This is a genomic window from Stutzerimonas sp. CXK-1, assembly GCF_057738225.1.
In genome coordinates, this window is the sequence record NZ_CM173217.1 from 726,003 (window position 1) to 836,884 (window position 110,882).

The following is a 110,882-nucleotide window of genomic DNA, read 5'->3' on the forward strand; positions in this document are numbered from 1 at the left end:
CTCACGGCGGCGTTGGTCATGACCCGAACGCCGAGCTTGAGCAAGGTCTGATGAACCGGCTGGCTGATTCGCTCGGGCAGCGCTGGGAGCACGCGCGGGCCGGCCTCGATGAGCGTGATGTTGACGTTGTCCGGGCTGATCCGATCCAGTCCGTACGCGGCCAGTTCGCGAGCTGCGTGCAGCAGTTCGGCCGCCAGTTCGACCCCTGTGGCGCCGGCTCCGACGATCGCCATGTCGATGCTTGCAGGTGAGCTGTCATCGGCCTGGGCGCGCATGTAATGAGCAAGCAACTGGCGATGGAAGCGTTCGGCCTGCTTGCGCGTGTCGAGAAAGATGCAGTGTTCGGCGGCGCCGGGCGTGCCGAAATCGTTGGTCGTGCTGCCGACCGCGATCACCAGGGTGTCGTAGGACAGCATGCGCGAAGTGGGAGCGGCCGCCGTGGTCTCGTCGGCGATGGTCTCGAGCTGAATGCATTTGCGGCTGCGGTCCAGCGCGCACATCCGGCCCATCTGGAACTCGAAGTGGTTCCATTTGGCCTGGGCGACGTAGTTCAGCTCGTCTGCCGACGAGTTGAGCGAGCCCGCGGCGACTTCATGCAGCAGCGGCTTCCAGATGTGCGTGAGGTTGGCGTCAACCAGGGTGATGCGTGCCTGGCCGCGCTTGCCCAGGGTGCGTCCCAGGCGGGTAGCCAGCTCGAGGCCGCCGGCACCGCCGCCGACGATTACGATGCGATGTGTCATGGATGGGGCTCATAGGCTTGTGCAAGGATTCTGTGGCCGTCTGATGCGGCTTGATTAGTGCGCGAGGCTGGCGAGCAGGCGACTGAGAAGGCCAAGGCCGACAACCACGGCCACGACCAGGACGAGCAGCAGCAATGGTCGGAACGGCTTGCGCTCGACCTGATGCTGGGGGGCGCGGAGGTATTGCTCGACGCGCTCTTGGTCCTCGGGATTCAGTCGGCTGGGCATGGGCACCTCGAACGAATGTCCAGGCATTCTAGCGGCGTGGGTGCGGCCGGCATAGCCGCACTGGCCTGCAGGGCAGGTGCCGCCCGGGGTCAGGCGTCCTTGAGCCGTCGTAGGTTGCCAATCACCGATTCGAGCGCGCGGTCGAACAGCAGGGTGTCGTTGAGCAGGTGGATCGCACCGCGGCGAAACTCGAGGGCAAGGCCGGTGCGGGTCTTCTCCAGAACCTTCATTCCGGTGCGGTTGACGAAGATGAACTTGCCGGTCGGCTTGATAATCGCGGCCAGCTTGCAGCGCAGCTTGTGTTCTTCGTCCTCCTGAAACTCCACCCAGCTTCCGACCCTGAGGTTGTCGACCTTGGTCAGCGCATCATCGTCCTCGGGCAGGCTGATTTGCGGCTCTGGCTCGCGGCTCTCGCCGGGTGCAAGCAGTACGATTTCCTCGACGACCTCGACCATTGCCGGAGGTTGATTTTCGGCTGGCTGCTCTGCTGCCGACTCGGCCGATACGTCGCGTGGCGCTTCGGCCGGCTGCTCGGTTTGTTCCAGCGTGCGCAGGTGCAGCGCCTCGAGTTCGGTGAAGAAGTGCCCGGTAGAGAACGGATCGAAGGCGGCGCTGGTGAGCCCCTCGCGCAGTGCCTTGAGCAGGTCAGGCACGACTTGCAGCATGCGCGCACGTGATTCGGCGTCCTCGTGAGGCGTGACGCTCCAGATGAGTTCGTCCATGGTGTCCAGCGCGGCCTGCCACTGTTCGGACTGCGTCCCATGCTTCAGGCAGGTCAGCAGCAGAACCTTGCTCCACGCCTCTTGCAGGAGCCTGACGACGACCTCGGGCAGGGTCTTGCCGAGCAGGCGTTCATTGAGTGCAAATTCGACTTCCTGGCGCGCAAGCTCCGCTTTGGCTCGGCCTTCCTCGGCGTCGCGCGTGCGTTGCTCCAGCAGCTCGCTCCGGCGCCGCTCGTCGCCAACAAAGGCGAGGAAGTCGGCCAATAGTTCCGCAAAAATGATCGGATCGTCGGTGAAGTCGTTCTGCAGGCGGCTCACCACCTGTTCTATCTTCTGGTAGAGGCTGTCACGCTGGGCTTCGTCCTGATCGCCCCAGCCCATCGCTGCCGAAGCGATCTCGTTGAGCAGGCGTCGGGCGGGATGGCTGCCGCGGCTGAAAAAGGTCTTGTCGATGACCGCAACCTTTAGCAGCGGAATCTGCAGGCGGCCGATCAGTGCCTTGAGCGAGTCGGGCAGGTTGCGGTCGTCGAGGATGAACTCGAACAGCATCGAGACCAGGTTGATGACGTCTTCATCGACCTGGCCTACGACCCTGGATTTTCCGCTCTTGGCGCTGACTCGCTCGAGTAGCTGGCCAAGCTGCTGTTGCATGTCGTAATCATCGACCGTTGCCGGCGCGCGCGTCTGCATGTGCGACAGTAGGCGCAGCAGATCGCCGGTGCTGATCGGGACCGCATCCTGGGGCGCGCTGCGTGAGGGCAGCGCTGTGCTGTTGCGCAGCTCGGCGAGCAGGTCCTGAATCGCGGAGAAGGCGGCTTCCTGCAGGCCATCGTCAAGCATGGGTGAGGTGCTGCTGGCGCTGCCTGCCGCTGGCGAGGATGCGCCAGGCGCCGGGCGCTGCAGAGGCGCCCGGCGAGGCGGCTGAGACTGCAGTTCGGGCAGGATGCCGGCTGCGGTCAGGGTGAGATTGGCTTCGGCGTACAGGTTGTCGAGTTCGCTGAGCAAATGCTTTTCAAACAGCTTGTAGATGATGAGCTTGACCTTGATCTCCACGCCCAGATCGCTGCAGGCAGCCACGAAGCATTCGCATACCGAATGGGGGCTGAGCGGGTTGCTCTTGTCGTCAAGCTTGCGGCTGACCAGGGTGTTCATGCGCGTGGTCAGGTGGCTGAGCGGCGTGGCGGCGCGCCCCATGACCTTCGCGACCATGGTGTCGATGGCGACCGATTCCTCCAGCTCGTCGTTCTGGACGAGCGTGAGGTTGTCGACGGAGAGGCTCTCCAGTTGCGGAGGCTGGCCGATCTGATACTGGTTGAGCGTGGTGAACGACTCGAACAGATGTTGCAGGAAGCTGCGCTCGATGCTGCGCCGTTTCATGCGCAGATCGCGCATGGCTTCGAAGAAGGCGTTTTGCTCGGCATTGCTGGTGGCGCGGTCGGCGATTTCGAAAAGCGAGTCGTCAGCGCTGTCGAACAGAGCCTGCAAGGCCTGGCGCAATTGTTGTGCAGCCTTGTCGCGCACGCTGATGATCGCCACTGGCAAGCGAGTGGCGGGCGAAGATGGCCTGTGCTCCGGGGCGGCTTTGTTCAGGTGCACCACTTTCGCATCAGTTCGCATCGATACTCTCCTGCGGCGCCGGTGTCTTGGCGCAATGCACTTTCGGTGTCTGCGGGAATCGGGTCGGTCGTCAGAATGGACTGCTGGCATTGCGCCACTATCTTGGCGCAATGCCGGATTTCCAGCGCAGCATACTCCGGCGGCAAGTATTTACAACGAGGCAAATCACAACTCCGTCGTTTAACTGGCGCCAGCTTCTGAACGTTCGTCGCATTATAAGCGCGGCCTTCACAGCTCAAGGCCCGCGCATGTGTCGGACATGATTGACCTCACAATCAGCCGGGTGTTTTCCGCCAGGCGGTAAAAATTTGCCGAGAGAGACGGCGCTGCATGGGGCGCGATCAGTCCTTATACTTCGCGCCATGTCCAGTGGAGCCCCGTCATGCCTAACCTTACCCTTGCTCAACTGAGCGCCGAGATCGATGCCAACGTACGCCGAGCCCTGGCGGAAGATATCGGCAGTGGCGATATCACGGCTCAGTTGATTCCCGCCGAGCGGCTGGCGCGTGCTTCGGTTATCACGCGTGAGGCGGCGGTCATCGCCGGCACCGCCTGGGTCGATGCGGTATTTCGTCAGCTCGACCCTCGTGTCGCCGTGCATTGGCAGGTAGGCGATGGCAATCGCGTAATGGCGGATCAGGTGCTGTTCACGCTGGAAGGGCCGGCGCGCTCATTGCTGACCGGCGAGCGCTCGGCGCTGAATTTCCTGCAGTTGCTGTCGGGCGTGGCAACGCGGTGCCAACACTACGCCGACCTGGTGGAGGGCACGGGCGTTCGCCTCCTTGATACGCGCAAGACCTTGCCCGGGTTGCGTCTGGCGCAAAAGTACGCGGTGACCTGCGGCGGCTGCCATAACCACCGCATCGGTCTGTACGACGCCTTTCTGATCAAGGAAAACCACATCGCTGCATGTGGTGGTATCACATCGGCGGTCGAGGCGGCACGACGGATCGCTCCCGGCAAGCCAGTGGAAGTCGAGGTGGAAAACCTGGACGAGCTGGAACAGGCGCTTACCGCCGGTGCCGACATCGTCATGCTCGACGAGCTGACGCTCGAAGACATGCGCACTGCCGTCGCCATCAACCGAGGTAGGGCGAAGCTGGAAGCTTCCGGTGGCATCAGCGAAGGTGGTTTGCGGCGTGTGGCTGAAACCGGTGTCGACTACATCTCGATCGGCGGCTTGACCAAGCATGTGCAGGCGATCGACCTGTCGATGCGCTTGCAGCAATAAAAGAAGGGAGGGACGGGGCAGGCACCCCGTCCGGCGGGATCAATGACGGCTCTTGAGGCCGAAGTTCTCGTTCAGCGTCCCGGGGGTGTCATCGCTCTTGGGCGCGTAATCCTTCGGCGGTTCGGTGAACGCGGGGGAGGTCAGGCGCTCACGGCTGCCATGGTGTTCTTCGCTGTGCAACGCCGCGAGCAGGCGCTGGCGGGTCTGCTCGTCGAGCGCCAGGCGATTGGCGCCTTCGGAAAGATGGTCCTGAATGTCCTGGTAGCTGCTGGTCAGTTTGCGCAGCAGACTGGCCGTCGTGTTGAAGTGCGTGACCACTTCGCTCTGATAGGTATCGAAGCGCTCCTGCAGGTCGTCGACCTGACGCTGGGTGCGGTTTGGCGCGGCGTTGCGAGCCACCAGAAAACCAATGGCGATACCGACGATCAAGCCGGCGATCGGGAGCAACCAGGTCGCGAGGGTCTGTTCCACGAGTCCTTCCTTCTATAAAAACGGCTGTGCTTACGTTAACGTCTCGTACCTGCTCTGTATACCGCGAGGCGGTGGTCGGGGCAGCTGCTAAGCAAGACGAGTCGACTCGTCGCAAGGTCACGGAGTTCACCTTTGTTGAAACGCGAAACCCCCATTTCCATCGACGGCCCCTGCGGCGTGCTCGAAGGCCTGTACCAGGACGAAGCCGACGCCAGTGGGCTCGCACTGATCTGTCATCCCAACCCGGTCAAGGGCGGCACCATGCTGAACAAGGTGGTTTCGACTCTGCAGCGCACCGCGCGGGACGCCGGTTACAGCACGCTGCGCTTCAACTACCGCGGCGTGGGCCGCAGCGCCGGCAGCCACGACATGCAGCAGGGCGAGGTCGATGACGCCGAGGCCGCGGTGAACTGGTTGCTGGCGCAGCGGCCCGGGTTGCCACTGGTGCTGCTCGGCTTTTCCTTCGGCGGCTTCGTCGCGGCGAGCCTGTTCGCCCGGCTGCAGGCGCGCGGTGTCGAGGTGCGCAAGGTGTTTCTCGTGGCGCCAGCGGTGTCGCGTCTGGACAGTGCCAACCTGCCAGCGGCCGGCGCGGTCTCGATCATCCAACCGGAAGACGACGAGGTGATCGACCCGCAAACCGTCTACGCCTATTCGGCCGCGCTCAGTCGCCCCCACGAGCTGTTGAAAGTGGCAGAATGCGGCCACTTTTTTCACGGCAAGCTGGTCGAGCTTAAGGAGCTGGTCGCTCCGCGACTGCAGGCGTAACTTCCGACCTCGCCCAGGGGCGTGCTCGCGCGGCCCCAGGCTTTCCCGATCGAGATCGAAAAGCGATGAACACCCGAATCCTCACCGGCATCACCACCACCGGCACGCCGCACCTGGGCAACTACGCCGGCGCCATCCGCCCGGCCATCGTCGCCAGTCGCGATGCGGCGGCGGACTCGTTCTATTTCCTGGCCGATTACCACGCGCTGATCAAGTGTGACGACCCGCTGCGGATCCAGCGCTCGCGCCTGGAAATTGCCGCGACCTGGCTGGCCTGCGGGCTCGACGCCGAGCGGGTGACCTTCTATCGGCAATCCGACATTCCGGAGATTCCAGAGCTTACCTGGTTGCTGACCTGCGTCACCGCCAAGGGCCTGCTCAACCGCGCGCATGCCTACAAGGCGTCGGTGGACAAGAACGTCGAGAGCGGCGAAGACCCGGATGCTGGCGTGACCATGGGCCTGTACAGCTACCCCGTGCTGATGGCGGCGGACATCCTGATGTTCAATGCGCACAAGGTGCCGGTGGGGCGCGACCAGATCCAGCACGTGGAAATGGCCCGTGACATCGCCCAGCGCTTCAACCACCTGTTCGGCCAGGGGCGCGAGCTGTTCACCTTGCCTGAGGCGGTGATCGAGGAAAGCGTCGCCACCTTGCCAGGGCTCGACGGACGCAAGATGTCCAAGAGTTACGACAACACCATCCCGCTGTTCGGCTCGGCCAAGCAGCTCAAGGACGCGGTGGCGCGTATCGTCACCGACTCGAAGCTGCCAGGCGAGGCCAAGGACCCGGACAGTTCTCACCTCTACACGCTCTATCAGGCCTTCGCCAGCGGAGAGCAGCTGGCTGCGTTCCGCGCCGAGCTGCTCGACGGCCTGGCCTGGGGTGAGGCCAAGCAGCGGCTGTTCCAACTGCTCGACGCCGAGCTGGGCGAGGCCCGCGAGCGCTATGCGCAACTGATCGCCAAGCCGGCCGAGCTCGAAGACATTCTCCAGGCCGGCGCGGCCAAGGCGCGCCGCATCGCCACGCCGTTTCTCGGCGAGCTGCGAGAGTCGGTCGGGCTGCGTAGCTTCCGCAGCCAGGCTCAGGTGGCCGCCCCGTCGAAGAAAAAGGCCAGCAAGACGGCCCGCTTCGCCAGTTTCCGCGAAGCCGACGGCAGCTTCCGTTTCCGCTTCTTCGGCGCCGACGGCGAGGAGCTGTTGCTCTCGCGCCCGCTGAGCAACCCGCAGGCGATCGGTGCCTTGACTCAGCGACTGATCGCCGGTGGCCCCGATGCGCTGGAACTGCGCGAAGACGAGGGTACGCAGTTCACCCTCTGGCTGGACGAGGAATGCGTCGCCGACAGTCCGAGCTACGCCGACCCCGATGCGCTTGACGCCGCGATGCTGCGAGTGCGCGAAGCCATCGCCACCCTCGCGCAGAGCTGAGCCTGGCGCAGGCGCCTGGCTCCTGACCGGGACCGGCTGCCTGCGTCGCGTGTCGGCGCACCGCCGGCATTCCCTGAGGTCGAACGCCTCGTCCAGATCCCCGGGAGGTCCAAGGTTTGAACGATCTGAGTAAATTGCCATCCGCCGAGGGCGCGGCTAAAGTGTCGGCCCCGTTTTCCAACCCCGGCTCCGCCATGACTCCTCTTGAGCGCTATCAGGCTGACCTGAAACGTCCCGATTTCTTCCACGATGCCGCGCAGGAAAATGCCGTGCGTCATCTGCAGCGGCTCTACGACGACCTGCTCGCCAGCGAACGCAACAATGGCGGGCTGTTCGGCAAGCTGTTCGGCAAGAAATCCCAGGAGCCGGTCAAGGGCCTGTACTTCTGGGGTGGCGTCGGGCGCGGCAAGACCTATCTGGTCGACACCTTCTACGACGCGCTGCCGTTCAAGCAGAAGATGCGCACGCACTTCCACCGCTTCATGAAGCGCGTGCATGAGGAAATGAAGACCCTCAAGGGCGAGAAGAATCCGCTGACGATCATCGGTAAGCGTTTCGCCGACGAGGCGCGGGTGATCTGTTTCGATGAGTTCTTCGTCTCTGACATCACTGACGCGATGATCCTCGCTACCCTGCTCGAGGAGCTGTTCAAGAACGGCGTCAGCCTGGTCGCGACCTCCAACATCGTGCCCGACGGCCTCTACAAGGACGGCCTGCAGCGGGCGCGCTTCCTGCCGGCAATCGAGCTGCTGAAAAAACACACCGAGGTGGTCAACGTCGACAGCGGCATCGACTACCGCCTGCGTGCCCTGGAGCAGGCCGAGCTCTACCACTTCCCGCTCGACGCCGAGGCCGAGCTGAGCCTGGAAAAGAGCTTCAAGAGCCTGCTCACCGAGAACTGCAAGGTGCTCGAGGACGAGGCGCTGATGATCGAGAATCGCGAGATCCGCGCGCGCAAGGTCGCCAACGATGTCGCCTGGTTCGAGTTCCGCGCGCTGTGCGACGGGCCGCGCAGCCAGAACGACTACATCGAGCTGGGCAAGATCTTCGAGGCGGTGCTGGTCTCCAACATCGAGCAGATGAACGTCGCCAAGGACGATATGGCGCGGCGCTTCATCAACCTGGTCGACGAGTTCTACGACCGCAACGTCAAGCTGATCCTCTCGGCCGAAGTCGAGCTCAAGGACCTCTACGCCGGTGGCCGTCTGGAGTTCGAGTTCCAGCGCACCCTGAGCCGCCTGCTGGAAATGCAGTCGCACGAATACCTGTCGCGCCCGCACAAGCCCTGAGCCGGCGGCGATCGTAGCCCGCAGCGCCAGGCCGACATGCGCGACCTGGGCAGTGACCGCCTGCCGCAACCGGCCTGCTTGGCGGGCGCTGCGCTTTAGGCCTCGGGCCGGTATTTCTGGCGGTAGTGGTTGGGCGACAGTTCGGTGTGCTGGCGGAACAGCCGCGCGAAGAAACTCGCATCGTCGTAGCCGACCTCGTAACTGATCGTCTTGATGCTCTTGCGCGTGGTCGAGAGCAGATTCTTCGCCGTTTCGATGCGCAGCCGCTGCAGATAATGCAGTGGCTTGTCGCCGGTAGCCGCCTGGAAACGCCGCATGAAGTTGCGGATGCTCATGCCGTGCTCCCGGGCGACGTCCTCGAAGCGGAACTTCTCTGCGAAATGTTCTTCCAGCCATTCCTGGATCTGCAGCACGCGAGTGTCAAGGTGCAACTTCTGCCCACCGAAGCCGAGGCGCCCGGGACTGTAGTTGCGCTGGACCTCGAACAGCACGTCGCGCGCCATGCCCTGGGCGACGTTCGCACCACAGAAGCGTTCGATCAGGTACATATACAGATCGCAGGACGAGGTGGTGCCGCCGGCACAGAACAGGTTGTCGCTGTCGGTCAGGTGCTTGCCGGAGGCGAACTGCACGCGCGGAAAGCGCTCGACGAACTCGCGGGCGAAACGCCAGTGGGTCGTCGCCTCGCGGTTGTCCAGCAGGCCCGCATGCGCCATCCAGAAGGCACCGGTGGCCTCGCCGCAGATCGCACTGCCGGCGGCATGCTGCTGGCGGAGCCAGGGAGCGACCTGCGGGTAGTGGGCCGAGAGCGCGTCGAAGTCGGCCCAGAATGCCGGCAGGATGACCGCATCGGTGTCTTCCAGTGCGCCGTCGACCGCGATCTCGGTGCCGCTGAAGCTCGTGACCGGAGCGCCGTCGGGGCTCACCAGCCGCGTTTCGAACGCTGGGGCGAGAGGGCCGCCCAGTTGCCGGGCCAGACGCAGACTGGCCATATGAAAGAAATCCTTGGCCTGCATGAGAGTCGAAGCGAATACGCCTTCGGTTGCCAGGATGCTGACGCGACGCAGGGAATGGGCGTTGGACATGGTCTTTTCTGATTGTTGTTTAGGCCATGGCAGGGTGAAACTGCCGTCTTGCGGCGGGAGCGTCCTATTTTTCCGCCGCGCTGTCCAGCTGCGACCGAAAGCGCACCCCTTCAGCAAGCTGCCCGACATCAGGAGATTCATCGCATGACCGCCACACGCTCGCCGTATCCTGCCAATCCGTTCGGTGACTGGGATGGCACACCAGGCGCCGCGCGCGAGCTCCAGAAGCGGCTCGCCGAGCAGGTGCGGCTGGAGGACGAATTGCCTGCACAGCTGCGCCTGATAGCTGGCGTCGATGTCGGCTTCGAGGAGGGGGGCGCGCTGACCCGCGCCGCCGTGGTCCTGCTCGATGCCGACAGTCTCGAGGTGGTGGCCCAGAGTCTGGCGCGCATCCCGACCACGATGCCCTACGTGCCGGGCCTGCTGTCGTTTCGCGAACTGCCCGCGGTGCTGCAGGCGCTCGCGGCGCTGCCGGCCATCCCCGATCTGATCTTCGCCGACGGTCACGGCATCGCCCACCCCCGCCGTCTGGGCATTGCCGCCCACCTCGGCGTGGTCACCGGCCTGCCGACCATCGGCGTGGCGAAGAAGATTCTCTGCGGCGACCATGAGCCGCTCGGTGAGCTGCGCGGTGAGCAGGTGCCGCTGCGCGACCGAGCCGGCGAGACCATCGGTACGCTGTTGCGCAGCAAGGACCGGGTGCGCCCGTTGATCGTCTCGCCGGGCAACCGCGTCAGTCTGACCAGCGCGCCACAGCTGGTGATGCGCTACGTGACGCGCTATCGCTTGCCCGAGCCGACGCGCCTGGCCGATCGCCTGGCGTCGCGTCGCGAAGAAAAGGCCGCCGCGCGCCGCGGGGGCTAAGCCTGCGCCGGGCTTGCAGGCGCAGCGGTGCTGCGGCTAGCCTGCGTGCTTGAGCAACCGAGGACCGCTCCATGCAGCTGGACCGCGCCACAGGCTGGTGCCAGGGCGTTCGCCATTGCCCGTCGCCGAACTTCAATCGGCGGCCGGACGGCGAAATCTCTCTGCTGGTGATTCACAACATCAGCCTGCCGCCGGGCTGCTTCGGTACCGGCAAGGTGCAGGAGTTCTTTGCCAATCGCCTGGATTGCCGCGAGCATCCGTTCTTCGAGGAAATCGCCGGGCTGCAGGTTTCCGCGCATTTTCTCATCGAGCGCGACGGCGCCATCACCCAGTTCGTCTCCTGTCTGGACCGGGCCTGGCACGCCGGGGTGTCGTGCTTCGGCGACCGCGAGGGCTGCAACGACTTCTCCTTGGGCATCGAGCTTGAAGGCACTGACGAGTGCCCCTACAGCGACGCGCAGTACGGCGCGCTGATCGACCTGTGTCGCCTGCTGCAGCAGGCCTATCCGGCCATCACGCCCGAGCGCGTCTGCGGGCACAGCGATATCGCCCCAGGGCGCAAGACCGACCCGGGGCCGGCCTTTGACTGGCGGCGCCTGCGCGCTGCGGCGATCGTTTGTTGAGCCCAACCGAACAAGGACCTGGCCATGAGTTTTCTGGTGATGTTGCTGGCACTGCTGGTGGAGAAATTCTCCGACTGGCGCGGGCGTATCCAGCACGATGCTCCCTGGCTGGCGCAGTTGCGTCGCCTGGAGAACAACCCCCGCCTGGCCGCTGCGCCCTGGCTGCTACTGGCGATCCTGGTGCTGCTGCCGGTACTGCTGCTCGGCCTGCTGCTGATGGCGCTGCAGCCGCTGGCCTATGGCTGGCTGTTGCTGCCGCTGCACCTGCTGGTGTTGCTCTATTCGCTCGGTCGCGGGCATGCCAAGCGCGAGCTGGGGCCGTTCCGCGACGCCTGGCGCCGCGGTGATCTGGAAGCCGCCGAACTCGTGGCCGAACGGGATCTCGAACTGAGCGCTGACAGCCCCGACGAGCTGTCGCGGGCGGTCGAGCATCGGCAGCTCTGGCGCGGTTATCAGGACTTCTTCGCAGTGGTGTTCTGGTACCTGCTGCTGGGGCCGATGCTGGCGCTGGCCTACCGGCTGCTGGCGCTGGCCGAGCGGCATGCGCGGGTCGAGGCGGTGCGCGAACAGGCCGCCCAGCTGCGCCACGGCCTGGACTGGCTGCCAGTGCGCGTGCTGGTGGCGAGCTTCGCGCTGGTCGGCAACTTCAGCGCAGCCAGCCGTGTGCTGCTGCAGGAACTGCTCAACTGGGACATCCCGGCGTGCCGTCTGCTGGCCGAGGCCGGCCCGCTGGCCGCCGACCTGCCAGCAAGCTCATCGCACGACGCCGTTGCCCGGCTGGATATCCTCGCGGCGCTGCTGGTGCGCTCGCGGGTGCTCTGGTACGCGGCCGTCGCGCTCTGGGTGATTCTCCTCTGAGGCACGAATGCCTCGCCATCGTTGCCGTCGATGAAGGCTCTGGCACGGGCCTTCCGACGCGGTCCTCTGCCTGGCGACGTTGCACTGTCATTTGGCCATTACCTTAAGTTACACAGCGCCCAACCGATATCCCGTATAAGTCGGCTCGATCCTCCTGACGAACCCTGCTGTGGCCCCATGCCGCAAGCACATACCAATAAGACCTGGGAGACGTCGTGTGAAAAGCCTGTTGTATCCAGCAGTCGCATTCATGAATCGCCTGAGCTTCGGCATGAAGTTCAGCTTGGTCAGTCTTCTGTTCTTCGTTCCCATGGCGCTGACCAACTTCTATCTGGTCCGCGACTCCTATCGCGAATTCGTCGGGACCCGCAGCGAGCTGCAGAGCCTCGAGCTGCTCGGCGCCGCGCTTCGCCTGCGGCGCGACCTGGAGGACTGGCACGACCTGGTGCAGGTCGAGGCGATCATTGGCCAGACCGGCAACGTGCAGACCCTCAACGCTCGCCTGCAGGATGTCGAGGGGCGGCTGGCCAGCGGCCTGCAGGCGTTGCAGCCGGTGAGCAGCGATCCGCAGCAGGTCACCGAATTCAATACCCGCCGCGATCAGATGCAACGCGCACTCGGCGAGGCCCAGGCCGAGCAATCGCTGCAATCCAAGGCGGCGATGGCCGGCAGTCTGCTGGGTAGTTCGCAGGTCATCATCAAGCTGATCGCCAGCCAGTCGGGGCTCAGCCAGGATGCCGAGCGCGAAGTGCGCCTGCTCGCCGAACTGCTGACCAGCGTCACGCCGACCATCACCTCGGTGCTGGGTGAAGGGCGTGCCGTGGGGGCCTACACCTTTGGTCAGGGTTATCTCAACTCCGAGGCCAGCAACATCCTCGATGGTCTGGTGCAGGAGCTGGAAAAACTGCAGACGCAGTACCAGGCGCAGCTGCAGGACGCCGTCGACAGCTCGTCGGCCGCGCGCGCGCGCCTGGCCGAGCTGGCGGCGCTGAGCGGTGCCTCGCTGGGCGCGAGCAGCGAAATCATCCAGGATGAAGTGATCCTCGCCGATGCACTGGACCGCCCCTGGGATGCGTTCTATGAGCGCATCAACAACGAGATGGCCAAGACCTACGAACTCAACGACGCGGTGCTCGATTTCCTCGATCAGCGCCTGCAGCAGCGCCTGGCCGACAAGCGGCTGCTGATGGGACTGCTGCTCGCGGCATTGGTGGTGGTGTTCCTGCTGGTTGCCTATCTGTATGGCGCCTTCTACGTCTCGACCCGGGCTTCGCTCAATGCGCTCGGCCGGATCATGGACAAGGTCGCCGATGGCGACATGACGGTGCGTTACCAGGTGGTCAGCCGCGACGAGCTGGGCGAACTCGGGCAAGTGTTCAATGCGACCGTGGCGCGCATCCGCGAGCTGATCGAGCGTGTCGGCCATACCGTCGGCGAAGTCGAGCGCCAGGCGGGGCAGGTCGAGCAGGTTTCCGGGCAGAGCAACCAGACGGTCGGCGAACAGCGCGCGCAGATCGAGCAGGTCGCGACCGCGATGAACGAAATGGCCGCCACCGCGCAGGCCGTGGCGACCAGCGCCGAGGCCGCCGTCGGCAGTGCGCAAAGCGTCAACGAAGAAACCGCCAGTGGCCGTGCGCTGGTGGTCGCCCAGGTGGGCGGTATCGAGCGGCTGGCAGCGGAAATCCAGCAATCGGTGGAGGTCATCAACCGGCTGGCCGACGATAGCGCCGCGATCAGCAAGGTGCTCGACGTGATCAAGGGTATTGCCGAGCAGACCAACCTGCTGGCACTCAACGCCGCGATCGAGGCGGCCCGTGCCGGCGAGCAGGGCCGCGGATTCGCGGTCGTCGCCGACGAGGTGCGCAGCCTGGCACGAAGGACCCAGCAGTCCACCGAGGAAATCGAGGAGATGATCGCCCGGCTGCAGTCGGGAGTCGGTGCGGCAGTCAGGACCATGCACGCCAGCCATGCACTGGCGGACGATACGGTCAGCCAGTCGGCGCAGGTCGAGCAGGCGCTGGAAAACATTCTTGGCGCGGTCGGCCTGATCGTCGATCAGAATCAGCAGATCGCCGCCGCTGCCGAGCAACAGACCGCGGTGACGCATGACATCGACCGCAATATCGTCTCGATCAACGAGGCCGGTCAGCGCACCGCCGAAGGCGCCGGCCAGACCGAGCAGGCCAGCCGCGAGATGAGCCAACTGGTCGGCCAGCTGCGCGAACTGATTGCGGCGTTTCGGGTGTAGAGGGGCTGCTCGGTCAGGCCCAGCCGAACAGCTCGCAACTGTTGCGATAGCTGGCCTCGGCCAGTTCGTCGGGGCTGAGGCCGCGCAGTTCGGCCAGGCGCTCGCAGATTGCCGGCAGGTGCTCCGGGCTGTTGCGTTCGCCGGGGTGGGTGCAGGGCGCTATATCGGGGGCGTCGGTTTCCAGCACGATGCTGTCGAGCGGCAATTGCCGCAGCACCCGGTGCATGCGGTGCGCCTGCGGCCAGGTGCCGGCACCGCCGAGGCCGAGCTTGAAGCCGAGCTTGATGTACTCGCGGGCCTCCTCCCAGCTGCCGCTGAAGGCATGCACCACACCGGCCCGGCGTAGTTCGTAGCGTTTGAGTGTGGCGATCATCGGTGCATGGGCGCGGCGCACGTGCAGCAGCACCGGCAGCTCGAATTCGTTGGCCAGCTCCAGCTGCGCCTCGAGCAGGGCCTGCTGGCGGGTGTGGTCCGGGTCTTCGATGTAGAAATCCAGGCCGATCTCGCCGATGGCGCAGAGCTTCGCCTCGCCGTGCAAGCGCTGCAGCCAGTCGGCGAGGGCTGTCAGGTGCTCGTCGCGGTGTTGCTGCAGGAACACCGGATGCAGCCCCAGCGCGGCATAGACGGCGTCCTCGGTGCAGGCCAGGCGCCAGACGCGCTGCCAGTTGTCGGCATGCACGCCGAGCACGATGAGGCGTTCTACACCGGCGGCGCGGCTGCGTGCCAGCACCTGGCTGCGGTCGGCATCGAAGTCTTCGAAGTCCAGGTGTGTGTGGGTGTCGATCAGGCGCACGAGGGTCCCCGCTGACTGGCTGTTGGGGCGATGCTAGGCGCTGTAGGGCAGCGTTGCGAGCCCGCTGAAACGCTAGCTGCGCTCCAGTTCGATCTGAATGTCGCTGACGCCCAGCTCCTGCATGCGCTCCTGTTCGCTGGGCAGCTCGGGTATTTCCCAGGGGGTGTCGGTCGCCGCGCGGGGTTCGCGCACGTGATGTAGGAGAATCTCCAGTTCCACCTGTTCCAGGCTTGGCTCCTGAAAGGCGCTCATCTGCAGGGAGGTCGGCTGGCCGTTGATGCGGTAATGGATGCGGTAGCGCTTGAGTTCGGTCACGGGGGCTCCTGGCGTGGGGCTGTTGTAGATCGGACCACGCCGAAGCCCTCAGTCTCCCTCGGTTGTGCTCGAAGACTCGCTGGCGAGCAGGGCGGCCTTGCGCGCCAGGCCCCAGCGGTAGCCAGTCAGCGCCTGGCCGGCGCCGACCACCCGGTGGCAGGGCACCAGCAGCCCGACCGGGTTGCTGGCGCAGGCGCGTGCCACCGCGCGGGCATGGCTGCCGAGCGCGTCGGCCAGCTCGGCGTAGCGTCGCGTCTGCCCCGGCGGGATCGTCTGCAGCGCCTGCCAGACGCGGCGCTGAAAGGCGGTGCCGCGCAGGTCCAGCGGCAAATGGGCGGCGCGGGCGGGCTCCTCGAGTTGAGCGACCACGGCCTGCAGCCAGTCGCCCAAGCCTGGCTGGTCGCGCCGCAGTTCTGCCGCGGCGAAGCGCAGGCGCAGCTCCTGCTCGAGCGCCTCCTCGCTGTCGCCGAACAACAGGGCGCAGATGCCCCTTTCACTCGCCGCGATGAGCAACAACCCCAGTGGGCAGGCTGCGATGGCATAGCGCAGCTGTTCACCACTGGCGCCGCGCCGCCGCTGCGCCGGGCTCAGCCCCTGTCCATCGGCATAAACGGCGCCGACACCTCCGTAGCCGGCGCTCAGCGCGGCATCCAGCACGCTGCTTGCCGTCGGCAGGGCGGCCTGCAGCCGCTCGCGGCGTCGCGCCTGCGCCCAGGCGCTTGGGGTCAGGCCGGTGCGTGCCTTGAACGCACGTGCCAGGTGCGACGGCGACAGGCCGATGCGCGCGGCCAGCTGCGCCAGAGGGATCGCGCGCTCAGCGGTGTCGAGCAGGCGGCAGGCGGCGGCGACCAGTTCATCCAGCTGCGCGGCCGTGTCGATTCCCGTCGGGTGGCAGCGGCGGCAGGGGCGGAAGCCAGCGGCTTCGGCCTGCTCGGCGTTGACGTAGAAGGCCACGCGGTCGCGCCGCGGGCGACGCGCCGGGCAGCTCGGCCGGCAAAAGATGCCGGTCGAGCGCACGGCAAAGACGAAGCGGCCGTCGAGCGTCGCATCGCGCGCGCAGACGGCTTGCCAGCAGCGTTCGGTGTCGAGCATGGCGGCGACCTCAGCAATCGGGGAGGCTGCGATTGTCGATCCGCGCGCGGATGCTTGCCAATCCGTTTCAGGCTTTCAAACCCGGACGCGGGGCGTGGCAGGCCGGAGGCGATTGCCGTAACCTGCGGCCGCCCATGCCTGCCAGAGGAGCCCGCCCTCGCGATGAAAACCCCCAAGCGACTCGAACCACTGATCGAGGACGGCCTGATCGATGAAGTCGTGCGGCCGCTGATGAGCGGCAAGGAGGCCGCGGTCTACGTGGTGCGCTGTGGCGAGGCGCTGCGCTGCGCCAAGGTCTACAAGGAGGCCGACAAGCGGGGCTTCCGGCAGGCCGCCAAGTATCAGGAAGGGCGCAAGGTGCGTAACAGCCGCGACGCCCGGGCCATGGCCAAGGGCTCGAAGTACGGCAAGCGTGAGCGCGAGGAAACCTGGCAGAACGCCGAGGTCGCCGCGCTGTACCGGCTGGCCGCGGCCGGTGTGCGCGTGCCGCAGCCCTACGACTTCCTCGACGGCGTGCTGCTGATGGAGATGATCGTGGGCGACGACGGCGATGCCGCCCCGCGACTGAACGACGTGGACCTGCACCCGGACGATGCCCGCGAGTTCCATGCGTTCATGATCGGCGAGATCGTCAAGATGCTCTGCGCAGGGCTGGTGCACGGAGACCTTTCCGAGTTCAACGTGCTGCTCGACGGCCAGGGGCCGGTGATCATCGACCTGCCGCAGGCGGTGGATGCCGCGGGCAACAACCATGCGTTCGAGATGCTCGAGCGTGACGTCGGCAACATGGCCGCCTATTTCGGGCAGTTCGCTCCCGAGCTGCGCTTCACCCGCTACGCCAAGGAGATGTGGGCGCTCTACGAGGAGGGCCGGCTGACACCGCAGACCCCGCTCACCGGCGAGTTCGCCGAGCCCGAGGATGCCGCCGACCTGGACGCGGTGATGCGCGAGATCAAGGCCGCGCTCGCCGATCAGGCGCGCCGCGAAGCTCAGCGCGAGGAGCGCGACGACGAGCCGCCACCGCCGCCCTGGATGAGCTGAGCGGGCTCAACCCAGCCCGTAGCGCTGCCAGGCACGGGCGGCGCTGAAGTGCAGCTGGGCGTGGCGGCGGGCGAGCAGGGCGCGGTCCTTGTCGTAGCCTCCGCCGATCAGCCCGACCAGCGGAATGTCGCGCTCCAGGCAGTGCTCGATGACCCGCGAATCGCGCGCGGCCAACCCCGCGTCGCTGAGCGCGAGCAGGCCGAGGGCGTCGTCGCGGTGGACATCGACGCCGGCGTCGTAGAGCACCAGGTCCGGTTGGTAGAGCGGCAGCAGATAGCCGAGCGTATCGTCGACCACCTTCAGGTAGTCCGCGTCGCCAAGGCCCGGCGCCAACGGGATATCCCAGTCGCTTTCGGCCTTGCGCGCCGGAAAGTTCTTTTCGCAGTGCAGCGAGACGGTCACCGCGTCGGGCACGTTCGCCAGGATGCGTGCGGTGCCGTCGCCCTGATGCACATCGCAATCGAAGATCAGCACGCGGCCGACGCGCCCGCTCTCGAGCAGCGCCAGGGCGATCACCGCCAGGTCGTTGAAGATGCAGAAGCCCGAGGCATGGTCGCGATGGGCGTGATGGGTGCCGCCGGCCAGGTGGCAGGCCAGGCCGTGCTGCAGCGCCTGCTCGGCGGCCAGCAGCGAACCGCCGACCGCCCGCACCGTGCGTCGGGCCAGCGCCGGGCTCCACGGCAGGCCGAGGCGGCGTAGCTCTTCACGGCTCATTTCGCCATCGCAGTAGCGGTCGACGTAGTCGCGGTCGTGGGCCAGCGCGAGCACCTCGCGCGGGCAGAGCTCGGGCCGCAGCAGCGCGTCGTCCCGGGTCAGGCCGCTGTCGACCAGGTGATCGCGCAACAGGCGGAATTTCTCCATGGGAAAGCGGTGGCCCGGGGGCAGCGGCGGACTGTAGTCGTCGTGATAGATCAGCGGCAGGGCCATGGCAGCATCCGGCAGGTTTGCCGACGAGTATGCCGGCCGCCGCGAGCCGGCCTCAAGCCGCGCGCAGGCGGCACGATCGGCGGCGTTCGCCGCCGCGCTGGAGCCGTGCCGCGCGAATCCGTACCATGGCGACCTGCCCCGTGCCCCTAGGAAAACGTCCATGACCCAGACCCTCGACCATCTGGTCAATCTGCTCTCGCTCGAGCGCATCGAAGAGAACCTGTTTCGCGGTGCCAGCCAGGATCTGGGCTTTCCGCAGCTGTTCGGCGGGCAGGTGCTCGGTCAGGTGATCTCGGCGGCGAGCCAGACCGTGGAAACCACGCGTCACGTGCATTCGCTGCACGGCTACTTCCTGCGTCCGGGTGACTCCCACGAGCCGGTCGTCTATGACGTCGACCGGGTGCGTGACGGGCGCAGCTTCACCACGCGCCGGGTCAGCGCCATCCAGAAGGGGCGGATCATCTTCACCGGCATCGCCTCGTTCCAGGCCGAGGAGAGCGGTTACGAACACCAGCTGCGGATGCCTGACGTGGTCGGCCCCGAAGACCTGGCCAGCGAGTGGGAGCTGTTGCACAAGCTCACACCGCTGGTGCCCGAGCGGGTGATGGAAAAGCTGCGTCGGCCCAAGCCGATCGAGATCCGTCCGGTGACCCTGCAGGACCCGACCAACCCGCAGCCGCTCGAGCCGATCCGCCACCTGTGGTTCCGCGCCGATGGCACGTTGCCGGCCAGTCCGGCGCTGCACAAGTACCTGTTGGCCTACGCTTCGGACTTCAGCTTCGTCGGCACCGCGCTGCAGCCGCACGGCGTGAGCTCCTGGAGCAAGTTCATCCAGCTGGCCAGCCTTGATCATGCGATCTGGTTCCACCGCGAGGTGAAACTCGACGACTGGCTGCTGTACTCGATCGACAGCCCCTGGGCGGGCAATGCACGCGGCTTCGTGCGCGGCAGCATCTTCAATCGTGCCGGCGAGCTGGTGGCCTCGGTGGCCCAGGAAGGGCTGATCCGTGCCCGAGAGGACTGGATGTGACGCTTGCCGCGCTGCGCCACTGGGTGTTCGACATGGACGGCACCCTGACCATCGCCGTGCATGACTTCGCGGCGATCCGCCGCGCGCTGGACATCCCCGCGGACGACGACATCCTGCATCACCTCGCCGCGCTGCCGGCCGAGCAGGCGGCGCCCAAGCGCGCCTGGCTGCTCGAACACGAGCGCGAGCTGGCCTACGCGGCGCGCCCGGCCCCCGGTGCGCTGGAGCTGGTGCATGCGCTGCGCGAGCGTGGCTGCCGGCTCGGCGTGCTGACCCGCAACGCCCACGAGCTCGCGCTGGTGACGCTGCAGGCGCTCGGGCTGGGTGACTGCTTCGTGCCGGAGGACATTCTCGGCCGCGATGAGGCACCTCCCAAGCCGCATCCGGGCGGCCTGCTCAAGCTCGCCGAGCGCTGGGGCGTCGAGTCGGGGGCGCTGGTGATGGTCGGCGACTACCGCTTCGATCTCGAATGTGCCCGGGCCGCCGGGGCGCAGGGTGTGCTGGTCAACCTGCCGGACAACCCCTGGCCGGAACTGACCGAGTGGCATGCGTGCGATTGTGCGGCACTGCTGGCGCAGCTGGGTTGAGCCCGCACTGGGTGCGCCACGCGCTTCGCCCGGAGCGGTGCAAGCGCATGGCGTTTGCCAGCGGCCGCTCTGCCTGAGCTTATAAGCGCGGAGCCTTGAACGTGTCGCAGCGCCCCGGCTCGCCGCTGTCGAAACCGGTGCGGAACCAGCGGACCCGTTGCGCCGAGGTGCCATGGGTGAAGGCGTCGGGCACCACGCGCCCCTGGCTCTGTTGCTGCAGGCGGTCATCGCCGATGGCGCTGGCCGCGTTGAGTGCTTCCTCCAGGTCGCCTTGCTCCAGCCAGTCGTGGCGTTGCTGGGCATGGTGCGCCCAGACGCCGGCCAGGCAGTCGGCCTGCAGCTCCTGGCGGACCAGCAGGCCGTTGTCGCCTTCGAGCCGCGCGCCGCGCGCGCGGGCCTGCTGAACCTGCTGCGAGACGCCGAGCAGGGTCTGCACGTGATGGCCGACTTCGTGAGCAATGACATAGGCCTGAGCGAAGTCGCCGGCGGCGGAAAAGCGCCGGGCCATCTCGTCGAAGAACTGCAGGTCCAGGTAGACCTGCTGGTCGCCGGGGCAGTAGAACGGGCCGACCGCCGAACTGGCGAAGCCGCAGGCCGAGTTCACCCCGCCGCGGAACAGCACCAGCGTCGGGTCGCGGTACTGCGCGCCGCCCTGCTGGAACAGCGCGCGCCAGGTGTCTTCGGTATCGCCAAGAATGGCGCGCACGAAATCGACCTGCGGGTCGTCGCCTGTGGCGCTCGGGCGCTGCTGCTGAACGGTCGAGCCGTCCTGCCCGGCGAGCTGGCCGAGCAGTTGCAGCGGGTCCTGCCCGGTGAGCAGGCCGAGCACCACGACAATGACGATGCCGCCCAGGCCCAGCCCTCCGCCCAGGCGCATGCCGCTGCGCCCTCGGGCATCCACCACGTTGTCGCTGCGACGCGCACGTTTCCAGCGCATGGGCTCGGTTCTCCGCTGTGTCTGTCAGCCATCAGACCGACGGGACAGCGCATCGGTGCCGTGGCCGGTCAGTGCCCAGGATAGTCGGCCAAGACCCGTTCGGACCCGTCCTTGGCCAGGCCGATGACCTGATAGGCGTCCTGGCGGTCGCCCATCTCCATGCCGGGCGAGCCGACCGGCATGCCGGGCACCGCTGCGCCAGCGAGGTCCGGCTGGGCACGCAGCTTGAGGATGTCGGCTGCCGGCACATGGCCTTCGACGAACTGGCCGCCGATCACGGCGGTATGGCAGGAGCCGAGCCGAGGCGGCACGCCATTGGCGATCTTCACCGCGACCATGTCGGGCTCGACGTGGTCGGTCACGCTGAAGCCGTTGGCCTCGAGGTGCTCGATCCAGGCCTTGCAGCAGCCGCAGTTGGCGTCGCGATGGACGTCGATGGCGATCGGCTCGGCGGCCTGCGCCAGGCCGGCAAAGAGAGTGGTGGCAAGCAATAGACGACGCATGGAAAACCTCCGGTGACGAAGCCGGCAGCATAGCCCCGCCAGCGTCGGGGCCAAAGCCGCAAAGTGTGGGCAAATGTGGCGATCCGCAGGGTGCCTCCGGATCGAACCAAGCCCCCGACGAGCGGTCGTATGGCGACCGGGGATCGAGTCATCAGGAGCGTTTTCGATGCGTTTTGCCCGTTTCGTACTGCTGGCCCAGGCCCTGTTCATGCTGGCCTTCAGCCTGGCCTACTGGGTACGCCCGTATGAGATGGCCAATCTCAACGGCATGCTGCTCATGGAGTCGGCATCGATCAGCCACATGCGCGTCTACTACGGTGGGCTGCAACTGGGACTGGCGCTGTTCCTGCTCTGGGCGGCGCGCGCACCGGAACGCATGCGCACCGCGCTGATGATGCTGGTGTTCCTGATGGCAGCGCTGGTGCTTGGGCGCCTGCTGTCGCTGTGGCTCGACGGCGGCAGCCTGATCGGTTTCGACCTTGCCTCGCTGATCTATCGCCTGCTGGCGGCGTTGCTCGCCGCGCTCGCCTACCGTCTGCTGCGCGAACCGGAGGAGGATGCCCAGCCCATACCACCGCCAACGCGCCGGCTCGACGATACACCGCCACAGCCCTTCCGCCTGGGCGACGGCCCGGCGCCGTTCGAGGCCGGGGCGGATGATGCCGCCGAGCGGGACGGCGCGTCCGATCAGCCCGCTTCGCGCTGATAGGCGGCGAGGTTGAGCGGGTCGAGGATCTCGATGCGGCGGTTGTGCACGCGAATCAGCCCGGCGCTGATCAGCCGGTGCAGGATGCGTGAGAAGGTTTCCGGCTGGATGCCCAGCTTCGAGGCGATCAGCCGCTTCGGCACGTCGAGGTTGACGATGCCGCTGTCGGACTCCTGCGCCTGGATGAGAAAGCGTGCGACCCGGTGGTTGGCGTTGGACGTGGCCAGGTTATCGATGTCGTCCAGCCGCCGGTTGAGGCGCTGGCTGAGTCGCGCAAGCATGGCCTGCGCGAGCGGCGGGTGCTGCTGCAAGAGGCGCTGGTAGCAGGCGTTCTGGACCTGCAGCACCAGCGTTTCGCGCAGCGCAGTGGCGCTGAGCCGGTAATGCGGCTGCTCGTCGAACAGCGGTGTCTCGGCGAAGACATCGCCGGGGCGGACGATCTCCAGTACGCGCTCCTGCCCGTCGCCGCTGAGCCGGTGCAGCTTGATCTGCCCATGCACCAGGATGAAGAAATGCCGCGCCGGATCGCCCTCGTGGTGCAGCGTGGCGCCCTGTAGCAGGCGGCGGCTGCCGGCGCCGAGCGCCAGTTCCTGCAGCGCCGGTTGGGGTAATGCCTGAAACAGCGGGTGGCGGAACAGCGTCACCAGCAGGGTGGAATGGGTAAGCATGCGGCCTCCTTGCCTGCATCCTAGGAGGCTGGCCAGGCGCCAGTCGCCTCCCGGAAGCGATAAAACCGGCTATCTCCAAAGAGGCAGCCGGTGCTCAACCGCGCATCCGCTCGTGCTCCAGCGCCCAGACGGCTGCCTCGACGCGCGAGCGCAGGCCGAGCTTGTGCAGCAGGTTCTTCACGTGCACCTTCACCGTGCCCTCGGTGATGCCCAGTTTGCGGCCGATCATCTTGTTGCTGTTGCCGCCGGCGATCATCTTCAGCACCTGCCGTTCGCGCTCGGTCAGCTCCGCTTCGGAGGTCACCGGCTGGCCGACCCGCAAGGCCTGGGCCATGACGCGTGCCAGCGCCGGGCTGACCACCAGGTCGCCCTGCAGCACTTCACGGATCTGGTCGATGAGCTTTTCCGGCTCCATATCCTTGAGCAGATAGCCGTCGGCGCCATGACGCAGGGCGTCACGCACGTCTTCCTCGGCGTCGGAGACGGTGAACAGCAATACCTTGCCTTCGTAACCCTGCTGGCGCAGGCGCTTGAGCGTCTCGATGCCGTTGAGCGCAGGCATGTTGTTGTCCAGCAGGATCAGGTCGGGGGCGAGGTCCGGCACCAGGCGCAGGGCTTCCTCGCCGTTGCTGGCCTCGCCGACCACGGCCAGGTCGTCTTCGAGCTCCAGCAGCTGGCGCATGCCGCGGCGCATCATCGGGTGGTCGTCGACCAGCAGGATGCTGTGACGTGTGTCGTTCATGCGATCTGTCCCTTGGGTTGGTTGCCGAGAAATCCCGGCTTGAATGTCAGGCGTACACGCGTGCCGCGTGGAGTGCGCGGCTCGAGGGTCAGCTGGCCGTGCAGCTGACGGCTGCGCTCCTGCATGATCGTCGTGCCGTGGTGCTGGCGCTGGTCGTAGTCGCCAGACAGGCCGCAGCCGTCGTCCTCGACCAGCAACTCGAGCGCATCGCCGGCCGGGCGCAGCGTGACCCAGACCTGATCGGCGCCGGAATGGCGGGCGCAGTTGGACAGCGCCTCGCGGGCGATCTGCAGGAGGTGAATCTGCTCGTTGGCTAGCAGGTCGAAGGCCAGCGGCTGGATGTTCAGGTGCACCGGGAACTGGCCCCGCTCGGAGAATTCGCGCACGGTGTCCTGCAGCGCCTTGTCCAGCCCGCCGTCCTGAATCTTCAGGCGGAAGGTGGTGAGCAGCTCGCGCAGTTGGCGATAGGCATTGTTCAGCCCTTCGCGGATCTCCTCGGCGACCTTTTCCAGCGTCTGCGGCGACTCGCCGCGATTGATCAGCGTCTGCAGCCGGGTCACCTGCAGCTTCATGTAGGACAGCGCCTGGGCCAGCGAGTCGTGCAGCTCGCGGGCAATGATCGCGCGCTCCTCGAACAGCAGCAGGCGGTGATCCTGCTCGCGTCGGCGTTCCAGCGACAGCGCGGTGCCGATCAGGTTGGCCAGTGCCTCGATCAGCTCCATCTCCCATTGCTCCGGCGCGCGGCCATCGGCGAACCCCGCACGCAGCTCGCCCAGCTCGCTGCCCAGATTGACCACCGGGCAGGCGATCAGACGGCTACCGTTGTGCATGCTGCAGCTCGCGCAGTCACCTGGCGCGCAGATCTGCCGCAGCTCGCTGCCGTGCAGGGCGATCAACTGGGTGGCCGGTTCACGCGGGTCGCCGTGCAGGCAAAGAGTCAGGTTCAGGCCGGGCAGCCGGTTGCGGAAGCTGTCGATCAGCTTGTCGAGCGAGTCGGCGGTAGCCGGGTCGGTGGCGATGCGCCGGCTGCTCTGGTAGAGCAACTGCAGCGCGGCGTTGGCCTGGGCGAGGTGCGCGGTCTTGCGCGCCACGTGCATCTCCAGCGTGTGGTGCGACTCTTCCAGGGCATCGGCCATGGCGTTGAAGCTCAGCGCCATGTGGCCGAACTCGTCATCGGCGCGGTAGCGCACGCGTGCGCTCAGATCGCCGGCGCGAAAGCGTTCGGTGGCGCTGACCAGTTCCTGCAGCGGGTTGAGCACACTGCTGTGCAGGCTGTACATGCCGACCATCAGCACGATCACGGTGACGAACAGCGCGGTGCCCTGAATGGCCTGCTGCCAGCTCTGCTTGCGCTCGCTCTGATGTTGCAGCAGCAGTACGAAACGATCGAGCTGGCTGACGAAGTCGTCGGCATTTTCCTGAAAACCGCTCGCATCGCCGCGTTCGAGTGCGGGCAGCAGCTGTGTACGCCAGCGCTCGCGCAGTTCGGCATAGGCATGGTTGAGCGGCGCCTCGGCCTCGCCCTGGAGAATGCGGGTCAGGCTGACGCTCTCCAGGCGATGCTGGAAATTGCGCCCCAGGGTCTGGATGTCTTCTTCCGCGGCCTGGGCCTCGAGCTTCCAGGCCAGCCGGTAGGTCGCCATGCGCAGCGAGCCGGCGGTGTTGATGGCGGCGGCGTCGTCCTCGCTGAGCCAGGCGATCATGCCGGCGCTGACCGCGCTGCCCAGGGCGAGGATGGCGATGAGCATGACCGCGAGTCCGGCGCGAACCGGCAGCGAGCCCCTAATCCACTGAACCAGTCGCACGCTACCTCCAAAGAGTTTTTCGGGCCGTCCGGCATGCCTCCCTGCTTTGCGGGCCCGGCGTAAATCCCTGTTCTACAGGGCGTTTTCGCGGATTTCTCGAGCTACCTCCAAGGTGGTAGCGGGCCAAATCATACGCTTTTGGTCGGTTATTCGGTCTTGATCCAGGTCAACGGAATCAGGGCCTTCCCTCTCTAGCGTGCGAGCCAGGTCGACGCTTCGGGGGGGTTCGACATGGCAAGAATGAATGTTCGGCAAGGTCTGGTACTCGGCATGAGCACCGTCGCATTCACGATCTGCTTCATGATCTGGATGATGTTTGCGGTGCTTGGCGTACCGATCAAGGACATCCTGCAACTCAACGAAACCCAGTTCGGCCTGCTGGCCGCGACGCCGGTGCTGACCGGCTCGCTGGTACGCCTGCCGCTGGGCATGCTCACCGACAAGTTCGGCGGACGCATCGTCTTCTTCGTGCTGATGATGGTCTGCGTGCTACCGATCTACCTCATCAGCCAGGCCACGGCCTACTGGCATTTCCTGGTGCTGGGCCTGTTCGTCGGCATGGCCGGCGGTTCCTTCTCGGTTGGCATCGCCTACGTCGCCAAGTGGTTCGACAAGAGCACCCAGGGCCTGGCGATGGGCATCTTCGGCGCCGGCAACGCAGGCTCGGCGCTGACCAAGTTCATCGCGCCGGCGATCATCGCCGCAGCCAGCTGGCAGATGGTGCCGAAGGTCTACTCGGCGATCATGTTCATCACCGCGCTGCTGTTCTGGTTTCTCACCAGCGAGAACAAGGCGCACCGCGTGGCTACCACGGTGACCTTCAGGAGCCAGCTGCAGGCGCTGAGGGACCCGGCCGTATGGCGCTACTGCCAGTACTACTCGATCGTCTTCGGTGGCTACGTCGCACTGGCGCTGTGGATGACCAAGTACTACGTGCAGGAGTACGGCTTCAATCTGCAGACCGCGGCGCTGCTGGCCGCCTGCTTCTCGCTGCCCGGTGGCGTACTGCGCGCGGTGGGCGGCTGGATGTCCGACCGCTGGGGTGCGCAGAGCGTGACCTGGTGGGTGATGTGGGTGTGCTGGGTGTGCCTGTTCCTGCTCTCCTACCCGCAAACCAGCTTCACCATCCAGACGGTCAACGGACCGAGCACCTTCCACATCGGCCTCAACGCCTGGGTGTTCACCGCGCTGCTGTTCGTCGTCGGCATCGCCTTCGCCTTCGGCAAGGCCTCGGTCTTCAAGTACATCTCTGACGACTACCCCGAGAACATGGGCGTGATCTCCGGAATTGTCGGCCTGGCCGGCGGCCTTGGCGGCTTCATCCTGCCGATCATGTTCGGCGCCCTGGTCGACCTCACCGGCGTGCGTTCCTCGGCCTTCATGCTGCTCTACGGCGTCGTCTGGGTCTCCCTGATCTGGATGTACTTCAGCGAAATCCGCACAACCCCCGTGATGGGCAAGGCCGGCCAGGGCCGGTTGTCGTCCGCGCCCTGATTCTTCTGGAGAATGACCATGACTGTTCTCGTCAAACCTGCGGCAGGCAAGCCGTCCAAACAGGGGCCGGTGATCCACGACTGGCGGCCCGAAGACCCGCAGTTCTGGGCGTCGACCGGCAAGGCGATCGCCACCCGCAACCTGTGGATCTCGATCCCCGCGCTGCTCCTGGCCTTCGCCGTATGGATGGTCTGGAGCACGGTGATCGTGCGCCTGAACGCCATCGGTTTCAGTTTCACCACCGACCAGCTGTTCTGGCTGGCCGCGCTGCCGGGGCTGTCCGGTGCCACGCTGCGCATCTTCTACTCGTTCATGGTGCCGATCTTCGGTGGGCGGCGCTGGACGGCGATCAGCACCGCCTCGCTGGCGATCCCGGCGCTGTGGATGGGCTTTGCCGTGCAGAATCCGGAAACGCCCTACAGCGTGTTCGTGATCATCGCGCTGTTCTGCGGTTTCGGTGGCGGCAACTTCGCCTCCTCGATGTCCAACATCAGCTTCTTCTATCCCAAGGCGCAGCAGGGCACCGCGCTCGGCCTGAACGCGGGCCTGGGCAACCTCGGCGTGTCGGTGATGCAGTTCAGCGTGCCGCTGCTGATCGGTGTCGGTCTGTTCGGCGCCGCGGGCGGCCAGCCGCAGGAACTCGCCGATGGCAGCCAGCTGTGGCTGCAGAACGCCGGCTTCATCTGGGTGCCGTTCATCCTCGCGGTGACCGTCGCCGCCTGGTTCGGCATGAATGACCTGAGCTCGGCCAAGGCCTCGTTCAGCGAGCAGGCGGTGATCTTCAAGCGCAAGCACAACTGGCTGATGTGCTGGCTGTACCTGGCCACCTTCGGCTCGTTCATCGGCTTCGCCGCCGCCTTCCCGATGCTGATCAAGACCTCCTTCCCGGACGTCAACGCGCTGAGCTTCGCCTTTCTCGGCCCGCTGGTCGGCGCGCTGGTGCGCCCGGTCGGTGGCTGGGTGGCCGACAAGCTCGGTGGTGCGCGCGTCACCCTGTGGAACTTCGTGGTGATGATCGCCGCGGTGTTCGGGGTCCTGTATTTCCTGCCGCAGGCCGGACAGGGCGGCAACTTCTACGGCTTCCTGGCGATGTTCATGCTGCTGTTCATCACCACCGGGATCGGCAACGGTTCGACCTTCCGCATGATCCCGGTGATCTTCCGCACCCTGCACGAACGTCGCGCCGGCAAGCACGGTGCCGCCAATGACGAGGTGCTGCGCGCCGCCGGCAAGGAGTCGGCTGCGGTGCTGGGCTTCAGCTCGGCGATCGGGGCCTTTGGCGCCTTCTTCATCCCCAAGTCGTTCGGCTCGTCCATCGCCCTGACCGGCGGCCCGGAGATGGCCCTGTACGGCTTCGTTGCCTACTACGTGACCTGCATCCTGGTGACCTGGTGGTGGTATTCGCGCAAAGGCGCCGAGACCCCCTGCTAGGCCGGACGACCGCATTAAAAGAAGAGCGCGGGCCCGGCCTGCGCTCAGCCTGAGAGGAAAGAAACGATGAGCCACCTACTCGACCAGCTGCGTTTTTTCAATCGCAAGCAAGGAGAGTTCGCTGACGGGCATGGCGAAACCCGCATCGAGTCCCGTGACTGGGAGAACGTCTACCGTTCCCGTTGGCAGTACGACAAGATCGTGCGTTCCACCCATGGGGTGAACTGCACCGGGTCGTGCTCCTGGAAGATCTATGTCAAGAACGGCCTGATCACCTGGGAAACCCAGCAGACCGACTACCCGCGCACCCGCAACGACCTGCCCAACCACGAGCCGCGCGGGTGCCCGCGCGGGGCGAGCTACAGCTGGTACATCTACAGCGCCAACCGCCTGAAGTACCCGAAGGTGCGCAAGCCGCTGCTCAAGCTGTGGCGTGAGGCGCGCCGCAACATGGCGCCGGTCGAGGCCTGGGCCAGCATCGTCGAGGACAAGACCAAGGCCGAGTCCTACAAGAGCAAGCGCGGCATGGGCGGCTTCATCCGCTCGAGCTGGGACGAGGTCAACGAGATCATCGCCGCGGCCAACGTCTATACCGTCAAGCAGTACGGCCCGGACCGCGTGGTCGGCTTCTCGCCGATCCCGGCGATGTCGATGGTTTCGTATGCCGCCGGTAGCCGCTACCTGTCGCTGATCGGCGGCGTCTGCCTGTCGTTCTACGACTGGTACTGTGACCTGCCGCCGGCCTCGCCGCAGATCTGGGGCGAGCAGACCGACGTGCCGGAGTCCGCCGACTGGTACAACTCCAACTACATCATTGCCTGGGGCTCCAACGTCCCGCAGACCCGCACGCCTGACGCGCACTTCTTCACCGAGGTCCGCTACAAGGGCACCAAGACCGTATCGATCACCCCGGACTATTCCGAGGTGGCCAAGCTCACCGACCTCTGGCTGAACCCCAAGCAGGGCACCGACGCGGCGCTGGCGCAGGCCTTCGCCCACGTCATCTTCAAGGAATTCCACCTCGAGCAGCCGAGCGCCTACTTCACCGACTACGCCAAGCGCTACACCGACCTGCCAATGCTGGTGCTGCTCGACGAGCGGAACGGCGGCTACGTCGCCGACCGCTTCCTGCGCGCCTCGGACCTGGCCGACAACCTCGGCCAGGACAACAACCCCGAATGGAAGACCATCGGCGTCGACGCCGACGGCGGGCTGGTTTCGCCGCAGGGCTCGATCGGCTATCGCTGGGGCGAGAAGGGCAAGTGGAACATCGAGGCCCGCGAGGGCGGCGAGGGCCGTGAAGTCGACCTCAAGCTGAGCCAGATCGGCGGCGAGAGCGCCGAAGTGGCCTTCCCCTATTTCGGCGGCCAGACCCACGAATACTTCACCGCCGTCGAAGGCGACGACGTGCAGCTGCGCCGTGTGCCGGTCAGCAGCATCACCCTGGCCGACGGCCGCACCGCCAAGGTCGCCACCGTGTTCGACCTGATGGCCGCCAACCTCGGCATCGACCGTGGCCTGGGCGGCGCCAACGTCGCCTCCAGCTACGACGACGCCAGCGTCCCCGGCACTCCGGCCTGGCAGGAAAAGATCACCGGTGTCTCGCGCGAGAAGGCCATCCAGATCGCCCGGGAATTCGCCGACAACGCCGACAAGACCCATGGGCGTTCCATGATCATCGTCGGTGCGGCGATGAACCACTGGTACCACATGGACATGAACTACCGCGGGCTGATCAACATGCTCATGCTCTGCGGTTGCGTGGGCCAGACCGGTGGTGGCTGGGCCCACTACGTCGGCCAGGAGAAGCTGCGCCCGCAGTGTGGCTGGCTGCCGCTGGCCTTCGGCCTCGACTGGAGCCGCCCGCCGCGGCAGATGAACGGCACCAGCTTCTTCTACAACCACAGCTCGCAGTGGCGCCACGAGAAGATGAGCATCCACGAAGTGCTCTCGCCGCTGGCCGACAAGTCGCAGTTCCCCGAGCACATGCTCGACTACAACATCCGCGCCGAGCGCGCCGGCTGGCTGCCGAGCGCCCCGCAGCTCAACCGCAACCCGCTGCAGATCTGCCGCGAGGCCGAAGCGGCCGGGCTGTCGCCGGTCGACTACGTGGTCAAGTCGCTCAAGGACGGCTCGCTGCGCTTCTCCTGTGAGCAGCCGGACAGCCCGGAAAACTTCCCGCGCAACATGTTCGTCTGGCGCTCCAACCTGCTCGGCTCCTCGGGCAAGGGCCACGAGTACATGCTCAAGTACCTGCTGGGTACCAAGAACGGCGTGATGAACGAAGACCTCGGCAAGCGCGGCGGTTTCAAGCCGACCGAGGCCGAATGGCAGGACGAGGGCGCCATCGGCAAGCTCGACCTGGTCACCACGCTCGACTTCCGCATGTCCTCGACCTGCGTGTACTCCGACATCGTCCTGCCGACCGCCACTTGGTACGAGAAGGACGACATGAACACCTCGGACATGCACCCCTTCATCCACCCGCTGTCGGCGGCGATCGACCCGGCCTGGGAAGCCCGTTCCGACTGGGAAATCTACAAGGGCATCGCCAAGGCCTTCTCCGAGATGGCCGTCGGCCACCTGGGCGTGGAAAAGGACCTGGTCACCGTGCCGCTGCTGCACGATACCCCCGGCGAGCTGGCCCAGCCGTTCGGCGGCAGCGACTGGAAGACCGAAGGCACGGACCCGATGCCGGGCAAGAACTGCCCGAACATGACGGTGGTCGAGCGCGACTACCCGAACACCTACAAGAAGTTCACCTCGCTCGGCCCGCTGCTCGACAAGCTCGGCAACGGCGGCAAGGGCATCAACTGGAACACCGAGCACGAGGTCGAGTTCCTCGGCGAGCTGAACTACAAGGTGCGCGAGGAGGGGGTCAGCCAGGGCCGACCAAAGATCGAATCGGCCATCGATGCCGCCGAGGTGATCCTGAGCCTGGCTCCGGAAACCAACGGCCACGTCGCGGTGAAGGCCTGGGCTGCGCTGTCGGAATTCACCGGCCGCGACCACACCCACCTGGCGCTGCCGAAGGAGCACGAGGCGATCCGCTTCCGCGACATCCAGGCACAGCCGCGCAAGATCATCTCCAGCCCGACCTGGTCCGGCCTGGAAGACGAGCACGTGTCGTACAACGCCGGCTACACCAACGTCCACGAGCTGATCCCGTGGCGCACCATCACCGGTCGCCAGCAGTTCTACCAGGACCACCCCTGGATGCTGGCCTTCGGTGAAGGGCTGCAGAGCTACCGGCCGCCGATCAACACCCGCTCGACCGGCTACGTGCAGGGCAAGATGTCCAACGGCAACCCGGAGATCTGCCTGAACTGGATCACCCCGCACCAGAAGTGGGGCATCCACAGCACCTACACCGACAACCTGATCATGCTGACCCTGAGCCGTGGCGGCCCGATCGTCTGGATGAGCGAGATCGATGCCAAGAAGGTCGGCATCGAGGACAACGACTGGATCGAGTGCTTCAACGCCAACGGCGCGCTGACCGCCCGCGCGGTGGTCAGCCAGCGGGTCAAGGAAGGCATGGTGATGATGTACCACGCCCAGGAACGCATCGTGAACGTGCCCGGCGCCGAGAGCACCAAGACCCGCGGCGGCCACCACAACTCGGTGACCCGCGTGGTGCTCAAGCCCACCCACATGATCGGCGGCTACGCCCAGCTGGCGTACGGCTTCAACTACTACGGCACCGTGGGTTGCAACCGCGACGAGTTCGTCGTGGTGCGCAAGATGAACAAGGTCGACTGGCTCGATGGCCCCAATGGCAACGAGCTGCCGCAACCCCTGCCGCAAGATATCTGAGGATTGATGCCATGAAGATTCGTTCACAAGTTGGCATGGTGTTGAACCTGGACAAGTGCATCGGTTGCCACACCTGTTCGATCACCTGCAAGAACGTCTGGACCAGCCGCGAAGGCATGGAATACGCCTGGTTCAACAACGTCGAGACCAAGCCCGGGATCGGCTACCCGAAAGAGTGGGAAAACCAGGACAAGTGGAAGGGCGGCTGGGTGCGCAACGGCGACGGCACCATCAACCCGAAGATCGGCGGCAAGTTCCGCGTGCTGGCGAACATCTTCGCCAACCCGGACCTGCCTTCGATCGACGACTACTACGAGCCGTTCGACTTCGACTACCAGAACCTGCACACCGCGCCGATCTCCGACCACCAGCCGGTGGCCCGCCCGCGCTCGCTGATTTCCGGCCAGCGCATGCAGAAGATCGAGTGGGGCCCGAACTGGGAGGAAATCCTCGGCACCGAGTTCGCCAAGCGCCGCAAGGACAAGAACTTCGACAAGGTGCAAGCCGACATCTACGGCGAGTACGAGAACACCTTCATGATGTACCTGCCGCGCCTGTGCGAGCACTGCCTCAACCCGGCGTGCGCGGCCTCCTGCCCGAGCGGCGCGATCTACAAGCGCGAAGAGGACGGCATCGTCCTCATCGACCAGGAGAAGTGCCGCGGCTGGCGCATGTGCATCAGCGGCTGCCCGTACAAGAAGATCTACTTCAACTGGAAGAGCGGCAAATCCGAGAAGTGCATCTTCTGCTTCCCGCGCATCGAGGCCGGCATGCCGACCGTCTGTGCCGAGACCTGCGTGGGCCGCATCCGCTACCTCGGCGTGCTGCTGTACGACGCCGACCGCATCCATGAAGTGGCCAGCACCGTCAACGAGCAGGACCTGTACCAGAAGCAGCTGGAGATCTTCCTCGACCCGTTCGACCCGAAGGTCATCGAGCAGGCGCTCGACGACGGCGTGCCGATGTCGGTGATCGAGGCCGCGCAGAAGTCGCCGGTGTACAAGATGGCGGTGGACTGGAAGCTGGCGCTGCCGCTGCACCCCGAGTACCGCACCCTGCCGATGGTCTGGTACGTGCCGCCGCTGTCCCCTATCCAGAACGCCGCGGCCGCCGGCCACGTCAGCATGGACGGCGTGCTGCCGGACGTCGACAGCCTGCGCATTCCGCTGCGCTACCTGGCCAACCTGCTCACCGCCGGTGACGAGAAGCCGGTCAAGCTGGCGCTCAAGCGCATGCTCGCCATGCGTGCCTACAAGCGCGCCGAGCAGGTCGACGGCGTGCAGGACCTCGAGGTACTGGAGAGCGTCGGCCTGAGCGTCGACCAGGTCGAGGACATGTACCGCTACCTGGCCATCGCCAACTACGAGGACCGCTACGTGATCCCCTCGGCGCACCGCGAAGAAGCCGCCAGCGATGCCTTCGCCGAGCGCTCGGGCTGCGGCTTCAGCTTTGGCAGCGGCTGCTCCGGCGCCTCCGACACCAACATGTTCGGTGCGAAGAAGGCCAACCGCCGCGACATCATCAAGACCGTCCAGCTGTGGGAGGACTGAGCATGAAGATCCTCAAGGTGATCTCCCTGCTGCTCGACTACCCCGGCGAGCATCTGCTCGACGGACGTCAGGAGCTGGCGCAGGCGATCGCCTCGGCCCGCGAGATCAGCCCGGAGCAGCGCATCGCGCTGCGCCGGCTGCTCGACGCGCTGACCGAGGACGATCTGATGGACGTGCAGGAGCGCTACACCGAGCTGTTCGACCGCGGCCGCACGCTCTCGCTGCTGCTGTTCGAGCACGTGCATGGCGAGTCGCGTGACCGCGGCCAGGCCATGGTCGACCTGATGGCGCAGTACGAGGCCGCCGGGTTCGCCATCGGCGTGCGCGAGCTGCCGGACTACATCCCGCTGTACCTCGAGTACCTCGCCACCCGCGAGGAGCTCGAGGCCCGCGAGGGGCTGGCCGACGTGGCGCACCTCCTGGCGCTGCTCGCCGCACGCCTGGAAGAGCGCGAGAGCCCGCACGCGGCGTGCTTCCACGCGCTGCTGCAGATCGCCGGGCAGACCGTCGAGCAGGCCGTGGGCGAGCTGCGCGAGCAGGTCGCCGGCGAGGTGCGCGACGACTCGCTCGAGGCGCTGGACAAGGTCTGGGAGGAAGAACAGGTGAACTTCCTCCAGGCCGAGCAGCAGGACCGCTGCCCGTCCATGCCGGGCGGCCCGGGCAAGGCTCGCGAAGAAACCCCGGTGCCGCTGCACTGGACCGATTTCAAGCAAGACGGGCAAGCCGCGCTGGCCCAGGAGGTGCGCAATGTCTAACTTCAATTTCCTGCTGTTCGGGGTTTACCCCTACATCGCCCTGGCGGTCTGCCTGATCGGCAGCTGGGCGCGCTTCGACCTGTCGCAATACAGCTGGAAGGCCGGCTCCAGCCAGATGCTCCAGCCCAAGGGCATGCGCCTGGCGAGCAACCTGTTCCACGTCGGGGTGATCTTCATCCTCGCCGGGCACTTCGTCGGCCTGCTGACTCCGGCCTCGGTCTATCACCACTTCATCAGCAGCGGTGCCAAGCAGGTGGTGGCGATGGTCTCCGGCGGCTTCTTCGGCGTGCTCTGCCTGATCGGCCTGATCATGCTGATCCAGCGCCGGCTGAACGACCCGCGCGTGCGTGCCAGCTCGAACAAGAGCGACATCATGATCCTCTTCGTGCTGCTCGCTCAGCTGGTGCTCGGCCTGCTGACCATCTTCGCCTCGCTCGGCCATCTCGATGGCTCGGTGATGGTGTTGCTGGGCAACTGGGCGCAGAGCGTGGTGACGCTGCAGCCGGTCAAGGCCGCGGGCGCCATCGAATCGGTGGGCATCGTCTACAAGCTGCATGTGTTCCTCGGCCTGACCCTGTTCGTGCTGTTCCCCTTCACCCGCCTGGTGCACATCGTCAGTGCCCCGGTGTGGTACCTGGGCCGGCGCTACCAGATCGTCCGCCAGAAGGGTGTCAAGCCGATGGCCAAGCGGGTCAAGCGGCCGCTGGGCTACCAGGCCCCGGCGCGTGCCCAGGCCGGCAACACGCCGGCGCCGGGTTATGCCACGGCCAAGGCCCGCGACAGCGTGCACTGAACAGCTGTGGCCGGCGTGCGCGCCGGCCACAGCCGATACGCGTTTCCAGTTTTCGAGAGGTAGGCCGTCATGGGTTGTGGATGCGGTGGTAGTGGAAGTGGAGGTGGTTGCGGTGGCGGTGTGCGCCCCGAGCTGGAACGGCCGGTCGAGGCACCGCTGTTCGAGGAACTGCCCCACGAGGTGGCCGAGCAGGACGCCCCGGCCGAAAGCGAAGCGGAACAGGCCGCGCCGCTGCTGATCGCCAGCAGCGAGCAGGAGTGGCCGCGGGTACGCGTCAACGGCGTGGAAATCGCGCCGCAGGCGATCGCCCAGGAGCTGCAATACCACCCGGCCGACAGCCGTGACGAGGCGGTCTACCTCGCCACCCAGGCGCTGGTGATCCGCGAGCTGCTGCAGCAGCGCATTGCCGAGCTGGGCCTGCTGGTCCGCGCGCAGGCCGGTGAAAGCGAGGAAGAAGCCGCCACCCGTGCCCTGATCGAACAGGAAGTGCAGCTGCCGCTGGCCGACGACAGCGCCTGTCGGCAGTTCTACGACGGCAACCGCCAGCGCTTCTTCAGCGCCCCTCTGCTCGCCGCCCGGCACATCCTGCTGGCCTGCCCGCCGGACGACGCCGAAGAGCGCAGCCGGGTACGCGAGCGTGCCGAGGCCCTGCTGGCCCAGCTCAAGGCCGAGCCAGGCCGGTTTGCCGAACTGGCGTTGCGCCATTCGGATTGCCCGTCGAAGGAGCAGGGCGGCGCGCTGGGACAGATCAGCAAAGGCCAGACGGTGCCCGAGTTCGAGCGCCAGCTGTTCCGTCAGGGCGAAGGGCTCTGCGCGCATCCGCTGGAGAGCCGCTACGGCTACCACCTGGTGCACGTCGACCAGCGCATCGAAGGCCAGCAACTGCCCTACGAGATCGTCGCCGGGGCCATCCGCGCCGAGCTCAACGGGCGGGTCTGGCAGATCGGCGTCGGCCAGTACATCAAGAGCCTGATCGGCGCGGCCAACATCGAAGGGATTCTGATGCCGGGCGCCGACACACCGCTGATGAATTGACGGTGGCCTGGCTCCGCGCCCGATGGCGGTGCCTCGGCTCCCATCGGGCGCGGCCTGGCGATTAACGAGCGTCATCCACCCTATGCAGTTCAGAGGTCCTCGATGACTCACCTACGCGATGCGCACAACCGCCAGATCGACTACCTGCGCATGTCGGTCACCGACCGCTGCGACTTCCGCTGCGTCTACTGCATGGCCGAGGACATGACCTTTCTGCCGCGCCAGCAGGTGCTCGGCCTGGAGGAGCTGGAGCGCATCGCGCGCATCTTCGTTGGCCTGGGCGTGAAGAAGATTCGCCTCACCGGCGGCGAGCCGCTGGTGCGCCAGGGCATCGTCGGGCTCTGCGAGCGCATTGCCGCGCTGCCCGGTCTGCGTGAGTTGGTGATGACCACCAACGGCTCGCAGCTGGTCAAGCTGGCCGAGCCGCTGGCCCGCGCCGGGGTCAAGCGCCTGAACATCAGCCTCGATAGCCTGGATGCCGAGAAATTCCACACCATCACCCGCACCGGTCACCTGCAGCAGGTGCTCGACGGCATCGACGCGGCGCGAGCCGCCGGCTTCGAGCGGATCAAGCTCAACGCCGTGGTAATGAAGGGGCGCAACGCCGAGGAAGTCGCCGACCTGGTGGACTTCGCCATTCGCGGCGGGCTGGACATCAGCTTCATCGAGGAAATGCCGCTGGGCGACGTCGGCCGTTCACGCGGCGAGAGCTTCTGCTCCAGCGACGAGGTCAAGGCGCTGATCGCTGAGCGCCATGCGCTGATCGACTCCGCCGAGCAGAGCGGTGGGCCGGCGCGCTATGTGCGCCTGCCGGAGCATCCGCAGACGCGCGTCGGCTTCATCTCGCCGCATTCACACAACTTCTGCGCCACCTGCAACCGCGTACGGCTGACGGTCGAAGGGCGTCTGCTGCTGTGCCTGGGCCATGAAAACTCCATCGATCTGCGCGGCCTGCTGCGTCGCCACCCGACGCGCGACCAGCCGGTGATCGAGGCCATCCATGGCGCATTGCAGCGCAAGCCGCTGCGTCACGAGTTCGCCAGCGGCGGCGAAGTGCAGGTGCTGCGCTTCATGAATGCCAGCGGTGGCTGAAGCCGTCGCGACGGGCTTCGAGCCGCCGCACGAATTCGCTACCATCGAGCGGTTTCGCCCGGTCCGGCCGAGCGCCTTGCCCGCCTGGGGCGTGGAACCGCTCGCCGCGTTGTCAGACCCGATTGCACCCATGCCGCGCGGGCATACCTCCAACGGGGAATGGGTTCGCGCTGAGCGCCGGTGCAGCCTGCGCACACATCTTCAAGGGAGTTTCGAGCCATGGCTCACCTGTCGAACACCGAATTCCAGCCGCTGAGCATTGCCGTGCTCACGGTCAGCGACACCCGCAACCTGGACACCGACACCTCCGGCCAGGCCCTGATCGATGGCCTCACCAGCGCCGGCCACAGCCTTGCCGAGCGCGCCATCGTCAAGGACGACATCTGGCAGATCCGCGCCCGTGTCTGCAGCTGGATCGCCAGCGAGAACGTGCAGGTGGTGCTGATCACCGGCGGCACCGGCTTCACCGCCCGCGACAACACTCCGCAGGCGGTGCAGCCGCTGATGGACAAGGCCGTCGACGGCTTCGGCGAGTTGTTCCGCCATGTCTCGCTGGGCGAGATCGGCACCTCCACCGTGCAGTCCCGCGCGCTGGCCGGGATGAGCAACGGCACGCTGGTCTGCTGCCTGCCGGGCTCGACCAACGCCTGCCGCACCGCCTGGAACAAGATTCTCGTCGAGCAGCTGGACAGCCGCACCAAACCCTGCAATTTCGTGCCGCACCTCAAGGCGTCCGCGGTCGACTACTGCGGGCCCCGCTCATGAGCGCCTGTGGCTGCGACGTTGGCGGCCTGAAGCCGGTCGACGAGGCCATCGCTGAGCTGCTGGCACGGGTGCCGGCGCCGCCTGCGGTGGAAGAGGTCGCCCTGCGCGATGCGCTTGGGCGCGTGCTCGCCGAGCCGCTGGAGGCGAGTTTTCCGGTGCCGGCCTGGGACAACAGCGCGATGGACGGCTACGCCCTTTGCGCCGCCGACCTGCCGGCCGAGGGCGGAGCCCTGCCGCTGGCCGGGCGCATCGCCGCCGGTGACGCCGCCGAGCAGCAATTGCCGGCCGGGCATGCGGTGCGCATCTTCACCGGCGCGCCGCTGCCGCCGGGTGCCGATGCCGTGGTCGCCCAGGAAAACTGCCGCGTCGAGGGCGAACGCATCTGGCTGCCGGCGGTGGCTGCCGGCGACAACGTGCGCCGCCGTGGCGAGGAAACCGCCGCCGGCGAGCGCCTGCTCGAGGCCGGCAAGCGTCTGCGCCCGCAGGAACTCGGCCTGCTGGCGACCTTTGGCGTGGCGCGGGTCAAGGTCTACCGGCGGCTGCGCGTGGCGCTGCTGTCCAGCGGCAACGAACTGCGTGAGCCGGGCGAGCCGCTCGAGTCCGGGCAGATCTACAACTCCAACCGCTACAGCCTGCTCGGCGTGCTGCAGAGCCTCGGCTGCGAGGTGCACGACTATCCGATCCTGGTCGACGATCTGGCAGCCAGCCGCGAAGCCCTGGCCGATGCGGCGAGTCGCTTCGACCTGATCATCACCTCGGGGGGCGTTTCGGTCGGCGAGGAGGACCATCTCAAGCAGGCGATCCGCGAACTGGGCGAGCTGCACCTGTGGCGCCTGGCGATCCAGCCGGGCAAGCCGCTGGCCTTCGGCGAGGTCAACGGGACGCCGTGGATCGGCCTGCCCGGCAACCCTGCCGCGGCGCTGGTCACTTCGCTGGTGGTGGCGCGGCCATTCCTGTTGCGAGCGCAAGGTTGCACGCAGGGGGACGTCCGGCCGCTGCGCCTGCCCGCCGGCTTCGCCTGGCGCAAGGCCAACGTGCGCCGGCAGTATCTGCGCGCGCGGCTGGAGGCGGTGGATGGTCAGTTGCAGGTCCGCCTGTTTCCACGCCAGGGCTCGGCCATGCTGACCTCGGCCACCTGGGCCGAAGGCCTGGCCATCGTAGACTGCCAGCGCACGCTGGAAGCCGGTGAGCAGATCGAGTACCTGCCGTTCAGCGAACTGCTGGCCTGAACGAAAACACGCCCGGTGACTGCGGTCGCCGGGCGTCTTTCGTCAGTTGCCGATCAGGCGTTATGGGCGCTGCGGCAGCATGCGCTTGAGTACATCGTCGCGCCGCACGTAATGGTGGAACAGCGCTGCCACCGCATGCAGGCCGATCAGCCAGTAGCCGGCGACCGCCAGGGTCTCGTGGATTTCCTTGATCTCCCCCGCCAGGGCCTTGTCGGCGCCTATCAGTGCCGGCAACTCGAGGCCGAAGAACGGAATTGGCTTGCCCGCGGCGCTCAGGGTCAGCCAGCCGAGCAGCGGCAGACCGATCATCAGGCCATACAGCGCCAGGTGGACCAGCTTGGCCAGGGCAGTTTCCCAGCCGGCTGCACCGGCGACCGCGCCCGGTGCCGGGTTCAGCAGGCGCGCGATCAGGCGCAGCCAGACCAGCCCGAAGATCGTCAGGCCGAGCATGAAGTGCCACTGCTTGAGCAACTCGCGCGGTTCGCTGCCCTTGGGGAAATTGCCCTTGAGCTCGATGGTGGCGTAGACGCCGGCGATCAGCAGCACCATCAGCCAGTGCAGGGCGATACTCAGGCGGCCGTAGCGCGCCACGGGGTTCGAAGCGGACATTTCACGCACTCCATGTAGGGGAATGCCGACAGTCTAGAGCGGCCAGCTTAAGCGAAGCTTAGCGAGCGACCGACTGTACTGCGGCGAGCTGTCGCGGTAGCCGTACGCCCGCCTGCAGGCCGCCGAGCGGCGACTCGGTCAACTGGATGCTGGCGCCGTGCAGCTCGACGATGCGCGCGACGATGGCCAGCCCGAGCCCGGCGCCCTGGCCGTCGCCCTGACGGTAGAAACGCTCGAACAGCTTGTCGCGCTGCTCGACCGGGACGCCGGGGCCGCTGTCGTCCACCCGCAGCACGATGGCATCGTCCGTTGCCTGCAGGCCGACCTGGATCTGCCCGCCGGCCGGCGTGTACTGCAGCGCATTGCTGACCAGATTCTGCAGCAGGGTGCTCAGCGCGGCGGCGTCGCCGGTGAGCTGGTAATCGGCGCTTTCGTCCGCCTCGAGCGTGAGTTCCTGGCCGCGCGCCAGCGCCAAGGGGGTCAGTTCGGCGAGCGTTTCGCGGCACAGCGGGAGCAGGTCCAGTGCTTCGAGGCGCAGGCGTTGCGCGCTGGGCTCCAGGCGGGCCAGCGTGAGCAGCTGGGCGACCACACGGGTGGTACGGTCGACCCCCGCCAGGAGCTGTTGCAGCGCCTGCTCGCGGTCCTCCGGCTGTTCGGCCTGCAGCGCGTTCTGCGCATGAATGCGCAGCACCGCCAGCGGCGTGCGCAGCTCGTGGGCGGCGTCGGCGATGAAGCGCTTCTCGCGCTCGAGCAGCTGGTGGACCTGCTGCAGCAGCCGGTTGAGTGAGGCGGCGACCGGCTCCAGCTCGCGTGGCAACGGCGCCAGCAGCAGCGGCGCGAGGTGCTGCGGGTCGCGGTTGCGCAGCAGCTCGGCCATGCGCGCCAGCGGGCGCAGGCCCCAGCCCACCGCAAGCCAGAGCAGCAGGGCGAGCAGTGGCAGGCCGAGCAGATCGGGCATCAGGCTGCGGCGGGCGATCTTGCCAACCAGTTCGCCGCGCACGTCGCCGCGCTCGCCGACCAGAATCCACAGGTCGTCCTGCGCGTCGTGCAGCAGGAACAGCCGCCAGAGATGCGGGCCGAGGCGTACGTCGTGATAACCGGCGGCAAGCCCGGCGAAGGGCTCGCTCAGGTCGCTGTCGGCCGGCTGGCCGCTGGCATCGAGCAGCTGGCGCAACTCACCCTCCGGAGCGCCGGCCGACTGCAGCAACAGCTGCCCCTGGCGATCGAACACCTTGAAGCCCAGCTTGCTTTCGTAGGCGTGGCCGGGCAGCCCGCGACCGACACTGGCCGCCTCGTCGAGCGCCTGTTGCAGGCGGCGGCGCGCTTCGCTGTCGAGATCGCGTACCACCAGGCCCTGAACCAGCCGCGCGCTGTGCGCCAGCTGCGCATCGAACAGCTCCTCGGTCTCGTGGCGAGCGTCGCGGTAGCTCTGCCAGGAGATCAGCGACAGCGACAGCACCAGCGTGCCGACCACCAGCGCCAGGGTGCGGCTGCGGATCGAGCGCCGCAGCATCACTTGTCCACCAGATAACCGACGCCGCGCACGGTGCGGATCAGCTCGGGGAAGAACTTCTTGCGCAGGTGATGAATGTGCACCTCCAGCGCATTGCTCTCGACGTCCTCGTCCCAGCCATAGAGCACCTGCTGCAGCTTGTCGCGAGTCAGCACCCGGCCGGGCTGGGCCAGCAGTTCGTGGAGCAGGACGAATTCCTTGCGCGGCAGGTTGACCGGGTTGCCCTGGTAGCTGACCTGCTGGTTGACCGGATCGAGCAGGATGTCGCGGTAGGCCAGCACCGGCTCTGCCCGGTTGAAGCTGCGCCGCAGCAGCGCACGCAGGCGCGCCTTGAGTTCGGCGACATCGAAGGGTTTGACCAGGTAGTCATCGGCCCCGGCATCGAGCCCGGCGATGCGGTCGGCGGTGGCATCGCGCGCGGTGAGCACCAGCACCGGCACCGGATTGGCCTCGGCGCGCAGACGCCGGAGCACCTCGAGCCCGTCGAGTCGCGGCAGGCCGAGGTCGAGCACGGCGAGGTCGAAGCTCTCGTGGGTCAGCGCATGCAAGGCGCTGGCGCCATCCTGCAGCCAGTCGACGGTATAGCCTTCGGGCTTGAGCGCGGTGCGGATGCCTTCGCCGAGCGCCGGGTCGTCTTCCACCAGCAATAGGCGCATGTGATCTCCTGAAGGGTGAACAGCCAGGCGGGCGCGCCGGCGCGCCCTTGTCTGGCGGAGTATGGCAGCGGCCGGGGGCGGCCGGGGAGGGGGCGTGGCGGTCCGCCAGGGCAGCCGCCACGACGGCGATCAGCGCAGCTTGGTCTCGACCTCGTCGAGCAACCGCTGGGCCTCTTCGCGGCGCCCGGCATCGGCCGTCTCGCGGCCGGGCCGTGGCGGCGCGGCGAGCGCCTTGCGCAGCGCGACGCGGGCTTCGCCGTAGCGCTTCTGGCGCAGCAGGAAGTCGCCGTGGAAATAGTTCGGGTCGATGCCGTTCGGGTTCAGCGCCAGGGCCTGCTTGAACAGCGCTTCGGCCTTGTCGTCATCGCCGAAGCCGATCGGCCAGCCGGGCACCTGGTAGTAGAGGCTCGCCAGGCTGGTGTAGGCCGAGCCATCGAGCGCGTTCGGGTCGAGCTCGATGGCCTGCTCGAACTCGGCCTTGGCCTGCTTGACCAGGCCCAGTGCGCCGAGGCCGCCCTTGGCGCCGGCCCAGGTGCTCAGCACGATGCCGTGCCAGATGTGCAGTTCGGCAGCGTTCGGCTCGGCGGCCACGGCCTGTTTCGCCTCGTCGGCGAGTTTGGCGAAGGCCGCCTCGCGCTTTGCCTCGGGGGTCTGGTAGTTGATCTCGGCCCAGCGCTGCTGGAGGCTGTGCAATGCCTGCGCACCGGCAGGCTCCAGAGCCAGCGCGGGCTGGCCGAGCGTCAGCAGCAATGCGGCGATCAGTAACGGGTGGCGGGTCATCGGGAATCTCCGGGCAGGGTATCTGAAGGGGGCGGCGGGGTGCGCGGGCGGTCGGCGTCGGCGAAGCGCTTGACCACCGGCAGCTGCTTGCGCAGCGCCTGGTCGACCAGCCGCGGGAGGATGCCGTTGAGGCGCACGAAGAGCTTTTCCGGCCAGCCCAGGTACAGCTCCTCGCGCTCGCGGACGATGGCCCGCAGGATTTCCTCGGCGACCTGCTGCGGGTCGTCCATCTCGACTTTCAGCGCGTCGTTCATTGCCACCACCTGGGCACTGTTCATCGCCGTGCGAGTGGCCCGGGGCGCGATGTAGAGCACCTTGATGCGGCTGTCGGCGAGCTCACGGCGCAGCGCTTCGGAGAAGCCGCGCAGGGCGAACTTGCTGGCGCAGTAGGCGGTAAAGCCGGGAAAGCCGATCGAACCGAAGGTCGAGCCGAGGTTGACCAGCAGTGCCCGCGGCTGCTGGTGCAGCAGCGGCAGCAGCAGGTGGGTCAGCTGCAGCGTGGCCGTCACGTTGACTTCGATCAGCCGCGCGATGGCGTCCTCGCTCTGCTGCTCGAGCAGGCTGAACTGGTTGATCCCGGCGGCATTGATCACGCAATCGACGCAGCCCTGGCGACGCACGGCATCGGCCACCTGCTGGCGGTCCTGGGCGCGCGTGAGGTCGGCGTAGACCAGGCTGACCTGGCCGGAGAAACGCTGCGCGAGGTACTCCAGCGCCTCGCCCGAGCGCCCCGCGAGCAGCAGCTTGGCGCCCGCGGCACAGAGCCGCTCCACCAGTATCTGGCCGATCCCGCCACTGGCGCCGGTGAGCAGGATGCGCGTGTCACGCAGCTGCATGGCCGTGCTCCGGTGCGGTCAGGCTGCGGAAGATGTCGCCATACAGGCGGTACACCACGCGTGCGGTATGTACCACCGCGGCCTTGTCGGCCTCGTCGTCGAGGCGGTTCATCAGCTTCTTGAAGAACTCGATGTGCTCCATGTCCAGGCTGCCGTGGGAGGTCAGGTAGCTGAACGCCTTGGCCGGCAGGCCGAGCTTGTCCTGCAGCACGCCGGCGGCCTGGGTCGCCAGGGCGATGCTGGTGCCTTCGAGCACATTGACCATGCCGAAGAAGCTCGCCGGGTTGTGCCGGGCGATGCGGTCGTAGACGTAGGCCACCATCAGTTCGGTGGGCAGCGCGGGCTGGCCGTTGCGCACCGCCTCGGCATCGCCGCCGCAGGCGCGGATGTCATTGAGGATCCACTCCTGGTGGCCGAGCTCTTCCTCGATGTATTCGGCAATCGCCTCGCGCAGCCACTCGAGCCGCTCGGGCAGGCGCGCACCGCAGGCCATCAGCAGCGGCACGGTGTGCTTGACGTGGTGGTAGGCCTGGGTCAGGAAGGCAATGTACTGCTCGCGGGTGGCGGTGCCGGCCAGCGCGGCGTGAATGATCGGCGAGGCCAGCAGGTACTCGCGTTCGGCGCTGGTCCGGTGTTGCAACTGATCGAAGAAATCCATGAGAGACCTCACTGAAGGGAAGGCATAAGGGTGTCGAGCGTGGTGCGATAACGGCTCAGCAGCGCCGGGCGACGCAGCCGGCCATTGGCCGTGGCGAGGCCGTTGTCGGCGCGGAAGGGTTCGCTGGCACGCAGCCAGCGGTGCACCCGGGCGTAATCCGGCAGGCCGGCGTTGACCTGGCTCACCGCCGCCTGCAATTCGGCATCGCTGCAATCGGCGCGGCGGGGCACCAGCACCGCGACGTTCTGCGGCAGCGCCTCGCCATGCAGCCAGGCCTGGGCGATCGGCGCCTGCTGGATCAGCTCGGCCTCCACCCATTCGGGATTGACGTTGCGCCCGTAGGCGGTGACGAACTGGTGCTTCTTGCGCCCATGCAGAACCAGGAAACCGTCCTCGAAATGGCCGAGGTCACCGGTGGCCAGCCAGTCGTCGTGCAGCGGCGGCTCACCGAGATAACCGAGCATGTGCGGGCCCTTGACCAGCACCTCGCCATCTTCGGCCAGACGCAGCTCGACGTGCGGCAGCGGCCGGCCGACCGTGCCGATGCGCCGTGCCACGGGAGTGTTCAGGCAGACCACCGAGGCGCATTCGGACAAGCCGTAGCCCTCGAACACCGGCAGGCCGAGACGCTCGGCACGCTCGAGCAGTTGCGGCGCGACGCGGCCACCGCCGACCGCAATGAAGCGCAGCGCCGGTGGCAGCGGCAGGCCCTGCTCGGCAGCGCTGACCAGCGCCAGCAAGAGCTGCGGCAGCAGGATCAGGCTGTGCGGGCGGCTCTCGTTGAGCGTGCCGAGAAAGCGCGGCAGATCGAAGCCCGCCGCACCGCTGAAGCCGACCTCGGCCAGCGGGCGCAGCTCGACGCGGGCGCCGGCCAGCAACGGTGCGTAGAGCCCGGCGATGTTTTCCAGCAGGGTCGCCAGCGGCAGCACGCACAGGTGATGCTCCACCGCGCAGGGCAGGCTGGCCTGCCACAGGCTCTCGGCCACCGCGAGCTGTGCGCGCGCATCCAGGCACACGCCCTTGGGCTGGCCGGTGGTGCCGGAGGTATAGGTGATTTTCAGGGTGCCGGGCGGCACCGCGGTGACGGCGCCCGGCTGACGCAGGTACAGGCCGGGCTCCTGGGCGGTGAAGCCGCTGCGCTCGATCGGTGCCGGGGTCGCCCCGATCAGGCAATCGATGCCCGCGTGCTCCAGCACGTGCGCCTGCTGCGCCGGCGAGAAAAAGCCCGGCAGCGGTACGCAGACCAGCCCGGCGCGCAGCAGCGCGAGGTCCCACAGCGCCCATTCCAGGCCGTTGTCCAGGGCCAGCGCGACGCGCGCGACGCCGAGCGCTTCGAGCCGGCTGGCACGGGCGGCGACCTCGTGGCGCAGTTCGGCATAGCTCAGCTGGCGCGTGCCCTCGCTCAGGGCCATGCCGCTGTGCTGTTCAAGGGCCGTCCAGAAGCGTTCAGCTGCAGGCTGCATGGGGCACCTCGCCGGTATCGAACAGCGGCTGATAGCCAAGCCGGGCGTACACGCCGAGCTGCAGCAGATGCTGGTGGCCGGGCAAGATCTCGCCGGCCATCACCTGCGGGCGGCTGGCGTAGTAGCTGCCCCAGTCCGGCAGCTCGTCGCCCATTCGTGCCGGATCGGCCAGGCCCAGGGGCAGCGGCGTCAGCGCCAGACGCTGGAAGCTGTTGAGCAGCGCCGGAGTACCGGTGAACACCACCCAGCGGAAGCCCTGGGCGACCAGCAGGTCGGTCAGCGCGACGATCAACAGGCGTGCCGAGGCATTGCCGAAGGCGGCCAGGTTGCCGACCTCGACGATCTCCTCGCGGGGGATCGCCCGGCCGCTGCGCAGGCTGACGGCCTCTTCGATCGGTGCGTCCAGATAACGCTCGAGAAACAGCGGCCGGCGCCGCGCGCTGCGCAGGCCGACGGCGCCCTGCACGGTGCCGTCGTCGTCGTGCAGGCCAAGCAGGCAAGGCATGAAGTGCTTCACGTGCGCCCCGTAGTGCTCGGCGAAGCGCTGGTGGATGAAGGCTTCCAGCGCCATGCGGCGCTCGCCTTGATCGGGTTGGGCCAGTTGCAGGGTCATCGGCCGCTCGCGGCCGATGCGTGCCAGTACGTCAGTGTGATCAACCCAGGGGAGTTCCATTCGGGGAACCTCGGTTCAGGAATCTGGGCTGGAGTCTGCGGCGGCAAACTTAAGGCAGTCTTAAGCGGCGAGCGCTGTTCTGGCGGCGCTCGACCGTTACGTTTTTTTCACAAGGCGCTGGTTATGGTCGGCCTTGCCCGAGCAGCCAGTAGCCGGCCAGCGCGGCGCCGAGCAGCCAGATCAGCACGACTGCCACGGCACCGGCGCGACTGGTCGGGCGGGCCGCACGCCGTGCCTCCCAGGCCAGCGCCTGCTCTCGGCTTTCGGCCAGCACCTGCGGCGGCGTCAGGCGCAGTACCAGCCAGATGCCCAGCGGCAGAAGCAGCAGGTCGTCGAGGTAGCCGAGCAGCGGAATGAAGTCGGGGATCAGGTCGATCGGGCTCAGGGCGTAGGCGACGATGGCCAGGGTCAGCAGGCGCAGCCACCAGGGCAGCGCCGGGTGGCGGGCGCAGAACCAGAGCGCCATGACGTCGCGCTTGAGGGCACGGGCCCAGCCTTGCAGGCGGGCCATGAAACGGGACAGCACGGGCACTGGACGCTCCTTACCGAACAGAACTGGCGGCGCCAGGACGAGGAAGTACCACGATGATGCAGATCTCCCTTTACCCCGGGCAACGCCTGAAGCTGCGGTTCGGCCGGCGTCGGCTGTTCGGCCTGCTGGCGCTGCTGGTCGGCCTGGGCGTCGGTGTGGCGTTGCACTGGGACGAGCGGCTGTACTTCTACCTGACCCGGCAGATGAACGTCACCGACCAGGGCGTCGCCAATCGCTGGCTGCCCGCCTACCGGGTGCAGATCGACGCCAAGCCGATCGAGGGCATCGCACGCAACCTGTCGGCTATCACCTATGACACCGACCTTGACCGCCTGTTGGGCGTGGTCAACGGCGGGCCGACCGAAATCGTCGCGCTGAGCAAGACCGGCGAGCTGCTGGAGCGCTATCCGCTGCAGGGTTTTGGCGACATCGAAGGGCTCACCTACATGGGCGGCGGGCGCGTGGCGGTGTCCGACGAACGGGCCCAGCAGGTGAGCATCTTCCAGTTGCCGGCCGTGCCGCGCACCATCGACAGCGCCGAGGCCAGGTTCTTTTCCCTGGGCATCAACCTCAACGGCAACAAGGGTTTCGAAGGGGTGACCTACGATGCCGCCGGCGACCGCATGTTCATCGTCAAGGAGCGCGACCCGCGCCAGCTCTACGAGGTCGATGGCGTGGCGGCAAGCCTCGACGGGGGGCTGCAGCTGAAGGTGCGCGACCGCAGCGACTGGATCACGGGCCAGGTGTTCGCCACCGACCTTTCGGACATCCACTTCGATGCCGCCACCGGCCACCTGATTCTGCTCAGCGACGAGTCGCATCTGGTGATGGAGCTCAGCGGCGACGGGCGGATGCTCAGCTACCGCAGCCTCAACGGCCTGTTCAGTGATCTGAAACGCTCGGCACCGCAGCCCGAAGGCGTGACGATCGACAATGACGGCACGCTTTACGTGGTCAGCGAACCGAACCTGTTCTACAGATTTCGCCGCGAGGGCTGAAGCCAGCGGCCTCGCCGCTGGTCGGGTGGCAGGCCGGCGCCCGCGGCTTCACGTTTCATTCACGCCGGTTTGACGGAACCCTGACGGCGCCCCGCGCAGACTGCCTCGGATGCCGCGCGCTGCCTGCGTGCGGTCGCCTCCTGCAGGGTGATTCGATGTTCATGCGCCGCTTGCCTGATTGCTCCTCGACCCGGCCTCGCGCGGGGCGGCCTGCCGCTGCGCCGCTGGCGCTTTTGTTCGCCGCACTGGTGCTGGCGGGCTGTCAGGGTGACCCCGCTCAGCCCGCCGGCGACGGCTATCCGCCGGCCTACCTCGAGGGCTATGGTGCCGGTTGCAGCAGCGGCCGCCAGGCCGCCGGCGCCATGGCCGCATTTCGCAAGGACGTGCCGCGCTACCTAAGCCAGCCGCTCTATGCGCAGGGCTGGGATGACGGCTATCGCCAGTGCGAGGCGCTGCCGCTGGGCAGCGGTGGCCTGCCGTCGCGGCGTGGCGATGCCTGGCAGCGCCAGCGTGACCGCGAGTGGCGTCATCAGGTCGACCAGGACCGGGCCGAGGCCTTCCATCGCTGAGCCAGCGGCTGAGGTCCAGACGAAAAAAAGGCGCAGGGGCAACCGCACCCTGCGCCTTTGTCGTTTCCGGCGGCTGACTAGAGCGCGGGCTCGACGGCGACGGCACCTTGCAGAGCCGGCGCCGGCCGATAGAGCACCAGGCGGTAGCAGGCCAGGCAGATCGTCCAGTCGAACAGCAGCGTCCACAGGTTGTGCGAGAGGAAGTGCGCGCCCTGCATGACCCGGCCCAGCGACATCACTGTGCCCAGGCCCAGTGCCAGCCCCAGCGCGTAGCGCGCCAGGCGCGGGCGGCGGTCGCGCAACACGAAGAACAGCGCCAGCAGTGAGAAGCCCGCCGAGGCGTGCCCGCCGGGCCAGCAGCGACCGGGCTTGAGCGTAGGTGCGCGTTCGGCCAGCAGCGGCGTGAAGGTCTCCTGGCCGCCAAAGTCGGTCAGGCTCCAGGGGCAATGCACGCCGGTCAGGGCCTTGAGCGGGGTGACGATGCTGGTCGACACGCCGAGTGCCAGCACCAGGTAACCCAGCGAGCGGCGCCAGCGCGCCAGGCGTGTCGGCAGCAGACTGACCAGAAAGCCGGCGATGGCCAGCACGCCGATGACGATCACCGCCTGCTTGACGCGGTCGTGCAGGAAGTCCTCGAGCAGCCAGCTGTGCCGGCCGACGAAACCGACGCCCGGCTCGTAGAACAGCCGGGAGAAGGCGAAGTCGAGTTCGCTGGGGTCGCCGATCAGCAGTGCCAGCATCAGCGCGGCGGGCACGCCGAAACCAAGGACGAAGTTGTACGGGCGGCTGCTTTCGCAGCGGTCGGGTAGGCGGGGCATCGGAACTCCAGAGGCGCCCTGGTCGGGCGCCGGGTCGGTCTAGCGTTGGCTGAGCTGATCGGCGTGCGGTGCTGGCGCCCGCCAGCTCAGCAGGCCCTGGCGGTAGTCGTGGCTCGCGCCCTGGTAGTAGGCGATGTCGCGCTGCACCAGCGGGTCGCTCAGCGGCGCCTCGGATTCGCGGCTCGAGCGCAGCGCCTCGTCATGCCGGCGTACCTGCAGGCGCGGGCTGAGGATCGCCAGGTCGCGGCCGTCGAACAGGCCCAGGTGCTGGTAGTTGCCGATCAGTGCGCGTCCCGGCGCGGCATCCTCGCGCAACAGGTTGCGGCCGAAGAAGGTCGACACGTAATCCATGTTCAGCAGGCCGAGCAGGGTTGGGGCCAGGTCGATCTGGCTGGCCAGCCCGGTGAACTCGCGCGGCTCGATCAGGCCCGGCGCGTAGACGAACAGCGGAATGTGGTAGTTGGCCACCGGCAGGTCCTGCGAGCCGGCGCTGCCGGCGGTATGGTCGGCGACGAAGACGAACAGCGTGTCCTTGAACCAGGGCTTGCGCCGCGCCTTGTCGAGGAACTGGCCGATGGCGTAGTCGGTGTACTTCACCGCACCTTCGCGGCCCTCGCCGGAGGGGATGTCGATGCGGCCGTCCGGGTAGGTGTAGGGGCGGTGGTTGGAGGTGGTCATCAGCTGCAGCAGGAACGGCTTGCCGGCGGCGTGGTCGGCATCGGCCTCGCGCATGGCCAGGGCATAGAGGTCCTCGTCGGCCATGCCCCAGGCATTCTTGAAGTGGATGTCCGCTTCGTCGGCGCTGCTCTGGTCGACCACGCGGTAGCCGTTGCCGCCGAAGAAGGCGCTCATGTTGTCGAAATAGCCGCGCCCCCCGTAGAGGAACACGCTGTCGTAACCCTGGGCGCCGAGTTGCTGGCCGAGGCTGGCAAAGCCGCTCTCGCGACCGATGCGCTTGACGATCGAGCGCCCCGGGGTCGGCGGCACGGACAGGGTGATCGCCTCCAGGCCACGGTCGGTGCGCGTGCCGGTGGCGTAGAAGTTGGTGAAGGTCAGGCTGTGCTTGCGCAGCTCGTCGAGGTTGGGGGTCAGCCCGCGCGCGTCGCCGAAGCTGCCCAGGTACTTGGCGCTGAGGCTCTCGATGGTCACCAGCACGACGTTCAGATGACGTGGCTGGCCGGGGTTGTCGATCGCCCGGCGGATGTCCAGCGGGTCTTTGCCGAGGAAGCGCGCATTCGGCTCGGCGACTTCCCGGCGCAGGCGGCTGCCGATCTCGGCGTCGGGCAGCGTGGCGTAGAACTGCGGATAGTCCAGCTCGTTGTTGCGAAAGGCGGCGAAGAACTGGAACGGGCCGTTGCTCGCCAGCTCGCGCTGGTAGGCGTTGCCGCCGCTGCCGCGCGGAAAGTCCTGGCCAACCACCAGTGCCGCGGCCAGTGCCAGGCCCGCTACGCTGGCCAGCGTCGCCAGGCTCCCGCGCCAGGGCAGGCTCGGTGCGGCAAGGGCGCGGCTGACCGGCCGCTGCAGGGCCAGGCCGAGTGCCAGGGCCAGGGCGGCGAGCAGGCCGAGCAGGGTGAAGAGCGGGTAGGACTCCATGATGTTGTGGATGACCTCGTCGGAGTAGACCAGGTAATCCACCGCGATGAAGTTGAAGCGCACGCCGAACTCGTCCCAGAACAGCCACTCGGCCACCGCGGTGAACAGCATCGCGTAGAGGCTCAGCACCAGCAGCAGGCGCAGGCCGAGCCGGTGCCAGCGGCTGGCCCAGATCTTTCGCGGGCAGAGCGCGAGATACAGCGCCAGCGGCACGGCGGCAAAGGCCAGGTAGGCCAGGTCGTAGATCGCGCCTTCGGCATAGATGCGCAGGATGTCGAGCGGGCCGGCGGTCGCCTCCTGCCAGTGCGCGACGAGCAACGCCGAGCGGGTCAGCACGAAGGTGCCGAGCCAGAGGCCCAGAAGCAGGGCGAGATAACGAAGCTGAGCATGTCGGGGAAAAGGCATCGTATGATCCACGGCTAAGGACGAACGCGGCGAAGTCTGCGAGTGCGTCCGTGAGCCCTTCGTAAAGAAGCCGTGAAAAAATCGTCATAGCCGCGAACCGATATGCGAATCCTCGTCATCGAAGACAACCGCGACATCCTCGCCAACGTGCTCGACTACCTCGAGCTCAAGGGCTACCTCGTCGATTGCGCCCAGGACGGCCTGAGCGGCCTGCATCTGGCGGCCACCCAAGACTACGACCTGATCGTGCTGGACATCATGCTGCCCGGTATCGACGGCTATCAGGTGTGCCAGCGCCTGCGCGACGATGCGCGGCGCGACACGCCGATCATCATGCTCACCGCCCGCGATGCGCTGCCCGATCGCATCAAGGGGCTCGAGGCCGGCGCCGACGACTACCTGGTCAAGCCCTTCGCCCTGTCCGAGCTGGTCGCCCGCATCGAAGCGGTGCTGCGCCGCAGCCAGGGTTCCCGGCGCCGGCAGCTGCAGGTCGGCGACCTCGTCTATGACCTCGACACCCTGGCGGTGAGCCGCGGTGGCGTGCCGATCCGGCTCAACCCCATTGGCCACAAGCTGCTCGCCATCCTCATGCAGCGCAGCCCGGCGGTGGTGCGGCGCGAGGCGCTCGAGGAAGCCCTGTGGGGCGACAACGTGCCCGACAGCGACAGCCTGCGCAGCCACATCCACCAGCTGCGCCAGGCGCTGGACAAACCCTTCGAGCGGCCGCTGCTGCACACGGTGCATGGCGTCGGCTTCCGCCTGGCGGAGCAGAGCGATGCTCGCTAAGCAGCCTTTCGCCCGCCGCATCGTCATTGCCTTCACGCTGATGACGCTGCTGGTCAGCGGCATGTTCTCGCTTGGGATCGTCGCGGTGGTCTATTCCATCGAGTCGCAGCTGGTGACCGAGGAAATGGGCCGCGAGATGGACACCGTCCTGCATGAGGACCTGCCCAGCGGCCAGCCGCCGCGGCTGGATGCGCGCACCCTGTTCTTCAGCACCGCGCTACCGGAGCACCCGCTGCCCGACGGCTTCGCCGCGCTGGCCGAAGGTTTCACCGAAGTGGTGCGCGGCAACGAGGCGTACTACGTCTACGTGCGCGACCTGGATGGCGAGCGCTATGTGCTGATGGAGGAGCAGAACGAGTTCGAGGAGCGCGAGAACGCGCTGTTCAACACCGTGCTCGCCGGCTTCGTGCTCAGCGTGCTCGGCGCCTGGCTGCTCGGCCGGCTGATGGCGCACAAGGTGATGGCGCCGGTGAGCCGCCTGGCGCTGCAGGTACGTCATCGCGACCAGTTGCATCCACTGGCGCCGCCGCTGGCCCTGCAGTACGCCGACGACGAGGTCGGCCATCTGGCCGCGGCCTTCGACAGCACGCTCGGCCAGCTGCGCCAGACGCTCGAGCGCGAACGGCTGTTCACCGCCGACGTCAGCCATGAGCTGCGCACCCCGCTGATGGTGGTGCTCGGCGCCTGCGAACTGCTGCTGGCCGGCGAGCTGCCCGAGCGCTCGCGGCGTCAGGCCGAGCGTATCCAGCGCGCCGCCGAAGAAATGCAGGCGCTGGTCGAGACCTTTCTCCTGCTGGCACGCTCGCGTCCCGATCAGCAGCTCGCCTTTGGCGGCAGCGCCAGCCTGGACGAGGTGGCGCGTGAGCAGAGCGAGCGCTGGGCGCCGCCGATGCGCGAGAAGGGGCTGGCCTTCGAGGTGGTTCGCGAAGGCGACGACGAGAGGCTATACAACCACACGCTGCTCGGCACGGTGATGTCCAACCTGTTGCGCAACGCACTGCACTACACCGACAGCGGCGGCATCCGCCTGGTGCTCGAACGCGGCGGCTTTCGTGTCGAGGACAGCGGCGTGGGCATTCCGCCGGAGCAGCAGGAACGCATGTTCCAGCCGTTCGTGCGCGGTGCCGAGAATCGCGGCGAGGGCCTCGGCCTCGGGCTTTCGCTGGTGCGCAGGATCTGCGCGCACCAGGGCTGGCAGGTGCGCGTGCAGGCGCAGCGACCGTGCGGCAGCTGTTTCAGTGTGGCGCTCGGTTCTTGACGTTTTTTTCACAGTCTTTTGACGGGGCCTTGATGGCGGTCAAGCTAGGTTGGGGCGTGACCTTCATAGAGCGGTGCCCGTCATGCCTCGATCCAACCCCATCGAACTGGACTTTTCCCGCAAGTACGACCGCGACCACGCCTACCAGTACCTGCACAAGCACCAGGACGGCATCGCGCGGCGCCTGTCGCACTGGCGCGACGAACAGCTCGCCCGCTGGGCGCTGACCCGCGCCGGCGAACCGGACCTGGTGCTCGATCTGCCCTGCGGCGCCGGGCGCTTCTGGCCGCTGTTGGCCGAGCACCCCAGCCGGATGATCTTTGCCGCCGACAACTCGGCCGACATGCTGGCCGTCGCCCAGAGCGAGCAGCCGCCTGAAGTGGTCGCGCGGGTCGAGACCTTCCAGACCTCGGCGTTCGACATCGACATGCACGACAGTGCGGTGGACTCGATCTTCTGCATGCGTCTGCTGCATCACGTGGCCGACCCGCAGCACCGGCTGGCGATGCTGCGCGAATTCCACCGCGTCACCCGCGACACCCTGATCCTCTCGCTGTGGGTCGACGGCAACTACAAGGCGTGGAAGCGCAAGCGCCTGGAGCGCCGGCGCCCGGCCAAGGAAAACCAGAACCGCTTCGTGGTACCGCGCGGGCTGGTCGAGGCGGAATTCGCCGAGGCCGGCTTCGACATCCTCGGCCACCGCGACTTCCTGCCCGGCTACGCGATGTGGCGGGTCTACGTACTGCGCAAGCGGAGCTGACCATGGGCATGCCATTGGTGATACCCGGAGCGCTGGCGCAGGCCAGTACCTTTCAGCGCTGGTGGGAGGCGCAGGGCGAGTGGGTCGAGGAGCCCAACCAGCGGCGTGATGGCGAGAGTGGCGTCAAGCGCCTGCGCCTGGCCGATCCGCAACGGCCGTTGCTGTATTGCAAGCGCCAGACCGGCCACCTGTACCGCTCGCTGGCGCACCCGTTCGGCCGCCCCACGGCGCTGCGCGAATACCAGGCGCTGCGCGCCCTGGAGCGGCTCGGCATCCGGGTACCGCGGGTGGTCTACTGCGCGGCGCAGCGCCCGGCCGGGCAATGGCAGGCGTTGCTGGTCACCGAGGAGCTGAGCGGCTTCGTCAGCCTCGAGCAGTGGTATCAGGAAGCGCGTCACCTGCGTGATGCCGCGGTGCAGGCCCGGCTGCTGCAGCGCCTGGGTGAAATGCTCGCGCGCCTGCATCGGGCCGGCTGGCAGCACGGCTGCCTCTACCCCAAGCACATCTTCCTGCGCGTAGACGGAGCAGGAGCGGACGCTCACGTCGAGGTGGCGCTGCTCGATCTGGAGAAATGCCGCCGGCGCCTGTGGCCTCGGCAGGCCTCGCGACGCGACATGGACCAGCTGCGCCGGCGTGCCCCGGCGATCTCGACCGCCGACTGGGCCGCGCTGCAGGCGCACTACCAGGCGGCCCTGCTCGGCGCCCAGGAGGTCGACGATGGACACTGAACCGTTAGCCGAGTCGCTCGATGCGGCCACGCTCAAGGGGCGCCAGGGCTTGCGGCGTATCGTCCAGGCCGGCGGCTATTCGCTGGCCGGGCTGCGCGCGGCCTATGTGGGCGAGGCGGCCTTCCGCCAGGTGGTATTGCTCAACCTGCTGCTGATCCCCCTGGCGTTTCTGCTCGATGTCAGCCGCGTCGAACGCGCCGTGCTGATCGCCGTGGTGCTCCTGGCGCCAATCGTCGAGCTGCTCAACTCGGCGATCGAGGCCACCGTCGACCGCATCTCGCTGGAACTGCACCCGCTGTCCAAGCGCGCCAAGGACATGGGCAGCGCCGCCCAGCTGCTAACCATGACGCTTATCGCCGTGGTCTGGGCGGTGATCCTGCTTTGAGTCCTCTTCCGATCTGCCCAGGAACCCTTTCATGACCGATGGAACCGCTCGCGCGTCGGCCGGCCAGCCAGGCCTGCGCCACCACCTGCTGTTCATGACCGGCAGCGCGCTCGCGCTGCTCGTGTTGTTCTCCCTGCTGCGCCTGGCGCTCTTGCTGTTCAACCGCGAGCTGCTCGGTGATGCCAGCCTGGGGACCCTGCTCGAAGGCTTCGGCAACGGCCTGCGCTTCGACCTGCGCCTGCTCGTCTACATCCTCCTGCCGCTTTCGCTGGCGGTGCTCAGCCGCCGGGCGATGGCCGCACGCAGGCTGCAGCGCGTCTGGCTGGGCGTTTGCGCCAGCCTGGTGATCCTGCTCGGGATGATCGAGCTGAACTTCTACCAGGAGTTTCACCAGCGCCTGAACAGCCTGGTCTTCCAGTACCTGTCCGAAGATCCGGCGACCGTCCTCAGCATGCTCTGGCACGGCTTTCCGGTAGTGAAGCTGCTCGGCGTCTGGGGTGGGCTGACGCTGCTCTGGTCGCTGCTGTTCGGCTGGCTCGACCGCCGTTGCCGGCCGCAGGTCGGCGCGCTGGCCAGCAGGCCGCGCAGCCCGGCGCCGCTGGGCTGGCACTGGCGCGGTGCGACGCTGGTCGCGCTGGTGCTGGTCAGCGTGGTCGCCGCCCGCGGCACCCTGCGCCAGGGCCCGCCGCTGCGCTGGGGCGATGCCTTCACCACCGACTCGGTGTTCGTCAACCAGCTCGGCCTGAACCCGGCGCTGTCGCTCTACGAGGCGGCGAAGAACCGCTATTCCGATCACCGTGACAACGCCTGGAAAGCCGTACTGCCCGAAGGCGAAGCCCTGACGCGCACCCGCGCGCTGTTGCTGACCGGCAACGATCGGCTGGTTGACGGTGAGCTGGCCGCGGTGCGCCGCGACTACCAGGCGCCCGAGGCCGGCCGGCTACCGGTGCGCAACGTCGTGGTGATCCTGATGGAGAGCTTTGCCGGGCGGTATGTCGGCGCGCTGGGCAGCCGCGACGGCATCACCCCGAACTTCGACCGGCTGGCCGGCGAGGGCCTGCTGTTCGAGCGTTTCTTCGCCAACGGCACCCACACCCACCAGGGCATGTTCGCCAGCATGGCCTGCTTTCCCAACCTGCCGGGCTTCGAATACCTGATGCAGTCGCCCGAGGGCAGCCACCGCTTCTCCGGGCTGCCGCAACTGCTCAGCGCGCGTGCGTTCAACGATGTCTACGTCTACAACGGCGATTTCGCCTGGGACAACCAGCTGGGCTTTTTCGGCAACCAGGGCATGACCCGTTTCGTCGGCCGCAACGACTATGTCGACCCGGTGGTCTCCGACCCGACCTGGGGCGTTTCCGACCAGGACATGTTCGACCGCGCGGTGCAGGAGCTCGACGCGCTGGGCCAGGACAAACCGTTCTACGCACTGCTGCAGACGCTGTCGAACCACACGCCCTATGCGCTGCCCGATCCGTTGCCGGTGCAGGCGGTCAGCGGGCATGGCTCGCTCGACGAGCACCTGACCGCGATGCGCTACGCCGACTGGGCGCTGGGCCGCTTCTTCGAGCAGGCCCGGCAGAAACCCTGGTTCAACGACACCCTGTTCGTGGTGGTCGGCGACCATGGCTTCGGTGCGCCGGAGCAGCTCACCGAAATGGACCTGTTCCGCTTCCATGTACCGCTGCTGCTGATCGCCCCCGGCGTGACCGAAACCTTTGGTGCGCGGCGCCAGGTAGTCGGCACCCAGGTCGACGTGGTGCCGACCATCATGGGCCGTCTCGGGGGCGAAGTGCGCCACCAGTGCTGGGGCCGCGATCTGCTGGCGCTGGACGAGCGCGATCCGGGCTTCGGCATCATCAAACCCTCGGGCAGCGACCAGACCGTGGCGATACTGCGCGGCGACCAGGTACTGGTGCAGCCCAAGGACCTCGAGCCGCGCTTGTACCGCTACCGGCTCGGCACCGATGCCGCGGCCGAGCGCATCGAGGATGCCGCCCGTGCGGCGCCGATGCTGCGTGATTTGCAGGCGTACCTGCAGGTGGCGACCGGCAGTTTGCTGGGCAATACCACGGCCGATCGGGAGCGCGACGAGCAGCCCGCCGCACGCCGGTTGGCGCGTGCCGGTGGGGGGCAGCCGGCAGCGACAGCGGCGCCGGGGAGCCGCCCGCCACGGGAGGGCTGAGTGGTGGGGCAGGCGGTCTGAACGCTACCGCCTGCCCGTACGTGGCCATATTTCCTTTATTGATCTATCGGGGTGTGGCCTGGATCGGCAAGCCTGCAGTTTCAGCCGTTTGATTTCGTTCGAGGGTAGGAGCGGTTGCCGCGTGTGCTGCTGCCTCGGGTTTCGGCCCCCGGCCGAGTCACTTGACTCGCATCGCTCGCCCTTCGGGCCAGCCTGCGGCTGTTGCTCCGCTTCGCTTCGTATCGTTGCTCGCAGAGAAAGCAGCCAAAGAGTAAGCGCGGCCGACATCCGGGGCCGCCCGCTTGGCGGCCAGACTTCCTTCGCACTGGTGGCTGGGCTCGGCGCCCTCTCACGACGGGGCGCCTCGGTCCCTTCGTTGCTCGCCGGGCGTCCATGCCTCGCGTCCCCCTGCGCAACATCTCCACTCGGCCTCCTGACGGGATCGAGGTCCGAGTCGCCTGCAGGAACGAGACGTAGCTTTGGCGTTGCTTTCTGTGCACGACCTGTCATGCCTCCTTCAGGAGGGTGAGCGCAGTCGTTGTGTCAGGGCGAGCGGTATGGGCGCGGCGAGAGGACCAGGCGTGCTCTTGTACGCCGTTCCCGGGGCGCGGGTGGAATGCGGGATCCGATGGAGAGACAAGCGTTTTTGCTTGCTTTTTGGGGGGCGGCCATCCGGCGAGTGAAGAAAGTGAATCGCCCGGCAGGGCGAAACGAAGGCTCCAGCCAGCACCCCTGAAGCGCTTCTGCGAAGGGCTGACGAGCGAAAGTCGGCAGCGCCGAGCCAGCCGCAAAGAGCCCGGCCCGGCGCCCGTGCCGAAGCTATCGCCCCACGGCAACCGCCCCCACGGCATCCTGCGCAGCCAGATAGCCCACCAGCCGATCCCGCTGCCGCGCATCGAGCAACTCGCGCTCGGCCAGCAACTGCTCGACCAGCAACTGCTGGCGCGCCTCGCGCAGTTCGGCCAGGCGCGCCTGTTCGCCGGCGATGCGCTGCGCGTCTGCGCGCTCGCCAAGCAGCGCGTCGAGCAGCCGCTGGTGCTGCTCGGCCACCGCCGTCTCGGCGGCCCGCAGGCGGGCCAGGTAGGGTGCGCGCAGGTCATGCCAGCGGCCGAGCTGTTCGGCGCTCAGCTGCAATTCACGTGACAACGCGGTCGGCGCGCCGGAAGGCATCGGCAGGCCGTCGGTGGCCAGCTTCTGCCAGGCCAGCGTGCCGAGCACGCCGAGGTTCAGCAGCAGCGACAGTGCCAGGGCGCCACGCAGGGTAGGGGTCGTCATCGGTTTCTCTCCATGGAATGAACAGGGCGCACCGGCCATCGCCTCAGCGCGGGATCTTCACGCGGTCCTCGTCGAAGTCGCCGCGCTCGGCGTCGCGGTGGCAGGCCACGCAGTTGAAGCGGCCACCGACCGCCTCGCGGGCGAACTTGGCCTCGCTGACCTCGTGGTGCTTGCGCTCGAACCAGCGGGTCTGGCTGATGCGCGGCGGCTCGCCGGCGGTCGGCGACGGCTCGACCGGCAAACGGTTGGCGGCCGAGGCGCGGACCAGGAAATCGAGGATTTCCTGTTCCTGCACCGGGTCCAGCGAGGCGTTGCTGCCGTAGTGGTCGCCGAGGGTGCGCATCTGCTCGCGCCAGGCATCGGCCGGCAGCAGGCCGGGCGAATAGAGCATGTGGCAGGCGGCGCATTCCTCCTTCCACACCAGCGGTGCGTCGCTGGGCACGGCCAGGCGCTTGGGTCTCTTGTAGCCCTTGCGTTCGTGATGTTCGTCGTCGTCGGCCAGGCTGAAGCCGCCGAGGGTCAGCGCCAGGGCCAGCCCGGTGAGGGTGGCAAGCGCAACGATGCGTTTCATGGGCGTGCTCCTACTTCAGGCCAGTGATCCAGCTGATGAAATCGCCTTTTTCCTGTGCCGTGCATTCGCGGGCGAAGACGTCGTCGCAGTTGCGGCGGAACCACTTCTCGACCTTCTTCAGGTCGGTGAAGCGCTCGGGGTTGGCCACCGGTGCCAGCGGGTCGACCTTGCGGTGCGCGGGGGTCTTGCCGGCCTGGCGCGGGTCGGCGGTATGGCAGGTGGTGCAGCTCATGGTCTTGCCGTTGCGCTGCTCCTCGGCGAAGTACAGCGCCTTGCCGCGCTCGGCGGAGAAGCCGGCGAAGGCCGGATCGGCCTGGCGCGCCTGGGTGGCGTAGCCGGGCAAGAGCGGGTGTTCGGTTTCGGCCAGGGCGGGCAGGCTGAGGCAGCAGGCCAGGGCGATCCAGTGGGCTTTCATAAAGCGCTCTCCAGGTGGGTTGAGCGCAGCCTAGCCGGCGCTTCTTACGCGAAGCTGAACGCCGCGCGGCGATGGCGTTCAGCTTCGCTTCAGCTCGGCGGCCTACAAGTGCGGCATCCATCAGAGAGGATCGCCGTCGTGGCCGTTTTCAACCGTTTTCGTCTGTTCCACTGGCTGTTGGCCGGTTTCTTCGTCGCGGTCTACCTGACCGGCGACGATGCCGAGCTACTGCATGTCTGGCTGGGCTACGGCCTGGTCGGGCTGCTGCTCGCGCGGCTGGTGATTGCCCTGCTGCGCCCGCGTGGCTTCCCGCGGTTACTGCCGGCGCAACCACGCAAGCCGAGCCTCGGCGCGTTCGGCAGCTGGCTGACCTTTGCCACCCTGGTCAGCCTGGCGCTGGCCAGCCTGATCGGCCTGGGCATGGTCGATAACGGCGACGTGCTGGCCGACCTGCCGGGCGTCAGCCCGGAGCTGTTCGGTGCCGCCAGTGACATCGATTTGGTCGGCTGGCTGGGCGACCCCGAGGAAGTGCACGAATTCTTCGCCAACCTGGCGCTGACCCTGGTGGGCCTGCATATCGGCTACGTGCTGCTGCTGCGCCGCAAGCTGGCCTGGTCGATGCTGCGTGGCCCGCGCCAGCCGGCGCCGGCGAGTGGCCCGGCGCCTGCCGCAGTGGTCGCGGCGCCGGCCTTCACTACGCTCGAGGTCAGCGCGCGCCAGGCCGAGACGGCCGATAGCGCTTCGTTCAGCCTGCGTGTGCCGCCGGCGCTCAGGGAATGCTTCGCTGCGCAACCGGGGCAGTTCGTCACCCTGCGTGTGCCCTGCGCCGAGCCACCGCTGCTGCGCTGCTATTCGCTGTCGCAGCCGGTCGGCAACGACGGCACGCTGCGTATCACGGTCAAGCGCGTGCCCGACGGGCGCGCCTCGAACTGGCTGCTCGACCAGCTTCGGCCGGGCGCACGCCTCGAGCTGCTGCCGCCGGCCGGTGTCTTCGTTTCCAGGGATCTGGATGGCGATCACCTGCTGCTCGGCGCCGGCAGCGGTATCACGCCGCTGCGCGCGATCCTCGAGGCGGTGCTCGAGCAGGGGCGCGGTCGGCTGTTCCTGTTCTACGCCAGCCGCGATGCCGAATCGCTGATCTTCGCCGACGAGCTGGCCGCGCTCGCCGCACGCCACCCCGAACGGCTGCAGCTGTGCATTTGGCTCGACGCCGAGCAGGGCGTGCCGAGCAGCCGGGCGATCGCCGAGAAGATCGCCGGCTGGCCGCGCGTCGAAGCCTTTGTCTGCGGCCCGCAGGCCTTCATGGACGGCGCCGTGCAGGCCCTGGCCGAGCACGGCGTGGAGCCGGCGCGCATCCATCTGGAGCGTTTCGCCAGCGCCGCGCCTGCCCCCGCGCGAGGCAACCAAGCGCGCGCCAGCCGCCTGCAGGTGACCCTCGACGGGCGCCGCCGCGAGCTTGACGTACAGCCGGGCGAAGCGCTGCTCGAAGCCATGGAGGCGGTCGGCCTGCAACCGCCGCAGGCCTGCCGCTCCGGGGTGTGCGGCGCCTGCCGCTGCCGGGTGGTGGAGGGCGAGGCGCGCATGCGCAGCAACCTGGTGCTCGATAGCGCGCAGCTGCGCCAGGGCTGGGTGCTGGCCTGCCAGGCCGAGCCGGCCAGCACCCGCCTGGCGGTGGAGTACTAGTGGCCTGTGCGGCTAGTTGGTTAACTCAAGTTCGGATGCACGAGGTTCCGAGACAAGGCGCCGCGACGAGTCATAGCAGGGCTATGGCGAGGAGTGGCAACGCAGTAGCGGGGCCTCGGGCGCCGAAATTGACTAACTGAACTAGCCAAACAGGCCACTAGAGTGGCTCAGCCGGCCTGCTGCACCGGCAGGTCGTGCTTCTGCCAGGCGGTCCAGGAACCGGGCACGTTGACCACGTCGCGGAAGCCATGGCGCTTGAGGATGCTCGCCGCGATCGATGCGCGGTAGCCGCTGCCGCAATAGGCCGCCACGGTCTTGTCGCGATCCAGCCGGTCGAGCTGCTCGGGCAGGTGGGCGACAAAGGCGTGCTGCGCGCCCGGCACCCGGCCCTGGCGCACCTCGTTGTGGCTGCGCACGTCGAGCACCTGCACCTGGGGGTCGCCGCGGCGGCTGTCGAGTTCCTCCACCGTCCACTCGCGCACCCGTTCCAGCGGCAGGCCGGCGTTCTGCCAGTCGGTCATGCCGTTGCGCAGGTAGCCTTCGACGCGGTCCAGGCCGATGCGATAGAGCTGCAGGGTGGCCTGCTGCACCTCGGCGCTGTCCTCGCCGACCAGGTAGATCGGCCGCTGGTCGTCGAGCATCCAGCCGGCCCAGTTCACGAACTCGTTGCGCAGCGCGATGTTCAGCGCGCCGGGCACGTGGCCGCCACCAAAGGCGAGGATCGAGCGCACGTCGACCAGTTGCACGGCCTCGTGGTCGAGGGTGCGCTGGCGGAACTCCTCCGGCGACAGCGGTGCCGGCAGCGCGGGGCCGGCGCTGAGCGGCGCCGGGCGCGCATTGAGCTGCTTCAGCCGGGCATAGTGGCGCGGCGGTTCGGGCATCTCGGCCAGCAGCCAGTCGACGAACTCGGCTTCGCTGCGCGGCTTGAGCGCCGGGTTGAACAGCAGCTCGTTGCCCAGGGTCGAGTGGCGACGGTCACCGATCGACTTGCCGCAGGCCGAGCCGGCGCCGTGGCAGGGGTAGACCTCCATGCGCTCGCCCAGCGGCAGGTAGCGCTCGAACAGGCTGTGGTGCAGCTGTGCGGCGAGTGCGCGCTCGCTGCCGGCGCCGAGCAGGTCGGGGCGGCCGACGTCGAGGTTGAACAGGGTGTCGCCGGTGAACAGGGCGAAGGGCTGTTCGCCCTGCTGGTTGTCGCGCAGCAGCAGCGAGATGTGCTCCGGGGTGTGCCCAGGCGAATGCAGCACTTGCAGGCTGACCTGGCCGAGGGCGAAGGTTTCGCCGTCCTCGGCCTGGTGCAGGGCGAAGCCGTAGTCGTCACTGCGCCCGCCGACCAGCCGGGCGCCGCAGCGCGCCGCCAGGGCCTGGGCACCGGAGACGAAGTCGGCGTGGATGTGGGTCTCGAACACGTAGGCGATGCGCAGGCCGCGCTCGCGGGCCATGTCGAGGTAGACGTCGATGTCGCGGCGCGGGTCGATCACCGCGGCGATGGCGGCCTTGCTGTCGCCGACCAGGTAGGACAGTTGCGCAAGGCCCGGGGTGTAAAGGGGTTCGAAGACCAGCATTGGAAACCTCCCGATTCGGCTTGTACCGATGTGGAGACCCATACCCCCACCCGTGTTCCCGGCAGGGGACGGCCGGTCGGCGTCGGCCGGGCCGCAGCCCGGCCGGCGCGCATTACCAGAGCGGCAGGCTGTAGCTGATGATCAGGCGGTTCTCGTCCAGGTCGCTGGCATAGTTGCTGCGCGTCGTCGCGTTGCGCCAGCGCAGGCCGAGGTTCTTCAGCGGCCCGCTCTGGATGACGTAGGCGATGTCGGTGTTGCGCTCCCAGGTCTTGCCCTCGCCGAGCCCGGCGCCCCGCTCGACGTTGTCTCCGGACAGGTAGCGGGTCATCAGGCTCAGGCCGGGAATGCCGAAGCCGGCGAAGTCCAGGTCGTAGCGCAGCTGCCAGGAGCGCTCGTCCTGATTGCCGAAGTCGTTGATCTGCACCAGGTGCATCAGCGAATTGTCGGCGCCGGAGAGGTAGGCGAAGCCGGTATCGCCATCGAGGCGCTGGTAGCTGGCGCTGAAGGTGTGTTGCGCGTGCTTGTAGCTGAACAGCAGGCCGAAGGCGTCGGCGTCGACGTTGCTGCCGCCGTCATCGGTCTGATGCACGTAGCGCAGGTCGGTCTTGAAGCTGCGCCCCTCGCCGAGCGGCAGTACGTGGACCAGGCCCAGGTTGTGCTCCCGGTAGATGTCCTCGAGGCCGCCGTAGTAGTAGCTGGTGCTCAGCTCGGCCGACCAGGCGTAGCGGCCGCCGGCAAACAGGAACTGGTCGCTGCTCGTCTGGCGGCCGAAGACGATGTTGCGCTTGCCGCCGTTGAAGGCGGTCATCTGCTCGTTGTCCGAAGAATTGCGCTGGTTGACCCGGTCGAGCTTGCCAGCATCGAGGGTCAGGCCGTCGATCTCCTTGCTCTGCAACCAGGCGCCGCGAAAGGCCTGCGGCAGCAGGCGACTGTCGTTGCGCATCACCACCGGCAGCAGCGGCTGCAGGGTGCCGACGTGCAGGGTGGTGGCAGACAGCCGCGCCTTGGCCGTCAGCCCGGCCGAGCCGTAGTCGTCCTGGGCACGGTTGGGCGCCTCGCGGTCGCTCTGCAGAAGGCCGGTGCCGACGCGGTCGGGGCTGGAGTCGAGCTTCACCCGGAGCAGGCCGATGGCGTCGAGCCCGAAGCCGAGCGGGCCTTCGGTGTAGCCCGATTCCATTTTCAGCATGAAGCCCTGCGCCCATTCCTCGGCCTTGGACTGGCCGTCGCCGGAGCGAAAATCGCGGTTCATGTAGAAGTTGCGCAGATCGATGCTGGCCTTGCTGTCCTCGACGAAGGCGGCGCTGGCCGGGCCGGCGACGGCCAGGGCGAGGGCGCTGGCGAGCAGCGGGCAGACGGATCGATGGTGCAGTCGCATGGTGTGTCCTCTTGTTGTTGTTCTGTACCGGCACTGGCCGGGGCCGTGTGCGCACGGCCGCAACAGGCGGAGCGAAAGGCGTGCCAGCCGTGCGGCATCGTCGGTAGCGGTCGCCCGCCGGCCCGTGGCGAGGCCTGCAGGCAGTCAAGGCGAGGGATGGACATGTCCAGTTGGCTGGACATGTCCATCAGGGCTGACGGCTGGTCGGCTCGGGGTGTCCAGCTGGCTGGACGCTGCCTGTCAGCGGTGTGCACCCCGGATGGGGCTGCAGACAAAGCTCTCGGCGCGGTTGACGTCACCCTTGCCGACATAGCGTGGCCAGCTCGGGTACTCGCATAGCGGCCGCGTGCGGCCCGGCACCCCGACCGTATCGGTGACGGTCTGGCGGCGTGGCGCACGGCCGTGCTCGACCCAGGCCTCGAGGGCGCTCAAGGAGTCCCAGGCGGCGTTGAATTGGGTACTGGCGGCGTGGCCATAGCCGGGGATCTCGTAATAGCGCAGGAACTGGCGTGTCTTGCCCGGGCCCATGTCGCGGCGGATGCGCCGGTAGTACTCGGCGCTGGCGCGGCTGCTGACCAGCTGGTCGGCGGTGCCATGGGCGATGAGCAGCTTGCCGCCGGCTCTGGCGAAGGCCGAAAGGTCGGTGCGGTTGACGTCCTGGCGCAGCGACAGCTGATCGATGCGCGCCTGCCAGGGGCCGGGCCGCTGCGGGTCGAAGGTCAGCGAGTCGAAGGCCGGGTTGCGTGTCACGAAGTGGCGGATCCACTCGTCCCAGAAACCGGCGTGGTAGGGCGCGCCCTCCTCGAAGCCGGTGCCATGCGGCGGCATCGGGTAGGCCGGCGGCAGGGTGTTCAGGCCCAGCCGGTTGACCACCTGCTGCAGGCCACTGCCGGGGCGGCCGAAGTCGGTGCCCCAGGCGTTGAAGCCCGGGTAGCCGCGTTCGCCGCTGGCCAGCGGCCTGGCGAAGCGGATCGGCGTGTCGATTACGCGCAGGGCGGCGATCTGCGCATCCGACAGGCAGCGCTCGCCGCCCGCGGCGCCGCCTCGGCAACGCAGCGGGCGGCCATCGAGCCGGGCCCGCGCGGGGTCGAAGCGCGCATTGCAGGCGGCCTGGTGGCTGATCACGCGGTCGCGCACGCCGTCCAGCTGATCGCAGGCCTGCAGCGCCGCCTCGAGCAGGGCGGCGCGCTGCTCCAGGCTGGGAAAGGCACCGGGTGCGGCCAGGGCGCGGCTGATGCGGCCGAACTGCAGGTTCAGCGCGGCGGCGTTGTAGGCGGGGTAGAGGGCGATCGCACCCTGGAAGTCGGTCGGCCATTGCTGCACCATTGCCAGCGCCTCGCGCCCGCCGGTGGAACCGCCGGCGAAGTAGCTGCGTTCGGGCGCAGCGCCGTAGCGCAGGCGGATCACCTCGATCGCGGTGTCGCGGGTCTTTTTCAGCGCGTCGTGCGCGTAGTTGGCCAGCGCTTCTTCGTTCCAGGCGAAGGCGCCGGGGTGCAGCGGGTCGGCGACATGCCCCGAGTCGCTGCCGAACACCGCATAGCCCCGGCCCAGCGGTGTGGGCCGGCCCAGCGGGCCGGCCGGAACGTTGCCGGCGACGTTCGGCACGCTGCCGTTGTAGCCGCCACCGCCGAGCATCAGGGCCTTGCGGTTCCAGCGCTCGGGCAGCGCCAGGCGCATGCGGATCGCCGGTGCGGCGGGATCGACCGGGCGAATCTCGGCGCTCAGGTCGCAGTAGGCCGGAGTCGTGCCGTCGGCCGGCCTGGCCACGGCGGCGGTGACCTGCGCACCACGGGTCGGCAGGGCGATGGCCTCGGCCGGTATGCCGGTGCCGATCAGCTCGGCGCAGCCGGCGGCCGTAGCCGTTTCGCTGGCCAGGGCAAGGCAAAGCGAAGCCAGCGGCAGGCCGACGCGAGCCAGTGCAAGAGGGGGTATCGAAGGCATGGATGGGTCCTTTTTCTTGTTATCGATCGGTTGCGTCAAGGCGACGCAAGGACCGCTCAAGCCAATGCCATGCCAGTGAAACGAAGGGGGCGCGCGAAGGCGATGATCGGTCGCCCGGCGCGGCGGCACCGGGCGCCAGGCGCGGCTAGTTGAAGCGGGCGTTCGCCCCGCCGAGGCTGAAGCGCCCGGCACCAAGCAGCAGGATCGCCAGCGAGCCGAACAGGAACAGCGCCTGCAGTTCGATCGCCCAGCCGCCCATCGGCCCCAGCGAGGCCAGCTCGGCGCGGTGCGCCAGGGCCAGGGCGACCAGCATGTTGCCCAGCATCAGCAGGGCGCCGAGGCGCGTGTACAGGCCGAGGATCACCAGCAGCGGGCCGACCACCTCGCCGAGGTAGACGCCATAGGCGAGCACGCTCGGCAGCCCATGGCCGGCGAGCATGCCGGCGATGCCGTCGACGCCATGCAGCAGCTTGTGAATCCCGTGCAGCAGAATCAGCACGCCCACGGCCAGTCTCAAAACCAGTTTGCCTGCATCGTCGGTCATCGCATCCCACCCCTGACGGCGCCGGAAATCGGCGGCCCTGCCATGAAGGTAGAACAGCCGGCCCGATCCTGCCGCGGTTCAGCGCCCGCCGATGCCGTGCAGCTGGAGCTTGCTGTAGAGGCTTGCACGCGAGATCCCGAGCACCCCCGCGGCGCGCCGGCGATTGCCCGCGCAGGCCTGCAGGGCATGCTGCAGGGCCTGGCGCTCGGCTTCGGCCAGGGTCATGGCCAGCGGTGGCACGGGGGCGCCCGGTTCCGGCGAGGAAGCGACGGCAGCCGGCGCCGCGACGGCGACTGCCGGCTCGCCCTCGGTGACGGGCTCGGCGAGCAGCGGCAGCAGGTCGGTGGCGGTCAGCTGCGGGCCTTCGGCACACAACTGTGCGCGTTCGAGCAGGTTGCCCAGCTCCCGCACGTTGCCGCGCCAGGGTTGCGCGCAGAGCAGGGCCAGCGCCTCCTGGCTCAGCTCCATCGGCGCCTGCCCGGAGCGGTTGGCGATGTCGTCGAGCAGATGTTCGACCAGCGCCGGGATGTCCGTCGGGCGCTCGCGCAGCGCCAGGACGTTGAGCCGATAGTAGAGGTCGTCACGGAATTCACCGGCGGCCACCCTGGCCTCGAGGTCGATGTGCGTGGCGGCGATCACCCGCACGTTCAGCGGCTTGACCTGATTGGAGCCCAGCGGCTCGACCTCCTGCTCCTGCAGCACGCGCAGCAGCTTGGCCTGCAGCGCCAGCGGCAGGTCGCCGATCTCGTCGAGGAACAGGGTGCCGCCATTGGCGACCTCGAACTTGCCGATGCGCGCCTTGCGGTCGGCCCCGGTGAAGGCGCCGGGCGCGGTGCCGAACAGCTCGGCTTCCACCAGGCTTTCCGGGATCGCCGCGACGTTCACCGCGACGAAGGGGCCGCGCGCCCGTGGCGAGAGGTTGTGGATGCCCTGGGCGAGCAGTTCCTTGCCGGTGCCGGTCTCGCCGCGCAGCAGCACCGTGGCGTCGAGCTGCGCGGCCCAGCGGGCCTGGCGCTTGATCTCGCCGGCCGCGGCACTGGTGCCGATGAAGCCGGCGATGGTGTAGCGCGCACGGCGGGCCTTGGCCAGTTCGTTCTGGGTGGCCAGCAGCTGGGTCTGCAGGTGGCTGTACTTGGCCATCAGCGGCTTGAGGTGGCGGGCGCGGTCGAACAGCACGAAGCCCAGCGCGCCGACCAGCGTGCCGTCCTCGTCGCGCAGCGGGATGCGGGTGACCACGAAGTGCTCGCTGCCAAAGGCCATCAAATCGAGCATGCTCGGTTGGCCGCTCTGTACCACTTCGCGCAGGCGGCTGGCCGGCAGTACCTGCTCGACTTCCTTGCCCAGCGCGCTGGCCGGCTCGCGGATGCCGATCTTCTCGGCGTACTTGTCGTTCATCCAGACGATGCGCGCTTCGCGGTTGACCGCGATGGTCCCCTCGCACTGCGCATTCAGGTGATCGAACAGCAGCGGCATGGCCATGGCGCGAAAGCGCTCGGGCGATACGCCGATGATCAGGCCGTGTTGGTCCAGGTATTCGCGCGCGATGGCCATGGCAGCTCGGTCTCGTTCTTGTGCGACCGATTATGGAAGTGCGCCGCCGCCAGGGGCAAGGCGGCGCATGGCTCAGCGGCGGACCAGCAGCACCCCGGCTTCCATGTGGTGGGTATAGGGGAACTGGTCGAACAGCGCACAACGCTCGATGCGATGGGTGTCGTGCAGCTGGGCGATGTTGGCGGCCAGCGTCTCGGGGTTGCAGGAGATGTAGAGGATGCGCTCGAAGCGGCGGGCCAGCTCGCAGGTGTCCGGGTCCATGCCGGCGCGCGGCGGGTCGACGAAAATGCTGCCGAACTGGTAGCTCTTCAGGTCGATGTGGGCCAGCCGGCGGAACGGGCGCACCTCGTTGAGGGCCTGGGTCAGCTCCTCGGCGGAGAGGCGCACCAGTTCGATATTGCCTGCGCCGTTATCCGCGATGTTGGCCAGCGCGGCGTTGACCGAGGCCTTGCTGATCTCGGTGGCCAGCACCCGGCGCACGCGGGTGGCCAGCGGCAGGGTGAAATTGCCGTTGCCGCAGTAGAGCTCGAGCAGGTCGTCGTCGCGCTCGCCGAGCGCCTCGTACGCCCAGCCCAGCATCTTCTGGCAGACCTCGCCGTTGGGCTGGGTGAAGGCGCCTTCCGGCTGGCGGTAGCGGAAGGTCCGCCCGGCGACCACCAGCTCCTCTTCCACGTAATCGCGGCCGATGACGATGCGCTTGCCCTTCGAACGGCCGACCAGGCTCACACCCAGCCGGGCGGCGAGCTGTTCGGCTTCGGCCTGCCAGGCCTCGTCCAGCGGGCGGTGATAGGCGAGGGTGATCAGCGCGTCGCCGGCCAGCGTGGTGAGGAATTCGACCTGGAACAGCTTGAAACCGAGGACTTCCGAAGCCTGCCAGGCGGCCTTCAGCTGTGGCATCAGCTCGTTGATGCGGCGGCTGGCGATGGGGAAGTCGTCGATCAGGATCGCCTTGTGCTTGTCGCCGGGCTCGAACATCGCGTAGTGCCGCTGGCCATCCTCGCGCCACAGGCGGAACTCGGCACGCAGGCGGTAATGCTCGCGCGGCGAGTCGAAGACCTCCGCTGCCGGTGCGGCGAAGGGCGCCAGCAGCTCCGCCAGCCGGGCGGCTTTCTCGGCGAGTTGGGCGGCGTAGGTGGCGGGGTCGAATTGCGGAGCGCTCATGATGGCTCTTGAAATGGTAGGTAGATCTTAGGTGGAAGGCGGTTTTTTCATCCACCGTTCGCGTGACAAAGGTGGATGGAAAAACCTCATCCACCTGCGCAACAGCAAGGGCGCGGATTGTACGGCGCGCCGGCGCGGGTTGTCAGGGCTGGTCCGGTCCCGCACGGGGCTTTGGTGGGCTGAAGCCCACCCGACGCCTGAGCGTTGTGCGGGGACGGTAGGGTGGGCTTCAGCCCACCGCTACCAGGCGCCATCAGCCGTTGAAGAAGCCCAGCTTGATCACGAACAGCGCCGAGAGGATCCACATCGCCGGGCTCAGCTCGCGCCAGCGGCCGGCCAGCAGCTTGATGGCGGTCCAGGCGATGAAGCCGAAGGCGATGCCGTTGGCGATGGAGAAGGTCAGCGGCATGGCCAGCGCGGCGATGGCCACCGGCGCGGCGACGGTGAGGTCGTCCCAGTCGATGCCGGCCAGGCTGCTCATCATCAGCACGGCGACGAACAGCAGCGCCGGGGCGGTGGCGTAGGCTGGCACGGCGCCAGCCAGCGGGGCGAAGAACAGGCTGAGCAGGAACAGCAGGGCGACCACGCAGGCGGTCAGGCCCGTGCGCCCGCCGGAGCTGATGCCGGCGGCCGACTCGATGTAGCTGGTGGTGGTCGAGGTGCCCAGCGCGGCACCGGCCATGGTTGCGGTGCTGTCGGCCAGCAGGGCGCGGCCCAGGCGCGGCATGCGGCCGTCCTTGTCCAGCAGGTCGGCCTTCTGCGCGACACCGATCAGGGTGCCGGAGGTGTCGAACAGGTCGACGAAGAGAAAGGCGAAGATCACCGAGAGCAGGCCGATGTCCAGTGCGCCGGCGATGTCCAGTTGCAGCAGGGTCGGCGCCAGCGACGGCGGCATCGAGACCACCGAGCCCAGTTCGGAGAGGCCGAGCACGATCGACAGCCCGGTGACCAGCAGGATGCCGATCATCACCGCGCCGGTGACCTTGCGGTAGGCCAGTGCGGCGATCACGAAGAAGCCCAGGCAGGCCAGCAGTGGCCCGCCGCTGGTGAGGTCGCCGAGGCCGACCAGGGTGGCCGGGTTGTCGACCACGATGCCGGCGTTCTTCAGCGCGATGATCGCCAGGAACAGGCCGATGCCCGCGGCGATGCCGGCGCGCAGGGCCAGCGGAATGCTGTGGATGATCCACTCGCGGATCTTGAAGATCGACAGCGCGAAGAAGATCGCACCGGAGAGGAACACGGCGCCCAGCGCGGTCTGCCAGGTGTAGCCCATGGTCAGCACCACGGTGTAGGTGAAGAAGGCGTTCAGTCCCATGCCCGGCGCCAGCGCGATCGGGTAGTTGGCCAGCAGGCCCATCACCGCCGAACCGATGGCCGCGGCCAGGCAGGTGGCGACGAACACCGCGCCGTGGTCCATCCCGGCCTCGGCAAGGATGCTCGGGTTGACGAACAGGATGTAGGCCATCGTCAGAAAGGTCGTGAGACCGGCGAGGATCTCGGTGCGCACCGTGGTGTGGTGAGCCTTGAGTTGGAACAGCTTTTCCAGCATGGGATTTCCCTTGTTTACCGGTCTTGATCGGAGACGTTCGCGCGCTCTTTAGCAAAGCCCAAGGTCGCGCCAGTGGCAAAAGCCGCGGATATTACACCGCCAGCCGGTAGCGGTGCAGCGCCGCGAGCGTCGCAGCCGATCAGTCGTCGCCGGCGTGCGCGGGGCCCTCGCTCGCGCCCGTCCAACCGCCCCCCAGCGCGACGAACAGGGCGACCTGGGCGGTGGCCAACGCCGAGCGCCCGGCGACCGCGCGCTGGCGCGCCTGGAGCGCGCCGCGCTGGGCGTCGAGCACTTCGCTGAGGTTCACCTCGCCGACCCGGTAGCTGCGCTGGGCCAGGGCATAGGCGCGCTGGCGATGCGCCAGGGTGCGTTCGAGCGCGGCGTGCCGCCGGGTCTGCCCGTCGATCCGCGCCAGCGCGCGCTCGACCTCTTCCAGCGCCTCGGCCAGGGCCTGCTCGAAACCGATGTAGGCGCTGCGGTTCTCGACATCGGCCAGGTCGATGGCCGCGCCGCGCCGGCGGTAGTCGAGAAACGGCAGGCCAAAGGTCGCGCCGACCCGGGCGAAGTTCGACGCGCTGGAAATCGCGTCCCCCAGGGCCAGCCCCGAACGGCCGACCGCGGCCTGTACGGCCAGGGTCGGGAACAGGTCGCGGCGTGCCGCCAGCGCCTCCAGTTCGCTGCCGCGCAGGCGTGCCGCCTCGGCGATCAGGTCCGGCCGTCGGCGCAGCAGGTCGATCGGCTGGCCGGCCGGGATGGGGCCCTGCGCCAGCGGGATCGGCGCCGGCTCGGCCAGCCGGGCGGCATGGCTGCCCGGTGGCTCGGCCAGCAGCGTATCGAGTGCGAGCCCGGCTTCGGCCAGGTCGATCTCCAGCGCGCCGAGCTCGGCTTCAAGCCCGGCGCGCTCCGCCGCGGTGGCCTCGACGTCCAGGCGGGTCACTTCGCCGGCATGGAACAGCAGCCCGGCGATGCGCTCGAGTTCGCGGGCAATGGCGATGGCCTCGACCAGCAAGGCGCGCTGCGCCGCCAGCGCCCGCAACTGCAGGTAGCCCTGCGCGGCGTTGGCGGCCACCGCCAGGCGGGCGGCGACCGCCTGCGCCTGGGCCGAGCGCAACGCCTGGCCGGCGGCCTCGCTGCGGGCTCGGGTGGCGCCGAACAGGTCGAGCTCCCAGGTGGCCTGCAGGGCCAGCTCCCAGCTGTCGAAGCTGATCCAGTCGTCGTCCGGCACGATCTCGGCGAGCGGGCCTTCGGCCGGCGCCTGCTGATCGTTCTCGATCCATTGCCGGCTGGCCGAGCCGGGCAGGTCGAAGGTCGGGAACAGCCCGGCGCGCGACTGGCGCAGCTGCGCGCGTGCCGCCTCGACCCGCTGCATGGCCAGGCGCACGTCATGGTTGCGCTGCATGGCGCGCTGCACCACGGCGCTCAGCTGCGGGTCGTCGAAGCGCTGCCACCAGTCGGCCAGCGCCTGCTCATCGAGCGGGGCGGCCGAGGCCGGGCCGAACCACTCGGGCGGCAGCTCGGGCGGCGGTTGCGGCGGGACGCTCGTGCAGGCAGCAAGCGCCAGCGTGGCCGCCAGCACGGCGGATAGGGCAGTGCGAGCCATCATGCGGTTTCCTCCGCGCGCACGCGCATGAACAGCAGGTACAGGCAGGGCACGGCGAGCAGGGTCAGCAGCGTCGCGAAGCTCAGGCCACCCATGATGGTGACGGCCATGTTGGCGAAGAACGGGTCGAATAGCAGTGGGATCATGCCCGCCACCGTGGTGCCGGCGGCCATTACCACCGGGCGCAGGCGCGAGGCGGAGGCTTCGACGATGGCGGTCAGGCGCGGCACCTGGTCGTCGATCTGCCGATCGATCTCGTCGACCAGCACCACCGCATTCTTGATCAACATGCCGGTCAGGCTGAGCAGGCCGAGCAGGGCCATGAAGCCGAACGACTGACCGGTGACCAGCAGGCCGAAGGTCACCCCGCAGATGGCCATTGGCACCACCAGCCAGATCATCAGCGGCTGGCGCACGCGGGCGAACAGCAACACGGTGACCAGCACCATGGCCAGGTACGGCGTGGCCAGTGTGCTGGCCAGCGCCTGCTGCGCCTCGCTGGACTGCTCGTAGTCGCCACCCCATTCCAGGCGGTAGTCCGGCGGCAGGTCGAGGCTCTCGATCAGCGGACGAATACGCTGATGGGCGGCGTTGGTGTTTTCGCCGTCCAGCGGCTCGGCGCGGATGGCAATGGTGCGCACCCGGTCGTAGCGGCCGATGAGGGTGTTCTCGGTGACCGGCTCGACGCCGTCGGCGACCTGGGCCAGTGGCACGTAGCGCGCGCTCGCCGGGCTCCAGATCAGGCGTTGCAAGAGGTCGTCGTCGCTGGCGCGGTCTTCCGGCGCCGCGCGCAGCAGGATCGGTACCAGCTCGTCGCGCTCGCGCAGCTGGCTCACCTGCTGGCCCTCGCTGGCCACCGACAGCGAGCGCGCGACCGCCTGGCGCGTCAGGCCGGCATCGGCCAGCCGGTCGAGCGCCAGGCGCGGCTGCAGGACCGGCACCGGCTGGCGCCAGTTGTCGCGGATGTTGAACACCCGGCCCTGCTCCTCGAGCCGGCGCTGGCCCTCGTTCGACAGGGCGCGCAGGGTGGCGATGTCCGGCCCGCTGATGCGGGCCTCCAGCTTGGATTCGGCGTTGGGGCCGAACATGAACTGCATGGCCGCGACGTCCGCCGAGGGGTAGCGACGCGGCAGGCGATCGTTGATCTCGCGCACCAGGCCCTCGATGCGTTCGGCGTCGCGGGTGCGCACCAGAAAGTGCATCAACGCCGAGTTCGGCTGCTCGGGCATGTAGGTGAGCATGAAGCGCGAGGCGCCGGCGCCGACGAAAGTGGAGACGTCGGTGACGCCGTCGAGCCCGGCCAGGTACTGGCCGACCTCCTCGGCGGTGCGGCTGGTCTCGCGGATATGGGTGCCCTGGGGGAGGAACAGGTTGACGTAGAAGATCGGTGTGCTCGACGGCGGAAAGAAGCTCTGCGGCAGGCGGGTGAAGCCGAACAGGCTGAGCGCGGTCAGGCCGACCAGCACCGCGACCGTCAGCCAGGCGTGCCGCAGCACGCCCCGCACCAGCCGGCGGAAGCGGTCGTAGAGCGGGCCATGGTAGGGCTCGTCGGGTTCCTTGTCGCTGTCTGGCTGGCGCGACTCGAGCAGGTAGTGACCGAACAGCGGGACCGCCAGCAGCGCCAGCAGCCAGCTCAGCAGCAGCGAGACGGCGATGACGAAGAACAGCGAGAAGAGAAACTCGCCGGTGGTGTCCTGCGACAGGCCGATGCCGGCAAAGGCCAGGATGCCGATGATGGTCGAGCCGAGCAGCGCCCACTGGGTCTGGCGCAGCGTCTGCTGTGCGGCCTGCAGAATGCTCTGCCCGCGTCGCTGCTGGATCAGCATGCCATCGCAGACCACCACCGCGTTGTCCACCAGCATGCCCATGGCGATGATCAGCGCGCCCAGCGAGATGCGTTCGAGCTCGATGCCGGCTAGCCACATGACGAACAGCGTGCCGAGCACCGTGAGAAACAGCACCGCACCGATGATCGCGCCGGCGCGCAGGCCCATCGCCAGGCACAGCACGCCGACCACGATGGCCACCGAGAGGAAGACGTTCAGCGCGAAGCTGTTGACCGATTCATCGACGATGCGGTGCTGCTGGTACAGCGGGTGCAGTTCGGCGCCGACCGGCATGCGGTAGTGGATGGCCTCCAGCGTGGCCTCCACGCGTTCGCCGACCTCGACGATGTTGCTCCCGGAAATGCCGCTGATGCCCAGCGTCAGCGCCGGCTCGCCGTTGTGCCGGATGATCTGCCGCGGGCGCTCGGCATAGTCGCGGCGAATGCTGGCGATGCTGCCCAGATCGACCCGCCCGTCGCCCTGGCCGACCGGCAGCGCGCGCAGCTCATCGAGCGAGTCGAAGGCGCCGCTGGGGCGCAGGCGCAGGAAGAACTGCCCGCTCTTCACGCCGCCGGCTTCGACCGCAGCGTCGGCGTCGGCCAAGGCCGCGGCGATCTCGTCGGGGCCGATGCGCAGCGCGGCGAGCTGCGCCTGGTCGACCTGGACGACGATCTGCTCTTCCTGCACGCCGGCGATCTCGACCTTGCCCACGCCGTCGGTGGCCAGCAGGCTGCGGCGCAGTTCCTTGGCCAGTTCGTGCAGCTCGTGCGGTGTCATGCCTTCGCCGGTCAGCGCATAGAAGATGCCGTAGACATCGCCGAAGTCGTCGTTGACCTGTGGCGGGCGCGCGCCGGAGGGCAGGTCGCCCTGGGCGTCGCCGACCTTGTTGCGCAGCTCGTCCCAGATCTGTGGCAGGGCATCGCCGGCATAGCGATCCTGGATTTCCACGCGGATTTCGGAGAGTTCGGGCAACGACCGCGAGCGGATCTCCTTGACCTGCGACATCTGCTGGATGGCGCTCTCAAGCGTCTCGGTGACCTGTTGCTCGACCTCCAGCGCGCTGGCGCCGGGGTACTGGGTGTTGATCACCGCTTCCTTGATGGTGAACTCGGGGTCTTCCAGGCGGCCGATCTCGAAGAACGCCACCACGCCGCCGACCAGGCAGGTGAGCACCAGTATCCAGACGTTGACGGCACGAGTGATCGCGTAACGGGCGAAATCCATCGGCTCAGTTCCGCTGCCGCGCTTCGATGGCCTGGCCCTCATGCAGCTTGCTGGCGCCGGCGACGACCAGCGGGCGCCCACCCTCGAGCCCGTCGCCGGCGACCAGCGCGTCGCCTTGCTCGATCGCCTGCAGCTGTACGCGATGCCGGCGGGCGCGGCCGTCGGCGGCGAACCACAGGTAGTGGCTGCCGTCGCTGGCGGTCTGCAGCGCCGCCAGCGGTACACGGAAATGCTCCGGCAGCGGTGCCTGCAGCGCCACCGGACGGACCAGCTCGACGCGCATGGCCATGCCGGGCAACACGTTGACCTCCTCAGGCGACTCGCCCTGCAGGATCAGGCGGTAGGTGCGTGCGCCCTCCTGCGGTTGCGTGCTGTGTTCCTTGTAGCGCAGCGGCAGGCTGAGATCGGCGATCACCAGCCGGCCCTCGGCCTCCAGCTCGGGGCCGAGCGGCAGGCTCAGCGCGGCATTTTCCGGGAGGTCGACGGCGACCTCGACGTGGCCGTTGTCCTGCATGGCGAACACCGGGGTGCCAACCGCGACGACCATGTCCGGCTCGACGAGGCGGCGGGCGATGACGCCGTCGAACGGTGCCTTCAGGCGCGTGCGAGCCAGGTCACGCAAGGCACTGTCGCGCGCCACGCGCGCCGCCACGGTATTGGCCTGCAGCGGCTCGACGGCCGCCGGGGCGAGGATGCCCTCGGCGAGCAGCTCGCGCTTGCGCGCCAGGTCCGCCTCCAGCTGGGCCAGGCGTGCCTTCGCCTCGCGCAGCTGCAGCTGATAGTCGGTGCGGTCGAGTTCGGCCAGCAGCTGGCCGCGCTTGACGTGCGTGCCTTCGTCGACGGCGATGCGCTCGATGCGGCCGGGCACCTCGAACGACAGCTGGGTACTGGTCACGCTCTGCACCACGCCGGCGAAACGCAACGGTTCGGGCGCCGGGCGGGCGGGCTGCAGCGGCTCGACGATCGCCACCCGCGGGGGCTGCGCGGCCGGCTCGCTGTCGTCGGCACAGCCGCCGAGCACCAGCAGGCAGGGCAGCAGCGCAAGCCAGCGGTGCAGCGGTCGGACGGAGGAAGAGGAGGGCATCCGGGCTCCTGGACGTCGAATCGTGGCGGGGACGGCGGGCGCGGCCGTCCGGGACCTTCTGTAGAACACCGCTCGTCGGCAGGAGTTCGTCACGCGAGCACACCCCGGCCCGGCTACGGCGAACCAACCCGCCTGGCGTCCAGTCAGTCAAGACAGGCCGACAACCGCCGGCCATGATCGAGACAGGAGTGGGAATGGACAGCGTGGATCTCGCCGTCCTGCGCCGCGCCCGGCAGTGGCTGGGCGACGGTCGGCAGGTATGGCTCTACACCGTGGTCGAGACCTGGGGCAGCGCGCCGCGGCCGGTCGGCTCCCTGCTGGCGCTGCGCGAGGACGGCCGGGTGGAAGGCTCGGTATCCGGCGGCTGCGTCGAGGACGATCTGCTGGCGCGTATCGGCGACGCGCCCGAACGACAGCGCTGCGAGCTCATCACCTACGGCGTCAGCAAGGAGGAATCGGCGCGCTTCGGCCTGCCCTGTGGCGGCACCCTGCGCCTGGTGCAGGAGCCGCTACGCACGGTCGCCTGGCTCGACGAGCTGCTTGCGCGCTGTTCGGCGCACCAGCGCGTGCTGCGGCGGCTGGACCTGCAGAGCGGCCGGGTCGAGCTGCTGCCGGCCGACGTCCAGACGCAACTGCGCTTCGACGGCCAGACCCTGCAGGCCCCGTTCGGCCCGGCCTGGCGGCTGCTGCTGATCGGTGCCGGGCAACTGTCGCGCTACACCGCCGAGCTCGCCCTGGGGCTCGGCTTCGAAGTGCTGATCTGCGACCCGCGGCCCGGTTACCGGCATGACTGGCCGGCGGCGGTACGCTTCGTTTCGGGCATGCCGGACGACGCGGTGGCGGCGATCGAGCCGGACGCCCACACCGCCATCGTCGCACTGACCCACGACCCGCGGCTGGACGACATGGCGCTGCTCACCGCGCTCGACTCGGCGGCGTTCTACGTCGGCGCCCTGGGGTCGCGGCGCAACAGCAAGGCGCGCAAGGAGCGCTTGCTCGCGCTGGGCCTGCAGGCGAGCGCCGTGGCGCGGCTGCATGGGCCGATCGGCCTGGCCATCGGCAGCCGCACGCCGGCGGAGATCGCGCTGTCGCTGATGGCGCAGGTCGTGGCCATCCGCAACGGGGCCGGCGAGACGCTCGCGCAGCGCTGTGCCTGAGCGGTCGACGAAGCCGCTGAACGATGGATGCGCGCGGCCGGTCGTAACCCCAGATGCACGGATGCCGCCCTTGAGCCACCTGACCGTGAGGCTGCCATGAGCCAGAACCTCCCCGAGGCAGGCGCACCCGCCGCCTGCCACATCACGCTCGAGCTGAACGGCGAACGCCGCGAGCTCGATGTCCAGCCCTGGACCACCCTGCTCGACCTGCTCCGCGACCACCTGGGCCTGACCGGCACGAAGAAGGGCTGCGACCACGGCCAGTGCGGCGCCTGCACCGTGCTTGTCGACGGCCACCGCATCAACAGCTGCCTGAGCCTGGCGGTGATGCAGGACGGCGCGCAGGTGACCACCATCGAAGGCCTGGCCGACGAAGACGCGCTGCACCCGATGCAGGCCGCCTTCGTTCGCCACGATGCCTTTCAGTGCGGCTATTGCACGCCCGGGCAGATCTGCTCGGCGGTAGGCTTGGCCAACGAGAACCGGGCCCGGACCCGCGACGAGCTGCGCGAGCAGATGAGCGGCAACCTGTGCCGCTGCGGCGCCTATCCGAACATCCTCGCCGCCATCGAGGACGCGCTGCCGACCCTGCGCGGCCAGGGAGGCGACGCATGACGCCGTTCAGCTATCACCGCCCCGAGGCGATCGACGAGGCGCTCGCGCTGATCGGCCCGGACAGCCGCTTCATCGCCGGCGGCACCAACCTGCTCGACCTGATGAAGGAAAACGTGCTGCACCCGCGCCGGCTGATCGACATCAACCGCCTGCCGTTGCGCGAGATCACGCCGACGCCCGAAGGCGGCCTGCTGATCGGCGCGCTGGTCGGCAATGCCGAGCTGGCCTGGGACCCGCGCATCGAGGCGCGCTACCCGCTGGTGGCCAAGGCGATCCTCGCCGGCGCCTCGCCGCAGCTGCGCAACATGGCCAGCACCGGCGGCAACCTGCTGCAGCGCACCCGCTGCTACTACTTCTACGACGCGCAGACACCCTGCAACAAACGCGAACCGGGCAGCGGCTGCCCGGCGCGCGACGGCCTCAACCGCATGCACGCGATCCTCGGCGCCAGCGAGGCCTGCGTGGCGGTGCATCCGTCCGACCTCTGCGTGGCGCTGGCGGCGCTGGGCGCGCAGGTTCATACCCAGGGCCCGCAGGGCAAGCGGCGCATCGATTTCGCCGACTTCCACCGCCTGCCGGGCGACGAACCCTGGCGCGACAACAACCTCGATGAGCGCGAGCTGATCACGGCCGTCGAGCTGCCCGCGCAGGGCTACGCCAACCACTGCGCCTATCTCAAGCTGCGCGACCGCGCGTCCTATGCGTTCGCGCTGGTCTCGGTGGCCGCCGCGCTGGATCTCGACGGCGAGCAGATCCGCGGTGCGCGCATCGCCCTGGGCGGTGTGGCGCACAAGCCATGGCGCGTGATCGAGGCCGAGCAACTGCTCTGCGGTCGCCGGGCCGAACCGGCGGCCTTTGCCGAGGCCGCCGAGCGCCTGCTGCAGGGTGCTCAGCCCCTGGCCGGCAATGCCTTCAAGATCGAACTGGCCCGGCGCGCGATCGTTCGCGCGCTCGGCGAAGCCGCAGGAGGAACCCCGCGATGAATACCCTCGCCGCACCCGTCGGTCAGCCCCTGGCCCGGGTCGATGGACCGCTGAAGGTTACCGGCCAGGCGCGCTACGCCGCCGAATTCGATACGCCGGGCCTGCTGCATGGCGTGGTGGTCTGCAGCAGCATCGCCCGCGGCCAGGTGCTGTGCATCGATACCCGCGAGGCCGAGGCGCTCGATGGCGTCGTGCTGGTGCTGACGCACGAGAACCGCCCGCCGGTCGCCAGCTACGACAAGCCCTACCAGGACGACGATGCCGCCGATGGTTCGCCGTTTCGCCCGCTGTTCAACGACCGCGTGCTGTACAACGGCCAGCCGCTCGCGCTGGTCGTCGCCGAAACGCGCGAACTGGCGCGACATGCGGCGTCGCAGGTGCGCATCGAGTACCGCCAGGAGCCGCATCAGACCGACCTGCTGGCCGTCAGCGAGCAGGCGCACGAGGCCCCCGAGCCGCCGCCGGAGCCGCGCGGCGATTTCGCCGGTGCCTTTGCCGTCGCGCCGGTGCGCGTCGAGTGCGAGTACCAGACCCCGGTCGAACATCACAACCCAATGGAAACCCACGCGTCCACGGTGTTCTACCAGCCCGACGGCGAGCTGCTGGTGCACGACAAGACCCAGGGCGTGCAGAACTGCCAGCGCTACCTGGAAAAGGTGTTCGGCATGCAGGGGCGGATCCGCGTGCTCGCGCCTTTCGTCGGGGGCGCCTTCGGCTCGGGCCTGCGCCCGCAGTACCAGCTGCCGCTGGCCGTGATGGCGGCGCTCAAGCTGCATCGCTCGGTGCGCGTGGAGCTGACCCGCCAGCAGATGTTCACCTTTGGCTATCGGCCACGCACGCTGCAGCGCCTGAGCCTGGGCGCCGATCGCGATGGCCGTCTGCAGGCGCTGGCGCACCAGGCCATCGGCCAGACCTCGAGCTTCGAGGACTTCACCGAGCACGAGGTGGACTGGTCGGGCATGCTCTACGCCTGCGACAACGTGCAGCTGGGCTACCGGCTCGCTTCGCTGGACGTCTACACGCCGCTGGACATGCGCGCCCCCGGCGCGGCGATCGGCGTCTTCGCCCTCGAGTGCGCGATGGACGAGCTGGCCTATGCGGCGGGCGTCGACCCGCTGGAACTGCGCCTGCGCAACTACAGCGAGCTCAACGGCAACCAGGGCAAGCGCTATTCGAGCAAGGAGCTGCGTGCCTGCTATTCGCAGGGTGCCGAGCGCTTCGGTTGGTCGCGCCGGCCGGCGGCCCCGCGCAGCCTGCGCGACGGCGACCAGCTGATCGGCATGGGCATGGCCACCGGCGTCTGGGAGGCGCTGCAGATGCCCGCCAGCGCACGGGCCTGCATCGATGCCGATGGCCGCCTGCAGGTCAGCAGCGCCACGGCGGACATCGGTACCGGCACCTACACGGCGATGACCCAGATCGCCGCGGCCGCGCTCGGCCTGCCGATGGAGCGGGTCGACTTCCGCCTGGGGGACTCGAGCCTGCCGCAGGCACCGCTCGAAGGTGGCTCGGCGACCGTTTCCTCGGTGGGCAGCGCGGTGCACCAGGCCTGCCTGGCGCTGCGGCAGAAGCTGCTCGATGCCGCCCAGCAGTCACCGGCCTCGCCGTTCACCGGCGCCGGCATCGACGATGTCGCCTTCAGCAACGGCAGCATGCGCCTCAAGCGCCCGCCGTATTCGGCGGTCGAACTCGAGCGCATCGTCGAGGTCAGCGGGGCGCTGGACGCCGAGGTGCGCGTCGAGCCCGGCGAGCAGCGCAAGAACTGGGCGACCGGCACGCACTCGGCGGTGTTCGTCGAGGTGCGGGTGGATGAAGCGCTGGGCACGGTGAAGGTCAGCCGGGTGGTCAGCGCGGTGGCCGCCGGGCGTGTGGTCAATCCGAAGACCGCGGGCAACCAGATCGTTGGCGGTGTTGTCTGGGGCATCGGCCAGGCGCTGCACGAGGAAACGCTGATCGACCATCGCCTGGGGCGCTACATGAATCACAACCTGGCCGAGTATCACCTGCCGGTGAACGCCGACATCCCGGAGATCGACGTGATCTTCGTCGAGGAGCACGACAGCGTGGTCAACGACCTGGGCTCCAAGGGCGTCGGCGAGATCGGCATCGTCGGGGTCGCCGCAGCGGTGGCCAATGCCATCTACCATGCCACCGGCAAGCGCGTGCGCGAACTGCCGATCACCCTCGACAAGCTGCTCTAGCGGAGCGCGCACGGGCGTTGCCCGCGCCGCTCAGTCGGGCTCGCGGTGCAGCCGGTCGCGGTTGGCCAGCGTCGGGAACAGCTTCATCCAGGCGCCGGTGACCAGCAGCGTGCCGGCGCCGCCGATCACCACCGCCGGCACGGTGCCGAACAGGTGTGCGGTCAGGCCGGACTCGAATTCGCCGAGCTGGTTGGAGGCGCCGATGAACAGCCCGTTGACCGCGCTGACCCGGCCGCGCATGGCGTCGGGCGTCTCCAGCTGCACGAAGGCGCCGCGGATCACCATGCTGATCATGTCCGCCGCGCCGAGCACCACCAGCACGCCCAGCGACAGCCAGAACGAGGTCGACAGGCCAAAGGCGATGGTCGCCAGGCCGAACACCCCGACCGCGGCGAACATCACCCGGCCGACCTGGCGGTTGATCGGGTGGCGCGCCAGCCAGAGCGACATCAGCAGCGCACCGGCGGCCGGAGCCGCGCGCAACAGGCCGAGGCCGGACGGGCCGGTCAGCAGGATGTCCTTGGCGAATACCGGCAGCAGCGCGGTGGCACCGCCCAGCAGCACGGCGAACATGTCCAGCGAGATGGCGCCGAAGATGTCCGGGCGACTGCGGATGAAGCGCATGCCGGCCAGCAGGTTGTCCATCGCCGGGCCGCTCTGCTTCGCTGGCGCCGGGCGCCCCGGCAGGCTCAGCATCAGGCTGCAGGCCAGGGTGAAGAGTACGGCTACCGGCGCATAGACCCACAACGGGCCAATGGCGAACAGCAGCCCGCCAAGCGCCGGCGCGACGATGGTCGCGGTCTGCATGGCCGATGACGAGGCGGCGACGGCCGGCGGGAACAGCGCCGCCGGCACCAGGCTCGGCAGCAGCGCCTGGGTCGCCGGCCCCTCGAACGCGCGCGCCGTGCCGAGCAGGAAGGCGAGCACGAAGATCATCTCGCGGGTCACGCCCAGTCCGCCGGCGCCAAGCACCAGGGTCACCGCGATGAGCCCCTGCAGGCCCTGGCACAGCGCGGCGACCCGGCGGCGATCGAAGCGGTCGGCTACATGCCCGGTCCAGAGAATGAACAGCAGCCGCGGGGCGAACTCGGCCAGGCCGACGAGGCCGAGGTCGAGCACGCTGCCGGTCAGTTCGTACAGGTGCCAGCCGATGGCCACGGCCAGCATCTGGAAGCCGCTGGCGGTGAACACCCGGGCGAACCAGTAGCGAATGAAGGGGCGCTGCTGACGCAGCAGCGGTTTGACGGACGTGGACATCGGGTGGTCGCCGGCAGGGCAGGGCCGGCCAGCCTAGCATGCCGGCCGCACCGTTCAGCCGGCGGCGGCGCTGTCGGCGAGCAGGCCGCGCTCGACAAACACCGCCCTGGCCGTGCTCATGCGGTTGAGCGCAGCGGGAAAACCGGCATAGACGGCCATCTGGATGATCACTTCGATGATCTGCTCGGGGGTGCAGCCGACATTCAGCGCACCATGCAGATGCACGGCCAGCTGAGGCTGGCAGTGGCCGAGCGCGGTCAGTGCCGCGACGGTGGCCAGCTCGCGCTGCGCCAGGTCGAGGCCGGGCCGCTGGTAGATGTCGCCGAAGGGAAATTCGATGACGTAGCGGGCCAGGTCCGGGGCGATCGCCTGGAGGCTGTCGATGACCTTGCGGCCGGCTTCGCCGTCGATGCGTTCAAGTGTGGCCAGGCCTTCGCGGTAGCGGGTGGATGCGGGCATGTTTTCGTCCTCTGCGGGTAGATGACGAAAAGCCTGCGCCCTGGAGTGAACTCCAGGTCAAGCGTCGGTGGGGTGGCGGTACAGCTCGATCTTCGCCTGCAGGGCGGCGAGGTGCTCGCGGTCACGCGCCAGGCGCGCCTGCAAGCGTTGCGCATGGGCCTCGAGCAGCGCCTGGCGAGCGGCGCGTGTGGCGTCGCCCTGCTCGCGCAGGTCGGCGTAGCGAAGGATGTCGCCGAGCGCCATGCCGGTGTCCTTCAGGCGCAGGATGAAGCCGACCCATTCGACATCGCGCGCGCCGTAGACACGGCGGCCACTGGCGTCTCGCACGGTGTGGCGCAGCAGGCCGATCTTCTCGTAGTAGCGCAGCGTGTCGGCCGACAGCCCGGTGCGTGCGGCGAACTGGCCGATGCTCAGCCGTGGTGCCGCCTCGCTCATCCCTTGATGGCCCGCAGGATGACGAACTTGGGCGTCGCGGCGACCTGCTCGACCTTGCCGAACAAGCGCTTGAGCTTGTGGTGGTACCCCAGGTGGCGGTTGCCGACGATCCACAGCTCGCCGCCCTTGGCCAGCGCCGCCCGCGCCTGGGTGAACATGCGCCAGGCGAGGAAATCGCCGACCACCTGCTGCTGGTGGAACGGCGGGTTGCACAGGACCAGATCCAGCGAGGCCGCGGGCTGTTCGGCCAGGCCGTCGCCGGCGCGGATGTCGGCCGGGCGTTCGCCGTGGACTGCCTGCCAGTTCTCGCGCGTCGACTGCACCGCCATGTAGCTCTCGTCCACCAGGGTCAGCTCGGCCTGCGGATTGCTCAGCGCGTAGACGATGCCGAGCACGCCGTTGCCGCAGCCGAGGTCGGCCACGCGCAGGTTGCCCAAGGCCCGGGGCAGGTGCGGGAGGAACGCGCGGGTACCGATGTCCAGGCCCTCGCGACAGAACAGGTTGGCCTGATTGGACAGCTCGATGGATGGTCGCTCCAGGCGGTAGCGCGTCGGATAAGGCGAGACCGGCGCCGGTCGATCGACTGGCGTGGCGCTGAGCAGACGGGCCTTCTTTACCGCCAGCGAGGCCTGTACCGGGCCGATGTAGCGCTCCAGCAGGTCACCGGCGGCGCGCGGCAGGTGCTTGACCATGGCGCCGGCGATCACCTGGGCGCCGGGGGCGAGCTGGCCGTGCAGACGGATCAGCTGTTCCTCGAGCAGCGCCAGGGTCTTCGGCACGCGGATCAGTACGCGATCGAAGGGGCCCCGGGGTGTCTCGCTGGCCGGTACGAAGCGCACTGCGTCGGCCGCCAGGGCATTGCGCTCAAGGTTTTTCTGCAGTGCCAGCCAGCCCAGATGCGAGTCGCCGCTGCTGGTCACCTGCGCATGCCCGGCGAGCGAACAGGCCAGCGCACCGAAGGCATCGTTGAGCACCAGCACCCGGGTTTCGCCCGGCAGATGCTGTTCGGCCAGCTGCGTCAGCAGGTATTCGTCGGCCGCGTCGAAGGCCTGCAGCGGCTCGTTGGGCTGCTCCGGTTGGCGGACCAGGTCGAGGCTGGCGAGGGGCGTTTGCAGAATAGGCATGAGAACTGGCGGTGTTTGTCGACGTCGGAAAGAGGTATCAAGACGCTATACGGGCGAGGCCCGAAGACGCTCGGAGGGAGCGAAGTATGACCGCCAGCGAAGAGAAGTTCACCCGCCAGCGGCTGCTCGAAGTGCAGACGCTGACATCCAATCTGTTCACCCTGCGCACCACGCGCGACCCCGGCTTTCGCTTCACGGCCGGGCAGTTCGCCCGGCTTGGCGTGCGCAAGCCCAGTGGTTGCATCGTCTGGCGCGCCTACTCGATGGTCTCGGCGCCGCACGACGAGTTTCTCGATTTCTTTTCCATCGTAGTGCCGGACGGCGAGTTCACCAGCGAGTTGAGCCGGCTCTCGGTCGGCGACGAGCTGCTGGTCGAGAAGCAGGCCTTCGGCTTTCTCACCCTCGATCGCTTCCCGGACGGGCGCGATCTCTGGCTGCTGGCCACCGGTACCGGCATCGCACCGTTCCTCTCGATCCTGCAGGATTTCGAGGCCTGGCAGCGTTTCGAGCGCATCGTGCTGGTCTACAGCGTGCGCCAGCAGCGCGAGCTGGCCTACCAGCAGCTGATCGCCGACCTGCCGCGGCGTGAGTACCTCGAAGGCCTCGGCGACAAGCTGACCTACCTGCCGGTGGTGACCCGCGAGCAGGTCCCCGGTGCGTTGCACGGGCGCATCACGCAGCTGATCGAGACCGGCGAACTGGAACGCGCCGCGGGCCTGGCGCTGAGCCCCGAGCATTCGCGGATCATGCTCTGCGGCAATCCACAGATGATCGAGGATACCCGTGCGGTGCTGAAGACGCGGGACCTGCAGCTGGCGCTGACGCGACGGCCGGGGCAGGTGGCGGTGGAGAATTACTGGTAGGGCGGCTTGTTCATCTGCGCCGCGTGGAAAATCGCTGCGCGCGTTTTCCACCCTACGCCTGCGAGCTGCGAGCTGCGAGCTGCGAGCAGGGTGGATGGCCGAATCCATCCACGTGGGCGGTGGTTGGGGTTCGAGGCCCAGTCGTTGCCCGCATGGCGCGCGCCAAACGACAGAGCCCCGCCGGGTGACCGGCGGGGCTCTGGCCTTATCGCTAGCTTGCTCGCTGCCGTCAGACCACGCCCTGGGCCAGCATGGCGTCGGCGACCTTGACGAAGCCGGCGATGTTGGCGCCTTTGACGTAGTTGATCCGGCCATTTTCCTCGCCGTGCGCGACGCAGGCGTGGTGGATCGACTGCATGATGCCGTGCAGCTTGGTATCCACCTCGCCGGCGGTCCAGTGCAGGCGCATGGCGTTCTGGCTCATCTCCAGGCCGCTACAGGCCACGCCCCCGGCATTCGACGCCTTGCCCGGCGCGTAGAGGATGCCGGCTTCGAGGAACAGGTCCACGGCTTCCAAAGTCGACGGCATGTTCGCGCCTTCGGCCACGCAGATGCAGCCGTTATTCAGCAGCGCGCGGGCGTCATCTTCGTCCAGCTCGTTCTGCGTGGCGCAGGGCAGGGCGATGTCGCAGGGCAGGTTCCACGGGCGCTGGCCGGCCAGGTAGGTCGCGCCGAAGTGGGCGCCCATTTCCTCGAGGCGGCCGCGACGGACGTTCTTCAGGTCCATCAGGTAGGCCCACTGTTCGCCGGTCAGGCCGTCGGGGAAGTGCAGGGTGCCGCCCGAGTCGGACAGCGAGACGACGCGGCCGCCCAGTTCCATGACCTTCTGCGCGGCATATTGCGCGACGTTGCCGGAGCCGGAGATCGCCACGCGCTTGCCGTCGAAGCTGCTGTGACGGCTCTTGAGCATTTCCTCGGCGAAGTACACGCAGCCGTAGCCGGTGGCTTCCGGGCGGATCAGGCTGCCGCCGTAGGCCAGGCCCTTGCCGGTCAGCACCGAGGTGAACTGGTTGGCCAGGCGCTTGTACTGGCCGAAGAGGAAGCCGATCTCGCGCCCGCCGACGCCGATGTCGCCGGCCGGCACGTCGAGGTCGGCGCCGACGTGGCGATACAGCTCGCTCATGAACGACTGGCAGAAGCGCATCACTTCGTTGTCACTCTTGCCCTTGGGATTGAAGTCCGAGCCGCCCTTGCCGCCGCCCATGGGCAGCGACGTCAGGGAGTTCTTGAAGACCTGTTCGAAGGCGAGGAACTTGAGTACGCCGAGGTTGACCGAGGGATGGAAGCGCAGGCCGCCCTTGTACGGGCCGATGGCGCTGTTCATCTGGATGCGATAGCCGCGGTTGACCTGGACCCGGCCCTGATCGTCGACCCACGGCACGCGGAAGATGATCGCGCGCTCCGGCTCCACCATGCGTTCGATGATGCCGGCCTGCAGGTAGCGCGGGTTGGCTTCGAGGAAGGGCCAGAGGCTGCGTACCACCTCCTCGACCGCCTGATGGAACTCCGGCTGGTGCGGATCGCGTTGCTTCAGGCGAGCGAGAAAGGAATCAACGGTCTCGAACATGGAAGGGCCTCTCACGTGACCGCGCACGGCAGTCGATCGAAAAATTGGGGTCGGCGACTGTAACAAAGCGTCTTTGCACCGTGAAAGTGCGTTTGCAGGTTGTCTGTTCGTTCATGGTACGCTCGCATGCACAAAAAAATGACACTGCTGCGTCACTGGCGGAGGACGACAGGCGGCCGGACGCGCGCACGCTCTCGCCTGCGTCTCGGCAACGTTGTGCTGGAACGGCTTGCCGCGGTTTGCGGCGGGCGGCTCAGCGCCGGCAAGGTACTTTGCTACCAGATGTGTCGGAGCGAGTGCCTGGTGGCTCGGTGGCGAGCCGGGGGACAGCTAGGGGAGGGGTTGCCGAGTGCGCTCAGTCGGCGCGCTCGCAGCGATTGCGGCCACTGCGCTTGGCCTTCAGCAGGGCGACATCGGCGCGATTGATCGCCTTGGAGTAGTTCTCTTCGCGCTGCAGTTCAGCCAGGCCTATGCTCACCGTGACCGACAGCGGCTCGTCATTGGCGCGCACGACCAGGGCTTCGAGCGCGCGCCGCAAGCGCTCGGTCACCAGGGCGGCACGCTCCGCGTCGGTCTCGGGCATGAGCACGAGGAATTCCTCGCCGCCCCAGCGTCCGCAGAGGTCGTGATCGCGCAGCTCGGCTTCCATGACCCGGGCGATCTCGATCAGCACCTGGTCGCCGACCTCATGGCCGTAGTCATCGTTGATGCGTTTGAAGTGATCGATGTCCAGCAATGCCAGGCACAGCGGCCGTGTATAGCGCCGGGCCCGCTCGCTTTCCTCGCGCAGCCTTTCGGTGAGCAGGCGACGGTTGGCGATGCCGGTCAGGGCATCGTGTGTCGAGGCTTCCTTCAGCGCGACGTTCAGGTCGCGCATCATGCTCTGGTAGCGATCGGAAATGCGTGCGACCTTTTCCAGCCGGTGCAGCTGCTTCTCGAAGCGCGCGGTCATGCTCAGCTCGCGCTCGCGGGCAATGCTCTGATAGCCGTCGGACAGCCGCGCGATACGCTCGATACGCTCGAGCAGGTCGCGGTGCGCACCCCACAGGCGAGCCAGGGCATCGTGCAGTCGATGCGCCTCGTGCTCCGGTTCGGCCAGCAGTTCGGCGATTTCCTGCTCAAGGGGTTGCGGCCCGCGCATCAGACAGCCCTCAGTCTTGGCTCAGAATCGAGAAGGGAAAGGTGCAGTCTTCCTTGAATTCTTCGGCCAGCTCCATGACCCGCTCGTTGCGCGTGTCGTAGTGCCAGTTCACGCCGACCCTGCGGCCCTGCTGGTGTGCGGCCTCGAGCAGGTCGAAGATGTCCATCATGGCCTTGATGCTGCTGGTGTTCAGGTACAGCAGGCGCAGTTCGAGGCTCAGCGGGCGTTCGGCTTCGGCGAGAAAGCGTTCGATCCAGGCAAAGACCTGATGAAACAGCTCGTAGGAATTCTCGGGGTAGGAGTCGCCCTGCATCGAGACGGTGCCGGCGGCCCAATCGGACTGGATGGCAGGAGTGGACTGGCTGCCGGGAATGGAAAAATCGTTCATATCGTGCGTGCTCTGAAAATCAAATGACCGCGCTCAGGCTGATGAAGTGAAGGCCGTCGGTGGCCGGCTGCATGGCTGCACGCAGGGGCTCGCTGGACTTGCGGGCGATGTCGATCAGACCGAGGCCGGCGCCGGACACGACGTGCTCGTCGCGCGGCTTGCGCAGCTGCTCCTTGTACATGGCCTTGAGCGCCGGCTTGTCCAGCTGCGCCAGGCTGGCCACGGCGGCCAGCAGCGTCTCGCCGTCGGCCTGCTCGATCAGGTTGCCGGCCGAAACCACATAGCGGCCCTGCTCATCGCGCGAGACGACCACGGTCGCGCCGGCCTGCTGGTCGCTCCAGTTCTTCCCGCGGGTGTAGTGGCGGATGTTCTGCGTCATCTCGACGTAGACGGCGAACACGTCCATGGCCGAGGACGGGTGCGCGTGCTCGGCCTGCATGTAGTTGCGCAGGGCGTTGCCGATCTCCTCGATCAGGCTGCGCGAGATCGGGCCGTTGAAGCACAGCAGGATCTGCTGCCGGTTGTAGTGTTCGCGCATGGCGAACAGGTCGATGGGTTCCATGGGGACTCCTGGTGGAACTCGTTCAATCGAAGCGAAAGCACAGCATGGTGATGTCGTCGCGCTGCGGATAGTCGCCTTGGTAACGCTCTAGCGCTGCGCTGAATGCCTCGCCCTGCTCGTCGAGCGGCAGGCGCGCGTGCTGACGGATCAACTCCTCGAACCGGCTGTTGCCAAAACCGAAGCCGTCGTCGCCACCGGCCTGATCGAGGAAGCCATCGGTGGTCATGTAAAAGGTCCGCCCGGGTCGCAAATCGACTCGGCTGTTGTGGTACTCACCGGCCCGCTTGTCGGCGATGGCCCGGCGTGCGGCTCGGATCTCCCGGACGTCTTCGCCGTCGCAATAGTAGAGCGCAATCTTCGCCCCGGCATAGACCACCTCGCGCTGCTGCAGATCAACGAAAGCGAGGCCCAGGTCCATGTTTGTCGCCAGTCCGCGTGGCATGCCCTCTTCTCGAAGCATCCCGCGCACGATCATGTCGGTGCGGCTCAGCGCGGCGGCGGGGTCTTCGATGCCGATGGCATCGAGCGCCTGGTCGATCGCCGCATGCGCGAGCATGGTCATCAGCGCGCCGGGCACGCCGTGGCCGGCACAATCGACGACCCCGAACAGACAGCCCCTTTCGCTCGCCCGGAACACATAGAAATCGCCGCCCACGACGTCGCGCGGTCGCCAGAGTACGGCATGCCGCTCGCCGAGCGTACTGACCATCTGTCGATTGGGCAGAATGGCGCGCTGGATGATGCTGGCGTAGTCGATCGAGTCGTCGATCTTCTTGTGCGCGGCGGCCATTTCGCGGTTGGCCTGTTCCAGCTCACGGGTACGCTCGCGGACGCGATCCTCGAGCTCGTGAGTATGCCGACGGACCTGCTGGGCCATCGCGCCGAACGCCGCGCTGAGCTCGCCGATCTCGTCGTCGCGATCGGTCGGCAAGGGCGCTCCGTATTCGCCCGCTGCCAGTGCCTGGGCGCTGCGGCGCAACTGGCGCAGGGGCTTGAGCACGCGCTTTTCCACCAGCCAGGCGCCGCCGCCGATGAGTGCGACGATCAGCAGCACGAACAGGGCGATGGCCGGTAGCAGCGGGCGCAGCTCGATGACCTGTGCGGTACTCAGGTCGACCACGCTGGCGACGAACCATTGCAGCTCGGGAATCCAGCTCAGCGCGAGCAGGCGCGGCGCGCCGTTGATCGCCACCTTGAGCATCATCACCTCGCCGGGTGCTTGCCGGGCGTCGCGCATCACACCCCGCACCTCGGTAGCATCCTCGGGGTCGGTCAACATTCCCAGCAGGCTGGTCGACAACGAGCGCCCCTGCGCGGCATTGAGGGTGACCAGGTCCTGGTCGGGGTGGATCAGGATCGAGCCATAGGCATCGAGCACCATCGACTCGACGCCGCTCTTGTCCGCTGCGGTGAACTGTTTGACGAAGTGACTCAGGTCCAGGCCGGAACCGACCAGGCCGAGCGCCTGGCCGTCGCTGCCGTGGACCAGTACGTTGAACCAGACCTTCAGCTCGCCGGTGACGACGGAGCGGTCGACATTGATCTGGTAGGGCGTGGTTTCGCGTAACGCCTGGAAGAACCAGGCATCACGGGGGTTGCCCTGTTCGAGTCGATAGCGAGGCTGCTGGCTCGGCTCCTGCCCCGGGCCGTTGGCGTAATAGCCTTGACCGCGGGCGGACGCCGCGAAATAGAGGTGATCGCTGAGGGTTTGCTGAAAGGCTGCGGCCTCCCGAAAGAACAGCTCGCGCCAGGCGGGATCCTGCTCGTTCTGCAGCCAGGCGAGGGTGATCTGCGAGCCAGCCAGGCGCTGGGCGAGTGCCAGCTCGCGCGACACCGGGGCGAACACCCGCTCGCGATTGAGCTGGACGAGGTTTTTCGCATAGGCCTCGCCAAAGCGACTCTGCACCCCTTCGAGTGCCTGGTAGCCAATGAATCCGGCAAAAGCGAACGCCAGCAGGCAGCTGAGCAGCAGAGCCAGCAACGATTTACCACGCAAGCCTAGAGCCGCCATGCGGGGGTCCCTTCGTCCGTCACGAGTTTTCAGACGCGGCGGTGGCACCGCGAGCTGGGCGAGTCGGCCGCCGATTATCCAGCTATTGCAGCAAAACGCCATCACCTGCGGCGATGGCGTTCGAACAAGGGAAGCCCCGGCAGGCTTCCCTCATGGCTCACTGCGCCAGCTTGCGGTACTTGACCCGGTGCGGCTGGGCGGCGGCGTCACCGAGGCGCTTCTTGCGATCGGCCTCGAACTCGGTGTAGTTGCCTTCGAAGAAGTACACCTTGGCGTCGTCCTCGTAGGAGAGGATGTGCGTGGCGATACGGTCGAGGAACCAGCGGTCGTGGGAGATCACGATGGCCGAGCCGGGGAAGTCCAGCAGCGCCTCTTCCAGCGCTCGCAGGGTTTCCACGTCGAGGTCGTTGGACGGTTCGTCGAGCAGCAGCACGTTGCCGCCCTGCTTGAGCGTCAGCGCCAGATGCAGGCGGCCGCGCTCACCGCCGGACAGGTCCTTGACGAACTTCTGCTGGTCGGCGCCCTTGAAGTTGAAGCGGCCGACATAGCCGCGCGAGGGCACCTCGTAGTTGCCGACGCGGATCATGTCCAGGCCATCGGAGACCTGCTCCCAGACGGTCTTGTTGCCATCGAGGTTCTCGCGGCTCTGCTCGACGCTGGCGATCTGCACGGTATCGCCCAGTTCGATGCTGCCGCTGTCGGGCTGCTCCTTGCCGGTGATCATGCGGAACAGCGTCGACTTGCCCGCGCCGTTGCCACCGATGACGCCGACGATGGCACCTTTGGGGATGCTGAAGGAGAGGTCGTCGATGAGCACGCGGTCGCCGTAGCTCTTGGTCAGGTGGTTGACCTCGATGACCTTGTCGCCCAGGCGCGGGCCGGCCGGGATATAAATCTCGTTCGTTTCGCTGCGCTTCTGGAATTCCTGCGACTGCATTTCCTCGAAGCGCTGCAGGCGGGCCTTGGACTTGGCCTGGCGCGCCTTGGCGCCCTGGCGTACCCATTCCAGCTCGGCCTTCATCGCCTTGGCGTGGGCCGCCTCCTGCTTGGCTTCCTGCTCCAGGCGCGCGGACTTCGATTCCAGCCACTGCGAGTAGTTGCCCTCGAAGGGGATGCCATGGCCGCGGTCGAGTTCGAGGATCCAGCCGGCGACGTTGTCGAGGAAGTAGCGGTCGTGGGTGATCGCCACCACGGTGCCGGGGAAGTCGTGGAGGAAACGCTCCAGCCAGGCCACGGAGTCGGCGTCCAGGTGGTTGGTCGGTTCGTCCAGCAGCAGCATGTCCGGCGCTGAGAGCAGCAGGCGGCACAGTGCCACGCGGCGCTTCTCGCCGCCGGAGAGGTGCTCGATCCTGGCGTCCCAGGCCGGCAGGCGCAGCGCGTCGGCAGCGACTTCCAGCTGGCGCTCGAGGTTGTGGCCGTCGGCGGCCTGCAGGATGGCCTCGAGCTTGGCCTGCTCGGCGGCCAGGGCGTCGAAGTCGGCATCCGGCTCGGCGTAGGCGGCATAGACCTCGTCGAGGCGGGCCTGGGCCTGCTTGATCTCGCCCACGGCCTCTTCGACGATTTCGCGTACGGTCTTGGCCGGATCGAGCTGCGGCTCCTGCGGCAGGTAGCCGACCTTGATGCCCGGCATGGCCCGGGCCTCGCCGTCGAACTCGGTGTCGACGCCGGCCATGATGCGCAGCAGCGTGGACTTGCCCGCGCCGTTCAGGCCGAGCACGCCGATCTTGGCGCCCGGGAAGAACGACAGGGAGATATTCTTGAGGATCTCACGCTTCGGGGGCACGACCTTGCTGACCCGATGCATGGTGTAGACGTATTGAGCCATGGAAACAGATGCCCGTGACAGTGGTGAAAAAGCATGGAAACCCGGCTCGGCAGGGCCGTCCAAGTCAAACGCGCAAAGCTACTCCATTGCTCGGGACAGGGCAAACCGCGCCCGGTTCCAGCTGGCGTCGCCGGCATGAGCGTGGCTCGTGGCCGCTTGACTGGCTTTCATACCGCAGCCTGCACGGATGCGTTAGAATCCGCGCCTTCTTCCCAACTGCCAGCTGATCTCAGAGGACACCCAATGTTCAGCCGTGACTTGACCATCGAACGCTTCGACGCCGAACTCTTCGCTGCCATGCAGCAGGAAGCCCAGCGTCAGGAAGACCACATCGAGCTGATCGCCTCGGAGAACTACACCAGCCCGGCGGTGATGGAAGCCCAGGGCAGCGTGCTGACCAACAAGTACGCCGAAGGTTACCCGGGCAAGCGCTACTACGGCGGTTGCGAGTACGTCGACGTGGTCGAGCAGCTGGCCATCGACCGTGCCAAGGAGCTGTTTGGCGCCGACTATGCCAACGTCCAGCCGCACGCCGGTTCGCAGGCCAACGCCGCGGTTTACCTGGCTCTGCTCAGCGCTGGCGACACCATCCTCGGCATGAGCCTGGCCCACGGCGGTCACCTGACCCACGGTGCCTCGGTATCCTCCTCCGGCAAGCTCTACAACGCCGTGCAGTACGGCATCAACGACCAGGGTCTGATCGACTACGACGAAGTCGAGCGCCTGGCTGTCGAGCACAAGCCGAAGATGATCGTCGCCGGCTTCTCGGCCTACTCGCAGAAGCTCGACTTCCCGCGTTTCCGCGAGATCGCCGACAAGGTCGGTGCGTATCTCTTCGTCGACATGGCGCACGTCGCCGGTCTGGTTGCCGCTGGCGTTTACCCGAACCCGGTACCGTTCGCCGACGTGGTTACCACCACCACCCACAAGACTCTGCGCGGCCCGCGCGGCGGCCTGATCCTGGCCAAGAAGAACGAAGAGATCGAGAAGAAGCTGAACTCCGCCGTCTTCCCGGGTGCCCAGGGCGGCCCGCTGGAGCACGTCATCGCCGCCAAGGCGATCTGCTTCAAGGAAGCGCTGCAGCCCGAGTTCAAGGCTTATCAGCAGCAGGTCGTGAAGAATGCCCAGGCCATGGCCCAGGTGTTCATCGAGCGTGGCTTCGACGTGGTCTCCGGCGGTACGCAGAACCACCTGTTCCTGCTCAGCCTGATCAAGCAGGACATCACTGGCAAGGATGCGGACGCCGCACTCGGCCGTGCCCACATCACGGTGAACAAGAACAGCGTGCCGAACGACCCGCGTTCGCCCTTCGTCACCTCCGGCCTGCGTATCGGTACGCCAGCCGTCACTACCCGTGGTTTCGGTGAAGCCGAGTGCCGCGAGCTGGCCGGCTGGATCTGCGACATCCTCGACAACATGGGCGACGAGTCGGTGATCGACGCGGTGCGAGCCAAGGTCGCGGCTGTCTGCGCCAAGTTCCCGGTGTACGGAAAGTAATCACCGGTCGCTCCAGGAAAGCCCGCGCAAGCGGGCTTTCTGCTTTTTGCGCCGTGCCAACGCTAGACTGTCCGTAGTCGGCAAGGAAGGCATTCGATGCACAAGCGCAGCTCGCGGGTGATTCTCCCGCCTCCGGTGATCTATCTGCTGTTTCTCGCGCTCGCCTGGGGCGTCGAGAGCCTTTGGCCGTTCCCGCTGCCGGACAATCTCTGGACGCGCTATCTGGGGTGGGGACTGATCGACGCCGGTGTGCTGCTGATGCTCTGGGCGGCGCTCCTGATGCTGCGGCGACGGACTACCGTCAATCCCTACGGCACGCCGCGGCGGCTGCTCGCCGATGGACCTTTTCGCTTCTCGCGCAATCCCATCTATCTGGCCGATACGCTGATCTACGGCGGCGTGGCGTTGCTCTGGGGCAGCCTGTGGCCATGGCTGCTGTTGCCCGCGCTGATCGTCGTGATGCAGCGTGGTGTGATCGGGCATGAAGAGCGCCTGCTGGGCGAGCTGTTCGGCGAGGAGTACCGTGACTACTGCCGGCGCGTCAGGCGCTGGCTCTAGCTGGCAGGGCCAGGGAGGAGAACCATGCAAGACAATTCCGAGCGTCGCCGCTTTCAGCGGATCGGATTCGAGGCCGAAGCCCTGTTAATCCAGGGTGAACGAGAATGGACGGTGCGCGTCCACGACCTGTCGCTCAAGGGGCTGCTGGTCGAATGCCCGGTTGGCGGGGGCGTGCAGAAGGATCTGCCGCTACAGGCGAGCATCCGCCTGGCCGCCGACGTGCAGGTCGAGATGGAGGTGTTGCCGGCGCACGAGCATGACGGCCTGCTCGGCCTGGCCTGCCAGCACATCGACCTCGATTCGATGACTCACCTGCGTCGCCTGGTCGAGCTCAACCTGGGCGATACCAGCCTGCTTGAGCGTGAGCTCGCCGCGCTGGGCGGCTAATCGGTCATTCGAACAGGGCGTCGAGGGCCTGCTCCAGGCGCGTCACGGCAATGATTTGCAGGCCGGGCGGGGCCTCCTTCGCCGCATTGCCCTTGGGCACGATGGCACGCTTGAAGCCGTGCTTGGCGGCTTCCTTCAGGCGTTCCTGGCCGCTCGGTACCGGGCGGATCTCGCCGGACAAGCCCACCTCACCGAACACCAGCAGATCGGTATCCAGCGGGCGATTGCGCAGGCTGGAGATGACTGCGGCCATCAAGGCGAGGTCCGCAGCGGTCTCCAGTACCTTCACGCCGCCGACCACGTTGATGAACACGTCCTGATCGTAGGTGGGGATGCTGCCGTGGCGGTGCAGCACCGCCAGCAGCATGGCCAGGCGGTTCTGATCCAGGCCTAGGGTCACGCGGCGCGGGTTGGCCAGGTGGCTGGTGTCGACCAGCGCCTGCACTTCCACCAGCATCGGCCGGGTGCCTTCCCAGGTGGCCATCACCACGCTGCCGGGCACCGCTTCCTGGGCGCGAGTGAGAAAGATCGCCGAGGGGTTGGTGACTTCCTTCAGGCCCTTGTCGGTCATGCCGAACACGCCGAGTTCGTTGACCGCGCCGAAGCGGTTCTTCACCGCGCGCAGCAGGCGCAGGCGGCCATCGGATTCGCCCTCGAAATACAGCACGGTGTCGACCATGTGCTCGAGCACGCGCGGGCCGGCCAGCGCACCTTCCTTGGTGACATGGCCGACCAGAAAGATCGCCGTGCCGCTCTGCTTGGCGAAGCGCACCAGCAGCGCTGCGCTCTCGCGCACCTGGGCCACGCCGCCCGGCGCCGACTGCAACTGCTCGGTGAAGATGGTCTGGATCGAGTCGATGACCATGACCTTGGGCTTTTCCAGCCGCGCGGTGGCGATGATCGATTCGATGCAGGTCTCGGTCATCACCTTGAGCTTGTCCTGCGGCAGGTCGAGGCGCCGTGCGCGCATGGCCACCTGTTGCTGGGATTCCTCGCCGGTGACGTAGAGCGCCGGGAAGCGCTGGGCGATGGCGCAGAGCGTCTGCAGGAGGATCGTGGATTTGCCGATACCCGGATCGCCACCGATCAGCACCACCGAGCCGTCGACCAGGCCGCCGCCGAGCACACGGTCGAGTTCGCCGGAGGCCGTGGAGAAGCGCGGTACTTCCTCGACGCTGACCTCGGCCAGGGTCTTGATGTTGGCCTGGTCTCCAGCCCAGCCGGCACGCCCCGAGGCAGCCGGGGTGGCCTCGACGACCGTTTCCACCAGGGTGTTCCAGGCGCCGCAGTCGCCGCACTGGCCGGCCCACTTGGGGAAGGTCGAGCCGCATTCGGTGCAGCCATACATGCGCTTGGCCTTGGCCATGGGAAACTCCGGTCGAGGAAAGGAGCCGCATGATAACGGCTGGCTTGATCGCCATCAGCTACAAGGCCACGGCCGCCGCGCGAGACTGTCAACAAAACGCACAGGAGTCTTTGCGATGCGCTATCTGCTGTTTGTTCACCTGCTGGGGGCGAGCGTCTGGGGCGGCGGCCATCTGGTGCTGCTGTTCAGCGTGCTGCCGGGTGCTTTGCGTGGGCGCGACCCGCAGCCGGTGCGGCGATTCGAGCAGCTCTACGAGCGTGTCGGTGTGCCGGCCCTGGTGGTGCAGGTGGTGACCGGACTCTGGATGGCGGGCCTCTGGCTGCCGCACGGGCAATGGTTCGGCAGCAATCCGATCGCCCGGTTGATTCAGGGCAAGCTGCTGCTGCTGGGGCTGACCGCCGTTCTGGGGCTGCATGCACGGCTGGCGTTGATTCCGCGGCTCGATGGCAAGCGTCTGCCTCAGCTGGGCCTGCACATTCTGCTGATCACCTTGACCGCCGTGGCGTTCGTCTGGGTAGGCGTCGGTTTTCGCTTCGGCGGGCTCTTCTAGCGCACTTGCCTGCGGAAACGAAAGGGCCCGCCGGAAGCGGGCCCTGGAGGTGCGCGGCGGTTCAGCCGCAGCAGCCGCCGCAGCAACTGCCCGAGGCTTTCTTGAGGTCGCGGGCAATCTCGTCCTTGAGCGCGACGCGCTGCATTTTCAGCTCATTGAGCGCTGCGTCGTCCAGCGTGTCGATGCCGTCTTCGACGCGGCAGATGCGCTTGTCCAGTTCCTCGTAGTCGTCCGCCTTGCGGGCGAACGCCGTGTCCTGCTGGCGCAGCCGCTGGAGCTGCTCGCGCTTTTCGGGGAAGTCCTTGATCAGGGGATGATGGTCAACGTGCATGGAAGCGCTCCAGATGAGAGGGGGGGCTAACATAACGCCCTGCCTGGGCCGTTGCTTTTGATCGCGATCAAGCCGCCGCGAAGCAGCGCCGCCCCTCGCTGCGCCTGTTGCTCTGGCCCGCGCGCCCGAGCGCCGTCTATGCTTGGCCTGATCGGGGAACCCTTGGCGGTACGCTCCGGTCAACGCAGCGGTCAATCACCTTCTGGAACAGGAATTCAAGATGAGCCTTCTCAACGAGTTCAAGGCCTTTGCCGTTCGGGGAAATGTCGTCGACATGGCGGTCGGGATCATCATCGGCGCGGCGTTCGGCAAGATCGTCTCGTCGTTTGTTGGCGATGTGATCACTCCACCGCTGGGCCTGTTGATCGGCGGCGTCGACTTCTCCGAGCTGGCAATAGTGCTGCGTGAGCCGGTCGGCGATGCGCCGGCGGTCACCCTCGGCTATGGCAAGTTCATTCAGACGGTCATCGATTTCACCATCATGGCCTTCGCCATCTTCCTCGGGGTCAAGGCAATCAATCACCTCAAGCGCAAGGAAGCCGAAGCGCCCTCCGCTCCGCCTGCACCAAGCAAGGAAGAGCTGTTGCTGACCGAGATCCGCGACCTGCTCAAGGAACAGAACGGCCGGCAGGGCTGAACGGCCGCCGACGGACGGCGCCCCGCAAGCGGGGCGCGTGCATCCTGTTGGCGACGATCAGAGCGGCTTGGGCGTTGCTTCGGTGCTCGCCGGCAGCAAGGGATAGGCCACCTTGGGCTGTTCGCCGGTCAGGCTGTGCAGGAAGGCGGTGATGGCACCGACTTCGCCGTCGCTGAGTTCGCGTCCCAGCTGACTGTCGCCCATGATCGCCACGGCCTGCTCCAGCTCCCAGACTTCGCCGCTGTGAAAGTACGGCGGAGTCAGCGCGACGTTGCGCAGCGGTGCGGCACGAAATACGTATTCGTCGTTCGCGGTGTTGGTTACGGCAAATCGCCCCTTGTCGCCCTCGGGCAGAATCTCGGCACCTGGTTTCTTGATCACGCCGAACGGAAAGTAGCCCTGGCCGCCGACATTGACGCCGTTGTGGCAGGCTGCGCAGCCACTGTCCATGAACAGGGCAAGGCCCTGCTTCTGCTTGGCATCGAGCGCGGCGTCGTCACCGCCGAGAAAGCGGTCGAATGGCGATTTCGGCGTCACCAGGCTGACTTCGAATGCCTCCAGTGCATAGGCCATGTTGTCGAAGCTGACGGGGTCCTTGTCGTTCGGGAAGGCCTTTTCGAACTCGGCGACATACTCGGGAATGCTCTTGAGCGTGGCGACCACGCGTTCGGGCGTGCTGTTCATTTCCACGCTGGCCTGGACCGGGCCCTTGGCCTGCTCCTGCAGATCCTTGGCGCGACCATCCCAGAATTGCGCAGCGTTGAAGACCGCGTTGAGCACGGTGGGAGAGTTGCGCGGTCCCTTTTGCCAGCCGTGGCCGATCGACGTCGGCACGTTGTCGCTGCCGCCGATCGCCAGGTTGTGGCAGCTGTTGCAGCTGATCACATGGCTGCTCGACAGGCGGGGATCGAACCAGAGCTTGTGGCCGAGCACGGCCTGGGGCTGACTGACCGGCTTGCCACGGACTTCGCTTACCTGATCGGGAATCGGTTTGAACACCGCATTGGCCCGCTCGCGCAGATCGTTGGCGGCTGAGGCAGTGGTTGTCAGTAGGAGGCTACCGATTAGGACGCTTAGCTTGCGCATGAGACACGACTCCTTGTTTGGGTGGCTCTAGCTAGCCGCTTCTCGCTGCAGCCGGGCTTGACCTGGGTCAAGCTTGGCTGGCTGGTCGTGCGGGGCAAATGTCACAGCATGTTTGCGCCGCATCTGGCCAACTGTCCGTGAACCTTGCGAGCCGTATCGACCCTCGCCAGAATGGCGGATCGATTTGCGGCCTCGCGCCACCCCTGCAAGGAATTCCGATGTCCCAACCTGTCGCTGCCGGGCTGCGCCTGGCACCCGATGCGCTGACCCGTCCCTTCGATCCGAGCCAGTTCAGCTTCACCACCACCGATGAACTCGAACCCTTTTTCGGCGTGCTTGGCCAGGAGCGCGCCGTAGAGGCGCTGCAGTTCGGCGTTGCGATGCCCCGTCCGGGCTACAACGTCTACGTGATGGGCGAGCCGGGGACCGGGCGCTTTTCGTTCGTGCGGCGCTACCTCAAGGCGGAAGGCAAGCGGCTCGAGACGCCGGCCGACTGGCTGTACATCAATAACTTCGACGAGCCCCGCGAGCCGAAGGCTCTCAGGCTCGAGCCAGGTACGGCGGGCCAGCTCATCGCCGACATCAATCAGCTGATCGACAACCTGCTCGCGACCTTTCCTGCGGTGTTCGAGCACCCGAGCTTCCAGCAGAAGAAGAGCGCGATCGATCGCGCGTTCAACCAGCGTTACGACAAGGCGCTGGATGTGATCGAAAAGCTCGCGCTGGAAAAGGAGATCGCGCTGTACCGCGACAGCACCAACATCGCCTTTACGCCGATGAAGGACGGCAAGTCGATGGACGAGGCGGAGTTCGCCCAGTTGCCGGAGATCGAGCGCGAGCGCTATCACGATGACATTTCCGCGCTCGAGGTTCGCCTCAACGAGGAACTGGCCAGTCTGCCGCAGTGGAAGCGTGAGTCCAGCAACCAGTTGCGCCAGCTGAATGAGGAGACCATCAATCAGTCGCTGCAGCCGTTGATCGCACCGCTGGCGGAGAAGTACGCGGGCAATCCGGGCATCGAGGATTATCTGCGAGCGGTGCAGGGCAACCTGCTGCGCACCGTGATCGAACAGCTGGTTGACGAGAACCGGCCGGAAGCACAGAACCGCCAGCTGCTCGAAGAGCAGTATTCGCCGAGCCTGATCGTTGGTCACGGCACCAATGGTGGGGCTCCGGTGGTGTTTGAGCCGCACCCGACCTTCGACAACCTGTTCGGCCGCATCGAATACAACACCGACCAGGGCGCGCTGTACACCAGCTATCGCCAGTTGCGCCCCGGTGCGCTGCATCGCGCCAACGGTGGCTTCCTCATGCTCGAGGCCGAAAAGCTGCTCAGCGAGCCCTTTGTCTGGGATGCGCTCAAGCGCGCCTTGCAGTCGCGGAAGCTGAAGATGGAGTCGCCGCTGGCCGAACTCGGCCGGCTGGCGACCGTGACGCTGACGCCGGAAGTGATTCCGCTGAACGTCAAGGTCATCATCATCGGCTCGCGCCAGCTGTATTACACGCTGCAGGACCTGGATCCGGACTTCCAGGAGATGTTTCGCGTGCTGGTCGACTTCGACGAGGACATACCGCTGGCCGAGGACAGCCTCGAGCAGTTCGCCCAGTTGCTCAAGACGCGGACGTCCGAAGAAGACATGGCGCCGCTGACGGCTGCGGCTGTCGCGCGCCTGGCCACCTATAGCGCACGGCTGGCCGAGCATCAGGGGCGTCTGTCGGCGCGCATCGGCGATCTGTTCCAGTTGGTCAGCGAGGCGGATTTCATCCGTCAGCTGGCCAAGGACGAGGTGACCGACGTCGGCCATATCGAGCGCGCCCTGAAGGCCAAGGAGACCCGCACGGGCCGGGTGTCGGCCCGCATTCTCGAGGATATTCTCGCGGGCGTGATCCTCATCGACACCGAGGGCGCCGCGATCGGTAAATGCAACGGCTTGACCGTGCTGGAGGTTGGCGATTCGGCATTCGGCATGCCGGCACGGATCTCCGCGACGGTCTACCCGGGCGGTTCGGGGATCGTCGACATCGAGCGCGAGGTCAACCTCGGCCAGCCGATCCACTCCAAGGGGGTGATGATCCTCACCGGCTACCTCGGCAGCCGCTACGCGCAGGAGTTTCCGCTGGAAATCTCGGCAAGCATCGCGCTCGAGCAGTCCTACGGCTATGTCGATGGTGACAGCGCCTCGCTGGGCGAGTGCTGTGCGCTGATCTCGGCGCTGTCACGCACGCCGCTCAAGCAGTGCTTCGCCATTACCGGCTCGATCAACCAGTTCGGCGAAGTGCAGGCCGTGGGTGGCGTGAACGAGAAGATCGAGGGCTTCTTCAGGCTCTGCGAGGCGCGTGGCCTGTCGGGCGAGCAGGGGGTCATCATTCCCTTCGCCAACGTTTCCACGCTGATGCTCGACGAGCGCGTGCTCGAGGCGGTGCGCAGCAATCGCTTCCACGTATACGCGGTTCGGCATGTCGATGAGGCGCTCTCGCTGCTCGTTGGCGAAGCGGTAGGCATCGCCGATGACAAGGGGCGCTTCACCCCGGGCAGCGTCAATGCGCGTGTGGTCGAGCGGCTGCGGGAGATTGCCGAGATCGAGTTGGAGGAAGACGAAAAGCCCGAGGCAGGTAAGCTCGATCCGGCAGCGGAAGGCTCATCGTAGCGAGGTGATGGCGGCGTAAACGGAACGATCGGTGAGCCCACTTGTCTGCGGATTAGGAGTATTTGCTGCTCTTGATCCATGCTGATTTAGAGCTTCCGAGGAAAAAGCCGGTCGCCTGTTCCGCAGTCGCTAGGCAGCCGGCCGGTCGCGAGGACCGCCGCCATGTCGCACGCGCTTTGCTTGAATCGCCAATGCCTGGGTCTGGTGACCCGTATCGAATGCATCATTCGCCCGGTTGCCGGGGGCAATGGGCTCTGGACGCTGCTCTGCGCGGCGGGGCTGTCCGGATCGCAGCCAACTGCGATCCGGGTTCAGGGGCCGTTTCGCGGGCACCGGATGGCCGAGTCGGTGCTCGAGGCCATCGTCAGCAACCTGCGCAGCCAGGGCTATGAGGAAGCTGCCGACCCGGCCATCTGGCAACTCCACATGCAGGCCGAACTGCGCAAGGTCAACGCCGATCAGGCTCGCTTCCTCAGCGGTTGGGAAACCCGTCCATAGCCATCGGCGTATGGCCTCGTCGGGCTGCCCTCGAGGTAGGGGTGTCGAGCTTGTCTGCCAGTTGGCGCTGCGTATACTCGCCGGCAGCCGTCTGACCTGTAGTGGAATCTCATGGAACGCTTTTTCGAGAACGCGATGTACGCAGCGCGCTGGCTGCTTGCTCCCATCTATTTCGGCCTGGCGCTTGCGCTGCTGGCGCTGACCATCAAATTTTTCCAGGAGATCTGGCACATACTGCCTAGCGTGCTCGCGCTGAGCGAAGGTGACCTGATCCTCAAGCTGCTGTCGCTGATCGACATGGCGTTGGTCGGTGGCTTGCTGGTGATGGTGATGATCTCCGGCTACGAGAATTTCGTATCGCAACTGGACATCGACGAGGGCAAGGAGAAGCTCGATTGGCTGGGCAAAATGGACTCCGGCTCGCTGAAGATGAAGGTTGCGGCCTCCATCGTGGCGATCTCTTCGATCCATCTGCTGCGGATGTTCATGGATGCGCAGCAGCTCGATGGCGACAAGCTCATGTGGTACGTCATCATTCACCTGACCTTTGTCGTCTCAGCGTTCGCGATGGGGTACCTGGACAAGCTCACCAAGCATTGAATCGTGCATGACGCCCCGACGCATGCCTGGAGGTGATCGGATGCAACTGTCGCAACTCATCGAACTGGCCCAGGTGGGCGCCGTCGAATCGCTGGAGCTGATTTCACTGGAAGGTGGCTTCTATCTGCTGGAGATCCGCGAAGTTGGTGGTGTCCGGCATCGCCTGCGTGACGAAGCGGAGCGCGTCTGGCATGTGCGTTCGGTCGAGCACGCGCGTGATCTGCTGCGCGACATGCCGGAAGTGCCCTTCTACCTGTTGCATGCATCGGCGCACGAAGAAATGTGCGGCCTTCCGGCAACGGCTGGTGAGCCGCTCAGGGTCCCTCTCAGCATGCGCTCGGCCTGGTAGCGGTGAGGTCGGGTCGGGGCGACTGTGCTAGTCTGCCGGCCCTTTTAATCTGCAAGCGGAGCCGGCATGACCGATCTCGAACTGAATACCGACGAAACCCGTGTGAGCTATGGCATTGGCCGTCAGCTGGGTGACCAGCTGCGTGACAATCCACCTCCGGGTATCAGCATCGATGCGGTGATCGCCGGCATTCGTGATGCCTTCGCCAACGCCGCGAGCCGTGTCGATGCGGCCGAGCTGAGCGCCAGCTTTGCCGTGATCCGCGAGCGCATGCAGGCCGAGGCCCGGCAGAAGGCCGAGGCGGCGGCCGAAGAAGGGCGCGCCTACCTGGGCGAGAATGCCAAGCGCGAAGGCGTTGTCGTGTTGTCTTCCGGTCTGCAGTACGAGGTGCTCACCGAGGGCTCGGGCGCCCGCCCGACGCGCGAGGACAGCGTGCGGACGCACTACCACGGTACGCTGATCGACGGCACCGTGTTCGACAGCTCTTACCAGCGTGGCCAACCGGCAGAGTTCCCGGTCGGTGGCGTGATTGCAGGCTGGACCGAGGCGCTGCAACTGATGAACGCTGGCAGCAAGTGGCGTCTCTACGTGCCCAGCGAGCTGGCATATGGCGCGCAGGCCGTGGGTAGCATCCCGCCTCACAGTGTGCTGGTCTTCGATGTCGAACTGCTCGAAGTGCTCTGAAGCCGCGCGCCGCGTTCAGGATTTCAGAGCGCGGGCGTAGCAGAACAGGAACAGGTTGCGCACCTGTTCCTTCAGCGCGCAGGGCTCTGTCGTGCTGAGCTCCTGGATCGTCAGATCGCCCTGGGCGCAGAGCTCCTCCAGTGCCTCGCCTTCCAGTTGCGCGCAGACCGCGCCGGTCGCGCGGTCGAGGATTCTCACATAAGGCTCCGGCCGATCAAGCCAGGCATCGATCAGGTATGTCATGGCGTCGCCTCCACAATTAGATTTCGATAATGAGAATAATTATCGTTTTCTAAATTGCAAGCGCGAAATGCCCCCGGCCATCGGCGTGCCGGTGTGCTGGTGCTTTGCGATGTATCAGTGGGTCCGGGCTACGGCGAACTGGGCGAGTTCGATGAGTGCGTCCCGGTAGCGGTTGTGCGGGATCGGCTCGAGGCTGGCGATCGCGCGGTCGGCATGCTGCCGAGCCAGCTGCGCCGTATAGCCGAGCGCACCAGAGGATTCGACGGCCTCACGGATGTGCTCGAGATCCTCGATGCCGCCTTTCTGGATGGCGCGGCGTACCAGGCTGGCCTGGGCTTCGGTGCCCTCGCGCATGGTATAGATCAACGGCAGGGTCGGTTTGCCTTCGGCGAGGTCGTCGCCGACGTTCTTGCCGAGGGTTTGGGCGTCGCCCTGGTAATCCAGCAAATCGTCGACCAGTTGGAAGGCGATGCCCAGGTGGTCGCCGAAGACGCGTAGCGCTTCGCGCTGCTCGTGCGTCGCCCCGGCCAGGGTGGCGGCGCTGTGCGTCGAGGCCTCGAAAAGCATCGCGGTCTTGCCGCGAATGACCTCCATGTAGATTTCCTCGGTGGTGCTGGCGTCACGCACCTTGGATAGCTGCAGTACCTCGCCCTCGGCAATGACCCGGGTCGCCTGGGAAATGATCTGCATGACTGGCATCGAGCCGAGTTCGACCATCATCTCGAAGGAGCGGGCGTAAAGAAAGTCGCCGACCAGAACGCTGGGCGCGTTGCCCCACAGTGCATTGGCGGTCGAGCGGCCGCGACGCATGCCGGACATGTCCACCACGTCGTCGTGCAGCAGTGTCGAGGTGTGCAGGAATTCGATGATCGCCGCGAGCAGGCGCAACTGGTCGCCCTGATGCCCGAGTGCGCTACCGCTGAGCAGGACCAGAAGTGGGCGCAGGCGCTTGCCACCGGCCGAGGTGATATAGTCCCCGATCTTTTCTACCAGGGGCACGCGAGACGTCAGCTGCTTGCGGATAATGCCGTCAACGGCAGCGAAATCGTCCGCTACGACTTGGTAGAAGGCCTGGGGTTGCATCGGGGGCTCCTCGGAGATTGCGCGGCATGCTATGAGCCGGGTCGGGGGCTGTCAAGGCAGCTAATATCGGGCCTTGCGTGGGCTCTCCTGCGTGCGTACAATCGCGGACCCTGAACTTTCCCCTGGGCATTTCCCTGCCTTACGCAATTGCACGGGCGTCCCTTCCGGCCCCATGCAGCCATGCCAGCCAATACCTCCTCTTATAAAGCGCTGGGTGAGCAGGATTAACGGAGATACACAGATGTACGCAGTTATCGTTACCGGCGGCAAGCAATACAAGGTTGCCGAAGGTGAGTTCCTCAAGATCGAAAAGCTCGAGATTCCGACTGGCGAGGCTGTCACTTTTGACCGCGTTCTGCTGATCGGTAACGGCGAAGACGTGAAGATCGGCGCTCCGGTAGTGGAGGGTGCCAAGGTTACCGCTGAGGTGGTTGCCCAGGGCCGTCACGACAAGGTGAGCATCATCAAGTTCCGTCGCCGTAAGCACCACATGAAGCGTCAGGGCCACCGTCAGTGGTTCACTGAGGTCAAAATCACCGGTATCCAGGGCTAACAGGGCCTGGATCCCTACACAGGAGTATTGAACTCATGGCACACAAAAAAGCTGGCGGTTCTACCCGCAACGGCCGCGATTCCGAAAGTAAACGCCTTGGCGTGAAGATGTTCGGTGGTCAGGTCATCAAGGCTGGCAACATCATCGTGCGTCAGCGTGGCACCCAGTTCCACCCGGGCGTCGGTGTCGGCATCGGTAAGGATCACACGCTCTTCGCCAAGGTCGAAGGTGTGGTCAAGTTCGAAGTGAAGGGCGCTTTTGGCCGTCGCTACGTGAGCGTCGTCGCGGCCTAATCGCGGCGTTGCTGGAAAAGCCCTGTCATGCGACGGGGCTTTTTTGTTTGTATTTCCGAAGGTCGGTCCGAGCACCTGTAGGTGTCGTGCCGCCTGGTATCTGTTTCTTTCGGCCCGTCCGGTGGCGGGAGGCGTTCCAATGAAATTCGTCGATGAAGTATCGATCCACGTAAAGGCCGGCGACGGCGGCAACGGCATGATGAGCTTTCGTCGCGAAAAGTTTATCGAGAAGGGTGGTCCCAACGGGGGCGACGGTGGCGATGGCGGTTCGGTCTATCTCGAGGCCGATGAAAACCTCAATACGCTGGTCGACTACCGTTATACCCGCCGCTTCGCTGCGCCGAACGGCCAGAAGGGTGGTAGCACGGACTGCACCGGAGCCAAGGGGGACGATCTGATCCTGCCGGTGCCGGTGGGCACTACCGTGATCGATGCGGCAACGCAGGAAATCATGGGCGACCTGACCAAGGCCGGGCAGCGTCTGTTGGTTGCCCAGGGTGGTTGGCATGGCCTGGGTAACACCCGCTTCAAATCCAGTACCAATCGCGCGCCGCGGCAGACCACGCCGGGTAAGCCGGGTGAGGCGCGTGACCTTAAGCTGGAACTCAAGGTGCTGGCCGACGTCGGTCTTCTTGGCCTGCCAAATGCCGGCAAGAGCACGTTCATTCGCTCGGTTTCGGCGGCCAAGCCCAAGGTGGCGGATTATCCGTTCACCACGCTGGTGCCAAACCTTGGTGTCGTCAGCGTGGGGCGCTTCAAGAGCTTTGTCATTGCGGACATTCCCGGCTTGATCGAAGGGGCATCCGAGGGCGCGGGGTTGGGAATCCGCTTTCTCAAGCACCTGGCGCGTACGCGTTTGCTGCTGCATCTGGTAGATATCGCACCGGTCGATGGTAGCGACCCGGCAGATGCTGCAGAAACCATCATCGGGGAGCTCGAGAAGTTCAGTCCGGCGTTGACCCAGCGCGACCGCTGGTTGGTGCTGAACAAGGCTGACCAGCTGCTCGATGATGAGCGCGAAGCGCGAGTGAGCAGCGTGGTCGAGCGTCTCGACTGGAAGGGGCCGGTGTTCGTCATCTCTGCCCTGGAGCGCGAGGGAACCGAGGAGCTCAGTCAGGCGATCATGCGTTATCTGGATGAGCGCGCGCTGCGTATGGCCGAAGAGCCGGCTTACGCCGAGCAGCTTGCCGAGCTGGATCGTCAGATCGAGGACGAGGCGCGGGCTCGCCTGCAGGAGCTCGACGACCAGCGGGCGCTGCGTCGCGCCGGCGTGAAGGCGGTCGACGAGGTCGATGACGATGACTTCGACGATGATGACGATGACGAGGATGGCGCCGAGATCTTCTACGTGCGCTGAAGAGGGTGAGCGCTGCTTCATGCGGTTCTGCGTGGGGCGCTTCCGGAGCTAAGGTTTGCCGTCTGGGGAAGGCATGAAATGCGGGACAAGGTGAGCGGCGCGCGGCGCTGGGTGGTGAAGATCGGCAGTGCCCTGCTGACGGCTGATGGTCGTGGCCTGGATCAGGCGGCGATGGCGGTTTGGGTCGATCAGATGGTTGCCCTGCGCGTGGCTGGCGTGGAGCTCGTGCTGGTGTCGTCCGGTGCGGTGGCTGCTGGCATGAGCCGCCTGGGCTGGACGGCGCGGCCGAAGGCAGTGCATGAGTTACAGGCTGCCGCCGCTGTCGGGCAGATGGGGTTGATTCGCGCCTGGGAATCGAGCTTTGCGCGGTGTGAGCAGCAGACGGCTCAGATCCTCGTCACCCATGACGACCTGTCTGACCGCAAGCGCTACCTCAATGCGCGCAGCACGCTGCGCACGCTCATCGATCTAGGGGTCGTGCCGGTCATCAATGAAAACGACACCGTGGTGACCGACGAAATCCGCTTCGGTGACAACGACACCTTGGCGGCGCTGGTCGCCAACCTGGTCGAGGCGGACCTGCTGGTGATCCTGACCGATCGGGACGGCATGTTCGATGCCGATCCCAGGCTTAATCCGAATGCCGCCTTGATCAGCGAAGCGCGAGCGGACGACCCTTCGCTGGATCTTGTTGCCGGTGGTACGGGCGGCGCCCTTGGGCGTGGAGGCATGCAGACCAAGCTGCGGGCAGCCCGCCTGGCGGCGCGTTCCGGCGCGCACACGGTCATCGTTGGTGGTCGCATCGAGCAAGTGCTGTCGCGTCTTAAGGCAGGCGAGCGCCTGGGTACCCTGCTGGCTCCCGAATGCAGCCGGCACGCCGCACGCAAGCAGTGGCTGGCCGGGCACCTGCAGACGCGGGGCACGCTTTCGCTTGATGCGGGTGCAGTGCGTGCTCTGAAGCAGGCGCATGGCAGCCTGCTTCCGGTGGGTGTGCGGGCTGTGGAGGGCGGCTTCAGGCGGGGCGAGATGGTTGTCTGCGTGGGGCCGGATGGTGTGGAGGTGGCGCGCGGGCTGGTCAACTACAGTGCCGCCGAGGCGGCGCGCATCATCGGGCGGCCATCTGACGAGATCGAGAGATTGCTCGGTTACGTTGATGAGCCCGAGTTGGTGCATCGCGACAACATGATCCTGGTTTGAGGTGATGATGCGACGGCTGATCATTGGTCTGGCGGGTTTGCTGATTGGGGCGCCGCTCATGGCGGAGGAGATCGGCTCGGTCGATACCGTATTCAAATGGTTGGGGCCCAACCACAAGATCGTGGTCGAGGCGTTCGACGACCCGAAGGTGCGCGGGGTGACCTGTTATTTGTCGCGGGCCAAGACCGGCGGCATCAAGGGTGGTCTGGGGTTGGCTGAGGATCGTGCCGAGGCGTCGATAGCCTGTCGCCAGGTAGGGCCGATCAGCTTTGTCGGCAAGCTCGAGGATGGCGAGGAGGTATTCAAGGAGCGGACCTCGCTGGTGTTCAAGACCATGCAGGTGGTGCGCTTCTTCGATCAGTCGCGTAACACGCTGGTGTATCTGGTCTACAGCGATCGGGTCATCGAGGGTAGTCCGCAGAATGCGGTAACGGCGATTCCGATCCTGCCATGGGGTCGGCAGTGATCGGCAGAGCTAGGGCTGCTGATTGGCGAGCATGAAAAAACCGGCACTAGGCCGGTTTTTTCGGAGCATCAGTCCATCAGGCAGCGGCTTGGCCGAGCGCCTTGATGTGAGCATTCAGACGGCTCTTGTGACGAGCGGCCTTGTTCTTGTGAATGATGCCCTTGTCAGCCATGCGGTCGATGACCGGAACGGCAGCAGTGTAAGCGGTGCGGGCTTTTTCCAGGTCCTTGGCGTCGATCGCCTTGACCACATTCTTGATGTAGGTACGAACCATGGAGCGCAAGCTGGCGTTGTGGCTGCGACGCTTCTCAGCCTGAATTGCGCGTTTTTTGGCGGAAGGGCTGTTGGCCACCGTCGAACTCCTCGAAAACGTGGGGGTTGCAAAGCAAATAAGGCCGCGAATCATGCCGATCCCGGTGAGGCTTGTCAAGCCTGCTGCCGGGGCGTCACGGCGCTGGCTGGACAGGCGGCTCAGGGCTAAACTCGCGCCCTCTTCGTGGGTCGTATGTGCGCCGCGCGGGTCGCGCCTGCGCCTGCGTGCTCCCTGGTTCTTCTCGCCGAGTCAAACGAATGACCGACACAGCCGGTAAAGGTGGCCTGTTGCGTTCCAGTGCGGTGGTCAGCGTCATGACCCTGCTGTCGCGTGTGCTGGGCATGGTGCGTGACATGGTAGTCGCGAGCTACTTCGGCTCGGGCGCCGCCGCCGACGCATTTTTCATTGCCTTCAAGATCCCCAACTTCCTGCGCCGGCTGTTCGCCGAGGGCGCCTTCGCCCAGGCATTCGTGCCGGTGCTGTCCGAGTACCGGGCCAAGCGCCCCCTGGTCGAGGTGAAGCAACTGGTCGACCGTACGGCCGGCATGCTCACGTTGGTGCTTGCTTCGCTGACGGTGCTCGGCGTGCTGGCGGCGCCTTATGTGGTGATGATCTTCGCCCCGGGCTTTCATGACGATCCGGCGAAGATGGCGCTGGCCGGCGAGCTCTTGCGGATCACCTTTCCTTACCTGCTGCTGATTTCGCTGACCGCGTTCACCTCGGGTGTGCTCAATAGCTACGGCTATTTCGCCGTGCCG

Annotated in this window: 106 protein-coding genes (2 of these 106 cut by a window edge); 52 read left to right on the forward strand and 54 right to left on the reverse strand. The window is 67.1% G+C overall.

Features of this window, described 5'->3' with window-relative positions; genetic code table 11:
- The 3 genes from AC0KXH_RS03450 to AC0KXH_RS03460 form a co-directional block, all read right to left on the reverse strand.
- On the reverse strand, positions 1-740 hold the 5' portion of the coding sequence (locus AC0KXH_RS03450) for an NAD(P)/FAD-dependent oxidoreductase (protein WP_041107875.1). Its footprint begins 556 nt before the window's first position; 740 of the gene's 1,296 nt are visible here — the first part of the coding sequence; its start codon is at positions 738-740; the stop codon falls past the left edge of the window.
- A 54-nt stretch (positions 741-794) separates the two neighbouring features.
- Positions 795-968: a DUF3094 family protein gene (locus AC0KXH_RS03455; protein ID WP_041107873.1), complete on the reverse strand. Its 174-nt coding sequence runs from the start codon at positions 966-968 to the stop codon at positions 795-797.
- Positions 969-1,057: 89 nt separating this feature from the next.
- Positions 1,058-3,307 (reverse strand): DUF1631 domain-containing protein, encoded by a 2,250-nt coding sequence (locus tag AC0KXH_RS03460; RefSeq protein ID WP_428744491.1) that lies wholly within the window; start codon positions 3,305-3,307, stop codon positions 1,058-1,060.
- Between the two features lie 382 nt (positions 3,308-3,689).
- Between AC0KXH_RS03460 and nadC the strand changes: the two genes are divergently transcribed.
- Complete coding sequence (nadC, locus tag AC0KXH_RS03465; protein ID WP_488224162.1) at positions 3,690-4,538, forward strand: carboxylating nicotinate-nucleotide diphosphorylase; 849 nt, start codon at positions 3,690-3,692, stop codon at positions 4,536-4,538.
- A gap of 39 nt (positions 4,539-4,577) precedes the next feature.
- Here the strand turns inward: nadC and AC0KXH_RS03470 are convergent, their stop codons facing one another.
- Complete coding sequence (locus tag AC0KXH_RS03470) at positions 4,578-5,009, reverse strand: Z-ring associated ZapG family protein (RefSeq protein ID WP_313303686.1); 432 nt, start codon at positions 5,007-5,009, stop codon at positions 4,578-4,580.
- 84 nt (positions 5,010-5,093) lie between these two features.
- On the opposite strand from AC0KXH_RS03470, the gene AC0KXH_RS03475 reads away from it, so the two are divergent.
- The 3 genes from AC0KXH_RS03475 to zapE all read left to right on the forward strand — a co-directional run bounded on the left by AC0KXH_RS03475 (position 5,094) and on the right by zapE (position 8,490).
- Entirely contained in the window at positions 5,094-5,774 is a 681-nt protein-coding gene (locus tag AC0KXH_RS03475) for an alpha/beta hydrolase (protein WP_234292987.1), read from the forward strand.
- A gap of 65 nt (positions 5,775-5,839) precedes the next feature.
- Entirely contained in the window at positions 5,840-7,201 is a 1,362-nt protein-coding gene (locus tag AC0KXH_RS03480) for a tryptophan--tRNA ligase (protein WP_041107863.1), read from the forward strand.
- 194 nt (positions 7,202-7,395) lie between these two features.
- Positions 7,396-8,490 carry a cell division protein ZapE gene (gene zapE, locus AC0KXH_RS03485; protein ID WP_043218541.1) on the forward strand — a complete coding sequence of 365 codons (1,095 nt, stop codon included), beginning with the start codon at positions 7,396-7,398 and terminating at the stop codon, positions 8,488-8,490.
- A gap of 95 nt (positions 8,491-8,585) precedes the next feature.
- Here the strand turns inward: zapE and AC0KXH_RS03490 are convergent, their stop codons facing one another.
- Positions 8,586-9,575 carry a GlxA family transcriptional regulator gene (locus AC0KXH_RS03490; RefSeq protein WP_165564022.1) on the reverse strand — a complete coding sequence of 330 codons (990 nt, stop codon included), beginning with the start codon at positions 9,573-9,575 and terminating at the stop codon, positions 8,586-8,588.
- Positions 9,576-9,719: 144 nt separating this feature from the next.
- Here AC0KXH_RS03490 and nfi point away from each other — a divergent pair, with 144 nt between their 5' ends.
- The 4 genes from nfi to AC0KXH_RS03510 all read left to right on the forward strand — a co-directional run bounded on the left by nfi (position 9,720) and on the right by AC0KXH_RS03510 (position 14,168).
- Positions 9,720-10,439 carry a deoxyribonuclease V gene (nfi, locus tag AC0KXH_RS03495; RefSeq protein ID WP_041107857.1) on the forward strand — a complete coding sequence of 240 codons (720 nt, stop codon included), beginning with the start codon at positions 9,720-9,722 and terminating at the stop codon, positions 10,437-10,439.
- 71 nt (positions 10,440-10,510) lie between these two features.
- Positions 10,511-11,062, forward strand: coding sequence for a 1,6-anhydro-N-acetylmuramyl-L-alanine amidase AmpD (gene ampD / locus AC0KXH_RS03500; protein WP_041103645.1), 552 nt, complete (start codon positions 10,511-10,513; stop codon positions 11,060-11,062).
- Positions 11,063-11,086: 24 nt separating this feature from the next.
- A complete protein-coding gene (ampE, locus tag AC0KXH_RS03505; protein WP_200293688.1) occupies positions 11,087-11,920 on the forward strand; it encodes a regulatory signaling modulator protein AmpE in 834 nt (277 codons plus the stop codon).
- 217 nt (positions 11,921-12,137) lie between these two features.
- On the forward strand, positions 12,138-14,168 hold the full coding sequence (locus AC0KXH_RS03510) for a methyl-accepting chemotaxis protein (protein ID WP_488224163.1): 2,031 nt from the start codon (positions 12,138-12,140) through the stop codon (positions 14,166-14,168).
- 13 nt (positions 14,169-14,181) lie between these two features.
- Here the strand turns inward: AC0KXH_RS03510 and AC0KXH_RS03515 are convergent, their stop codons facing one another.
- From AC0KXH_RS03515 to ada, 3 genes are all read right to left on the reverse strand, one after another.
- Positions 14,182-14,961, reverse strand: a complete 780-nt coding sequence (locus tag AC0KXH_RS03515) for a TatD family hydrolase (RefSeq protein WP_488224164.1) — start codon at positions 14,959-14,961, stop codon at positions 14,182-14,184.
- Between the two features lie 72 nt (positions 14,962-15,033).
- The gene (locus tag AC0KXH_RS03520; RefSeq protein ID WP_488224165.1) at positions 15,034-15,276 is read right to left on the reverse strand and encodes a hypothetical protein; all 243 of its coding nucleotides are present in this window, start codon (positions 15,274-15,276) and stop codon (positions 15,034-15,036) included.
- A gap of 48 nt (positions 15,277-15,324) precedes the next feature.
- Complete coding sequence (gene ada, locus AC0KXH_RS03525; protein WP_488224166.1) at positions 15,325-16,368, reverse strand: bifunctional DNA-binding transcriptional regulator/O6-methylguanine-DNA methyltransferase Ada; 1,044 nt, start codon at positions 16,366-16,368, stop codon at positions 15,325-15,327.
- A gap of 162 nt (positions 16,369-16,530) precedes the next feature.
- Between ada and AC0KXH_RS03530 the strand changes: the two genes are divergently transcribed.
- Complete coding sequence (locus tag AC0KXH_RS03530) at positions 16,531-17,409, forward strand: PA4780 family RIO1-like protein kinase (protein ID WP_041103679.1); 879 nt, start codon at positions 16,531-16,533, stop codon at positions 17,407-17,409.
- A 6-nt stretch (positions 17,410-17,415) separates the two neighbouring features.
- Here AC0KXH_RS03530 and AC0KXH_RS03535 read toward each other — a convergent pair whose 3' ends face one another.
- Complete coding sequence (locus tag AC0KXH_RS03535; protein ID WP_043218558.1) at positions 17,416-18,336, reverse strand: histone deacetylase family protein; 921 nt, start codon at positions 18,334-18,336, stop codon at positions 17,416-17,418.
- A 160-nt stretch (positions 18,337-18,496) separates the two neighbouring features.
- Between AC0KXH_RS03535 and tesB the strand changes: the two genes are divergently transcribed.
- Together tesB and AC0KXH_RS03545 are read left to right on the forward strand one after the other, a co-directional pair.
- Positions 18,497-19,366, forward strand: coding sequence for an acyl-CoA thioesterase II (gene tesB / locus AC0KXH_RS03540; RefSeq protein ID WP_488224167.1), 870 nt, complete (start codon positions 18,497-18,499; stop codon positions 19,364-19,366).
- A 32-nt stretch (positions 19,367-19,398) separates the two neighbouring features.
- Positions 19,399-19,953 (forward strand): HAD family hydrolase, encoded by a 555-nt coding sequence (locus tag AC0KXH_RS03545; protein WP_488224587.1) that lies wholly within the window; start codon positions 19,399-19,401, stop codon positions 19,951-19,953.
- 79 nt (positions 19,954-20,032) lie between these two features.
- Here the strand turns inward: AC0KXH_RS03545 and ypfJ are convergent, their stop codons facing one another.
- Positions 20,033-20,890 (reverse strand): KPN_02809 family neutral zinc metallopeptidase, encoded by an 858-nt coding sequence (gene ypfJ / locus AC0KXH_RS03550; RefSeq protein ID WP_488224168.1) that lies wholly within the window; start codon positions 20,888-20,890, stop codon positions 20,033-20,035.
- A 68-nt stretch (positions 20,891-20,958) separates the two neighbouring features.
- Positions 20,959-21,393 (reverse strand): DUF411 domain-containing protein, encoded by a 435-nt coding sequence (locus tag AC0KXH_RS03555; protein WP_043218562.1) that lies wholly within the window; start codon positions 21,391-21,393, stop codon positions 20,959-20,961.
- Positions 21,394-21,559: 166 nt separating this feature from the next.
- Here AC0KXH_RS03555 and AC0KXH_RS03560 point away from each other — a divergent pair, with 166 nt between their 5' ends.
- Positions 21,560-22,099 carry a DUF4345 domain-containing protein gene (locus tag AC0KXH_RS03560; RefSeq protein ID WP_061336948.1) on the forward strand — a complete coding sequence of 180 codons (540 nt, stop codon included), beginning with the start codon at positions 21,560-21,562 and terminating at the stop codon, positions 22,097-22,099.
- Here the strand turns inward: AC0KXH_RS03560 and AC0KXH_RS03565 are convergent.
- The 3 genes from AC0KXH_RS03565 to AC0KXH_RS03575 all read right to left on the reverse strand — a co-directional run bounded on the left by AC0KXH_RS03565 (position 22,081) and on the right by AC0KXH_RS03575 (position 25,308).
- Positions 22,081-22,767 (reverse strand): Crp/Fnr family transcriptional regulator, encoded by a 687-nt coding sequence (locus AC0KXH_RS03565; protein WP_488224169.1) that lies wholly within the window; start codon positions 22,765-22,767, stop codon positions 22,081-22,083. The genes AC0KXH_RS03560 and AC0KXH_RS03565 overlap by 19 nt on opposite strands.
- A 94-nt stretch (positions 22,768-22,861) precedes the next feature.
- Complete coding sequence (gene narL, locus AC0KXH_RS03570; RefSeq protein ID WP_041103693.1) at positions 22,862-23,509, reverse strand: two-component system response regulator NarL; 648 nt, start codon at positions 23,507-23,509, stop codon at positions 22,862-22,864.
- Positions 23,506-25,308, reverse strand: a complete 1,803-nt coding sequence (locus AC0KXH_RS03575; protein WP_213150503.1) for a histidine kinase — start codon at positions 25,306-25,308, stop codon at positions 23,506-23,508. Before AC0KXH_RS03575 ends, narL begins: the two co-directional genes overlap by 4 nt.
- A 237-nt stretch (positions 25,309-25,545) precedes the next feature.
- Between AC0KXH_RS03575 and AC0KXH_RS03580 the strand changes: the two genes are divergently transcribed.
- The 10 genes from AC0KXH_RS03580 (at position 25,546) to AC0KXH_RS03625 (ending at position 39,274) form a co-directional block, all read left to right on the forward strand.
- Positions 25,546-26,808, forward strand: a complete 1,263-nt coding sequence (locus AC0KXH_RS03580; protein WP_200627819.1) for an MFS transporter — start codon at positions 25,546-25,548, stop codon at positions 26,806-26,808.
- 18 nt (positions 26,809-26,826) lie between these two features.
- Positions 26,827-28,239 carry a NarK family nitrate/nitrite MFS transporter gene (locus AC0KXH_RS03585; protein ID WP_041103697.1) on the forward strand — a complete coding sequence of 471 codons (1,413 nt, stop codon included), beginning with the start codon at positions 26,827-26,829 and terminating at the stop codon, positions 28,237-28,239.
- A gap of 66 nt (positions 28,240-28,305) precedes the next feature.
- Positions 28,306-32,055, forward strand: coding sequence for a nitrate reductase subunit alpha (locus AC0KXH_RS03590; RefSeq protein ID WP_200293660.1), 3,750 nt, complete (start codon positions 28,306-28,308; stop codon positions 32,053-32,055).
- Positions 32,056-32,066: 11 nt separating this feature from the next.
- A complete protein-coding gene (gene narH / locus AC0KXH_RS03595) occupies positions 32,067-33,605 on the forward strand; it encodes a nitrate reductase subunit beta (RefSeq protein ID WP_041103700.1) in 1,539 nt (512 codons plus the stop codon).
- Between the two features lie 2 nt (positions 33,606-33,607).
- Positions 33,608-34,360, forward strand: coding sequence for a nitrate reductase molybdenum cofactor assembly chaperone (gene narJ / locus AC0KXH_RS03600; RefSeq protein WP_041103702.1), 753 nt, complete (start codon positions 33,608-33,610; stop codon positions 34,358-34,360).
- On the forward strand, positions 34,353-35,153 hold the full coding sequence (gene narI, locus AC0KXH_RS03605; protein ID WP_488224170.1) for a respiratory nitrate reductase subunit gamma: 801 nt from the start codon (positions 34,353-34,355) through the stop codon (positions 35,151-35,153). Before narJ ends, narI begins: the two co-directional genes overlap by 8 nt.
- A gap of 69 nt (positions 35,154-35,222) precedes the next feature.
- Positions 35,223-36,188: a peptidylprolyl isomerase gene (locus tag AC0KXH_RS03610; RefSeq protein WP_200627825.1), complete on the forward strand. Its 966-nt coding sequence runs from the start codon at positions 35,223-35,225 to the stop codon at positions 36,186-36,188.
- A gap of 102 nt (positions 36,189-36,290) precedes the next feature.
- A complete protein-coding gene (moaA, locus tag AC0KXH_RS03615; RefSeq protein WP_224109437.1) occupies positions 36,291-37,280 on the forward strand; it encodes a GTP 3',8-cyclase MoaA in 990 nt (329 codons plus the stop codon).
- Between the two features lie 219 nt (positions 37,281-37,499).
- Entirely contained in the window at positions 37,500-38,045 is a 546-nt protein-coding gene (gene moaB / locus AC0KXH_RS03620; protein WP_043218578.1) for a molybdenum cofactor biosynthesis protein B, read from the forward strand.
- On the forward strand, positions 38,042-39,274 hold the full coding sequence (locus AC0KXH_RS03625; RefSeq protein ID WP_488224171.1) for a molybdopterin molybdotransferase MoeA: 1,233 nt from the start codon (positions 38,042-38,044) through the stop codon (positions 39,272-39,274). The genes moaB and AC0KXH_RS03625 overlap by 4 nt, the downstream gene beginning before the upstream one ends.
- A 60-nt stretch (positions 39,275-39,334) precedes the next feature.
- On the opposite strand, the gene AC0KXH_RS03630 is transcribed toward AC0KXH_RS03625, so the two are convergent.
- The 9 genes from AC0KXH_RS03630 to AC0KXH_RS03670 form a co-directional block, all read right to left on the reverse strand.
- Positions 39,335-39,883, reverse strand: a complete 549-nt coding sequence (locus tag AC0KXH_RS03630) for a cytochrome b (protein ID WP_041103714.1) — start codon at positions 39,881-39,883, stop codon at positions 39,335-39,337.
- A gap of 58 nt (positions 39,884-39,941) precedes the next feature.
- Entirely contained in the window at positions 39,942-41,396 is a 1,455-nt protein-coding gene (locus AC0KXH_RS03635; RefSeq protein ID WP_488224172.1) for an ATP-binding protein, read from the reverse strand.
- On the reverse strand, positions 41,396-42,052 hold the full coding sequence (locus AC0KXH_RS03640) for a response regulator (RefSeq protein WP_041103718.1): 657 nt from the start codon (positions 42,050-42,052) through the stop codon (positions 41,396-41,398). Before AC0KXH_RS03640 ends, AC0KXH_RS03635 begins: the two co-directional genes overlap by 1 nt.
- Before the next feature lie 129 nt (positions 42,053-42,181).
- A complete protein-coding gene (locus AC0KXH_RS03645) occupies positions 42,182-42,832 on the reverse strand; it encodes a tetratricopeptide repeat protein (protein ID WP_165564002.1) in 651 nt (216 codons plus the stop codon).
- Positions 42,829-43,668 carry an SDR family oxidoreductase gene (locus AC0KXH_RS03650; RefSeq protein ID WP_488224173.1) on the reverse strand — a complete coding sequence of 280 codons (840 nt, stop codon included), beginning with the start codon at positions 43,666-43,668 and terminating at the stop codon, positions 42,829-42,831. The genes AC0KXH_RS03645 and AC0KXH_RS03650 overlap by 4 nt, the downstream gene beginning before the upstream one ends.
- Positions 43,655-44,326, reverse strand: coding sequence for an iron-containing redox enzyme family protein (locus AC0KXH_RS03655; protein ID WP_488224174.1), 672 nt, complete (start codon positions 44,324-44,326; stop codon positions 43,655-43,657). The genes AC0KXH_RS03650 and AC0KXH_RS03655 overlap by 14 nt, the downstream gene beginning before the upstream one ends.
- An 8-nt stretch (positions 44,327-44,334) precedes the next feature.
- Positions 44,335-45,789: an AMP-binding protein gene (locus AC0KXH_RS03660; RefSeq protein ID WP_488224175.1), complete on the reverse strand. Its 1,455-nt coding sequence runs from the start codon at positions 45,787-45,789 to the stop codon at positions 44,335-44,337.
- Positions 45,773-46,462 carry a thermostable hemolysin gene (locus tag AC0KXH_RS03665; RefSeq protein WP_488224176.1) on the reverse strand — a complete coding sequence of 230 codons (690 nt, stop codon included), beginning with the start codon at positions 46,460-46,462 and terminating at the stop codon, positions 45,773-45,775. The genes AC0KXH_RS03660 and AC0KXH_RS03665 overlap by 17 nt, the downstream gene beginning before the upstream one ends.
- Before the next feature lie 121 nt (positions 46,463-46,583).
- A complete protein-coding gene (locus AC0KXH_RS03670; protein ID WP_061337042.1) occupies positions 46,584-46,973 on the reverse strand; it encodes a YkvA family protein in 390 nt (129 codons plus the stop codon).
- 77 nt (positions 46,974-47,050) lie between these two features.
- Here AC0KXH_RS03670 and AC0KXH_RS03675 point away from each other — a divergent pair, with 77 nt between their 5' ends.
- Together AC0KXH_RS03675 and AC0KXH_RS03680 are read left to right on the forward strand one after the other, a co-directional pair.
- A complete protein-coding gene (locus tag AC0KXH_RS03675) occupies positions 47,051-47,992 on the forward strand; it encodes an SdiA-regulated domain-containing protein (RefSeq protein WP_488224588.1) in 942 nt (313 codons plus the stop codon).
- Positions 47,993-48,147: 155 nt separating this feature from the next.
- On the forward strand, positions 48,148-48,561 hold the full coding sequence (locus tag AC0KXH_RS03680) for a hypothetical protein (protein WP_488224177.1): 414 nt from the start codon (positions 48,148-48,150) through the stop codon (positions 48,559-48,561).
- Between the two features lie 77 nt (positions 48,562-48,638).
- Here the strand turns inward: AC0KXH_RS03680 and AC0KXH_RS03685 are convergent, their stop codons facing one another.
- Positions 48,639-49,301 carry a phosphatase PAP2 family protein gene (locus tag AC0KXH_RS03685; protein ID WP_376748555.1) on the reverse strand — a complete coding sequence of 221 codons (663 nt, stop codon included), beginning with the start codon at positions 49,299-49,301 and terminating at the stop codon, positions 48,639-48,641.
- A 117-nt stretch (positions 49,302-49,418) separates the two neighbouring features.
- Positions 49,419-51,377 (reverse strand): LTA synthase family protein, encoded by a 1,959-nt coding sequence (locus tag AC0KXH_RS03690; RefSeq protein ID WP_488224178.1) that lies wholly within the window; start codon positions 51,375-51,377, stop codon positions 49,419-49,421.
- A gap of 102 nt (positions 51,378-51,479) precedes the next feature.
- On the opposite strand from AC0KXH_RS03690, the gene AC0KXH_RS03695 reads away from it, so the two are divergent.
- From AC0KXH_RS03695 to AC0KXH_RS03720, 6 genes are all read left to right on the forward strand, one after another.
- Positions 51,480-52,163 carry a response regulator transcription factor gene (locus tag AC0KXH_RS03695; protein WP_041103734.1) on the forward strand — a complete coding sequence of 228 codons (684 nt, stop codon included), beginning with the start codon at positions 51,480-51,482 and terminating at the stop codon, positions 52,161-52,163.
- A complete protein-coding gene (locus AC0KXH_RS03700; RefSeq protein WP_488224179.1) occupies positions 52,153-53,421 on the forward strand; it encodes a sensor histidine kinase in 1,269 nt (422 codons plus the stop codon). Before AC0KXH_RS03695 ends, AC0KXH_RS03700 begins: the two co-directional genes overlap by 11 nt.
- 82 nt (positions 53,422-53,503) lie before the next feature.
- On the forward strand, positions 53,504-54,181 hold the full coding sequence (locus AC0KXH_RS03705) for a class I SAM-dependent methyltransferase (protein WP_041103737.1): 678 nt from the start codon (positions 53,504-53,506) through the stop codon (positions 54,179-54,181).
- A gap of 2 nt (positions 54,182-54,183) precedes the next feature.
- On the forward strand, positions 54,184-54,909 hold the full coding sequence (locus AC0KXH_RS03710; RefSeq protein WP_488224180.1) for a lipopolysaccharide kinase InaA family protein: 726 nt from the start codon (positions 54,184-54,186) through the stop codon (positions 54,907-54,909).
- A complete protein-coding gene (locus tag AC0KXH_RS03715) occupies positions 54,899-55,294 on the forward strand; it encodes a diacylglycerol kinase (protein ID WP_041103741.1) in 396 nt (131 codons plus the stop codon). Before AC0KXH_RS03710 ends, AC0KXH_RS03715 begins: the two co-directional genes overlap by 11 nt.
- Positions 55,295-55,325: 31 nt before the next feature.
- Complete coding sequence (locus AC0KXH_RS03720) at positions 55,326-57,479, forward strand: LTA synthase family protein (RefSeq protein WP_437270378.1); 2,154 nt, start codon at positions 55,326-55,328, stop codon at positions 57,477-57,479.
- Positions 57,480-58,298: 819 nt separating this feature from the next.
- Here the strand turns inward: AC0KXH_RS03720 and AC0KXH_RS03725 are convergent.
- The 3 genes from AC0KXH_RS03725 to AC0KXH_RS03735 are packed head-to-tail and all read right to left on the reverse strand — an operon-like array spanning position 58,299 to position 59,740.
- On the reverse strand, positions 58,299-58,754 hold the full coding sequence (locus AC0KXH_RS03725; protein ID WP_348692294.1) for a periplasmic heavy metal sensor: 456 nt from the start codon (positions 58,752-58,754) through the stop codon (positions 58,299-58,301).
- A gap of 43 nt (positions 58,755-58,797) precedes the next feature.
- Positions 58,798-59,325, reverse strand: coding sequence for a diheme cytochrome c (locus tag AC0KXH_RS03730; protein WP_200293642.1), 528 nt, complete (start codon positions 59,323-59,325; stop codon positions 58,798-58,800).
- Between the two features lie 10 nt (positions 59,326-59,335).
- Positions 59,336-59,740, reverse strand: a complete 405-nt coding sequence (locus AC0KXH_RS03735) for a DUF1924 domain-containing protein (RefSeq protein ID WP_213150225.1) — start codon at positions 59,738-59,740, stop codon at positions 59,336-59,338.
- Positions 59,741-59,878: 138 nt separating this feature from the next.
- Here AC0KXH_RS03735 and AC0KXH_RS03740 point away from each other — a divergent pair, with 138 nt between their 5' ends.
- Complete coding sequence (locus tag AC0KXH_RS03740; RefSeq protein WP_488224181.1) at positions 59,879-61,423, forward strand: 2Fe-2S iron-sulfur cluster-binding protein; 1,545 nt, start codon at positions 59,879-59,881, stop codon at positions 61,421-61,423.
- 167 nt (positions 61,424-61,590) lie between these two features.
- On the opposite strand, the gene AC0KXH_RS03745 is transcribed toward AC0KXH_RS03740, so the two are convergent.
- The 10 genes from AC0KXH_RS03745 to AC0KXH_RS03790 all read right to left on the reverse strand — a co-directional run bounded on the left by AC0KXH_RS03745 (position 61,591) and on the right by AC0KXH_RS03790 (position 76,840).
- On the reverse strand, positions 61,591-62,985 hold the full coding sequence (locus tag AC0KXH_RS03745) for an MBL fold metallo-hydrolase (protein WP_488224182.1): 1,395 nt from the start codon (positions 62,983-62,985) through the stop codon (positions 61,591-61,593).
- Positions 62,986-63,097: 112 nt separating this feature from the next.
- Complete coding sequence (locus AC0KXH_RS03750; protein WP_488224183.1) at positions 63,098-64,360, reverse strand: OprD family porin; 1,263 nt, start codon at positions 64,358-64,360, stop codon at positions 63,098-63,100.
- A gap of 240 nt (positions 64,361-64,600) precedes the next feature.
- A complete protein-coding gene (locus tag AC0KXH_RS03755; protein ID WP_488224184.1) occupies positions 64,601-66,301 on the reverse strand; it encodes a tannase/feruloyl esterase family alpha/beta hydrolase in 1,701 nt (566 codons plus the stop codon).
- A gap of 145 nt (positions 66,302-66,446) precedes the next feature.
- Positions 66,447-66,845, reverse strand: coding sequence for a DoxX family protein (locus tag AC0KXH_RS03760; RefSeq protein ID WP_041111312.1), 399 nt, complete (start codon positions 66,843-66,845; stop codon positions 66,447-66,449).
- 78 nt (positions 66,846-66,923) lie between these two features.
- Complete coding sequence (locus AC0KXH_RS03765; protein WP_488224185.1) at positions 66,924-68,396, reverse strand: sigma-54 interaction domain-containing protein; 1,473 nt, start codon at positions 68,394-68,396, stop codon at positions 66,924-66,926.
- A 72-nt stretch (positions 68,397-68,468) separates the two neighbouring features.
- Positions 68,469-69,557, reverse strand: coding sequence for a tRNA (uridine(54)-C5)-methyltransferase TrmA (gene trmA / locus AC0KXH_RS03770; RefSeq protein ID WP_165563986.1), 1,089 nt, complete (start codon positions 69,555-69,557; stop codon positions 68,469-68,471).
- Between the two features lie 253 nt (positions 69,558-69,810).
- Positions 69,811-71,106, reverse strand: a complete 1,296-nt coding sequence (locus AC0KXH_RS03775) for an NCS2 family permease (protein ID WP_043218612.1) — start codon at positions 71,104-71,106, stop codon at positions 69,811-69,813.
- 139 nt (positions 71,107-71,245) lie between these two features.
- Positions 71,246-72,706, reverse strand: a complete 1,461-nt coding sequence (locus tag AC0KXH_RS03780) for an efflux transporter outer membrane subunit (protein ID WP_488224186.1) — start codon at positions 72,704-72,706, stop codon at positions 71,246-71,248.
- Complete coding sequence (locus tag AC0KXH_RS03785; protein ID WP_488224187.1) at positions 72,706-75,756, reverse strand: efflux RND transporter permease subunit; 3,051 nt, start codon at positions 75,754-75,756, stop codon at positions 72,706-72,708. Before AC0KXH_RS03785 ends, AC0KXH_RS03780 begins: the two co-directional genes overlap by 1 nt.
- Positions 75,757-75,760: 4 nt before the next feature.
- Positions 75,761-76,840 carry an efflux RND transporter periplasmic adaptor subunit gene (locus tag AC0KXH_RS03790; RefSeq protein ID WP_488224188.1) on the reverse strand — a complete coding sequence of 360 codons (1,080 nt, stop codon included), beginning with the start codon at positions 76,838-76,840 and terminating at the stop codon, positions 75,761-75,763.
- A 194-nt stretch (positions 76,841-77,034) separates the two neighbouring features.
- On the opposite strand from AC0KXH_RS03790, the gene AC0KXH_RS03795 reads away from it, so the two are divergent.
- The 4 genes from AC0KXH_RS03795 to AC0KXH_RS03810 all read left to right on the forward strand — a co-directional run bounded on the left by AC0KXH_RS03795 (position 77,035) and on the right by AC0KXH_RS03810 (position 81,796).
- On the forward strand, positions 77,035-77,997 hold the full coding sequence (locus tag AC0KXH_RS03795) for an XdhC family protein (protein WP_428744199.1): 963 nt from the start codon (positions 77,035-77,037) through the stop codon (positions 77,995-77,997).
- A gap of 96 nt (positions 77,998-78,093) precedes the next feature.
- The gene (locus AC0KXH_RS03800; RefSeq protein ID WP_041103766.1) at positions 78,094-78,612 is read left to right on the forward strand and encodes a (2Fe-2S)-binding protein; all 519 of its coding nucleotides are present in this window, start codon (positions 78,094-78,096) and stop codon (positions 78,610-78,612) included.
- Positions 78,609-79,595, forward strand: coding sequence for an FAD binding domain-containing protein (locus tag AC0KXH_RS03805; protein ID WP_061340107.1), 987 nt, complete (start codon positions 78,609-78,611; stop codon positions 79,593-79,595). Before AC0KXH_RS03800 ends, AC0KXH_RS03805 begins: the two co-directional genes overlap by 4 nt.
- Positions 79,592-81,796: a xanthine dehydrogenase family protein molybdopterin-binding subunit gene (locus AC0KXH_RS03810; RefSeq protein ID WP_488224189.1), complete on the forward strand. Its 2,205-nt coding sequence runs from the start codon at positions 79,592-79,594 to the stop codon at positions 81,794-81,796. Before AC0KXH_RS03805 ends, AC0KXH_RS03810 begins: the two co-directional genes overlap by 4 nt.
- A gap of 30 nt (positions 81,797-81,826) precedes the next feature.
- Here AC0KXH_RS03810 and AC0KXH_RS03815 read toward each other — a convergent pair whose 3' ends face one another.
- From AC0KXH_RS03815 to AC0KXH_RS03830, 4 genes are read right to left on the reverse strand one after another with little or no spacing between them, the layout of a single operon-like run.
- Positions 81,827-83,053, reverse strand: a complete 1,227-nt coding sequence (locus AC0KXH_RS03815) for an MFS transporter (RefSeq protein WP_041103771.1) — start codon at positions 83,051-83,053, stop codon at positions 81,827-81,829.
- Positions 83,054-83,107: 54 nt separating this feature from the next.
- Complete coding sequence (locus AC0KXH_RS03820; RefSeq protein WP_488224190.1) at positions 83,108-83,512, reverse strand: carboxymuconolactone decarboxylase family protein; 405 nt, start codon at positions 83,510-83,512, stop codon at positions 83,108-83,110.
- A 57-nt stretch (positions 83,513-83,569) separates the two neighbouring features.
- On the reverse strand, positions 83,570-83,947 hold the full coding sequence (locus tag AC0KXH_RS03825; RefSeq protein WP_080773309.1) for a MerR family transcriptional regulator: 378 nt from the start codon (positions 83,945-83,947) through the stop codon (positions 83,570-83,572).
- Positions 83,944-85,071, reverse strand: a complete 1,128-nt coding sequence (locus AC0KXH_RS03830) for a methyltransferase (RefSeq protein WP_488224191.1) — start codon at positions 85,069-85,071, stop codon at positions 83,944-83,946. The genes AC0KXH_RS03825 and AC0KXH_RS03830 overlap by 4 nt, the downstream gene beginning before the upstream one ends.
- Positions 85,072-85,157: 86 nt before the next feature.
- Here AC0KXH_RS03830 and AC0KXH_RS03835 point away from each other — a divergent pair, with 86 nt between their 5' ends.
- Complete coding sequence (locus AC0KXH_RS03835) at positions 85,158-85,934, forward strand: ferredoxin--NADP reductase (RefSeq protein ID WP_200627899.1); 777 nt, start codon at positions 85,158-85,160, stop codon at positions 85,932-85,934.
- A gap of 229 nt (positions 85,935-86,163) precedes the next feature.
- On the opposite strand, the gene gdhA is transcribed toward AC0KXH_RS03835, so the two are convergent.
- The 6 genes from gdhA to ettA all read right to left on the reverse strand — a co-directional run bounded on the left by gdhA (position 86,164) and on the right by ettA (position 93,428).
- The gene (gene gdhA, locus AC0KXH_RS03840; RefSeq protein ID WP_488224192.1) at positions 86,164-87,501 is read right to left on the reverse strand and encodes an NADP-specific glutamate dehydrogenase; all 1,338 of its coding nucleotides are present in this window, start codon (positions 87,499-87,501) and stop codon (positions 86,164-86,166) included.
- 355 nt (positions 87,502-87,856) lie between these two features.
- Positions 87,857-88,642 carry a biofilm regulation diguanylate cyclase SiaD gene (gene siaD, locus AC0KXH_RS03845; protein WP_041103780.1) on the reverse strand — a complete coding sequence of 262 codons (786 nt, stop codon included), beginning with the start codon at positions 88,640-88,642 and terminating at the stop codon, positions 87,857-87,859.
- Positions 88,643-88,652: 10 nt separating this feature from the next.
- On the reverse strand, positions 88,653-89,030 hold the full coding sequence (gene siaC, locus AC0KXH_RS03850; RefSeq protein WP_041103782.1) for a biofilm regulation phosphoprotein SiaC: 378 nt from the start codon (positions 89,028-89,030) through the stop codon (positions 88,653-88,655).
- Between the two features lie 19 nt (positions 89,031-89,049).
- Positions 89,050-89,592 (reverse strand): biofilm regulation protein kinase SiaB, encoded by a 543-nt coding sequence (gene siaB / locus AC0KXH_RS03855; protein ID WP_488224193.1) that lies wholly within the window; start codon positions 89,590-89,592, stop codon positions 89,050-89,052.
- 22 nt (positions 89,593-89,614) lie between these two features.
- Entirely contained in the window at positions 89,615-91,603 is a 1,989-nt protein-coding gene (gene siaA / locus AC0KXH_RS03860; protein WP_213150209.1) for a biofilm regulation protein phosphatase SiaA, read from the reverse strand.
- A gap of 157 nt (positions 91,604-91,760) precedes the next feature.
- Positions 91,761-93,428 (reverse strand): energy-dependent translational throttle protein EttA, encoded by a 1,668-nt coding sequence (gene ettA, locus AC0KXH_RS03865; RefSeq protein ID WP_041103788.1) that lies wholly within the window; start codon positions 93,426-93,428, stop codon positions 91,761-91,763.
- 243 nt (positions 93,429-93,671) lie between these two features.
- Between ettA and glyA the strand changes: the two genes are divergently transcribed.
- From glyA to AC0KXH_RS03880, 3 genes are all read left to right on the forward strand, one after another.
- Positions 93,672-94,925, forward strand: coding sequence for a serine hydroxymethyltransferase (gene glyA / locus AC0KXH_RS03870; protein WP_043218643.1), 1,254 nt, complete (start codon positions 93,672-93,674; stop codon positions 94,923-94,925).
- A gap of 96 nt (positions 94,926-95,021) precedes the next feature.
- Positions 95,022-95,483: a methyltransferase family protein gene (locus tag AC0KXH_RS03875; protein ID WP_488224194.1), complete on the forward strand. Its 462-nt coding sequence runs from the start codon at positions 95,022-95,024 to the stop codon at positions 95,481-95,483.
- Between the two features lie 24 nt (positions 95,484-95,507).
- On the forward strand, positions 95,508-95,870 hold the full coding sequence (locus AC0KXH_RS03880; protein ID WP_488224195.1) for a PilZ domain-containing protein: 363 nt from the start codon (positions 95,508-95,510) through the stop codon (positions 95,868-95,870).
- A 4-nt stretch (positions 95,871-95,874) separates the two neighbouring features.
- On the opposite strand, the gene radA is transcribed toward AC0KXH_RS03880, so the two are convergent.
- Positions 95,875-97,236, reverse strand: coding sequence for a DNA repair protein RadA (radA, locus tag AC0KXH_RS03885; RefSeq protein WP_488224196.1), 1,362 nt, complete (start codon positions 97,234-97,236; stop codon positions 95,875-95,877).
- A 115-nt stretch (positions 97,237-97,351) separates the two neighbouring features.
- On the opposite strand from radA, the gene AC0KXH_RS03890 reads away from it, so the two are divergent.
- Positions 97,352-97,786: a CopD family protein gene (locus AC0KXH_RS03890; protein ID WP_488224197.1), complete on the forward strand. Its 435-nt coding sequence runs from the start codon at positions 97,352-97,354 to the stop codon at positions 97,784-97,786.
- A 61-nt stretch (positions 97,787-97,847) separates the two neighbouring features.
- Here AC0KXH_RS03890 and AC0KXH_RS03895 read toward each other — a convergent pair whose 3' ends face one another.
- Entirely contained in the window at positions 97,848-98,117 is a 270-nt protein-coding gene (locus tag AC0KXH_RS03895; RefSeq protein WP_043218650.1) for an HP1242/YdcH family protein, read from the reverse strand.
- Positions 98,118-98,337: 220 nt separating this feature from the next.
- Between AC0KXH_RS03895 and mscL the strand changes: the two genes are divergently transcribed.
- Positions 98,338-98,754: a large-conductance mechanosensitive channel protein MscL gene (mscL, locus tag AC0KXH_RS03900; RefSeq protein ID WP_043218651.1), complete on the forward strand. Its 417-nt coding sequence runs from the start codon at positions 98,338-98,340 to the stop codon at positions 98,752-98,754.
- Between the two features lie 57 nt (positions 98,755-98,811).
- On the opposite strand, the gene AC0KXH_RS03905 is transcribed toward mscL, so the two are convergent.
- Positions 98,812-99,840, reverse strand: coding sequence for a cytochrome-c peroxidase (locus tag AC0KXH_RS03905; protein ID WP_041103802.1), 1,029 nt, complete (start codon positions 99,838-99,840; stop codon positions 98,812-98,814).
- Positions 99,841-100,058: 218 nt separating this feature from the next.
- Here AC0KXH_RS03905 and AC0KXH_RS03910 point away from each other — a divergent pair, with 218 nt between their 5' ends.
- From AC0KXH_RS03910 to bamJ, 5 genes are all read left to right on the forward strand, one after another.
- Positions 100,059-102,488: a Lon protease family protein gene (locus tag AC0KXH_RS03910; protein WP_061336902.1), complete on the forward strand. Its 2,430-nt coding sequence runs from the start codon at positions 100,059-100,061 to the stop codon at positions 102,486-102,488.
- Between the two features lie 162 nt (positions 102,489-102,650).
- On the forward strand, positions 102,651-102,986 hold the full coding sequence (locus tag AC0KXH_RS03915) for a PA4575 family protein (RefSeq protein WP_165563971.1): 336 nt from the start codon (positions 102,651-102,653) through the stop codon (positions 102,984-102,986).
- Between the two features lie 111 nt (positions 102,987-103,097).
- A complete protein-coding gene (locus AC0KXH_RS03920) occupies positions 103,098-103,586 on the forward strand; it encodes a TIGR00645 family protein (RefSeq protein WP_041103806.1) in 489 nt (162 codons plus the stop codon).
- A 40-nt stretch (positions 103,587-103,626) separates the two neighbouring features.
- On the forward strand, positions 103,627-103,935 hold the full coding sequence (locus tag AC0KXH_RS03925) for a DUF6482 family protein (RefSeq protein ID WP_043218658.1): 309 nt from the start codon (positions 103,627-103,629) through the stop codon (positions 103,933-103,935).
- 66 nt (positions 103,936-104,001) lie between these two features.
- Positions 104,002-104,619 carry a BamJ family beta-barrel-assembly machinery protein gene (bamJ, locus tag AC0KXH_RS03930; RefSeq protein WP_041103810.1) on the forward strand — a complete coding sequence of 206 codons (618 nt, stop codon included), beginning with the start codon at positions 104,002-104,004 and terminating at the stop codon, positions 104,617-104,619.
- A gap of 15 nt (positions 104,620-104,634) precedes the next feature.
- Here the strand turns inward: bamJ and AC0KXH_RS03935 are convergent, their stop codons facing one another.
- Positions 104,635-104,862, reverse strand: a complete 228-nt coding sequence (locus AC0KXH_RS03935) for a PA4570 family protein (RefSeq protein WP_041103812.1) — start codon at positions 104,860-104,862, stop codon at positions 104,635-104,637.
- Between the two features lie 114 nt (positions 104,863-104,976).
- The gene (locus AC0KXH_RS03940) at positions 104,977-105,945 is read right to left on the reverse strand and encodes a polyprenyl synthetase family protein (protein ID WP_041103814.1); all 969 of its coding nucleotides are present in this window, start codon (positions 105,943-105,945) and stop codon (positions 104,977-104,979) included.
- A 241-nt stretch (positions 105,946-106,186) separates the two neighbouring features.
- On the opposite strand from AC0KXH_RS03940, the gene rplU reads away from it, so the two are divergent.
- From rplU to AC0KXH_RS03965, 5 genes are all read left to right on the forward strand, one after another.
- The gene (rplU, locus tag AC0KXH_RS03945; protein WP_213150205.1) at positions 106,187-106,498 is read left to right on the forward strand and encodes a 50S ribosomal protein L21; all 312 of its coding nucleotides are present in this window, start codon (positions 106,187-106,189) and stop codon (positions 106,496-106,498) included.
- 35 nt (positions 106,499-106,533) lie between these two features.
- Positions 106,534-106,791, forward strand: a complete 258-nt coding sequence (gene rpmA, locus AC0KXH_RS03950) for a 50S ribosomal protein L27 (RefSeq protein ID WP_041103817.1) — start codon at positions 106,534-106,536, stop codon at positions 106,789-106,791.
- A 139-nt stretch (positions 106,792-106,930) separates the two neighbouring features.
- Positions 106,931-108,148, forward strand: a complete 1,218-nt coding sequence (cgtA, locus tag AC0KXH_RS03955) for an Obg family GTPase CgtA (RefSeq protein ID WP_488224198.1) — start codon at positions 106,931-106,933, stop codon at positions 108,146-108,148.
- A gap of 78 nt (positions 108,149-108,226) precedes the next feature.
- The gene (proB, locus tag AC0KXH_RS03960; protein ID WP_488224199.1) at positions 108,227-109,345 is read left to right on the forward strand and encodes a glutamate 5-kinase; all 1,119 of its coding nucleotides are present in this window, start codon (positions 108,227-108,229) and stop codon (positions 109,343-109,345) included.
- 7 nt (positions 109,346-109,352) lie between these two features.
- Complete coding sequence (locus AC0KXH_RS03965; protein WP_200294102.1) at positions 109,353-109,811, forward strand: CreA family protein; 459 nt, start codon at positions 109,353-109,355, stop codon at positions 109,809-109,811.
- Between the two features lie 76 nt (positions 109,812-109,887).
- Here AC0KXH_RS03965 and rpsT read toward each other — a convergent pair whose 3' ends face one another.
- Complete coding sequence (rpsT, locus tag AC0KXH_RS03970) at positions 109,888-110,163, reverse strand: 30S ribosomal protein S20 (RefSeq protein WP_041103828.1); 276 nt, start codon at positions 110,161-110,163, stop codon at positions 109,888-109,890.
- Positions 110,164-110,381: 218 nt separating this feature from the next.
- Here rpsT and murJ point away from each other — a divergent pair, with 218 nt between their 5' ends.
- Positions 110,382-110,882, forward strand: the beginning of a protein-coding gene (murJ, locus tag AC0KXH_RS03975) for a murein biosynthesis integral membrane protein MurJ (protein WP_488224200.1). It continues 1,047 nt past the right edge of the window; only the first 501 of its 1,548 coding nucleotides appear in the window; the start codon lies at positions 110,382-110,384; its stop codon lies beyond the right edge, outside the window.

Coding starts and splice junctions, on each gene's coding strand:
- rplU (WP_213150205.1), top strand. CDS start 106,187: ATGTACGCAGTTATCGTTACCGGCGGCAAGCAATACAAGGTTGCCGAA.
- narL (WP_041103693.1), bottom strand. CDS start 23,509: ATGAACGACACACGTCACAGCATCCTGCTGGTCGACGACCACCCGATG.
- AC0KXH_RS03580 (WP_200627819.1), top strand. CDS start 25,546: ATGGCAAGAATGAATGTTCGGCAAGGTCTGGTACTCGGCATGAGCACC.
- AC0KXH_RS03700 (WP_488224179.1), top strand. CDS start 52,153: ATGCTCGCTAAGCAGCCTTTCGCCCGCCGCATCGTCATTGCCTTCACG.
- AC0KXH_RS03720 (WP_437270378.1), top strand. CDS start 55,326: ATGACCGATGGAACCGCTCGCGCGTCGGCCGGCCAGCCAGGCCTGCGC.
- AC0KXH_RS03625 (WP_488224171.1), top strand. CDS start 38,042: ATGAGCGCCTGTGGCTGCGACGTTGGCGGCCTGAAGCCGGTCGACGAG.
- rpmA (WP_041103817.1), top strand. CDS start 106,534: ATGGCACACAAAAAAGCTGGCGGTTCTACCCGCAACGGCCGCGATTCC.
- narH (WP_041103700.1), top strand. CDS start 32,067: ATGAAGATTCGTTCACAAGTTGGCATGGTGTTGAACCTGGACAAGTGC.
- AC0KXH_RS03815 (WP_041103771.1), bottom strand. CDS start 83,053: ATGTCCACGTCCGTCAAACCGCTGCTGCGTCAGCAGCGCCCCTTCATT.
- AC0KXH_RS03670 (WP_061337042.1), bottom strand. CDS start 46,973: ATGGCCCGCCTGCAAGGCTGGGCCCGTGCCCTCAAGCGCGACGTCATG.
- AC0KXH_RS03735 (WP_213150225.1), bottom strand. CDS start 59,740: ATGAAAGCCCACTGGATCGCCCTGGCCTGCTGCCTCAGCCTGCCCGCC.
- AC0KXH_RS03660 (WP_488224175.1), bottom strand. CDS start 45,789: ATGCAGCCTGCAGCTGAACGCTTCTGGACGGCCCTTGAACAGCACAGC.
- moaA (WP_224109437.1), top strand. CDS start 36,291: ATGACTCACCTACGCGATGCGCACAACCGCCAGATCGACTACCTGCGC.
- narJ (WP_041103702.1), top strand. CDS start 33,608: ATGAAGATCCTCAAGGTGATCTCCCTGCTGCTCGACTACCCCGGCGAG.
- AC0KXH_RS03565 (WP_488224169.1), bottom strand. CDS start 22,767: ATGCTTACCCATTCCACCCTGCTGGTGACGCTGTTCCGCCACCCGCTG.
- AC0KXH_RS03585 (WP_041103697.1), top strand. CDS start 26,827: ATGACTGTTCTCGTCAAACCTGCGGCAGGCAAGCCGTCCAAACAGGGG.
- AC0KXH_RS03650 (WP_488224173.1), bottom strand. CDS start 43,668: ATGCAGCTGCGTGACACGCGCATCCTGCTCACCGGCGCCAGTGGCGGG.
- AC0KXH_RS03805 (WP_061340107.1), top strand. CDS start 78,609: ATGACGCCGTTCAGCTATCACCGCCCCGAGGCGATCGACGAGGCGCTC.
- siaC (WP_041103782.1), bottom strand. CDS start 89,030: ATGAACGATTTTTCCATTCCCGGCAGCCAGTCCACTCCTGCCATCCAG.
- AC0KXH_RS03730 (WP_200293642.1), bottom strand. CDS start 59,325: ATGAAACGCATCGTTGCGCTTGCCACCCTCACCGGGCTGGCCCTGGCG.
- AC0KXH_RS03645 (WP_165564002.1), bottom strand. CDS start 42,832: ATGACCCGCCACCCGTTACTGATCGCCGCATTGCTGCTGACGCTCGGC.
- AC0KXH_RS03480 (WP_041107863.1), top strand. CDS start 5,840: ATGAACACCCGAATCCTCACCGGCATCACCACCACCGGCACGCCGCAC.
- AC0KXH_RS03490 (WP_165564022.1), bottom strand. CDS start 9,575: ATGTCCAACGCCCATTCCCTGCGTCGCGTCAGCATCCTGGCAACCGAA.
- AC0KXH_RS03555 (WP_043218562.1), bottom strand. CDS start 21,393: ATGCGTCGTCTATTGCTTGCCACCACTCTCTTTGCCGGCCTGGCGCAG.
- tesB (WP_488224167.1), top strand. CDS start 18,497: ATGACCCAGACCCTCGACCATCTGGTCAATCTGCTCTCGCTCGAGCGC.
- radA (WP_488224196.1), bottom strand. CDS start 97,236: ATGGCCAAGGCCAAGCGCATGTATGGCTGCACCGAATGCGGCTCGACC.
- AC0KXH_RS03695 (WP_041103734.1), top strand. CDS start 51,480: ATGCGAATCCTCGTCATCGAAGACAACCGCGACATCCTCGCCAACGTG.
- ettA (WP_041103788.1), bottom strand. CDS start 93,428: ATGGCTCAATACGTCTACACCATGCATCGGGTCAGCAAGGTCGTGCCC.
- AC0KXH_RS03965 (WP_200294102.1), top strand. CDS start 109,353: ATGCGACGGCTGATCATTGGTCTGGCGGGTTTGCTGATTGGGGCGCCG.
- AC0KXH_RS03940 (WP_041103814.1), bottom strand. CDS start 105,945: ATGCAACCCCAGGCCTTCTACCAAGTCGTAGCGGACGATTTCGCTGCC.
- siaB (WP_488224193.1), bottom strand. CDS start 89,592: ATGGAACCCATCGACCTGTTCGCCATGCGCGAACACTACAACCGGCAG.
- AC0KXH_RS03810 (WP_488224189.1), top strand. CDS start 79,592: ATGAATACCCTCGCCGCACCCGTCGGTCAGCCCCTGGCCCGGGTCGAT.
- nfi (WP_041107857.1), top strand. CDS start 9,720: ATGACCGCCACACGCTCGCCGTATCCTGCCAATCCGTTCGGTGACTGG.
- glyA (WP_043218643.1), top strand. CDS start 93,672: ATGTTCAGCCGTGACTTGACCATCGAACGCTTCGACGCCGAACTCTTC.
- moaB (WP_043218578.1), top strand. CDS start 37,500: ATGGCTCACCTGTCGAACACCGAATTCCAGCCGCTGAGCATTGCCGTG.
- AC0KXH_RS03755 (WP_488224184.1), bottom strand. CDS start 66,301: ATGCCTTCGATACCCCCTCTTGCACTGGCTCGCGTCGGCCTGCCGCTG.
- AC0KXH_RS03460 (WP_428744491.1), bottom strand. CDS start 3,307: ATGCGAACTGATGCGAAAGTGGTGCACCTGAACAAAGCCGCCCCGGAG.
- AC0KXH_RS03830 (WP_488224191.1), bottom strand. CDS start 85,071: ATGCCTATTCTGCAAACGCCCCTCGCCAGCCTCGACCTGGTCCGCCAA.
- AC0KXH_RS03590 (WP_200293660.1), top strand. CDS start 28,306: ATGAGCCACCTACTCGACCAGCTGCGTTTTTTCAATCGCAAGCAAGGA.
- AC0KXH_RS03635 (WP_488224172.1), bottom strand. CDS start 41,396: ATGCTGCGGCGCTCGATCCGCAGCCGCACCCTGGCGCTGGTGGTCGGC.
- AC0KXH_RS03750 (WP_488224183.1), bottom strand. CDS start 64,360: ATGCGACTGCACCATCGATCCGTCTGCCCGCTGCTCGCCAGCGCCCTC.
- AC0KXH_RS03640 (WP_041103718.1), bottom strand. CDS start 42,052: ATGCGCCTATTGCTGGTGGAAGACGACCCGGCGCTCGGCGAAGGCATC.
- AC0KXH_RS03880 (WP_488224195.1), top strand. CDS start 95,508: ATGCAAGACAATTCCGAGCGTCGCCGCTTTCAGCGGATCGGATTCGAG.
- AC0KXH_RS03795 (WP_428744199.1), top strand. CDS start 77,035: ATGGACAGCGTGGATCTCGCCGTCCTGCGCCGCGCCCGGCAGTGGCTG.
- siaA (WP_213150209.1), bottom strand. CDS start 91,603: ATGGCGGCTCTAGGCTTGCGTGGTAAATCGTTGCTGGCTCTGCTGCTC.
- AC0KXH_RS03935 (WP_041103812.1), bottom strand. CDS start 104,862: ATGACATACCTGATCGATGCCTGGCTTGATCGGCCGGAGCCTTATGTG.
- ampD (WP_041103645.1), top strand. CDS start 10,511: ATGCAGCTGGACCGCGCCACAGGCTGGTGCCAGGGCGTTCGCCATTGC.
- AC0KXH_RS03685 (WP_376748555.1), bottom strand. CDS start 49,301: ATGCTGGCACTGCTGATCGGCGACCCCAGCGAACTCGACTTCGCCTTC.
- AC0KXH_RS03790 (WP_488224188.1), bottom strand. CDS start 76,840: ATGCCCTCCTCTTCCTCCGTCCGACCGCTGCACCGCTGGCTTGCGCTG.
- ypfJ (WP_488224168.1), bottom strand. CDS start 20,890: ATGCGCTGGAAACGTGCGCGTCGCAGCGACAACGTGGTGGATGCCCGA.
- AC0KXH_RS03560 (WP_061336948.1), top strand. CDS start 21,560: ATGCGTTTTGCCCGTTTCGTACTGCTGGCCCAGGCCCTGTTCATGCTG.
- AC0KXH_RS03610 (WP_200627825.1), top strand. CDS start 35,223: ATGGGTTGTGGATGCGGTGGTAGTGGAAGTGGAGGTGGTTGCGGTGGC.
- ada (WP_488224166.1), bottom strand. CDS start 16,368: ATGCTCGACACCGAACGCTGCTGGCAAGCCGTCTGCGCGCGCGATGCG.
- AC0KXH_RS03835 (WP_200627899.1), top strand. CDS start 85,158: ATGACCGCCAGCGAAGAGAAGTTCACCCGCCAGCGGCTGCTCGAAGTG.
- AC0KXH_RS03920 (WP_041103806.1), top strand. CDS start 103,098: ATGGAACGCTTTTTCGAGAACGCGATGTACGCAGCGCGCTGGCTGCTT.
- gdhA (WP_488224192.1), bottom strand. CDS start 87,501: ATGTTCGAGACCGTTGATTCCTTTCTCGCTCGCCTGAAGCAACGCGAT.
- AC0KXH_RS03630 (WP_041103714.1), bottom strand. CDS start 39,883: ATGTCCGCTTCGAACCCCGTGGCGCGCTACGGCCGCCTGAGTATCGCC.
- AC0KXH_RS03925 (WP_043218658.1), top strand. CDS start 103,627: ATGCAACTGTCGCAACTCATCGAACTGGCCCAGGTGGGCGCCGTCGAA.
- AC0KXH_RS03760 (WP_041111312.1), bottom strand. CDS start 66,845: ATGACCGACGATGCAGGCAAACTGGTTTTGAGACTGGCCGTGGGCGTG.
- narI (WP_488224170.1), top strand. CDS start 34,353: ATGTCTAACTTCAATTTCCTGCTGTTCGGGGTTTACCCCTACATCGCC.
- AC0KXH_RS03890 (WP_488224197.1), top strand. CDS start 97,352: ATGCGCTATCTGCTGTTTGTTCACCTGCTGGGGGCGAGCGTCTGGGGC.
- AC0KXH_RS03875 (WP_488224194.1), top strand. CDS start 95,022: ATGCACAAGCGCAGCTCGCGGGTGATTCTCCCGCCTCCGGTGATCTAT.
- AC0KXH_RS03775 (WP_043218612.1), bottom strand. CDS start 71,106: ATGCTGGAAAAGCTGTTCCAACTCAAGGCTCACCACACCACGGTGCGC.
- AC0KXH_RS03765 (WP_488224185.1), bottom strand. CDS start 68,396: ATGGCCATCGCGCGCGAATACCTGGACCAACACGGCCTGATCATCGGC.
- AC0KXH_RS03820 (WP_488224190.1), bottom strand. CDS start 83,512: ATGCCCGCATCCACCCGCTACCGCGAAGGCCTGGCCACACTTGAACGC.
- AC0KXH_RS03545 (WP_488224587.1), top strand. CDS start 19,399: ATGGACGGCACCCTGACCATCGCCGTGCATGACTTCGCGGCGATCCGC.
- nadC (WP_488224162.1), top strand. CDS start 3,690: ATGCCTAACCTTACCCTTGCTCAACTGAGCGCCGAGATCGATGCCAAC.
- AC0KXH_RS03825 (WP_080773309.1), bottom strand. CDS start 83,947: ATGAGCGAGGCGGCACCACGGCTGAGCATCGGCCAGTTCGCCGCACGC.
- AC0KXH_RS03785 (WP_488224187.1), bottom strand. CDS start 75,756: ATGGATTTCGCCCGTTACGCGATCACTCGTGCCGTCAACGTCTGGATA.
- AC0KXH_RS03715 (WP_041103741.1), top strand. CDS start 54,899: ATGGACACTGAACCGTTAGCCGAGTCGCTCGATGCGGCCACGCTCAAG.
- ampE (WP_200293688.1), top strand. CDS start 11,087: ATGAGTTTTCTGGTGATGTTGCTGGCACTGCTGGTGGAGAAATTCTCC.
- siaD (WP_041103780.1), bottom strand. CDS start 88,642: ATGCGCGGGCCGCAACCCCTTGAGCAGGAAATCGCCGAACTGCTGGCC.
- AC0KXH_RS03745 (WP_488224182.1), bottom strand. CDS start 62,985: ATGCTGGTCTTCGAACCCCTTTACACCCCGGGCCTTGCGCAACTGTCC.
- AC0KXH_RS03535 (WP_043218558.1), bottom strand. CDS start 18,336: ATGGCCCTGCCGCTGATCTATCACGACGACTACAGTCCGCCGCTGCCC.
- mscL (WP_043218651.1), top strand. CDS start 98,338: ATGAGCCTTCTCAACGAGTTCAAGGCCTTTGCCGTTCGGGGAAATGTC.
- AC0KXH_RS03915 (WP_165563971.1), top strand. CDS start 102,651: ATGTCGCACGCGCTTTGCTTGAATCGCCAATGCCTGGGTCTGGTGACC.
- AC0KXH_RS03910 (WP_061336902.1), top strand. CDS start 100,059: ATGTCCCAACCTGTCGCTGCCGGGCTGCGCCTGGCACCCGATGCGCTG.
- AC0KXH_RS03905 (WP_041103802.1), bottom strand. CDS start 99,840: ATGCGCAAGCTAAGCGTCCTAATCGGTAGCCTCCTACTGACAACCACT.
- AC0KXH_RS03725 (WP_348692294.1), bottom strand. CDS start 58,754: ATGACGACCCCTACCCTGCGTGGCGCCCTGGCACTGTCGCTGCTGCTG.
- AC0KXH_RS03780 (WP_488224186.1), bottom strand. CDS start 72,706: ATGGCTCGCACTGCCCTATCCGCCGTGCTGGCGGCCACGCTGGCGCTT.
- AC0KXH_RS03710 (WP_488224180.1), top strand. CDS start 54,184: ATGGGCATGCCATTGGTGATACCCGGAGCGCTGGCGCAGGCCAGTACC.
- AC0KXH_RS03530 (WP_041103679.1), top strand. CDS start 16,531: ATGAAAACCCCCAAGCGACTCGAACCACTGATCGAGGACGGCCTGATC.
- AC0KXH_RS03705 (WP_041103737.1), top strand. CDS start 53,504: ATGCCTCGATCCAACCCCATCGAACTGGACTTTTCCCGCAAGTACGAC.
- AC0KXH_RS03895 (WP_043218650.1), bottom strand. CDS start 98,117: ATGCACGTTGACCATCATCCCCTGATCAAGGACTTCCCCGAAAAGCGC.
- AC0KXH_RS03455 (WP_041107873.1), bottom strand. CDS start 968: ATGCCCAGCCGACTGAATCCCGAGGACCAAGAGCGCGTCGAGCAATAC.
- AC0KXH_RS03655 (WP_488224174.1), bottom strand. CDS start 44,326: ATGGATTTCTTCGATCAGTTGCAACACCGGACCAGCGCCGAACGCGAG.
- AC0KXH_RS03675 (WP_488224588.1), top strand. CDS start 47,051: ATGCAGATCTCCCTTTACCCCGGGCAACGCCTGAAGCTGCGGTTCGGC.
- AC0KXH_RS03800 (WP_041103766.1), top strand. CDS start 78,094: ATGAGCCAGAACCTCCCCGAGGCAGGCGCACCCGCCGCCTGCCACATC.
- proB (WP_488224199.1), top strand. CDS start 108,227: ATGCGGGACAAGGTGAGCGGCGCGCGGCGCTGGGTGGTGAAGATCGGC.
- zapE (WP_043218541.1), top strand. CDS start 7,396: ATGACTCCTCTTGAGCGCTATCAGGCTGACCTGAAACGTCCCGATTTC.
- bamJ (WP_041103810.1), top strand. CDS start 104,002: ATGACCGATCTCGAACTGAATACCGACGAAACCCGTGTGAGCTATGGC.
- cgtA (WP_488224198.1), top strand. CDS start 106,931: ATGAAATTCGTCGATGAAGTATCGATCCACGTAAAGGCCGGCGACGGC.
- AC0KXH_RS03690 (WP_488224178.1), bottom strand. CDS start 51,377: ATGCCTTTTCCCCGACATGCTCAGCTTCGTTATCTCGCCCTGCTTCTG.
- trmA (WP_165563986.1), bottom strand. CDS start 69,557: ATGAGCGCTCCGCAATTCGACCCCGCCACCTACGCCGCCCAACTCGCC.
- AC0KXH_RS03665 (WP_488224176.1), bottom strand. CDS start 46,462: ATGGAACTCCCCTGGGTTGATCACACTGACGTACTGGCACGCATCGGC.
- AC0KXH_RS03680 (WP_488224177.1), top strand. CDS start 48,148: ATGTTCATGCGCCGCTTGCCTGATTGCTCCTCGACCCGGCCTCGCGCG.